This is a genomic window from Actinokineospora sp. UTMC 2448, assembly GCF_024760565.1.
GTDB lineage: Bacteria > Actinomycetota > Actinomycetes > Mycobacteriales > Pseudonocardiaceae > Actinokineospora > Actinokineospora fastidiosa.
In genome coordinates, this window is record NZ_CP031087.1 from 6,169,494 (window position 1) to 6,278,953 (window position 109,460).

Genomic DNA, 109,460 nt, shown 5'->3' on the forward strand with positions numbered 1-109,460 from the left:
GGTCCCCGCCACCTCCCCGCATCCGAGCGGGGCGATGACCCGGCTCCCCACCTCGATCTCCTCGGCCATGCCGTCCCCTTCCCTCCCGTGTTGTCCCGGCGTGACCGTATCCACGCCATTGGTGAAGTTCCTTCGGGTGACGGTTGACCTCCAGCGCACTGGAGGTAGCACGCTGACCGCGCCCGGCGCGCCGTTCACAGCTCCGACCGGCCGCCGGGCACCCGCACCTCTACCCTGGCCCCATGGCCGCTCTCGACGCCGACGCCCTGCGCGCCGCCCTGGTCGACCACGACGGGCCGTATGCCGCCCTCGACGTCGTCCCCACGACCGGCTCCACCAACGCCGACCTGATGGCGCGGGCGGGCGAGGCCGCCGACCGGACGGTCCTCATCGCCGAGGAGCAGACCGACGGCCGCGGCCGCCGCGGCCGCGAGTGGGTCTCCCCGCCGGAGTCCGGGCTCTACGTCAGCGTCCTGCTGCGCCCCGACGGCGTGCCGACGCCGAAGCTCGGCGCGCTGTCGCTGGTCGCAGGCGTCGCGCTCATCCGCATGGCCAGGCACATGGGCGTGATGGCCGCCCTGAAGTGGCCCAACGACCTGCTCATCGGCGCGTCCATGGCCAAGGCGGCTGGCATCCTCGCCGAGGTGGCCGCCGCCGAGCCGCCCGCCGTCGTGGTGGGGGTCGGGGTCAACGTCGGGCGGCTGCCGCGCGAGGTGCCGCCGGGGGCGGGCGGGCTGCCCGCCACGTCCTTCCAGCAGGAGGGCGCGACCGCCGACCGCGCCGAGGTCGCCGTCGCGCTGCTGCGCTGCTTCGCCGAGGTCGAGCGGTCCTGGCGCGGCGCGGGCGGCGACCTGGCCACCTCCGGGCTGCTCGCGGAGTACCGCGCCAACTGCGCCACGCTCGGCCAGCGCGTGCGCGTCGAGCTGCCCCAGGACTCCGCGCGGCAGGGCCTCGCCGTCGAGGTCGACGGCGACGGACAGCTCGTGGTCGACGTGGACGGCACGGCCCGGACGATCTCGGCCGGGGACGTCGTCCATCTTCGCGCTCTGGCGTAGTCGGCAGCGGTACGGTTACTCCGTCAAGCCGCGAACGGAGGGACCACCGTGGCCTACCCCGACGACCTGCTCAGCGACGGCGAGGCGGTCGTGCTGCACAAGCACCCGCACTGGAAGATGCTGCTGGTGCCCTACCTCGCCCTGGTCGTCATCCTCGGCCTGGGCATCTGGGGCGCCATCCTGGTGCAGGACCTGTCCTGGGCCATGATCGCGTGGATCATCATCGGCGCGCTGGCGCTGATCCTCACCATCTGGCTGTTCATCGTGCCGTTCCTGCGCTGGCGCACGACCCACTTCATCGTGACCACCGATCGGGTGATGGCCCGCGAGGGCATCGTCACCCGGACGGGCATCGACATCCCGCTCTCGCGCATCTCCAGCGTCCGCTTCGAGCACGGCCTGATCGACCGGGTCGTGGGCTGCGGCACGCTGATCATCGAGTCGAGCGCGCAGGAGCCGCTGGAGTTCGACGACATCCCGAACGTGGAGAAGGTGCACACGCTGCTCTACCGCGAGGTCAACGACAACCCCTACGACGACCACAAGGCCATCGATGGGCGCGCGTGAGGTCGGACTCCCCCAGGTCGTCGCCGCGGACCTGCCGGAGCGGGTCACGATCTGGGAGGTCGGGGCCCGCGACGGCCTGCAGAACGAGCAGGCGGTCGTGCCCGTCGACGTCAAGGTCGAGTTCCTCGCCCGGCTGGCCGACGCGGGTCTGACCACGTTGGAGGCGACCAGCTTCGTGCACCCGAAGTGGGTGCCGCAGCTGGCCGACGCCGCCGACGTGCTGGCGCGGCTGTCCCCTGTGGACGGTGTGCGCTACCCGGTGCTCGTGCCCAACGAGAAGGGCCTCGACCGCGCGCTCGAGGCCGGGGTCCGGCACATCGCCGTCTTCGGCAGCGCCACCGAGACCTTCGCCCAGCGCAACCTCAACCGCTCGCTGGACGAGCAGTTCGCGATGTTCGAGCCGGTCGTGGCCCGCGCGGTCGCCGAGGGCCTCGACGTGCGCGCCTACGTCTCGATGTGCTTCGGCGACCCGTGGGAGGGCCCGGTCCAGCCCGCCCAGGTCGCCGCGGTGGGCGCGCGGCTGATGGCGATGGGCTGCTCGCAGCTGTCCCTCGGCGACACGATCGGGGTGGCCACCCCCGGCCACGTCGAGGCCGTGCTGCGCGCGGTGACCGAGGTCGGGACCCCGATCGACGCGGTCGCCGTCCACTTCCACGACACCTACGGGCAGGCGCTGTCGAACACGCTGGCCGCGCTGCGCCTCGGGGTGACCACAGTGGACTCCAGTGCAGGCGGGCTCGGCGGCTGCCCCTACGCCGAGTCCGCGACCGGCAACCTGGCCACCGAGGATCTGGTGTGGATGCTCGACGGCCTGGGGATCCACACCGGTGTCGACCTCGACAGGCTGGCCGACACCAGTGCGTGGATGGCGACGGTGCTGGGGCGCCCCAGCCCGTCGCGGGTGGTCCGCGCGCTGCGCGGGTGAGCGGTTACGACCAGCGGTGCGCGACGTCGACGACGATGCGCGAGCCGCTGCCCGGGCCGTCGAGGACGAACACCCGGAACGGCAGCCGGGCGCGCACGCCCAGCCCGATCGTGGTCTGGCCCTCGAACGACCCGGCCCACGCCACCTGGCGGAAGGTGTCCCACCCGGCGACGTTGACCAGCTCGCGGCGGTTGGCCGGGGTGTAGGTCGGGTTGCCCGCGCTGTCGTAGGCGGGCGCGATGGCGACGACCTGCAGTTTCGCGCCGCCGCGCAGCGGGACGACGGCTCCGGAGCCGTCCTCGGTCACCTCGTCGACGTAGCGGACGTTGAAGCCGTCCGCGCCGGGCGAGCGGATGTCGATCACCAGGCGGTCCCAGCACTGGTGCCTGCCGCCCCGGACGTTGGTGAGCGCGGCGGTCTCGGTGGGCGCCGCCGTCTTGGGCAGCGAGCCCCAGGAGATGCCGCAGTAGCCCTGCGTCGCCGTCGCGGCGGACGAGCCCGCCACCGTCAGCGTCGCGGCCACGCCGAAGGCCGCCAGCATGGCGGCGGCCCGTCTGGCCCAGGTACCTCGCATCACAATCCCCTCCCTGGGATTGATGGGTTCGTGACTGCTGTCACGTAGGAGGAGACGTGCGGGCGCCCGGCCGGTTGTCAGCTGGTGGGGGCGGGCCCGATTCCGTTGCACGGCCGTGTCCTGAGGTCGGCCACGTAGTCGCTGGGCGCGCCCGCGGCCTCGGCGGCGTCGGCGATCACGCCGAGGTAGCGCGCCGAGGGCAGGCCGCCCTCGTAGTCGTTCAGGACGTAGAGCCAGGCCAGGACCGAGCCCTCCATGGTCTGCACGCGCAGCCTGATCTTGGAGTGGAAGCCCATCTCGGCCCCCTCCCACTGGTCCAGGTTGTTCTCGTCGTCCTCGACCACGTCGTAGATGACGACGAACACCTGGGAGTCGGGGTCCTCGACGATCGTGGAGAGCGCGCCCTCCCAGCCGAGGTCCTCCCCGCCGAAGGTCAGGCGCCAGCCGACCAGCCACCCGGAGCCCACCATCGGCGAGTGCGGGGCGCGCTTCATCATCTGGGCCGGGTCCATGTTCGACCCGTAGGCGGCGTAGAGCGGCACGCGGGACAGCCTAGCGAGTGTGAGCGGTGCGGGCAGGCGGGCTCGCGGGTTGGCGTTCGTGTCGCGTGCGCGGACGCATAGGGTGTGCGCGGGACACGACCAGCTTGGAGGGCCTTGTGACCAGCATCGTGATCATGGGTGGAGGACCGGCGGGCTACGAGGCCGCCCTGGTCGCCGCGCAGCACGGAGCCGAGGTCACCGTGGTCGAGCGCGACGGCCTCGGCGGCGCGTGCGTGCTCTACGACTGCGTCCCGTCGAAGACCTTCATCGCCTCCGCCGCGGCCCGCTCCGCCTTCCGCGACGCCGACGAGCTGGGCATCGGCACCGACGACGTGGACTCGACCGTGCACCTGCCGGTCGTGCGGGGCCGGGTGCGCGGGCTGGCGCTGGCCCAGTCCGCCGACATCCGCAACCGCCTCCAGCGCGAGGGCATCCGGCTGCTGACCGGCACCGCCCGCTTCTGCGACGACCGGGCGGGCATGGCCTCGCACCGGGTCGCCGTGCAGACCCTCGGCGGCGAGACCGAGGTGCTCGACGCCGACGTCGTGCTGGTCGCGACCGGCGCGACGCCCCGGGTCATCCCGGGCGCGGAGCCCGACGGCAAGCGCGTGCTGGACTGGCGCCAGATCTACGACCTGGAGGAGTTGCCCGAGCACCTGGTGGTGGTCGGGTCGGGCGTGACCGGGGCGGAGTTCGCCTCGGCGTTCATCGAGATGGGCGTGAAGGTCACGGTCATCTCCAGCCGCGACCGGGTGCTGCCGCACGAGGACGCCGACGCCGCGGTCGTGCTGGAGGACGTCTTCGCCGAGCGCGGGACGACGCTGGTCAAGCACGCCAGGGCCGAGCGCATCGACCGCGACCGCGACGGCGTGGTCGTGCACCTCAAGGGCGGCGACACCGTGCGGGCCAGCCACGCGCTGATGACCGTCGGGTCGGTGCCGAACACGACCGACATCGGGCTGGAGCGGGTGGGCATCACGCCTGGCCCGGGCGGGTTCATCCCGGTGGACCGGGTGTCGAGGACGTCGGTGCCGGGCATCTACGCGGCCGGGGACTGCACTGGCGTGCTGATGCTGGCGTCGGTGGCGGCGATGCAGGGCCGCATCGCGATGTGGCACGCGCTGGGCGAGGGCGTGGCGCCGATCAAGTTGAAGACGGTCGCAGCGAACGTCTTCACCCACCCGGAGATCGCGACGGTGGGCATCAGCCAGCAGGCGATCGACTCCGGCGAGGTGCCCGCGCGCACGATCATGCTCCCGCTGGCGACGAACGCGCGGGCGAAGATGGAGGGCCTGCGCCGCGGTTTCGTCAAGCTGTTCTGCCGCCCGGCGACGGGCGTGGTGATCGGCGGCGTGATCGTGGCGCCGAGCGCGAGCGAGCTGATCCTGCCGATCGCGCTGGCGGTGCAGAACCAGCTGACGGTGGACGACCTGGCGCTGACGTTCTCCGTCTACCCGTCCCTGTCCGGCTCGATCACCGAGGCGGGCCGCAGGCTGATGCGCCACGACGACCTGGACTGAGTTCCCACTATCGAGCGGTTTCCGTCTTACCGCCCGGGGTAGCGACATGCGATCCGTGATCGATATGTCGCGAGGATGGGTGAAGGCGCTCAACGCCCTTCCCCGCAACTGGCGATTGCCGGTACCCCTGATCCAACCGACCCGTGATGGAGGCGAACATGTCCCGTCGCACCGAATGCCCCGAATGCCTCGGCTCCGGCCTCGCCCCGAACCGCAAGGACTTCTGCCGCCGCTGCGGCGGCATCGGCCAGATCCCCCGCCTCCGCCACCCCGCCAGGGCCTGACCCACCCCGAGCCCATCCCAGATGACGTCATCATCCGAAATCCAGATGATGCCATCATCTTAGAAGAGTCGGGTGATGTCATCATCTGGAAGCGATTCCGATCCGGATGATGTCATCATCTGCAGGCTGCGAGCTCGCCCTCCCGGATGATCGGAACATCTGAACCCCCGTTCCGATGATGACATCATCGGAAGTCGGGCTCCGCGATCAGCCTGCGGGATGCACTGGCGTCTCGGGGGCCAGGTCGGGCGGGGTCCGCGTCGACCAGGCGGGATCCGCGTCGACCGGCGTAGTCCAGGCCAGTCGTCCATAGCGCAGCGCTGGCTGCCCCGGTGTCCACTTCGGCCTCCGATTTCCACACCTGGCGTCAGCCCGGTGGTGCCCCCACATCGGCCATACGTAACCCGTATCAGTGGCCGGGCCGAGTGCGCGGGCGGCGGGGTGAGCGGTCGCCCCGCGCGTGGCGACGCCCCCACAGGGCGCGGCTGCGGGGGCGTCGCGGGCGAGGGTGGTCAGTCCTCGTCATCCACCCAGTCGAAGGTGCGGGTCACCGCCTTCTTCCACTTGCGGTATGTGCGCTCCCGCTGGTCCTCGGAGAGCACCGGTGTCCACTCCTTGTCTTGGGCCCAGTTGGACCTGATGTCGTCCTCCGACTCCCAGAAGCCGACCGCGAGGCCCGCGGCGTAGGCGGCGCCCAGGGCCGTCGTCTCGGCCACCACCGGGCGGATGACCGGGACGCCGAGGATGTCGGCCTGGAACTGCATCAGGAGTTCGTTGGCGACCATGCCGCCGTCGACCTTCAGGGCGGTCAGGGGGACGCCCGAGTCGGCGTTCATGGCGTCGATGACCTCGCGGGTCTGGAAGGCGGTGGCCTCCAGGACCGCGCGGGCCAGGTGGCCCTTGTTGACGAAGCGGGTCAGGCCGACGATCGCGCCGCGGGCGTCCGAGCGCCAGTAGGGGGCGAACAGGCCGGAGAAGGCGGGGACGAAGTAGCACCCGCCGTTGTCCTCGACCTGGCGCGCGTGCTCCTCGATCTCCGCGGCGTTGCTGATCATGCCCAGGTTGTCCCTGATCCACTGCACCAGCGAGCCGGTGACGGCGATCGAGCCCTCCAGCGCGTACACCGGGTCGTTCGAGCCGATCTTGTAGCAGACGGTGGTGAGCAGGCCGTTCTCGCTCATCACCTGCTCGGTCCCGGTGTTGAGCAGCACGAAGTTGCCGGTGCCGTAGGTGTTCTTCGCCTCGCCCGGGGACAGGCACGCCTGCCCGAACGTCGCCGCCTGCTGGTCGCCGAGGATGCCCGCGATGGGCACGCCCGCCAGCGCCCCGCGCTCGCGGACCTTCCCGTACACCTCCGACGACGACCGGATCTGCGGCAGCATCGACAGCGGGACACCCATCTCCGCCGCGATGTCGGCGTCCCAATCCAAAGTAGACAGGTCCATCAGCAGCGTGCGGGAGGCGTTCGTCGGGTCGGTGACGTGGACGCCGCCGTCCACCCCGCCCGTCATGTTCCACAGCACCCAGGTGTCCATGTTGCCGAACAGGAGGTCGCCCGCCTCGGCGCGCTCCCGGGCTCCGTCCACAGTGTCCAGGATCCAGCGGATCTTGGGGCCGGAGAAGTAGGTCGCCAGCGGCAGGCCCGTCTTCGACCGGTAGCGCTCCTGCCCGCCGCCCAGCTCTCCCAGGCTGTTCGCGATGCGGTCGGTGCGGGTGTCCTGCCAGACGATGGCGTTGTAGACCGGCTCGCCGGTGCGGCGGTCCCACACCACGGCCGTCTCGCGCTGGTTGGTGATGCCGACCGCGGCGATGTCGGTGATGTGCAGGTCCGCCTTGGCCAGTGCGCCCGCCGCGACCGCGCGGGTGTTCTCCCACACCTCCTTCGGGTCGTGCTCGACCCAACCGGCGCGCGGGAAGATCTGCTTGTGCTCACGCTGATCGATCGCGACCACCTGGCCGCCGTGGGAGAAGATCATGCACCGGGTGGACGTGGTGCCCTGATCGATCGCCGCCACGTACTTCGTCATGTGTTCGCCTCTCTTGGATCAGCCGGGCAGGACCTGCGACAGGAGACCGGCCAGGATGGCGCCGATCAGCGGGCCGACGACGGGCACCCAGGAGTAGCCCCACTCGGCGCTGCCCTTGCCCTTGATCGGCAGCACCGCGTAGGCGATGCGGGGGCCGAGGTCGCGGGCGGGGTTGATGGCGTAGCCGGTGGGCCCGCCGAGCGAGTTGCCGATGCCGACGACGACGAACATCACCGCGGCGTACCCGAGCGCGGAGTTGCCGAAGTTGGGCAGCCCTTCCTGGTCGGCGGTGACGGTGGGCGAGGTCAGGATCCACAGCACGAGGATGAAGGTGCCGATGACCTCGGTGAGCGTGTTCCACAGCTTGTTGGGCACCGTCGGCGCGGTGCAGAAGATGCCCCGCGTGTTCTGCGGCTCGTCGTGCGTGTCGAACTGGAGCTTGTAGGTGACCCACGCCAGCACGGCGCCGATGAACGCGCCCGCGAACTGGCCGATGAAGTACGCGGGCACCAGCGACCATTCCAGGTCACCGGCCGCCAGCAGTCCGACCGTCACCGCCGGGTTGATGTGCGCCCCCGACGGCGCTGCGATGCTGGCGCCCACGAAGACCGCGAAGCCCCAGCCGAAGTTGATCAGCAGCCAGCCGCCGTTGAAGCCCAGCGACCGCCGCAGGACGGTGTTGGCGACGACACCGCAGCCGAGCAGGATCAGGGCCGCGGTGCCCAGTAGTTCCCAGAGCAGGATCTCGCCGAAGGTCAGGTCCACGCCGGTCTCCCCTCACCTGGTGGGCAAGCTCCCGCGCGGGCGAGGCGACGGTGCCTACCCAGAGTGATCTGGGACGCTACCTCCCCCTGGACGTGCTGTAAATCCCGCTCCCCGAGCCGCGGCGGCACGGGATCGTTCCTCGATGTTCTCCCGGTCTTGGGCCGATGTGGGCATCCGGAGGTAGCGTGGACGGGTGACGACCGGAGGTGCGAACGTGGCCGGGGAACACTCCACAGCGGACCGGTTCGGCGGGGTGCTCGGGCCCGCGCAGCGGGAGCGGGCGTGGGCGGATCTGGGGTCCCAGCGGTTCGATGTGGTGGTGGTCGGCGGCGGGGTCGTCGGGACCGGCACGGCGTTGGACGCGGCGACGCGCGGGCTGCGGGTGGCGTTGGTGGAGGCGCGGGATCTCGCCTCGGGGACGTCAAGCCGGTCCAGCAAGCTTTTCCACGGCGGGCTGCGCTATCTGGAGCAGTTGGAGTTCGGCCTCGTGCGGGAGGCGCTGCGGGAGCGGGAGCTGATGCTCACCCGGCTGGCGCCGCACCTGGTGAAGCCGGTCAGCTTCCTGTACCCGCTGACCAACCGCGTCTGGGAGCGCCCCTACACCGCCGCCGGGCTGTTCCTCTACGACACCATGGGCGGCGCGCGCAGCGTGCCCGGGCAGAAGCACCTGACGCGGGCGGGCGCGCTGCGGCTCGTGCCCGGGCTCAAGCGCGACGCCCTCATCGGCGGCATCCGGTACTTCGACGCCCAGGCCGACGACGCGCGCCACACCATGACCGTCGCCCGCACGGCCGCGCACTACGGCGCCGTCGTGCGCACCTCGACGCAGGTCGTCGGGTTCCTCCGCGAGGCCGACCGGGTCAGCGGCGTGCGCGTGCGCGACGTCGAGGACGGCAGGGAGACCGACGTGCGCGCCGAGGCGGTGATCAACTGCACCGGCGTGTGGACCGACGAGCTGCAGCGGGTCTCCGGCAGCCGGGGCCGGTTCCGGGTGCGCGCGAGCAAGGGCGTGCACATCGTGGTGCCGCGCGACCGCATCATCTCCGAGTCGGGGCTGATCCTGCGCACGGAGAAGTCGGTGCTGTTCGTGATCCCGTGGCGCAACCACTGGATCGTCGGCACCACCGACACCGACTGGGAGCTCGACCTCGCCCACCCGGCCGCCACCCGGGGCGACATCGACTACATCCTCGACCACGTCAACACGGTCCTGGCCCGCCCGCTGACCCACGACGACATCGAGGGCGTCTACGCCGGGCTGCGGCCGCTGCTGGCGGGCGAGAGCGAGGAAACCTCCAAGCTCTCCCGCGAGCACGCCGTCGCCCGGGTCGCCCCGGGGCTGGTGGCCATCGCGGGCGGCAAGTACACGACGTACCGGGTGATGGCCGCCGACGCGGTGGACGCCGCCGCCGTCGACCTGCCCGGGCGGCTGCAGCCGAGCATCACCGACCAGGTCCCGCTGCTGGGCGCCGACGGCTACCACGCCCTGGTCAACCAGGCCGACCTGCTGGCCGCCCGGCACTCGCTGCACCCGTACCGCGTCCGCCACCTGCTGGACCGCTACGGCTCGCTGCTGCACGAGGTCCTCGAACTGGCCGCCGACCGTCCCGACCTGCTCAAGCCGCTGGACGCCGCGCCGGACTACCTGCGCGTGGAGGCCGTCTACGCCGCCAGCCACGAGGGCGCCCTGCACCTGGAGGACGTCCTGGCCCGCCGCACCCGGGTGAGCATCGAGTACCCCCACCGCGGCGTCGATACGGCCCGCCAGGTGGCCGACCTCATGGGCGACGTCCTGGGCTGGGACGAGGCGACCCGCGTCCGGGAGGTCGAGATCTACCTGGCCAGGGTCGCCGCCGAACGCGCCTCCCAGACCCAGTCCGACGACGAGGCCGCCGACGCCAGCCGCGTGGCCGCCCCGGAGGCCCGCCCAGCCCTGGCCGAACTGCCCTAGCCGCTCAAAGGCGCAGCCGTAGGACGATCTCGCCGTCCTCCACCTCGCCGGTCGGCTCGAAGCCGAGGTCGCGGTAGAACGGCCACGGCTCGCCATCGCCGGGGACGTAGCTGGTGAGCAGTTCCGGGACGCCCTCGGCGCGGAGGAGGGCGATGACCAGGGTGAGCGCGGCGCGGCCGTGGCCGTGGCCCTGGTGGTGTTCGTCGATCAGCAGGCGCCACAGGAAGTACGGGCCGGTGATGCCCGGGCCGGGTGGGGCGTTCCAGCTGAGCATCACGAAGCCGACCGGCTCGTCGTCTGAGTAGATCGCGCGGTACCAGGGGGCGCCCTCGGGGGTGCGCGCCGCCTCCTCCAGGGACGCCGCCACGGACGCGACGAAGCGTTCCTGGTCGGGCCGCACGCGCAGGGCTGTGACGGCGGCGGTGTTCTCGTCAGTGATCTCCCGCAGGCTGATCATCCGTTCCCCCATATCGCTTGTGCGACTCCACCGTCTGCGCGAGCCGCCGCAGTGCCAGCAGAGCCGTGTCCCCCAGCAGTGTCCCGACGACGACGCTCTCCAGCATGCGGTCGACGTCCATCCCGGACACGTAGTCCAGGTCGGCGGCGGCCACCGCCTCGCAGGCGTGGCCGTACTCGATGAGGTTGGGCGTCAGGTCGTGGCCGAGGTCGCGGGCGGCGGCGATCACCGCGGCCAGGGTGCGCACGGACGGGTGCTGGCACGCGTCGGTCCAGCCGAGCCTGGCCAGCACGCCCTCGGCCTCGGCCTGGGCGTCCGGGTCGACCTCGTCGGGGGCGTTGATCAGGCTCTTGGAGACCTGGCCCATCAGGTGGTCGCGGTCCTCGTCCGGGGAGTCGACGGCGGCGATGATCTCGCCGACGGTGGCCAGGGACAGCCCGCCCAAGTCGACCATGGCCCGGATCAGGCGCAGCCGACGGACGTGGCCGTCGTCGTAGCGGGCCTGGTTGCGGCCCGTGCGCTCACCGGCCGGAAGGACGCCTTCCCGCAGGTAGAACTTGATGGTCGGCACCGGGACGCCGGTCGCCCTGCTCAGTTCGGCGATCCGCACCGCGTGTCCTCCTCCGGGCGAAGTCAGGGTTCCTCGGGGTTGCCCTCCCCGAGTGGATAGTGTAACTATCGAAAGTAGAAAGTTCCGCTATCCATTCACGGGGGCAACCACCATGCGCACCGCGTTAGCCACTTGGAACCGTCCGTTCATCATCTTCACCGTAGCCATGGCGGCCGTCGCCGCCGTCTCCGTGGGTGGCCTGATCCTCGACGACCGGGTGCTCCTCGGCGCGCCCATCTGGCTCAAGCCGCTGAAGTTCGCCCTGTCGTTCATGCTCTACGGCGTGGCGTGGGCCTGGCTGATCGCGCTGATGCCCAAGCGGTCGCGCACGCTGCAGGCGGCGTCGGCCGTCATCATCCTCACCTCCATCGTCGAGATGGCCATCCTGCTGACCCAGACCGTGCGCGGCCGGGAGAGCCACTTCAACAGCACCACCGAGACCGACGCGATGCTGTTCGAGCTCATGGGCATCACCATCGCCGTCTTCTGGGTCGCCACCCTGGTCGGCTCGGTCGTCATCGGCGCGCGCCGGATCGCGCCGAGGCCGGAGAACCTGGCCATCCGGCTCGGCCTGGGGATCTCGCTGGTCGGCATGCTGCTGGGCATCCCGATGACCACCCGCGACAGCATGCGCGAGGGCTTCTCCGGCACCCACTCCGTCGGCGTGGTCGAGGGCGGCCCGGGCATGCCGCTGACCGCGTGGAGCACCACCGGCGGCGACCTGCGCATCCCGCACTTCGTCGGCCTGCACGCCCTGCAGGTCCTGCCGCTGATCGCGCTCGCGCTCACCGTGCTCGCCGCCCGCTACGCCGTCCTGCGCGCCGAGGAGGTCCGCTACCGGATGGTGTGGACCGCGGGCGTCGTCTACGCGGGCCTGATCGCCCTGGTCACCTGGCAGGCGTTCCGCGGCCAGCCGCTGCTGCGGCCCGACTGGCTGACCCTGGCGGCCCTCGCGGTGCTCATCGGCGCGGGCGCGGCGGGCGTCTCCTGGGCCAAGGCGGGGCGGAAGGAACTGGTGACCGCGTGACGTCGTTCCTGTTCGACCTCTCGTTCTACGTCGCCGTCCCGTTCTGGGCCATGATGATCTTCGCCCCGCGCTGGTCGCTGACCGAGCGGGTCATCGCGAGCCCGGCGATCGTGCTGCCCGGCGTGGCGATCTGGATCGCGCTGGCGGCGCCGATCTTCCCGGAGCTGTGGTCGGCGGTGTCCAGCCCGTCGCTGGACGGGCTGCGCGAGCTGCTGGCCGACGACCGGGCGATCACGCTGCTGTGGGCGCAGGTCCTGGCCTGGGACCTGTTCGTCGGCCGCTGGGTCTACCTGGAGTCGCGCAGGCTGGACATGCACCCGCTGCTGATGGGTCCGCTGCTCGTCGCGCTGATCCTGCTCTCCCCGCTGGTGCTGCCGGTCTTCCTGCTCTTGCGCGCACGCGCACGCGAGAGGGCGCCCGCGTAGGCTCCCGGCCGTGACCGACAGCGTTATTGACCCTGAGACCGACCCCTTGGGCGTCGCCGCGCAGGCGGCGCGGGCACTGGCCGAGCGGACCGGGATCGAGCGCCACGACCTGGCGCTCGTCCTGGGCTCGGGCTGGCGACCGGCGGCCGACGTGCTCGGCGAGCCGGTCGCCGAGGTGCCGCTGGCCGAGCTGCCCGGCTTCCTGGCCCCGACCGTCACCGGGCACGGCGGGACCGTGCGCTCGGTCGACGTCGACGGCCGCAAGGTGCTGATCACGCTCGGCCGCACGCACCTGTACGAGGGCGTCCCCATGAGCCGCGTCGTGCACGGCGTGCGGACCGTCGCGGCGGCGGGCGTCAAGACGGTCATCCTGACCAACGCCGCGGGCTGCCTGATGCCGGACGCCCGGATCGGCCAGCCCGTGCTGATCAGCGACCACATCAACATGACGGCCCGCTCCCCGCTGGTCGGCGCGGAGTTCGTCGACCTGACCGACCTCTACTCCCCCCGCCTGCGCGCGCTGGCCAAGGAGATCGACCCGAGCCTGGTCGAGGGCGTCTACGTCGGCCTGCCCGGCCCGCACTTCGAGACCCCGGCCGAGATCCGGATGCTCCGCGGCTGGGGCGCGGACCTGGTCGGCATGTCGACAGTGCTGGAGGCCATCGCCGCCCGCGCGCTGGGCGTGGAGGTCTTCGGCCTGTCGATGGTGACGAACCTGGCGGCCGGCATGACCGGCGAGCCGCTGGACCATCTGGAGGTGCTGGAGGCGGGCCGCAGGTCGGCCACCGCGCTCGGCGGCTTCCTCCGCGACCTGATCGCCCGCGCATGAGGCTGACGCCCGATCTGCGCGACCGCGCCTTCCGCTGGATCGCCGACGACCCGTCCGATGCCGACCGCGCCGAGCTGCAGGCCGTCCTGGCCGCGGCCATGGGCGGGGACGCCGCCGCCGTCGCCGGCCTCGCCGACCGGATGGCGGGGCCGCTGACCTTCGGCACCGCGGGCCTGCGCGGCCCGGTGCGCGCGGGCCCGAACGGGATGAACCGCGCGGTGGTCATCCGCACCACGGCGGGCCTGGCCGACTGGCTGACCCGGCAGGGCCGGACCGGGACCGTGGTCGTCGGCCGCGACGCCCGGCACGGCTCGGCCGCGTTCGCCGTCGACGTGGCCGACGTGCTGGCCGCGGCCGGGTTCGCCGTGCGGGTGCTGCCCGGGCCGCTGCCGACCCCGGTGCTGGCCTTCGCGGTCCGGCGGCTCGGCGCGGTCGCGGGCGTGCAGATCACCGCGTCGCACAACCCGCCCCAGGACAACGGCTACAAGCTCTACCTCGGCGACGGCACCCAGATCGTGCCGCCCGCCGACCGCGAGATCGAGGCGGCCATCGCCGCCGCGCCCGCCGCCGTGTCGGTGCCCCGGGTCAGTCGCTCGTCCACTGCGGACATGTTGGACGAGTACCTGGACCGCGTCGTCACGCTGCCCCGGGGCAGCGCCCGCGCGCTGCGGGTCGTCGCGACGGCCCTGCACGGCGTCGGGGCGGGCCCGCTGTCGCTGGCCCTGCACCGCGCGGGCTTCACCGACGTGACGATGGTGGCCGAGCAGACCGAGCCCGACCCGGACTTCCCCACCGTCGGCTTCCCCAACCCCGAGGAGCCGGGCGCGACCGACCTGCTGCTGGCCCGCGCCGCCGAGGTCGACGCCGACCTCGCGATCGCGCTCGACCCCGACGCCGACCGCTGCGCGCTGGGCGTGCCCACTCCGGACGGCTGGCGCATGCTCTCCGGCGACGAGACCGGCGCCCTGCTCGGCGCGCACCTCATCGCCGACGCCCCGCCGGACGCCCTGGTGGCCAACACGATCGTGTCGTCGTCGCTGCTGGAGTCCATCGCCCGCGCGCGCGGCGTCCGCTACGACGCCACCCTCACCGGCTTCAAGTGGCTGGTCCGCGCGGGCGACGGCCGGGGCACCGGCCTGGTCTACGCCTACGAGGAGGCCCTGGGCCACTGCTGCGACCCGGACTTCGTGCGCGACAAGGACGGCATCTCGGCCGCGGTCCTGGCCTGCGACCTCGCGGCCACGCTCAAGGCGTCCGGCCGCACGCTCCTGGACGCGCTGGACGACCTCGCCCGCGAGCACGGCCTGCACCTGACCCGCCAGGTGTCGGTCAGGGTGACCGACCTGGACCGGATCGGCTCGCTCATGGCCGCGCTGCGGTCGAACCCGCCGACGGAGCTGGCCGGGGCGCCCGTGACCGTCGAAGACCTGCTGCCCGACGCCGACGTGCTGCGCCTGCGCGGCGACGGCCTGCGGGTGATCGTGCGGCCGTCGGGCACCGAGCCGAAGGTGAAGGCATACCTGGAGGTCGTCGCCCCGGTGGCGGAGCGGGACGCGGCCACCGCCCGGCTCGGCGCGCTCGCCGACGAGGTGGCCGCGCTGCTCAGCTGAGCGCCACCTCGGCCAGCGCGGTCCCGCGCACCCGCGCCTCGATCTTGGCGAAGGCGACCTCGCGCGGGGTGGAGGTGTCGTCGGCGAACGGCGCGAAGCCGCAGTCGTCGCAGGTGCCGAGCTGGTCGAGCGGGATGTGGCTGGCGGCGGCCAGCACGCGGTCGCGCACCTCCTCTGCCGTCTCGACGACCGGGTTGATCGGGTCGGTCACGCCGACGAACACCCGCACGTCCGGCCGCAGGTGCTCGGCGATGACGCGCAGCACCCGCTCGGGGTCGGGCTCGCCCGCGAGCTGGACGTAGAAGTTGCCCACGTTCAGCTCGAACAGGGTGGGCAGGAGGTCGGCGTAGTCCACGTCGAGGCTGTGGGTGGAGTCCTGGTCGCCGCCCGGGCAGGTGTGCACGCCGAGCCGGGCCCGGTCCGCCCGGCCGAACCGGCCCAGCACCTCGTTGTTGACGGCGACGAGGTCCTTGAGCAGCCCGCCGGACGGGTCCAGCTTGAGCGAGAGGCGGCCCTCGGTGAAGTCGAGCTGCACCGCGTGCGCGCCCGCGTCCAGGCAGCCGCGGATGTCGGCCTCCGCCTCGTCGGCGAGGTCGCGCAGGAACTCCTCGCGGGTGTAGGCCGGGATCGGCTCGGCCGGGTAGAGCAGGCTCAGCGCGGACGGCGCGATGACGGCCTGCTTGACCGGACGGTCGGTGTGCCGCTGGGCCGCGCGCAGGTAGTCGGCCGCGTGGGCCTGGTAGCGGAACGGCCCCATGGTCAGGCGCGGGAGCTGCCGGGTGTGCCCGTCGGCGAAGGGGATCACCGCGCCGTGCGGGTCCAGCCCGGCGAGCCCCGCGAGCGGGTAGGTGAGGAAGCTGGGCTTGCTCTGCTCCCCGTCGACCAGGACCGGGCAGCCCAGCTCCGCCAGCCGCGCCATGGTGTCGGCGATCGCGGCCTGCTGGAACCGCGCGAGTTCCTGGTCGTCGAGCCGCCCGTTCGCGTGTGCCGAAAGCGCCTGCTGCAAGGCTGGCGGACGCGGGATGCTGCCGATCGGCTCGGTCGGGATGATCATGAGCCGGACAGTAGGACACCGGGCGCGCGCCCAGCAGGGACGCGACGGGAACATCGCCCGAACGCGCGTGGATTCAGCCCGAACGGGCGTGGACCGTTCCTCAGCGGAATGCGGCGAGCGAGTGTGCCACCCAGTCGGAGTACGGCCGGGGCGCACGACCGAGCACCCGCTCGACGTCAGGGCTGACGCGCTGCTCGCGGTCGGTGGGCGAGCCGAGGATGTCGAGCGTGCTCTCGACGACGGGCGCGGGCATGAACCGCGTCATGCGGGCGCGGGCCTCGTCGCGGGAGAGCTCGGTGAGGCGGACCGGTTCGCCGAGGGCGTCGGCGAGCGCGGCGACCTGCCCGCGCGGCGAGATCGGGGCCGGGCCGGTCAGTTCGTAGGTGGCGCCCGCGTGGCCGGGCTCGCGCAGGACGACGGCCGCGACCTCGGCGATGTCGTCGGGATCGATCACCGGGAGGGCGACGTCGACGAAGGGCGCGGACACCTCGCGGGCGACGCGGACGCCGTCGGCCCAGGCGTAGGTGTTGGAGGCGAAGTTGCCCGGGCGCAGGAGCGTCCATTCCAGACCGGAGCCGGTCACGGCGGCCTCCAGGTTCGCCGGGTGCCTGCCGGTGCCGACGCCCTGGGAGGACAGCAGGACCAGCCGCCGCACACCGCTGGCGCGGGCGACGTCGACGACGGCGTCGAGGTCCCCGTCGGGGAGGAACGCGGCGGGGGTCATGAGGAAGACGGCGTCGGCGCCGTCGAAGGCGGGCTTGAGGGTCTCCGGCCTGGTGAGGTCGGCCCCGGACGCGCGGGACGCGGCCGTGACCTGCTCCCCCGCCTGGGCCAGCGCCCGCACCAGCGTCCGCCCGACATTGCCCGTCGCCCCGGTCACCACGATCATGTTTCGCTCTCCGTTCACTCGCTGAGGACGGGAGCGACGCTACTGTCGTGGGGATAGTAGGTACCTAGAGGAAAGTAAGGGCGACGTGATCGAGGACACCGACCCGGAGCTGGCCTGCCCCATCGCCCCGGTGATCGACGTGGTGTTCAGCCGCTGGACCACACCGATCCTGTGGTGCCTGCACGAGTACGGCAGGCAGCGCTTCGGCGAGCTGGAGCGGCGGATCACCACGATCACCCCGAAGGTGCTGACCCAGCGCCTACGACAGCTCGAACGGGACGGGCTGGTGGTGCGCACGTACCACGCGGAGGTCCCACCCCGGGTCGAGTACGAGATCAGCGACCTGGGCAGAAGCCTGTCCCCGCTGTTCGCCTCACTGGCGGAGTGGTCGGTGAACCTGGTGGAGGTGGAACGGGCCAGGGCGGAGTACGACGCCCGCACCCGCCCGGGGGACCGTAGGGCTCCCCGCTGACGGAGTCGGCTGGACCTGTTACCTCACGCGAGCGAGCAGGTCACGGAGCGCGGAGACCGTGATGGGCAGCTCCCCGCCTGGACGTTTGCTGTCCCGCAGGGCCGCCAAGTCCTGCCGAACCTCGACACAGTTGCTACCCGCGTGCGACCGAGACGACTTACGCCATTCCATGATTCACAACCTCCTGGTCAGGACCTGGACGCGTTGGAACGTGGGTGGCGGGAGCGGGAAAACGCCTGCCGTGACCCCGGGGCTCGTCTCCTGCTGGGTGTAACCGGCTACCTCAGTCGGGCGAGCAGATCGCGCAGTGCGGAGATCGGGATGGGCAGCTCCACGCCTGGGCGCTTGCTGTCCCGCAAGGCCGCCAAGTCCTGCCGAACCTCAACACAGTTGCTCTCGACCCCCGACCGAGACGACTTGCGCCAGTCCATGATCACAACCTCCTCGCCAGGCCCTCGATCATACTGCTGCTTTCCGCACTCGGAAGGGCCGCTCGGAACAACTCCCGACGGGCGCTCTCGTACACCTCCACGGCGGGCGTGTGGAGGTACACAGCACTCCTCATGAGCTCCACGTGCAGGATCGGTTGGTCGCGGGGGAACTCCAGGAGCATCCAGGAGTGCATCAGCGCCGCCAACGGAACGCACGCCCGCACGACTCGAACACCCCAGCCGCGCTCGGGGGCGCGGTGTAGGTGCAGAAGCTGTTCCTTTAGGGCATCGACACCCCCGAATGGCGTCCGCAGCGCCATCTCGTGGATAAAGGCGGTGTACTCGACCCTCGGCAGCACAGCCTGACGGCGCTTTCGTGCCTCCCACAGATCGTCGGTCGCGGGCGGTTCGAGCCCATTGGCTTGGAAGTACCCGATCGCGTACGCGCGAGTCTGCAGCAGTCCTGGGATCAGCGTGATCGACCAGTCGGTGAGGGCGCGGGCAATGGATTCGTGACTCGCGAGGGTTCCCACGTTGATCGGCACCCCGGGCAACGGGTGCTCCCACCACCCCGCCTGGTCCGACGCCTTCGCCGCCTCGATCAGCGCCGCTCGATGGATAGCAGGCGCTCCATAGAGCCCACACAACAACGCCACGTCCTCACTCGTCACGTGGCGCTTGCCGTTCTCCGTCCGACTGAGCGTCGGAACCGAAATCTGGGCTATCTCGGCCGCCTGTTCCAGATTCAGGCCCGCCTGCTGCCGGAGTGCCCGCAACTGCGCACCCAGGGTGCGGTCGCGGGCTTGCGGGGGCTTCCGCTTCCCGGACATTCCACTCCTTTTCTGCACTGCCAAGCAAAAGTCGACAATCGGCCACCGACTTATGTTGGTGCATATGGATTCCACTCAGGACATCGACTACTGGCTCGACCGGCTCCGGGAGCGCCGGTGGTTGCTCCACTTCCACGAGCGGCGGTCGGAGATCGGCGCCGTGCTCACGTGGCCGGGCGTCTGGGACGTCCTGGTCCTCGTGGCCGAGCAGCATTCCCTCGCCTACCGCACCCCGCGCGCACCTGATCTCGACCCCTTCGACCCCGAGTACATCGTCGACTGCTACGCCGGGCCCGCCGTCTGGACGATCCGCTGGATCATGACCCTGCCTCCGCCCGGCCCGGTGTTCCCGCCGCTGCGGCCGGTTCCCGCCGACTTCTCGATTCCCCGGAACCTACGCCGTCCGACGATCATCCGGCCGATCCGGCACCGGACGCCACCCGAAGGGGATGATTTTCCGCACGAGCAAAGGGAATTGCGCCTAAGCTAGCCCTCATGCCGACGCTCTTGATAGTGCACCACACGCCTTCGCCCGCTATGCAGGCGCTGTTTGAGGCAGTCGTGTCCGGTGCCGCCGACCCGGAGTTGGAAGGCGTCACCGTCGTGCGCAAGGCCGCTTTGTCAGCGACCGCCGTCGACGTGCTCGCCGCCGACGGGGTCGTGCTGGGCACGCCCGCCAACATCGGCTACATGAGTGGCGCTCTCAAACACTTCTTCGACACCGTCTACTACCCGACGCTGGACGAGAAGCGCGGGCTGCCGTTCGGCTGCTACGTGCACGGCAACGAGGGCGTCGAGGGCGCGGTCGCCAGCATCGACAGGGTGACCACGGGACTGGGCTGGAAGCGCGTCTTCGAGCCCGTCACCGTGCTCGGCACGCCCGGCAAACCCGACCTCGAACGCTGCTGGGAGCTGGGCGCGACGGTGGCCGCCGGGCTCGGCTGACCCCGGTCACGGTCCGAACGGGACAGGACACGCAGCGAACCGGGAGAAACGGACAGCCGCCCGCGAGCGATGTGGGCAGCGACGCCCGCGTTCCCCGTCGAGAGGTAGTCCGATGCCCAAGCGTGCCCGGCTGGCCGCCGCGCTCACCCTGGTCACGGCCGCCGCCGTGGTCATCGCGCCGTCCGCGGCGGCGGAGAACCCCATCACGTTCGCTCCCCGGGTCGACTACCCGACCGGCAACCACCCCGAGTCCGTGTTCTCCGCCGACGTCAACGGCGACGGCAGACCCGACATCATCACCGCCGACCGCTACCAGCACGCGCTGAGCGTCCTGCTGGGCACGGGCGCGGGCGCGTTCGGGTCCGCCAGCTCGGTCTACCCGGGGCCGGAGCCGACCGGCCTGGCCGCGGCCGACCTCGACGGCGACGGCCGGACCGACCTGGCCGTGACCACGACCGGCGAGGTGTCGGTCCTGCTCGGCAACGGCGACGGCACGTTCGCCCAGCGCGTGGGCCACGCCGTCTCCGGCGGCGCCGAGGGCGTGGCGGCGGGCGACCTGAACGGCGACGACCGGGCCGACGTCGTCGTCTCCCGGCCCGAGGGCATCACCGTCCTGCTGGGCAACGGCGACGGCACGCTGGCGGCCGGGACCGACATCGCGGGCGGCGGCTACTCGCGCGGCGTCGTGCTGGCCGACCTCGACGGCGACGGCGCCACCGACATCGCCACCGCAGGCTTCTTCGCGGGCACCGTGTCGGTCTACAAGGGGGCCGGTGACGGCACGTTCGCCGCGCCGCTGGCCTTCCCGGCGGGCACCAACCCGATCGACGTCGCCGCGGGTGACTTCGACCGCGACGGCGTCATCGACCTGGCGACCGCCGACCACGGCAGCGGCACCGTCACGGTCCTGTCCGGGCCGTCCTACGCCTCGCCCGTCGCCATCCCGGTCGGCCCGAACCCCTACGGCGTCGCGGTGGCCGACCTCGACGGCGACGGCGACGCCGACCTCGCCGCCACCGTCGCGGGCGCGGACTCGGTGGCCGTCCTGGGCAACGGCGACGGCACCTTCACCCCCGCCACGACGCTGGGCGTCAACACCTGGCCGACCGAGATCCACGCCGCCGACCTCGACGTGGACGGCCGCACCGACCTGGTCACCACCAACCGCCACGCCGACGGCGTCTCGGTCCTGCTCAACCGCACGGTCCCGCCCGTGCCGCCGGCGGCCGACGTGTCGGTGAAGCTGACCGCGCGCCCGTACATCGGGCTGTTCGTCTCGCAGATCAACTACACGCTGACCATCCGCAACTCCGGCCCCGACGCCCTGGAGTCCGGCTCGGTGACGGTCGCCATCCCGCGCTACGTCCGCATCACCCCGGGCACCGGCTGCTCGCTCGCCGAGGGCGTCCTCACCTGCTCGACCGGACCCCTCGCCGTCGACGGCTCGGTGACCCGCAAGTTCGCCCACCCGGTCAACCCGCTGGCCGTCGGCACCCTCACCCTCACCGCCGAGCGCACCGCCAGCACCCCGACCGACCCCAACCCGGCCAACGACAAGTCCCGCTCGGAGTGCGCGGTCTTCGGCATCGTCCTGGTCGCCTGCCGCTGACACCGGTCGGCCGAGGGGCTGGCTTCCCCTCGGCCGACCGTCAGGACGGTTGATCCGCTTGCGTGCGCCCAGGCGGACCGCCTGCACCTGAGTGGTCAGGTGCAGGCGGCCGCGATCTCGGCAGTGTCCCAGTAGAACGGGCGGAGCTCGGTGATCAGGCCGTCCTCGACGTCCACGGTCTGCAGGATGGGGAAGTCGAGGTCGCGGCCCGTCGCGCGGGCGCGGGCGTGGATCCGGAAGCGCACGACCAGCGGGCTGGTCCGCGACAGATACGTCCGGTCCGCCAGGTCGAAGCGCTCCCAGACCGCGCTCATCGTGGTGAAGAAGCGCGCGAGGCCGTCGTGGCCGCGCCAGATGCCGCCGTAGGGCAGGCCGTCGGCCTGGTGCAGGGTCACGTCCGGGGCGAAGAACGGGGCCAGCGGCGCGAACGACGCCGAGCCGGGGCCGCCCGCGGCGAGGTAGTCGGCCTCGGCGGCGTACATGCCTTCCAGCACGTCGGTGGGGGTGATCGTCATGCGCCCCACTCTCGGGGCGCGTGGCGGGCGCCGCCGGCGGGAATGGGCCCGCTAATTGTCGATGGTCGCCATCCCGCCGGGCGCGTAGCGGTCGCCCGCCACGGCGTCCGCCGGGACGGCCGCCTCGATGGCGGCGATGTCGGACTCGGAGAGCCGGATCCCCGCCGCGGCGGCGTTCTCCTCCAGGTACTTGATCCGCTTGGTGCCCGGGATCGGCACGACGTCCCCGCCCCGGCTGTGCACCCAGGCCAGGGCGAGCTGGCCAGGCGTGACGTCCCGCTCGGCGGCCAGCTTGCGCAGGGCGTCCACAATGGCCAGGTTCCGCTCGAAGTTGCCGTCCTGGAAGCGCGGCTGGCCGACCGCGCGGAAGTCGCCCTCGGGCAGGTCCGAGCGCTGGGCGAACCGTCCGGTGAGGAAGCCGCGGCCCAGCGGCGAGTAGGCCACGATCCCGACGCCCAGCTCGCGGGCCGTCGGCAGGATCTCGGCCTCGATGTCGCGCGTCCACAGCGACCACTCGGTCTGCAGCGCGGCGATCGGGTGCACGGCGGCCGCCCTGCGCAGGGTCGCCGCGCTCGCCTCGGACAGGCCCAGGTGCCGGACCTTGCCCGCGGCCACCAGCTCGGCCATCGCGCCGACGGTCTCCTCGATCGGGACGGTCGGGTCCACGCGGTGCAGGTAGTACAGGTCGATGTGGTCGACGCCGAGCCGCTCCAGCGAGGCGTCGCAGGCCTGGCGGACGTAGGCGGCGTCGCCGCGGATGCCGCGCGCGGTCTCGTCGGCCGGGTCCCGCACGACGCCGAACTTCGTGGCCAGCAGGACGCGGTCGCGCCGGTCGGCGATGGCGCGGCCGACCAGCCGCTCGTTGGTGTGCGGGCCGTACATGTCGGAGGTGTCGAGATGGGTGACGCCCAGGTCCAGCGCGCGGTGGATGACCGCGATCGACTCGGCGTCGTCGCCGGGGCCGTAGAAGTCGCTCATCCCCATGCAGCCCAGGCCCTGGGCCGACGAGGTCAGCCCGCCGAGTGCGCGAGTGTCCATGGTGTGGTTTCCCCTGTCTCGGGCGGGCAGGCGCCCGCCACGACGCGTTCGTAGTTGTCGATCTTGTAGTCGAGGACGTCGACGCACGACCGCAGCTCGTCGATGCGGGCGAGGACGTCGGCGCGGTGGTCCTCGAGGATGCGCTTGCGCTCACCCGCGGTGCCCTCGCCGAGGCGGCGCAGCCGGGCGTACTCGCGCATGAGCTTGATGGGCATGCCGGTGGTCCGCAGCTTGGTCAGGAAGACCAGCCAGCCCAGGTCGTCGTCGGTGTAGACCCGTCGCCCCCCGGAGTCGCGCGCGGGCGGGTCGATCAGATCGATGCGTTCGTAGTACCGGAGGGTGTCGATCGACAGCCCGCTGCGGTGGGCTGCCTCGGCGATCGAGTAGGTCACGCCGTCGACGGTAGGTGCTGGAGCGCACTCCAGGTCAAGCCGCTCGTGCGCCGTTCATCCGCCGGGGGCGGGCGTTCGGCGCGAAAGATATTCGCCGGTGTTGCCCATCACACAAGCGCCAAGTGATAGTGAATGAATGCCCCGGAAACAATTTCGCGAAGCGCTCGCCGTCGCTTTCCTGGCAATGGCCGCGCTCGCCTATCCCGCTCAGGCAGCCGCCAAGAGCTGCGCAAACGGCTATGTCGCGCTCACTTTCGACGACGGCCCTAATCCGGCGACGACCCTGCGCCTGCTGGCCGCGCTGGAGGACGCCGACGCGCGCGCGACCTTTTTCACCGTCGGCCGGAATATCGACGCGAACCCGCACCTGCAGCGGGTCACCCAGGACGCGGGAATGTGGATCGCCAACCACACCTACACGCATCCGAACCTGACGGAGCTGTCCCGGCAGGAGGTGTTCTCCGAGCTGGTGAAGACCCAGGTGGCCACCGTCCGGGTGAACCGGACCTGGCCGACGCTGTTCCGCCCGCCCTACGGCGCGACGAACGCCGAGATCAAGGCCATGGCGAAGCGGCTGGGGATGACCGAGGTGCTGTGGACGGTCGACTCCCGCGACTGGGCGGGCGTGCCGAGCGAGGAAATCCGCTCGCGCGCGACCGCGTTGCAACCGGGCGGGATCATCCTGCTGCACGACGGCATCCAGAACACGATCGACGCGGTGCCGCTGATCGTGTCCGACCTGGCCGAGCGCGGCCTGTGCGCCGGTCGGGTCGGCGTGCGCGACGGGCAGCCGGTGGCGGTGGCGCCATGAGGCAGCGGATCTGGGCGGCGGTGGCCGCCGCGGCGACGGCGGCGGCGCTGGTCGTGGCCGCGCCGGGCGCGCAGGCCGCGTCGCTGGTCGAGGTCACCGACTTCGGCGCGAACCCCAGCAACCTGCGGATGCACCTTTATGTGCCGGACACGGTGCGGGAGCGGCCCGCGGTGCTGGTGGCCTCGCACTACTGCACGGGCACGGGTCCGGCGTTCTACTCCGGGACCGAGTTCGCGCGGCTGGCCGACCAGTACGGGTTCATCGTCATCTACCCGTCGGCCAACCGCAGCGGCAACTGCTTCGACGTCTCGTCGCAGGCGACATTGCGGCACAACGGCGGCAGTGACTCGCTCGGGATCGTGTCGATGGTGCGCCACGTGATCGCCCGGCACGGGGCCGACCCGGCCCGCGTGTACGCGACGGGGGTGTCGTCCGGGGCGATGATGACCAACGTGCTGCTGGGGGCGTACCCGGACGTGTTCGCGGGCGGCGCCGCGTTCGCCGGGGTGCCGTTCGCGTGCTTCGCGACCACGGACGGGTCGTCGTGGAACAGCCAGTGCGCGCAGGGCCAGGTCATCCGGACCGCGCAGCAGTGGGGCGACCTGGTGCGCGGCGCGTACCCGGGGTACACCGGGGCGCGGCCGAGGATGCAGCTGTGGCACGGCACCCAGGACGACACGCTGCGGTACCCGAACCTGGGCGAGGAGATCAAGCAGTGGACCGACGTCCACGGCCTCTCCCAGACGCCGACGTCGACGGACTACCCGGCCGCGAACTGGACCCGGACGCGGTACTCCGACAAGGTCGAGGCGATCAGCATGCAGGGCACCGGGCACAACCTGCTGTCGAACGGGATGGCGTTGCGGGCGCTGGAGTTCCTCGGGCTGACCGCGGGCCAGCCGCCGGTGACGACCACGCCGCCGCCCGCGTCGGGGTGCACGGTGACATACACGATGAACACGTGGAACACCGGGTTCACCGCGTCGGTGACGGTGTCGAGCACGTCGGCGGTGAACGGGTGGACGCTGGCGTTCACGCTGCCGTCCGGGCAGACGGTGACGAGCGGCTGGAACGCGACCATCTCGCCTGCCAGCGGGGCGGTGCAGGCCAGGAACGTGCAGTGGAACGGCACGATCCCGGCGGGCGGCTCGGCGTCGTTCGGGTTCCAGGCGACGCACAACGGCAACACCGCGCGGCCCGCGTCGTTCAGCCTGAACGGGACGCCGTGCAGCTAGCCCTTGGGCAGCGCCCAGGCCTGCAGGTGCTCAGCCACCTTGCGCACCTCGACGGCGCCGCGCCCGACCTCGCGCACGAGGTCGAGCGCGGCGTCGGTGTCCGCGTCGACCCAGTAGCCGTTGAGGTCGCACATCGTGACGGCGGCGACCCAGCCGAGCCGCCAGTTCCCCTGCGCCAGCGGCCGCGTCCGCACGACCGAGTCGAGCAGCGCCGCCGCCTTGAGCCAGAGCGAGTCGTAGGCCTCCACCCCGAGCACCGTCGCCCGCGGCCGGTGCGCGGCGGCGTCGAGCAACCCGAGATCCCGCACGACGAGGTCGCCCCCGGTCACCGCGGCGGCCAACACCAGGAGGTCGCCCGCGTCCAGATACGCCGTCAAACCGTGCCGATCCGGTCGAGGAGGGCGCGGTACCGCGGGAGCACCCGGCCCAGGACCTCGCCGAGCTGCTCCTCCTTGTGCATCCGCGCCCACCGGTCGTTGAGCGCGAGCCTGAGCACCTCCTGCTTGGACCGCCCCTCGGCGGCGGCGAGCTCATCGAGGCGCGCGTTCTCCTCATCGGTCAGCCGCAGGGTCATGGCCATGGGAGGGATGGTACCAGTTTGGTACCAGTCAGACCTTGATCGTCTCCGCCACCCGCTCGGCGACGGCGACGGCGCTCGCGCAGAGGTCGCCGTCACCCTTGCCGCCGTCGGAGTAGGCGACACCGAATCCCCGGTCGGGCGCGGTCCGCACGTAGACCTCGCACATCGTCGCGCCCCGCTCGGGCGGGTACTTCGCGGGGAACCCCGACATCTCCACGCTGACGGCCTCGGGGTGCAGCACCTCCCGCAGCGGGTCGTGACCGGTGACGATCCGCAGCGCGAGCTTCATCCCGCTGTCCCGGTCCTGCCAGATGCAGATCGACCCGCCGGGACCGCTCTTGGCCTCCCCCGGCACATCGACCTGCAACTCCTCACGAGTCTCGGCGTCGACCAACTCGCACTCCTCCTTCCCGACGGCCAGTTCCTGCTTGTCGGGGCGGCGGTCGGGTCGGAGCAGGCTGTAGCAGTGAATACCACGGCGATCAGGATTCTTCGCACGCCGAACGATAGCTTTCGCGAAACCCTCACCGCCCCCGAATTCGCGCGGCGAGCCGGTCGGCCACCAGTCGCGCGCCCGCGCAGTCGTCGAGCTTCGTGGTCTGGTCCGAGCGCGAGCACGATCGCGGGAAGCCGTCCATCTCCGCGACTGCGCGCCGGGCTGGGCGTACACGCTGCGCTAGCGGGTCCACATTGGACTCAACCCGCACATCGTCATCCCTCACGAACCCGCGCGGCGAGTTGGTCGGCGACCATCCGGGCGCCGCCACAGGAGTCGAGCGTCTGGTCGAGGGCGCCGTAGAGCACCGTGAACCCTTGGTCCGGTGCGGTCTTCACAGCGATGTCGCACACGAAGTCCGGCTGCACCGCGACCAGGATCGCTGGGAATCCGCCGACCTCGGTCACCTGGGCGTCGGGGTGGTCGTAGTCGTCGCCCAGCGGGTCGCTTTCGCTCCGGACGCTGATGGTGAGTCCGATTCCGGACATCCCATCCTCCTCCCACGTGCAGGTGTGGATCCCGTCGCGCGCGTATGCGCTGCCCTCCACATCGAGGCCCAGTCGAGCACGGAGGTCTCTTTCGACGAGATCACAGGTAGCACCGTCCAGCAACGGCGACAGGCTGAAGGACTCGGTGACGGTGGGCGGCGTCGTCAGCGTGGGGGTGGGCGGGGAGGTCGGCGCTGGCGGCTTGTCATCCGGGCTGCCACACGCGACGAGGCCAGCCAGCGCCAGAACGAGGACAACACCCCTCATTGCGCTTCCAATCGCCTGGTGACAGCGCTGTTCGGGTCGGGTGTCTGCGACTCGGTGCGCTGTCGCTCCACTTTCGGTCCAAAGTGCTCAGACGGCCGATAGCCGCTCGCGAAGAGTTCGTACCGAAAATCCGGGCTCGAAGGGCTGTAGGACGCCGGAAGCGGCCGCAGCAGCGCCACCGATTCCTCACCCAAGGCCGCCGTCTCCCGATCCACCCACTGTTCGATCTGGGTCATCGCATCCTCGAAATCGACACGCAGCGCGTCCCGCCCGCGGATGTATGACGCAACGACCTCGGGAGCCCCCGTCTTCTTGAGGTCGATCTCCAACTCTGCCGCCGCGATGTTCGTCACCGTCTTGATCCCGTTTTTGAGCAGTTCCGCGGGATTCGTGCTGAACAGATCCACCACTCCGTTGATCACGGTCGCGGAGCGCTTGGTGGCGGCCTCGGCCGTCCGCACCTCCTGGGCGGCCATCTCCTGTTCGCAGGCCACCACGACACCGTCGGCCAGCAGTCGGAAGTTCCGCCGCACCCTAGCGGCGACGGCCAGCATCATCCCCAGGGCGAGAACCGCCCGTTCCGTCACCCTCGCGTGATCGACGAGGTACTCGCGAATGAAGATCATCTGATCGTGGAATCGGTCCGCGGCCTCGCCGTGCCAGTGCACCGCGAGGTTCGCCGCCGCCTGCTCCAGGTCCGCCACAGCGTGGTCGTCGCCGCTCAACGCGTTCCACACCGCACGGAGGCGTTCGGATTCGTCGATGATCTTCTGCGGGTCGAGGGTGGCGAAATCCTGGGCATCGATGATGATCGAGGTGATAAAGGGGCTATCGCTGTTGGGCCCGAAATCGAAGCCGGTCGAGGTGGGTATCCCCGCCTTGTCGTACATCTCCATGATCTTCTCGCCGAGACGGTGCGCGGCGAGACCAAGGTCGGTGTCGGTCTCCCAGGCTATCGCGGTCACTGGGCGTCCGCCCTCCGGTACAACTCGATGATCTCCCTCAGCGCTTGTGCCGTCTCCTCGATCCGTTCGGCGCCCAGCCACAGCCGAACGCCGAGTTGGTCGGTGTAGCGGGCGTAGGCCCGCTGCGCGGGAAACACGGCCGCGAAGGCGCCCGCCCCCTCCAGCCCTTCGTGCTCAATGACAATGTCGCGCTGCTTCCGCAACATCTCCGAGAGCCTCGGCAGCGTGTCATCGGCGACGGGCGCGATCTTCTCCAGTTCGATATCGAACGATCCACCTGGTCCTGTCACGGTCCCCCCTTGGTTCCAGGACCAACGACGCTCCGACCGCAATCCCGGTTCCTGTGGTCACCGGATCGGAGTAACGCTGTGCTAAACGGCTCCATACTGGCGGTCACCAGCGTCGCCCAAGCCGGGGACGATGAAGCCGGAATCGTTCAGGCGTTCGTCGATGCTGGCCGTCACCAAACGGACCGGGAGAACGGAGTCCCGTAGGTGTTGGACGCCTTCCGGGGCCGCCAGCACGCAAATGGCGGTCACGTCCGTGGCTCCGCGTTCGACCAACAGACGAATCGTGTAAGCCATTGAACCGCCGGTTGCCAGCATCGGGTCCAGCACGAATACCGGGCGATTCGCGAGGGATTCCGGCAATGACTCCATGTACGGCGTCGGCTGCAGGGTCTCCTCGTCGCGCGCCAGGCCGACGAAGCCCATCTGGGCCTCCGGGATCAGCCGGTGGGCCTGGTCGGCCATGCCCAGGCCCGCGCGCAGGACCGGGACCAGCAGCGGCGGGTTGGCCAGCCAGTAGCCCTCCGTGCGCGCCACGGGGGTGTGGATGCGCTCGCTGCGCAGCGGGGCGTCGCGGGTGGCCTCGTAGACCAGCATGACCGTGAGTTCGTGCAGGGCCGCGCGGAAGGTGGCGTTGTCGGTCCGCGCGTCGCGCATCACGGTGAGGCGGGATTTGGCCAGGGGGTGGTCGACTGTGCGGACGTCCATCCGCGGGAATCTAGTCGCGGACGGCGATGACCGCGAACATGGTCACGGACATGTGGAAGTCGCCTGCGGCCTCGCCCGCGCGCAGGTCTTCCAGGAAGCGGTCGCGCTGGGGCTCGGTGATGGCGCCCTGGGCGATCGCCGCGCCGAGGGCCATCGTGAGCAGTTCGGTGTCGATGCCCGGCTGGATGAGGGCGTGGGAGCCGATGTCGGTCACCCGCAGGCCCGCCGCCGTCAGCTGGCCCGGCAGCCGCCGAGCGGCGTACGGGTTGGCGCTGAACCCCAGCATCGTCCCCATGAACGCGGCCACCACCTCCGGGTCGCCGGGATGGGTGATGGCCGTGGCCCAGTCGCTGTCGAGGACCGCGGTCCGCCCGCCGGGACGCAGGACGCGGGCGATCTCGCGTGCCGCCGCCGCCGGGTCCGTGAGGTGCTGGAACACGCGCTCGCAGCGGACCACGTCGAACGACGCGTCGGCGAACGGGAGGGCGAGGGCGTCGCCGTCGACGAAGTGGTCGCCGTGGCGGGCCGCCGCGACCGCGCGCATGCCCGCGTTCGGCTCCACGCCGACCGCGTCCGCCCCGGCCGCACGCAGGGCGGCGACCTCCGAGCCCGTGCCCGAGCCGATGTCCAGCGCGCGCTCGCCCGGACGCACCGCGAGGGCGTCCTGCGCCCACGCCCGCAGGCGGGTCACGCCGGGCGTCGCCGCCTGCCGGTCGAGCACCTCCACGAGCCGGGCGAGCTGGGCGTCGTCGGTCTTCTCCGCGCGGAAGGACGGCGGCTGGGTCATGAACGCGACTGTATCGGCGGCGGAGCCGCTAGGCTCACCCCCGTGAGTGACCTGCCCGCCGTCCCCGGTCCGCACGAGATGCGCGCGTCCAACGCCGACCGGGAACGCTTCGCGAAGATCCTGCACGACGCGATGGCCGAGGGCAGGCTGACGGTCGGTGAGCTGGAGGAACGCCTCGACCAGGTGTACGCGGCCAAGACCTACGGCGACCTCGTCCCGCTGATCCGCGACCTGCCCGGCACGCACGTCCGGCCCGTCCCCGCGGCCGCCCCGGCGACGTCCCCGCGCATCGGCGGGCGCGGCACGTCCTCCAGCGCCATCGCGATCATGTCCGGCTCCGAGCGCAACGGCCCGTGGACGATCCCGCCCACCTTCAGCGCCGTGGCCATCATGGGCGGGGTGGAGATCGACCTCACGCACGCCAGTTTCGAGGCGCAGGAGACCGTCATCCAGGCGTTCGCCCTGATGGGCGGGGTCGAGGTCCGGGTGCCGGAGGGCGTCACCGTGCACGTCACGGGCGCGGGCTTCATGGGCGGGTTCGAGAACAAGGTCTACACCCAGGGCCCGCCCGGCGCGCCGGTCGTGCGCGTCACCGGGTTCGCCATGATGGGCGGCGTCGAGGTCAAGCCGACGCGCAAGCCGAAGCGGCGCAAGCACGGCGACGTCGAGGAGATCGAGGACTGAGCCCGCGCTACGCACGGGTAATCGCGGCCTAGACTCGTCGGTATGTCCGACGTCCAGACCACGGCCGCTCCACCCGAGTTCGCCGACGCCACCCGCGACGACACCGCGTTGCGGCGCTTCCTGCACGGGCTGCCGGGGGTCGACCAGGTGGGGGTCGAGCAGCGCGCCGCCGGGCTGGCCACGCGCAGCATCAAGAAGGACAGCAAGCTCTGGGCGATCGACACCGCGATCTCCATGGTCGACCTGACGACCCTGGAGGGCGCCGACACCGAGGGCAAGGTGCGCTCGCTCTGCGCCAAGGCGCGCAGGCCGGACCCCGATTTCCCGGACGTCCCGCAGGTGGGTGCGGTCTGCGTCTACCCGGACATGGTCGCCACCGCGGTCAAGGCGCTCGACGGCGCCGACATCGGCATCGCCAGCGTCGCCACCGCCTTCCCGTCCGGCCGCTCCAGCCTGTCGATCAAGCTCGAGGACACCCGGATGGCCGTCGAGGCCGGGGCCACCGAGATCGACATGGTCATCGACCGGGGCGCGTTCCTCTCCGGGAAGTACATGCGGGTCTTCGAGGAGATCCGGGCGGTCAAGGCGGCCTGCGGGTCCGCCCACCTCAAGGTCATCCTGGAGACCGGCGAGCTGGCCACCTACGACAACGTCCGCCGCGCGTCCTGGCTGGCGCTGCTCGCGGGCGGCGACTTCATCAAGACCTCCACCGGCAAGGTGTCGCCAGCGGCGACGCTGCCGGTGACGCACGTGATGCTGCAGGCCGTCCACGACTGGCACGCCGCGACCGGCGAGCACCGGGGCGTGAAGCCTGCGGGCGGCATCCGCACGACCAAGGACGCGATCCGCTACCTGGTGGCCGTGCACGAGGTCGCAGGCCCGGCGTGGCTTGACCCGCACCTGTTCCGCTTCGGCGCCTCCAGCCTGCTCAACGACCTGCTGATGCAGCGGCGCACCCAACTGGCGGGCCACTACAGCGGCCCCGACTACGTGACGGTGGACTGAACCATGACCTGGGACTACGCGCCCGCGCCCGAGTCGCGGGCCATCGCCAACCTCAAGCCGAGCTACCGGATGTTCCTCGACGGGCAGTTCGTCGAGGGCGGGGGCGAGCCGCTGAAGTCGGTCAACCCGGCCACCGAGGAGGTGCTCGCCGAGGTCTCCACAGCGAGCGCCGCCGATGTCGACCGGGCCGTGAAGGCAGCGCGCCGCGCCTACGACAAGGTCTGGGGCCGCATGCCCGGGGCCGAGCGCGCCAAGTACATCTACCGGATCGCCCGGATGATCGCCGAGCGCGCCCGCGAGCTGGCCGTGCTGGAGAGCCTGGACAACGGCAAGCCGATCAAGGAGTCGCGCGACGTCGACGTGCCGACCGCCTCGGCGCACTTCTTCTACCACGCGGGCTGGGCCGACAAGCTCGACTACGCGGGCTACGGCCCCGGCCCCCGGCCGCTGGGCGTCGCGGGCCAGGTCATCCCGTGGAACTTCCCGCTGCTGATGGCGGCGTGGAAGATCGCGCCCGCGCTGGCCTGCGGGAACACCGTCGTGCTCAAGCCTGCCGAGACCACCCCGCTGACGGCGCTGGTGCTCGCCGAGATCATCCAGCAGGCCGAGCTGCCGCCGGGCGTGGTCAACATCCTGCCCGGCGCGGGCGACGTCGGCGCCGAGCTGGTCAACCACCCGGGCGTCGACAAGGTCGCGTTCACCGGGTCGACCGAGGTCGGAAAGGTCATCCAGCGGTCGCTGGCGGGCACGGGCAAGAAGCTGACGCTGGAGCTGGGCGGCAAGGCCGCCAACGTGGTCTTCGACGACGCGCCGCTCGACCAGGCCGTCGAGGGCATCGTCAACGGGATCTTCTTCAACCAGGGCCACGTCTGCTGCGCCGGGTCCCGCCTGCTGGTGCAGGAGTCGGTGGCCGATGAGCTGCTGGCCAAGCTGCGCACGCGGGTGTCCACGCTGCGCGTCGGCGACCCGTTGGACAAGAACACCGACGTGGGCGCGATCAACTCCGGCGAGCAGCTCGCCAGGATCAAGGAGCTGGTCGCCTCCGGTGAGTCCGAGGGCGCCGAGCGCTGGACCTCGCCGTGCCCGGTGCCGGAGAAGGGCTACTTCTTCGCCCCAACGGTGTTCGCCAACGTCAGCCAGGCCATGCGGATCGCCCGCGAGGAGATCTTCGGCCCGGTGCTGTCCGTGCTGACCTTCCGCACCCCGGACGAGGCCGTCGCCAAGGCCAACAACACCCCGTACGGGCTGTCCGCGGGCATCTGGACGGAGAAGGGCTCGCGCATCCTGTGGATGGCCGACCGCATGCGCGCGGGCGTGGTGTGGGCCAACACGTTCAACCGGTTCGACCCGACCGCGCCGTTCGGCGGGTACCAGGAGTCGGGCTTCGGCCGCGAGGGCGGCCGCGCGGGTCTGGAGGCGTACCTAGATGTCTGATCGGCTGACGGTGTCCAAGACGTACAAGCTGTACCTCGGCGGGGCGTTCCCGCGCTCGGAGTCCGGCCGGACCTACCCGGTGACCGACGCCAGGGGCCGGTTCCTGGCCAACGCGGCGCAGGCGTCGCGCAAGGACGTCCGCGAGGCGGTCGTGGCCGCGCGGGCCGCGTTCGGCAAGTGGTCGCGGGCGACGGCGTACAACCGGGGCCAGGTGCTCTACCGGGTCGCGGAGATGCTGGAGGGCAGGCGCGAGCAGTTCTGCGCCGAGGTCGCCGCGGGCGAGGGCGTGCCTGCCAAGCGGGCGGCAGCGCTGGTGGACGCGGCGATCGACCGCTGGGTCTGGTACGCGGGCTGGACCGACAAGGTCGCGACCGTGCTGGGCGCGGCGAACCCGGTGGCGGGCCCGTACTTCTCCTTCTCCGTGCCCGAGCCGACCGGCGTGGTGGGCGTGCTGGCGCCGCAGGGCTCGTCGCTGCTGGGGCTGGTGAGCGTGCTGGCCCCGGTGATCGCGACCGGCAACACGGCGGTCGTGGTGACGAGCCAGGACCGGCCGCTGCCCGCGGTGACGCTGGCGGAGGTGCTGGCCACATCGGACGTCCCGGGTGGCGTGGTGAACGTCCTCACCGGACACACCGCGGAGCTGGCCCCCTGGCTGGCCGCGCACGCCGACGTCAACGCCGTCGACCTGGTGGGCGCGCCGCAGGAGCTGCGGGCGGAGCTGGAGCGGGCCGCGGCGGGGTCGGTGAAGCGCGTGCTGCGCTCGGCCGAGCCGGACTGGACCGCCGAGCCCGGGATCACCCGCCTGCGCGCGTTCCTGGAGACCAAGACCGTCTGGCACCCGATGGGCGTGTAGCTGTCCGGCCGACGTGACTGCTCGTCACGAAGAGGCCGCCAGCAGCGGGGAGAGACCAATTAGGGCGCGCGTCACAGGCCGCTCGCCAGGGCTGATAACGTTCCGTGTCGATCTGATGACCCACGGCAGATCCTCGGCGAAGGGACGTGAGCCCGATGTCTCCCGTCAGCGGTTACCCAGCGGTCGTCTCCGTGCAGAGCAGGGAATGCAGCCCCGCGTTGCTGGAGCGGCTCAGCGGCGCCACCCTCTTCCCGGAACGGCCCGTCGGCGCGGCGATCGTGTCCGTGGTCGCCCGCGGCGGCGGCGCGCTGTTCACCGTCACCGCCCCGGGGCTGCTCGACGCCGACGAGCAGGTCGACTACTTCCTGCGGCTGCTGCCCGACGAGGACGACGGGCGGGTGAAGCCCGCGAAGGACCGGGTCGTCGTGGGCGGGCTCGCCGACCGGTCGTCCCGGTGGCTCAGCGACAAGCTGCTCGACGAGGACAGCGCCGAGGCCGCCGCGCTGCGCGCGCGGATCGCGGAGTTCGTCGAGCGCGAGCGCGCGGCGGGCGCGCGGGTCTGGTTGAGCGCCTTCGAGCCGTCCGAGAACCTTGAGCAGCTGGCCGCGCGGCTCGGCGTGGACACCGACCAGGCCGAGGCGCGGTTCATCCCGCTCGGCACCAAGGCCGAGGGCAGGCGGCTGCTCGATGCGGCCGGGGTGCCGGTCGCCGAGGGCTCGGAGGAGTGCCGCACGCTCGAAGACCTCGCCGAGGGCGTCGCGGCCCTGGCCGAGCGCGGGCACCGGGACTTCGTGCTCAAGCTCAGCAGCACCGAGTACGGCGCGGGCATGGGGAACGCCCTGCTGCGCCTGGACGGCCCGCTCGACCGCGCGGGCGTGCTCGCCGCGTTGCCCACCGCGGCGCTCGTCGACCCCAAGCTCACCTGGGACCAGTTCGCCGAGGCGATCGGGCGCTCCGGGGCCATCGCCGAGGAGATGCTCGCCGACGCCGACCTGCGCAGCCCCAGCTTCCAGGGCACGATCGTGGGCGACGAGGTGGTGGCGGTCTCGACCCACGACCAGGTCCTCGGCGGCGGCCAGACCTACGTCGGCAGCTCGTTCCCCGCCGACGCGGCCTACCGCGCCGCGGTGATGGACCTCGGCGTCCGGGTCGGCAAGCAGCTGGTCGAGCGGGGCGTGCGCCGCGGCGACTACGGCGTGGACTTCCTCGCCGTCCCCGACGCGACCGGCTGGCGGCTCGTCGGGTGCGAGCTGAACCTGCGCTCGACCGGCACCAAGCACGGGTTCGTCATGGCCACGAGCCTGCTCGACGTCCTGCCCGACGCCGACGGCAGGCTCATGGTCGACGGCGTGGAGCGGGTCTACGAGGCCTCCGACGGCATCTCCGACCCCCGGCTGGTCGGGCTCCGGCCCCGGCAGCTCATCGCGGCGCTGCGCGAGTCGCCGCTGCACTACGACCATCGCACCAAGACCGGCGTCGTCCTGCACCTGCTGAGCGCGCTGTACGAATACGGCAAGTTCGGCGCGGTGTGTATCGCCCCCGACCGCTCGGCGGCCGATCGGATGATGCGGGAACTGCTGGAATTGGTCGTCACGGTCGAAAAGGCCTAGGCCGAACGGGTCCGGTACGCCCGATCGGCGGCCACCGGAACGGCCTATTTCCGCAGCCGATAGAGTCCGATGTGGACTTGCGGATTCCCGGCGGGACAACGGGAACTGAGTAGAACTCAGCCTCACCCTCGGTCACCGCGTGACACCTTAGGCTTCTTGACAGCCCCCAGGCGACGCCATATCTTCCCAAGTTAGACGATCACGCACGGCGACAACGACGACGCGTTGCCGAGAGCATTCCTTCCGCGCAATTCAGGGGGTAATTCCGTGAGCGAGAATTCCGCGGGCGTGGACTCCACCGACCACCCGGTGGGCGAGGGCGCCGACCTCGTGGACGGCGAGATCGAGGAGTTCGACCTCGACGACATCGAGGTGATCGAGAGCAAGGTCTTCGGCTGACCGGTCCCGCCCGCCGCGCCCCCGCGGGGGGCGACGGGCCGTCTTCGGCGAGCCCTGTGGAGGGCCACATGGTGCAGTACCTGTCGATCACCCCCCGCCGCGCGTGCGACGACGCGCCCGTCGACGAGGACGGCGAGACCAGGTCGCTCCGGGTCGGCCTGGTGGCCTACAACTGGGAGGCCGACACCTCGCTGGCGCTGTGGAACCTCATCAACTACGCCCGCCGGGACGACCTGGTGGCCGAGCACGTCCGGTTCGACCAGCACTGCGCCGCGACGCCGAAGACGGCGGCGGCGGAGAAGGACGAGCTGTTCCGGGTCCTGGACTGGGTGCACGAGCGCGGGTTCGACGTGGTCGGGTTCTCCTGCTACATCTGGAACATCAAGTTCGTCAACCGGCTTGCCCAGGCCATCAAGGAGCTGTGGCCGCACATCACCGTCGTCTACGGCGGCCAGCAGATCCGCGGCTTCTACGTCCCGCAGGTGTTCGAGCGCGAGCGCTGCGTCGACATCTGCGTGGTGAACGAGGCCGAGATCACCTTCCAGCGGCTGCTGCGCCACCTGGTCGTCGGGTCCCCCGCGCTGTCGCGCATCCCCGGCCTGGCCTACTGGGCGGCCGTGGACGACGCCGACACGCTGTACCGCTTCGACGGCACCGGCGTGCTGCCATCGGGCTTCGCCTACCACGAGACCGGGAACGCCGAGCTGGTCGACAACCTCGACGCCATCCCCTCGCCGTACCTGGCCGACGCGCGGCTGCCCGTCGGCGGCGCGTTCCTCTACGAGGCCTCGCGCGGCTGCCCCTACTCCTGCTCGTTCTGCATCTGGGGCGAGTCCAAGGGCGTGCGCGAGTACCCGATGGACCGGGTGCGCGAGGAGCTGACCACGATCCTGCGCCACCAGCCCTCGCACATCATGTTCTGCGACGGCACGTTCAACATGCGCAAGGCCAGGGCCGCGGAGATCCTCGGCATCCTCAACGACCACCTGCGCGACGGCCGGGTGCGGCCGTTCAGCCTCCTGCTGGAGCTCAAGCTGGAGCTGATCGACGACGCGCTGGCCGCGATCCTCGACGAGCTGGTCCGGCTCAACCCGCTGGTGACCGTCGAGTTCGGGATGCAGAGCGCGACCCAGGAGGCCGCCGAGCTGATGCGCAGGCCGTTCAAGGAGGACAAGTACCGGGCGGCCTGGGCGCGGCTGACGCCGAAGCTGCAGTCCTCCGCGGTGATCGACTGCATCTACGGCCTGCCCGGCGACGGCGTCGCGCAGTTCAAGACCACCGTCGACTTCGCGTACTCGCTGGCCCCGCACCGGATGCAGTGCTTCCGGCTGTCGATCCTGCCGGGCTCGGAGTTCGAGCGGCAGGCGGACGCCCACGACATCAAGTTCGCCCGCGAGCCCGACCACATGGTCCACCAGACGGCGTGGCTCAGCCTGCGGGAGATGGCCTGGCTGGAGACGTTCGGCTTCGCGGTGGCCGACCTGTACCACTTCCACGGCACCACCATCCGCTGCCTGCTCGGCCTGCCGGGCGCGGCGGGGATGCGCTTCAGCGACCTGGTGACCGAGTTCGTCGACTGGGCTGGCCGCGACCGGGTCATGGCCACCTCGTACAACGGGCACGCCCCGGACGGCCGCTGGCGCGCGATCAACCTCAGCACGCTGTTCGAGAGCTTCACCTTCGACGAGCTGCTGCCCCGGATCTCCGCGTCCGACCCGGAGCTGCTCGACAAGCTGGCCGAGCTGATCCGGTACGAGACCAGGATGGGCCGGATCGCGATCGAGGGCCTGCCGCCCGCGCCGCGGTCGAACGGCGGCCCGGTCCTGCACGCCGAGCTGATGCGGTCCCGCTACGACCTGCCCAGCTTCATCATCGCCAACCGGGGCCGCACCGAGGTCGACATCGCCGACCTGCGGACGGCGGACACGCACATCGCGCTCACCGTCAAGGCGGGCCACCAGGACGTGCGGGTCCCGGTCTCCTACCGGATCAGCGAGCGGACCGCGGACCTGCTCGACCGCCTGCGCGGCCAACCGGCCGCGCCTGCGGTGAGCAGGCGGGCGATCGACCGCCTGGTCGACGTCGGCCTGCTTGCCTAGGACAACGAAGAGGGGCACGACTGCGGTGTTCGCCTGGGACTGGACGCTGCGACTAGGGCTGTTCGCGGTGGTCGCGACGTTCACCCCGGGTCCGAACGCGCTGTTGCTGCTGTCGGTCGCGGCGCGGTTCGGGCTGCGGCCCGCCGTGCCCGCCGCGGTCGGCGTCGCCGTGGGCATCCCGTCGGTGATCGTCGTGGTCGGCGCGGGCCTCGGCGGCGCGTTCGCGGCGCTGCCCTGGCTGCGGGTCGCGCTGCACGTGCTCGCCACCGTCTACATCGGATGGCTGGGCTGGCAGATCCTGCGGATGGGCTCGCCCGGCGACCCCGCGCAGCAGGCGGCGCGGCCGGTCTCGGCCTGGCAGGCGGCGGCGCTGCAGTGGGTGAACCCGAAGGTGTGGACGATGGCCGTGGGCGCCGTCGGGGCCTACGGCGTGGACGGCGGGCCGGTCGTCGGGGCGCTGTCGGTCGGCGCGGTGTTCGCGGTGGTCTGCGTGCCCGCGGTCGGCGCGTGGACGCTGTTCGGCTCGGGGATCCGGCACTGGCTGACCTCGCCGGGCCGGTTGCTGGTGTTCAAGGTCGGGATGGGAGCGGCCCTGGCGGTCTCGATCGCGCTGACCTGGGTCGCATAGCGGGAGGGGAACGAGGTGGACAGACCGGCCCCGATCGGGGTGGGGATCCAGTACAACCCCGAGATCTTGGACTGGTTCCCGTTCGAGTCGCTGCGGGTCGACCTGTTCGAGGTGCTGCTGGACCCGTTCATGGGCCCGCTCGACGGCCCGACGGTGTTCCTGCCCGGCGCCCGCGAGCGGCTGATGGACCTCAGGAGCCGCCACCTGCTGCTGGCGCACTCCAACTACGGCTGCGACTTCGGCTTCGGCGAGCTGGCCGACACCCCGGCCGTGCGCAGGCACGTGCCGATGACCAAGGCGATCGGCAGCCCGTGGGTGGCCAACCACAGCTTCTACGGCGACGACTCCTGGCTGGACATCTGGAGCAGCCCGCTCCAGTTCTCCCCGCGCGAGGTCCGGCGGGTCGCCGACCGCGCGCGCAGACTCCAGGAGCTCTACGGCGTGCCGCTCGCGCACGAGAACGCCGCCTACTACCTGCGGACCCCGGGCTCGACCATGCGCGAGGCGGAGTTCATGGCGGAGCTGGTCGCGGCGTCCGGCACGTTCCTGCACCTGGACCTGCACAACATCTACGCCAACTCGCTCAACCTGGCCGACTTCGACATCGAGGACTACCTCGACACCATCCCCCTCGACCGCGTCATCGCGGTGCACCTGGCGGGCGGGAGCTGGCACGACGGGCTCTACCACGACTGGCACGACAGCCCGGTCCCCGAGCCGGTGTGGGAGCTGCTGGACTGGCTGCTGGCGCGGGTGACGCCCGGCGCGGTGATCCTGGAGTACCAGGGCCGCTGCCACCACGAGAGCACCCGGCTGCTCGACACCGGCGACGAGCCGATGATCGTGCGGGACCTGGCCAGGGCGCGGGCGGCCTGGGACAAGGCGACCGCCGTCCGGGGCGCGGTGTGATGGCCGACGGAGCCGGCACCGGGCTCGACGCCCGGACCGTGTGGCACGCGTGGCGCCGGGTGATGCGCGAGGAGGCGGTGCGGGAGGCGATGTTCGCGGGCACGCTGGCCGAGCGCGCCGACGCCCTGGGCCTCAGCCCGGCCGACCGCGAGGTCATCGAGCGGTACGCGGAGACCCCGGCGGGGACCCGGTTCTTCATCGCGAACTACCGCTACCGGATGACCAGCTCGTTCATCAACGCGCTGGAGACCGCCGCGCCGCTGACGCACCGGCTGCTGCGCGCGAACGGCGTGGAGATCGACGCCTTGGCCGAGCGGTTCCTCGACTCGGTGGGCTGGCGGGACTTCGGCCCGTACGTCTACACCTACGGGGGACGGGTGCTGGAGTTCCTGCGCGCGCACCCGGAGGTGGGCGGGCTGCACGGGCTGGCCGACCTGGCGGCGCTGGAGTCGGCCGCGGTGGCGGTGACGGTCCGGGCCGCCCACTCGCCGCCGGACTTCACCCCGCGGCCGGGCGTGTACGCGGCCAACGACGCGGTGACCTCGGTGACGACCGAGCTGGACGTCTCGGGGTGGCTGCGCGGCGGCCAGCCCGGCGTGGGCGTCCTGCCCGCCGGACCGCGCACGTTCCTGGTGTACCTGTCGCCGCCGGACCTGCGCAGGCGGATCGTCGCCGTGCCGGAGTCAGCTGTCGCGCTGGTGCGCGGGTTGGCCGTGCCGAGGGCGGCCGGGGAGATGCCCGCTGGGCGGCTGGTGGAGAAGCTGGTGGCGCTGGGGGTCGTGATCGCTCCCGGGAGCGACTAGATGCTCTACCCGTGGTCATGGCTGCGCTCGACCGGGTTCCCGTTCTCGTGGGTGGACGACCTCGCCTGCCCGGGGCTGGCCGAGCCGGGGTCCGCCGAGTACGACGACCCGGCGGCGTTCAGGCGCGCGGTCCTGGCGGCGCGGGCCGTGCTGGCGGCCAGGATGACCGAGCCCGCGGTCACCGAGGCCCTCGTCCTGTCCAACGCGGACGTGGTCGACCGGATGGCCGCGCTGGCGGAGGCCGACCTGGCGAAGCCGACCGTGCGCACCCGGCAGCGGCTGCGCGTGGGGTGGTCGTACCTGCAGCGGTTGTGCGCCAAGAACGAGACGTGCAGCTTCTTCGGCCCGCTCGCGTGGGGGACGGTCGACCCGGACGCGCCGGAGGGGATCGCGCTGGACGTCCTCGATCCGGCGGCGGGCAGGCTGCGGCGCCGCTCCGTGCGGTTCGAGCACTGGGTGCTGCGCGGGGTGGCCGACGCCCTGGCCGCGACCGCCCCCGCGGCGCCGTACCGGCTGAACCCGGCCTGCGACCTCGATGGTGACTGCCTGCGCGTGCCGGTGGGCAAGCGCGTCGCGCTGCCGGTGTCCGCGGCCCGGTACGTGCGCGCGGTGCGGGACGGCACGCCGCCGCCCGAGGAGAACGGCGTCGCCCGCCTGGTCGCCGCGGGCGTCCTGCGCCGGGAGGTGTCGATCCCGCCCGGGAGCGGCATGGACGCTGTCGAGCACGCGCTTGGGCGTACGCCCGTGACCACTGAGCTGGAGGCCCTGCGCGCCCGCTTCGAGCGGGAGACCTCGGGGCTGGCGCGACGGGAACTGCTCGACCGCATGCGGGCGGTGCTCACGGCGGCGGGCGTGGAGACCGCGCGGCGCAAGGGGACCATGTACGCGGGCAGGCTGCCGGTGTACGAGGACTGCGAGCGCAACGTCCGCTTCCGGGTGGGCGGCCACCTCGCCCGCGTCCTCCGCGACGACCTGCCCCCGCTGCTCCGCCTGTACCGCCTGGTCGCCGAGTGCGCGGCAAGCGGACTGCACGCGCACTACGCCGCCGTGGCGGCCGAACGCGAGGCAGCGGAGGGCGCGTCGGACACCGATTTCCCGGCCTATCTGCAAGCGGTGCGCGCCTCGGGAGCGATCGAGCCGGTCCGCGGCCGGATCGCCGAGACCCTGCGGACGCTCCTCAACGCCGCGTGGGCCGAGGTCGCCGCGACCGCCCAGAGCCCCGACCACATCGCGGACGACGACCTGGCCGCGGTGGCCGCGGCGCTGGCCGCCCGGTTCCCCCATCACGGGCGGTTCGCCGGGGTGCTGGGCGTCGGGGTGATGTCGCCGGACGTGCTCGTCGCCGGGCGCGACGTGGTGCTCGGGGAGGTGCACCCGTGCGTGGCGGCGGCCGTGCAGCCGGTCGCCCTTCCCTTCCTCGACGAGGCCGACGCCGCACTGGAGTTGGCCGATCGGGTGTTCTGCGGTGGCCGGATCGTGTTGGCGGGCACGGACTCCGCCTATCACCGGTCCCAGTTCGCCTGGCCGGTCGGCACGTCGCTGACCGAGGTCGTGTTTCCCGGGGCGACCAGTCGGTGTCCGCCGGAGCGGACCGTCCCGGCCGGGCGGGGGCGGGTGCGGCGGGTGGACGGGATGGTGCGGTTCGTCGACCGGGAGAGCGGGCGGACGGAGGACATGGTCAGCGTGCTGTCCACGGACCTGCAGCAGGTGATGTTCCGGGTCGCGGGCGCGGTGCTGGGCGGGGACTCCACCGCCCGGCTGACCTACCGCGGGGTCGTGGCGCGCCGCCGCTCGTGGTCGCCGGACCCCGCTGGGCTGCCGGACGCGCCGCGACCCGCAGAGGACTTCGCCGACTTCCGCGCGCTGCGCGCCTGGGCCGGGGAGCACGGCCTGCCCCGGCGGGCCTTCTTCCGCGTCGACACCGAGCCCAAGCCGGTCTACCTCGACTGGGCGTCGCCGATCGCCGTCGACACCTTCGCCAAGCTGGCGCGCTCGGCGACCGCGCTGCGCGTCACCGAGTTCTCGCCCCGGCCGGACCGGCTGTGGTTCGCCGACGACCTCGGCGTCCACACCAGCGAGCTGCGCATGACCTATGTGGTCTGACCGGGGGACGACGTGACCGGGCGGGCGACGGCGGCGGAGTCCGTGCGCGCCCGGTTCCCCGCCCGGCTGGTGGTCGAGCCCGCCGACGACGGCCGCTTCGCCGTCACCGACCCGCGCGGCCGCGCGCGCTGGGTGCTCGGCGGCCCGGTGCTGGACGTCGCCCGGCTGTTCACCGGTGACGGGACATATGCCGAGGTGGCCGAGGCCGCCCGGAGCGCCGGGCTGCGCACTGCGACGGCACAGTCCATGCGCGCCTTCGAGGCCAAGCTGCTCGCCCTGGGCGTGCTCGACGACACTGCCCGGCCGTCGCCCGCCCGCCGCGCCCTGCGCGTGCTCACCGCGGTCGAGCGCGTCGACGTCGGCGCTGCCGATCCCACGCGGGCGCTCGACGCCCTGCTGCGCCGGGCTCCCTGGCTGGCCGGATGCGGTGTCGCCGTGCTCGCCTGCCTGGTGTCGCTGGCGGCCGTCGTGGCGCTCCTGGCGCGCTTCGCCGAGTTCGCCGCCGCGGTGCCCGACGCCCTGCGCGGGTGGGGCCTGCTCGGCGTCCTGGTCGTGACCGTGCTGTCCTCGGTGTTCCACGAGGGCGGCCACGCGCTCGCCTGCCGCGCCTACGGCGTGCCGGTGCGCCGGGTCGGCATCGGGCTGCGGTCCCTGGCCGTGTTCGCCTGGACCGAGCCGGACGAGCGGGTGTGGTCGGCGCTGCCGTGGCGGCCCCGGCTGGTCACGGTGGCCGCGGGCCTGCTGGGCAGCCTGGTCTACGCGGCAGTGGGCGTCGCCCTGTGGCTGTCCGGCCCGCTCGCGACGCTGGGCGTGTGGCTGGTGCTGGCGGGCACCGTCTGCGTCGTCCCGACCCTGATCCCGAGCTTCGACGGCGACGCCTACCTGCTGCTCACCTGCCTGCCCGGCATGGCGAACCTGCGCAGCCGCTCCTTCGCGGCGCTGCGGTCCCGGCGCTGGGGCGTCCCCACCCTCGGCTACGCGGCGTTCGCGCTGATCACGGTGCTCGGACGGGCCGCGGTGGCCGCGTTCGTCCTGTGGCTGGTGTGGGTCTGCGCCCTGGCCGGGTGACGCGGATGGACTACCACGGCAGGGAACACTGGGACACCGTCCATTCGGTGGCCGGGGACGGCGCGGGCGTCGCCGCGGCGGCCGTGGCGCGGTCGGCCGCGCGCCTGCTGGCCCTCGGCCCCGGCGCGGTGGTCGTGGACATCGCGGGCGGCAGCGGGCCGTTCCTGCGGGCGCTGCCGCGCGCGGCGGTCGGGGTGCGCGTCGACTTCGCGCTCGGCCCGCTGTGGGCGGGCACCGGCGTCTGCGGCGACGCGCTGGCCCTGCCGCTGCGCACCGGCAGCGCGGACGCGGCGACGCTGTTGTCGGCGTGGTGGGCGATGCCCGACATCGACCGCGTCGTCGCCGAGGCCGCCCGCGTCCTGCGGCCGGGCGGGGCGCTGCTGGTGCACATCTGGGGACCGGCCGAGCGGTGCAGGCTGATCACGGTGGGCGCGTCCTGCGTGGCGACGGCGATCCCGTCGATGTTCCGGCCGCCCGGGGTGCGCGGCCCGTTCGAGTCGACCGTCGGCGAGGTCGCGGCCGTGCTGCGGGACGCCGGTCTCGACGACATCGCCGCGCACGCGTTCGGCCATTCGTGGCCGCTCGGCGCCGCCGACGACTACTGGGCCGAGTTCGCCCACCTCGCCCCCACATCGCACGCCGCGTTCCGCGACGCCGCGCCCGACGCCCGCGCGCGGGTCCGGCGCCTGCTCGACGGACTCCTGCTGCGGCTGCGCCGGGACGGCGTCGCCGACCTCGGTCTGGCCTGGAACCTGGTCGTGGCGCGGAAACTACCGGTCCCGGCCCGTTTCGCGGACAGTCGCGGCGCGGTGTCCTAGGGTGGGAATCCGCGGGAGCGAGCGCGGCTCGGCGTGCGTCAGACGGGTCGAGGGGGATGCGATGAGCGAATCGGATATCGGGGGCTACCGCGGGGAAGCGGACGCCTTCCACGCCTACACCGCTGGCATGCGGCCGCTGGCCGACGACCTGCGCGGTGTCGCGGACGGGCTGGACGTCGCCGACGGCGCGTTCTCCAAGATCGGCGACGAGGTCGGCCTGACGGCGGCGCTGCGCGCGGCGGGCGAGCGCCAGGCCACCGGGGTGCGCGGGCTGGCCGACTCCTACGGCGGCATCGTGGAGGCCGTGGCCAACACGTGGACCAACTTCGAGGCCGTCGAGGACGACGAGGCCCGCAACCTGCGCCGCGCTGCGGGTGAGCCGTGACCGCCCGGGACCTGCTGGAGCCGATGATCCAGCCCGCCGCGACCGCCCAGCGCCACCTGGCCACCGACGACGCCGCCATCGACAGGGTCGGCGCCAGGCACGGGACCGTGGCCTCCACTGTGGACACCGCGGGGTACGACGCCGACCGGCGCGCCGCCGCGCTGCGCGGCGGCTGGAGCGGCCAGGGCGCCGTGCGCTACGAGCAGGACGTCGCCGCCCAGGCGTCGACCAGCCGGGCGCTGTCGACCTACAGCGCAGACGTGCAGGCCGCCGTGCGCGAGGCGGGCGAGATCCTCAAGGTGGGCCAGCGGGTCAACCAGGCGCAGATCGACGAGTTCAACAGCAAGGCCGCCGAGCTGCTGTCCGCCGCGGCCGCGCTGCGGCAGGCGGGCGACACCGCGGGCGCGCAGCGCAAGCTCACCGAACTCGCCCGGTACGCCGCCCAGCTGACCGGCGACACGTCGATGAACCTCGAGAACGTGATGACCCAGCTGAGCGGCGTCGTCACGAGGCTCACCGGGGACTCGGGCTCCACGACGACCTCATCGGCGTCCGCGCCGCCCGCCGCGTACAACGACCGCTCCGGTGGGGGCGGCGGAGGTGGCGGAGGCGGCGGCGGGGACTACTCCGGCGGCGGGGGCGGCGGCGTCGTCACCAAGCGCAGGCTGCCGGTGGCCATCCCGCCGCAGCCCGGGACCGGCGTCAAGATCAACCTGCCGGACGGCAGCGTGGTCGAGGCGCCGAACGAGACCGCGGCGCGGGCCGTGCGGGCGGCGATCTCCCAGCTGGGCGTGCCCTACGTCTGGGGCGGCACGTCGCCGGGCGTGGGGCTCGACTGCTCGGGGCTGACCCAGTACGCCTACGGCGAGGGCGGACTCGACATCCCGAGGACGTCCCGGGAGCAGGACATCGGCGCCGAGGTCCCCTCCGCCGACCAGCTGCTGCCCGGTGACCTGGTCTGCTGGGAGGGCCACGTGGCGATGTACATCGGCAACGGGCAGATCATCGAGGCGGGCGACCCGGTCCAGATCGGCCCGCTGCGCACCACCAACTCCGGCATGCCGTTCGTCGGCTTCTACCGGCCGACCGGATGAGCGGGACCGTCACCGCCGTCTGCCGCGACGGCGAGCACCGCTTCAGCAAGCAGGCCGTCCCCGCGATCACGCTGCTCGCGGGGCTCGGCGTGGAGGGCGACGCGCACGCGGGCGTCACGGTGAAGCACCGGTCGCGGGTCGCGGCCGACCCGACCCAGCCCAACCTGCGGCAGGTCCACCTCATCCACGAGGAGCTGTTCGCCGAGCTGGCCGCCGCCGGGTTCACGGTCCGGCCGGGCGAGATGGGCGAGAACGTCACCACCGTCGGCATCCACCTGCTCGCGCTGCCGACCGGAACCCTCCTGCGCGTGGGCGCCGACGCCGTGATCGAGGTGACCGGGCTGCGCAACCCCTGCGCCCAGATCGACGCCTTCCAGCCGGGGCTGCTCAAACAGGTCGTGCGCCGCGACGGCGACCGCGTGGTCCGCAAGGCCGGGATCATGGGCGTCGTCCGCACGGGCGGGCGCGTCGCGCCGGGCGACCGGATCACCGTCGACCTCCCGCCGCCGCCGCACTCGCCCCTCGAACGCGTCTGAACCGGCGTCGCCGCGCGGTCACCGCGCGTAAAATCCCGGGCGTGGACATCGACATCGACCGCGAGCTGGACTCGGTCGCCCGCAAGGTCGAGCGGACCAGGGCCGACGCGGCCGAGCGGACCGCCAGGGTCGGACCGATCAGCGGGCGGGCGAGCAGCGGGGACGGCTCGGTGACCGTCGAGGTCAAGCCGGGCGGACTGCCCACGGAGATCGTCATCACCCCGCGCGGGCTGCAACTGGGGGCCGACGCGCTGGCCGCGCAGATCATGTCCGTGGCCGCGCACGCCACCCGGCGCGCGGGCGGGGCCATGCACGCCGCGCTCGCGCCCGTCCTCGGGCCCGGCGGCGAGAAGCACCTCGCCGACCTCGGCTACGAGCCCCTCGACGATGACGACGACGCCGACTACGACAACCCGCTCGGGCACAACCCGCTCGGGCGCAGGCCGCGATGACCGCGCGCGAGCCGGTCGAGCGCAGCACGCGCCAGGTCATCGAGGACGGCAGGGCGCGCCAGGAGGCGCTGGCCACGGTCGAGAAGGTGCTCGCCGAGGTCCAGGGCACTGCCCAGGACCAGTACCAGACCGTCCGGGTCACCGTCGACGGCCGAGGCAGGATGCTCGACCTCTGGCTGCGCCAGGACGCCGTGCGGTGGGGCCCGGAGCTGGGCAGGCTGATCGTCCAGGTCGCGCACGCGGCCATGGACGACGCCACGCAGGCCGGGTACAACCGTCTGGCCCCGCTGCTGGGCGACAACCTCACCTACGCCGTCGAGCTGATCTCCGGGCACGCCGCCCCCGCCCGCAGGGGCGCGCGGCCGAGCATCACCGCGGAGGAGTTCCAGCGCCGCCGCGACGAGCGGCTCGCCGACCAGCGGCGACCCGGCCCGGCCGCGGCGGACCCCGACGACGACGACCCGCTGTCGCTGGACCTGTCGTTCCTGCGCTCGGACCGCTGAGAAACCAGGTGGGAGCCTAGGTTCGTCCGTGTGATCCTTACCCCGTAGGCTGCCGACGCACCCGAGCGCTGCCCGACCAGGAGGACCTTCCATGGCTCAGGACATCGTCCCCATTGAGCTGGGGTTGCCCAAAGGCGACCTCGTCACCCTGTGGGCCCCGCGCTGGCGTGAGGACGGCGAGGAGTGGGAGGCCTTCCTCGGCCACGACGAGGACCTCTACGCCTTCCCGGACACCGCCCACCTGGCCGCCTTCGTGCGCACCGCGGAGGACCACGACCTCATCGACCACCCGGCGTGGAACCACGTGCCCGCCCTCGGCGTGGCCGAGCTGATGCCCGCCGAGGCCCACCAGTACGACCTCGTCGGCGTGCCCGAGCTGGTCGCCGAGGAGCCCGACACCTGGACCATCGGCGAGCTGGCCGAGATCGTCTCGATCATCCGCTCGCTGGCCGACGTGTGCGAGCTCGACGACGTGCACGAGATCCTCGACTCCGCCGACGGGTTCGCCGTGCTCGACCAGGGCACCTACCCGTTCACCGGCCGCGAGGGCGAGCGGCTGTGGAACGACCTGGCCAAGACCGTCGTCGACAAGTGGGACGACCTGCTCGACGCGCTCGACGAGGTCGTCACCATCCCCGAGGTCACCGGGCCGGAGCTGGACAAGGCCGCCGAGGAGCTGGCCGCCTTCCAGGCCGAGCAGGAGGCCGAGGCCGAGGAGGACGCCGACGCCGAGGAGACCGAGGACGAGGCCGACGCCGCGGCCCCGGTCGGCTTCTGGGCCGAGGTCGGCATCGACCCCGTGAAGATCATCACCGACGGGTCCGAGTACTACACCCTGCGCTGCTACCTCGACGACAAGCCGATCTTCCTCGGCGCCGACGGCAAGATCGACGTCACCACCTCGGCCCGCTCGCTGGCCAAGTACCTCGCCGTCGGCGACTTCTCCGACAACGACCTGGCGAAGGTCTCCACCTGGGACGAGGTCTCGGCCAAGGCCACCGACGGCGACATCGAGATCGACGTCGACGAGGACAACACCTACGTGCTGCAGGGCCTGGCCGACGACCTCGGCGAGGGCATGGACGCCGTCGACCCCGTGCAACTGGACCTGGCCGTCGAACTGCTCACCGACGCCGCGGAGTGGGCCGGGGACGACAGCGTCGACACCGCGCTCAGCCAGTCGGAGAGCCTGGGCTGGCTGGTCTCCTTCATCCTCGCCCCGGACCCGACCCGGCTCGCCCCCAGCGCGCCGTTCGACGCCGAGTCCGCGGCCTGGTCGAAGCTGGTCCAGGACTTCGAGGACCGGCTCGTCACCCGATGAGGGCGGCGTAACCGGGCTTGATCACGGTGTTGATGATCTCCAAGCGGTCCTCGAAGTCGATGAACGCCGACTTCATCGCGTTCACCGTGAACCACTGCAGGTCCGGCCAGCCGTAGCCGAAGGCGTCCACCAGCGCGGCCATCTCGCTCGACACCGTGCACCCGCTCATCAGGCGGTTGTCGGTGTTGACCGTGACCCGGAACCGCAGCCGGGCCAGTAGCCCGATCGGGTGGTTTTCGATGGCGGTCGCCGCGCCGGTCTGGATGTTGGACGTCGGGCACATCTCCAGCGGGATGCGCCGGTCGCGCACGTACGACGCGAGCCTGCCCAGGTGCGCGCGGCCGTCGGCGTCGATCTTGATGTCGTCGACGATCCGCACGCCGTGGCCCAGCCGCTCGGCGCCGCAGTGCTGGATGGCCTCCCAGATCGACGGCAGGCCGAACGCCTCGCCCGCGTGGATCGTGAAGTGCGCGTTCTGCTGGCGCAGGTACTCGAAGGCGTCGAGGTTGCGGGTGGGCGGGAAGCCGGCCTCCGGACCCGCGATGTCGAAGCCGACGACGCCGGAGTCGCGGTAGCGCACGGCCAGCTCGGCGATCTCCAGCGAGCGGGCGTTCTGGCGCATCGCGCACAGCAGCGTGCCGACGCGGATGGTCCGGCCCGCGGCGGCGGCGCGGCGCTCGCCCTCGCGGAAGCCCGCCTGCACGGCCTCCACGATCGGGTCGAGGCCGAGCCCGCCCTCGGTGAACAGCTCGGGGGCGTAGCGGACCTCGGCGTAGACGACGCCGTCGGCCGCCAGGTCCTCCACGCACTCGGCGGCCACCCTGACCAGGGCGTCCTCGGTCTGCATCACGCCGCAGGTGTGGGCGAACCCCTCCAGGTAGCGCACCAGCGAGCCGGAGTCGGCCGACTCGCGGAACCAGGCGCCGAGCGCGGCGGCGTCGTCGTGCGGGAGGTCGCGGTAGCCGCCCGCGTCGGCGAGTTCCAGGACGGTGGCGGGGCGCAGGCCGCCGTCGAGGTGGTCGTGCAGCAGGACCTTGGGGGCTTGGCGGATCGTGTCCGCGGTGAGCGGGGTCGACATGGCCATACGGTACTCAGGCCAGGGCTCACTCGGATGGGTAACGGCATGATCACTTCCGGTGATGGCAAGATCCGCCGAAAGGTCCAACCGGGCGTGTTATGACAGTGCCGATAGCAACGGGTGGTGTAGGAGCGGCTTCCGGCAGTGGTTAGGCTCCTTCCCGTCTCCACATCCCCTCCCCAGGACGAAGGTCACCTCCGTGAACGAAAACAACCACACGGTGTCGTTCGACCGGATGCGCAACATGCTCACGCGCGCGGCCGAGATCCGTGAGAGCGAACAGCAGCAGATCTTCGACGCCCTGGACGAGATCCACGCGCGTCTGTCGCCGCTGGAGTCGATCGGGGCGGTGCGCAAGCGCCTGTCGGAGATGCCGGACCGGTCCGAGACCGCCGTGCTGGCCGAGCGGCTGGACGCCGCGCTGCGCAAGCTGGAGGCCCAGGACACCGCGATCGCGGCGCTCTCGCGGGCGGTTGAGGGCATCGTCGACAAGCTCGCGACCCCGTTCGCCCAGCTCGACGGCCGCCTCGACGGCGTCGCTGGCCGCTTCGAGGGCGTGGCGGGCCGGATGGACGGGCTGGAGGACAAGCTGGCCAACATCCACCGCCGCATCGACGAGCTGGACCACCACCTGGACAAGCAGGACGGCAGGCTCGAGGCGCTGCCCGGCAACGTGCACGGCCCGGTCCGCGAGCGCGTGGAGATCATGGAGACCGCGCTGCGCGGGCGGCTGGACGAGGTCGACGAGGGCGTGCACGAGCACCTCGACGGGACCAAGGACGCGCTGGCCCGCCAGATCGCCGAGACCTCGGACGCGGTGGCGGGCAAGGTGACCGCCTCCGCCGAGACCGTGGGCGCGCGCGTGTCCGACGCCCAGACCAAGCTGACCGACGCGGTGACGGGCGTCGGCGAGCGCGTCGGCAAGACCGGCGACGCGCTGCACGCCAAGCTCGACACCGCCGCCGCCGCGCTGGCCGAGACCCGCGAGGCGCTGGGCGCGTCCCTCGGCGAGACCGGCGCCGCCGTCCACGGCAAGCTCGACGAGGCCACCACCGCCCTGCGCGAGGCGCTGCGCGAGACCCAGGAGACCGTGGACGCCAGCGACCGCCTGGAGTCCCTGGCCGAGCGGCTGGAGAAGGTCACCACCCGCCTCGACGACATGGCCACCCGCCTCGACGCGGTCGAGGACGGGTTCACGGGCCGGATCAGCGAGCTGAGCGGGGCCATCAAGTCCGAGTTCAGCAAGGTGGACGCGACCCTGACCAAGCAGCCGGACGCGACGTCGGTGGAGTCCCTGGTCCGCAAGAGCAACGAGGAGTCGGTCCGCCGCATCGGCGGCCACCTGGACGAGGCCATGGCCACCTTCGCCGAACTCATGCTCGGCGGCAGCCAGCCCACCCCGCCCCCGCCGACCACCCTCCCCCGCCAGAACCCCCGCCGCCGCACCAACGGCGCCAAGCCCACCAAGGCCATCGAGAAGCGCGAGGACGACACCGAGGACAACGACGTCGCCGCAGGCGCGTAACCAGCAGGAGACAGCCCGCGCGGGCCGCATCCCTCCGGGGACGCGGCCCGCGCGGCTTTCGGGGCCAGCTCTGCCTGATGTGGGGTTTCGTGGCGGTGGGGCTCGCGTGTGGTGTGGGCTTGCGTGGTGGCAGGGCCGGACCACCGCCGTCGCCAGGACTGCGGCCCACCGCCCGCCCGGCGGGTGAGATCTCGCTCCGACTGCCGTCGCGGCCGCCAGGATTGCCGCCCACCGGCTGACCGGCGGCAGGGTCCGGCGCTGGCCCCTGCCAGTCGCGGCCGCCAGGGCTGCGGTGCACCGGCCGTACCGGCCAGCGGGGCCCGGGTCCGCTGCCACATCCGCCGGGGCGCGGCCTGCCGCTAGCCCGACCGGGCGGATGCTGCCCTCGCGGAGGCTGCGGTGGACCGGCCGTCCCGGCCAGCGGGGCCGGGTCCGCTGCCGCATACGCCAGGCTGCCGCTCACCGATCGTCCCGGCCTGGGCCCTGTCCAAGTCGCATTCGCCGGGGCACCGCCCCACCGCTCGTCCCGGCGAGCGGGCCGGGTCCGCAGCCGCATCCGCCAGGGCTGCCGCCCACCGGTCGTCCCAGCCAGCGGGGCACGGTCCGTTGCGGCCAGGGCTGCTGGCAACCGCTCATCCCCGCTGGCTGGAATCCGGGCCGGGCCGCCGCCGCATCTCGTTCTCGGCTGCGGCCGGTCCTCGGCTACACGCCTGCTGGGGTGCGTTCCGGGGCCGGGACGGCGCGGAGGGCTCGGTAGGCGGGGATGGTTAGGAGGAGGACCAAGGCCGCGCCCACGACGGCGGTCGCGGTGAGGCCGTTGACGAAGGCCTCCTTTGCCGCCGACAGCAGCGCGCTCCCGTCGGGGACCGCGGCTGCCACCGCCACCGCTCCTCCGAGGGTGTCCTGGGCCGTGGTGGCGGCTTCGGCGGGCAGGCCGGTGACCGCGTCGGTCATCTGGCGGTGGTAGACGGCCGCGCCGACGGTGCCGAGGACGGCCATGCCCAGGGCGGCGCCCAGTTCGCTGCCGGTCTCGGCGATGGCCGACGCCGAGCCGGTCTGGGACTCCGGGACGGCCGCGAGGATGCGGTCGCCGGTGAGCATGGTCGTCATCAGGACACCGGCGCCCACCAGGCCCGCGGCGAGCAGGATCAGCAGCAGGCCCGAGTCGACCTCGATGAGGGCCATCACGGTGAAGCCCGCGGCCAGCACCAGCAGCCCGGCGACGATGAGCGGGGCCACCCGCATCCGCTGCGACAGGATCCCCGATGCCGTCATCCCCACCCCGATGATCGGCACGACCGCCAGGGACCACAGCGCGGCCTGGAACGGGCTCATGTCGAGCACCAGCTGGATGTACTGGTTGGTGAACAGCGACGACCCGATGAAGCAGAACATCGCGACCAGGTTGATCCCGATGGACGCGCTGAAGGTGCGCTCGCGGAACAGCGTCGTGTCCAGCAGCGGGTTCGGGAACCGGCGCAGGTGCCCGATGAACACCACCACCATGGCCAGACCCGCCACCAGCGCGACCAGCGGCACGACGGAGAAGCCCTCCACCGCGATCTTCTTCATCCCGTACACCGCGCTCAGCACCGCCACCGCCGACAGCACCGCGCCGAGGTAGTCGAAGCGGCCGCGGGGCGCGCCCTTCGACTCCGGCAGCAGGATCGGCCCGAGGATGAGCAGCAGGACCATGGCGGGCAGGTTGATCAGGAACACCGACCCCCACCAGAAGAACTCCAGCAGCAGCCCGCCGACGATCGGGCCGAGGAACGCGCCGGAGGTCAGGCCCGCGCTCCACACCGCGATCGCGGCCTTGCGCTTGGCGTCGTCCGGGAACAGCGTCCTGATCAGCGACAGCGTCGACGGCATCAGCGTCGCGCCCGCCACGCCCAGCAGGGCGCGGGTCAGGATCAGCAGCTCGGCCGTCGGGGCGAAGGCCGCGGCCACGGACGCGGCGCTGAACGCGGCAGCGCCGATGAACAGCAGCCTGCGGCGGCCGATGCGGTCGCCGACGGCGCCCATCGTGATCAGCCCGCCCGCCAGCGTGAAGCCGTAGGCGTCCATGATCCACAGCTGCTCGGGCCCGGTCGGACCGAGATCGGCGCTGATGAAGGGCAAGGCGAAGAACAGAACGCTGATGTCCATGGAGATCAGCAGGCACGGCAGGACCAGGACGGCGAGCCCGGCCCATGCTCGGCGGTCGGACATGGGAACTACCCCCTCTAACTGCGTACGTCATACGCGCTACTGCGTAAGTTATACGCAGTAGATAGGATGGACGTCAACCACGTCGAGCGGGAGACGATGACCGAGCTACCGAGCTATCTGGCCGCCGCCTGGGGCAAACAGGAGCGCCCCAGCCGCGGACCGAAGCCCGCTTTGAGCCTCGACCGCATCGTCGCCGCGGGCGTCGCGCTGGCCGACGCGGAGGGCCTGGCCGCGGTCTCGATGAGCCGGGTCGCCGCCGAGGTGGGCGCCAAGCCGATGTCGCTGTACCGCTACGTCGACTCCAAGGACGACCTGCTCGTGCTGATGATCGACCACGCTGGCGGGCCCGCCCCCGAGATCGACGCGCCGGACTGGCGCGCGGGCCTGACCGAGTGGTCGTGGGCCTACCTCGACCAGCTGCGCGCCCACCCGTGGATCATGCGCGTGCCGATCCACCGGCCGCCGTCGACGCCGAAGCAGCTGCGGTGGCTGGAGTCCGGCCTGCGCGTGCTGAAGGAGTTCACCTCCGACCACAAGATGGGCACCATGCTGCTCCTGAGCGGCTACGTGCGCAGCTACGCGATGCTCACCGCGGACATCCAGGAAGCCAACGCCGACCCCGACGAGATGATGGTCGACTACGGCAACATGCTGCGCGCGCTCGTGGACGCCGCCGAGTTCCCCGAGCTGGCCAAGGTGATCGCGGCGGGCGCCTTCGACCACAACCCCGACGAGGAGCCCGACGCCGACTTCGTCTTCGGCCTGGAGCGCATCCTCGACGGCGTCGCCCGGATCGCGGGTTGATCAGCGCGCGGACCTGCGCACTTTGCCGCGCAACGCCCGGCGGGCGACGGGCCCGAGGTCGTCGATGACCTCGATGAGCACCGCCATGCGGTCCAGGGCGTCCAGCGCCGAGCGCGCGCCGTCGGGGTCGACGCCGTCGTAGAGCTCGATGCCGATGAAGGCCGCGCCGACCGCCCTGGCCAGGCCGGGGATGTCGAGCGCGTCGGCCACCGGGGAGTCCGCGAGCAGGCGGGCCAGCACGTGCTCGATCGGGCCGATCCACAGCCGCAGCGCCTCGGCCGCGGCGTCGGCGACGCGGGGATCGGCCTGGGCGCCCGCCAGCATCTGCGCGAGCACCATCACGTTGCCCCTGGCGTGCTCCTCGTCGTGCAGGGCGCGCCCGACGGCGAGGAGGCCGCGCAGGTCGTCGACCCCGTCGAGGCGGCGGGCGAACGGCTCGACCCTGGCGCGGGTCGCGGCGAGGCAGGCTGCCTTGAGGAGGTCGTGGACGCTGCCGAAGTGGTAGAAGACCAACGCCTGGTTGACGCCCGCGGTCGCCGCGATGGTGCGCGCGGTCGCGCCGGTGAGGCCCTGGGTGCGGATCGCCTCGATGGCGCCGTCGATCAGGCGTTGGCGGGTGTCGACCACCCCATCACCGTAGCTCCACGAAGGACGCTCCCGGATCCGGCAGGCGGCGCGGCGGACCGTCCGGGTGGTACTCGAAGTGCCACCACTCGTTGTCGTAGACCCGATAGAGGCCGAAGCGCCCGCCCCTGCGCTCCAGCCACCGGGCGGCCTCGTCGGGCCGCACGTCGACCGCGGTCCCGGCGACGTGGCGGGAGTGGGCGGCGGGCAGCACCCGCCGCCGGGCCAGTTCCGCCGAGCCGCGCAGGCGCACCTCCGCGGCGTACAGCCGCTCCTGCGCCTGCGCGTCGCGGAAGCCCGACGTGACCCCGATCAGCACCCCGTCCCGCCACAGCGCCTGCGTCCGCGCCGCCACGATCGCCGCGCGGGTCGCCGCCGTCAGGCCCGTCAGGTCCTCGGCCGGGTACCGGGCCGCCAGCGCCCACTGCCCGGCCGCCTCCCGCTCCCGGCCGGGCGCGACCAGCCAGGCGACCGGCAGCAGCGCCACCGCCAGCGCGCGTGTCACCTGGCGGTACACGCGATCCCGCCGTCTTTCGGTCATCCCCCACCCCCATGTTGAGCGACCGCTCAACAGCGAGCATAGCGGCGGTTTGAGCAACTGCTCAAGTACCCTGGGGGCATGCGGGTCCTGGGAGTGGCCGCGGGCGCGGCGGGCTGGGTCGGCATCGCCTGGGAGGAGACGGTCTCCGCCTACCACGCGCCGACGATCGGGGAACTGGTCGACGCCGCCGACGGCCCCCGCGTCGTGGCCGTCGCGATGCCCATCGGCCTGCCGGACCGCGGTCACCGCGAGGCCGACGTCCGCGCCGCGCGGGCGCTGGGCGCCGCGGTCGTGATCGCCCCGACCCGCCGGGCCCTGACCGCGGCCGACCGCGCCACCGCCGCCGCGATCAACCGCGACCTGGACGGCGGCGCGATCTCCAAGCAGGCCTACGACCTGCGGCCGCGGATCCTCGAAGTCGACCGGTGGGTCCGCGAGACGCCGCACGAGGTGGTGGAGGCCCACCCGGAGGTGAGCTTCGCCGCGCTCAACGGCGAGCCCCTGGTCGCCCGCAGGGACACCTGGGCGGGCGCCCGCCGCAGGCACAAGCTCCTCACCCGGGCAGGCATCCACCTCCCCGACGACCTCGGCGAACCGGGCCGCACGGCCACCGTCGCCGACGTCATCGACGCCGCCATCCTGACCTGGACCGCCCGCCGCGTGGTCGATGGCGAGGCGTACTCGCTCCCCGAGGAGCCCGAGATCTTCGACGACGGCCTGCCCTGCGCGATCTGGGTCTAGCCCAACGGGGCTACGACGACGCCGAACCGGCCGACTGCTCATGCGCCCAGCAGCGGAAGGTCTTCAGGACCGGGGGGCGGGTCATCGGCCGAGACGCGCGGCGGCCACCTTGCCCGGGACCACCCGCTCCGACTCAGGGCAGCCACCGCCGACAGACCGGGCCCGGCAGCGGCACCGCAACACACAGCGCGGCGGGGACGGCTCGAGGGCTCAGCCGCGCAGGGTGTCCAGCACCAGCGGGCCGGGGCGGGGCGTCGGCCGCGAGACGCAGGACGGCCACCTTGCCCGGGACCACCCGCTCCGACTCAGGGCAGCCACCGCCAACAGACCGGGCCCGGCAGCGGCACCGCAACACACAGCGCGGCGGGGACGGCTCGGAGGCTCAGCCGCGCAGGGTGTCCAGCACCAGCGGACCGGGGGCGGGGGCGTCGGCGGCGATGTGCACGGCGTCCTCCAGCGCCGCCAGGGCGGCGGGGATGGCGTCGGGGGTGTCGGTGTGGAGTTCCAGCAGGGGTGCGCCCTCGCCGACCACATCGCCCGGTTTGGCCAGGCACAGCACGCCCGCGGCGGCCTGGACCGGGTCTTCCTTGCGGGCCCGCCCGGCGCCCAGGCGCCATGCGGCGACGCCGACGGCGTAGGCGTCGAGGGCGGCCAGCACGCCCGGGCGGTCGGCGGTCACGGTGTGGACGTGCTCGGCCGTCGGCAGCGGCGCGTCGGGGTCGCCGCCCTGGGCACGGATCATCCGGTCCCACACGTCGTACGCGCGGCCGGAGGCCAGCACCTCCGCCGGGTCCACGTCGGACAGACCGGCCGCGGACAGCATCTCGCGGGCGAGCGCGACCGTCAGGGCCACCACGTCCTCGGGGCCGCCGCCGCGCAGGACGTCGACGGACTCGGCGACCTCCAGCGCGTTGCCGACCGCCCGGCCGAGGGGCACGGACATGTCGGTGATCAGCGCGGACACCCTGCGCCCGTGCGCGACGCCGATCTCGACCAGCGCCTCGGCCAGCGCGCGGGCGTCGGCCGGGGTCTTCATGAACGCGCCCGAGCCGCACTTGACGTCCAGGACCAGGGCGTCGGCGCCCTCGGCGATCTTCTTGGACATGATCGAGCTGGCGATCAACGGGATCGACTCGACCGTGCCGGTCACGTCCCGCAGGGCGTACAGCTTGCGGTCGGCGGGCGCCAGGCCCTCCGTCGCGGCGCAGACCACCGCGCCCACGTCGGCCAGCTGCGCCATGATCTCGGCGTCGGACAGGCGGGCCCGCCAGCCGGGGATCGCCTCCAGCTTGTCGAGCGTGCCGCCGGTGTGCCCGAGGCCGCGGCCGGACAGCTGCGGCACCGCCGCGCCGCAGGCCGCGACCAACGGCGCCAGCGGCAGGGTGATCTTGTCGCCCACGCCGCCGGTGGAGTGCTTGTCGACCGTCGGCCGGTCCACCTTGAGGTCCAGAGTGGACCCCGAGGCGATCATCGCTGCCGTCCAGCGCGCGGTCTCGGCGGCGTCCATCCCGTTGAGGAACACCGCCATGGCCAGGGCCGACATCTGCTCGTCTGCGACCTCGCCCCGGGTGTAGGCGTCGACGACCCAGTCGATCTGGTCGTCGGTCAGCCTGTGCCCGTCGCGCTTGGCGCGGATGACGTCCACGGCGGTGTGCATGCCGCTCACGGTAGCTGTTCCGGGCCGAACGCGTCCGGCAGCACGGCCGTCATCGGCAGCGGGCCGCGCGGGGTGTCGACCAGGCACTCCGGGCCGCCGAGCTCGTAGATCACCTGACGGCAGCGGCCGCACGGCATCAGCAGCTCGCCCGTGCCGCTGCGGCAGGCCAGGGCCACCAGCCTGCCGCCGCCGGTCAGCCGCAGCTGACCGGCCAGCGTGCACTCCGCGCACAGGCCCACGCCGTAGGCCGCGTTCTCCACGTTGCACCCGGTGATGACGCGTCCGTCGTCGACCAGGGCCGCCGCGCCGACCTGCAGCCCGGAGTACGGGCAGTAGGCCAGCGCGGCCGCCTCGACGGCCGCGGCGCGCAGCGCGTCCCAGTCGGTCACTTGCCCTCACCCCGGCGGTAGACCTCGCCGACGGCGCGCGGGGCGCGCAGCCGTTGCGACGCCAGCGCCAGGACCAGGATCGTCACCACGTACGGCGCCGCGCCCACCAGCTCGGGCGGGATGCCGTCGCTGGTGAAGTACCACCAGGCGAACAGCACGCCGATGGCCGCCGACACCGCCGACAGCACGGGCGCGCCCTCGCGGTACTGCCACACCGCGACCACGACCAGCGCGATCGCCAGCAACAACAGCAGCGCGTGCACGGCGAGCGAGCCGCGCAGCGCCAGCGCGTCGGTGTAGCCGAACAGGCCCGCGCCGGTGGCCAGGCCGCCGGGCCGCCAGTTGCCGAAGATCATCGCGGCCAGGCCGATGAAGCCGCGCCCGCCGGTCTGCCCGTCCCGGAACTGCCCGGAGGTTACCGCCAGGATCGCCCCGCCCAGCCCGGCGAACGCGCCGGAGGCGGTGACCGCGAGGTACTTGTACTTGTAGACGTTGACGCCCAGCGACTCCGCCGCGACCGGCGCCTCGCCGCAGGAGCGCAGCCGCAGGCCCAGCGGCGTCTTCCACAGCACGAACGCCGACCCGGCGATCAGCACCGCGGCGAGCACCGTCAGCAGCGACACCTGGGTGGTCAGGCCGCGCAGGATGCCCGCGAGGTCGGAGACGAAGAACCAGCGCTTGTCCTCGATGGACCCGAGCAGGTCCGGCAGCCCGGGGACGGACACCTTCTCCGCGTCCTGGATGCGCGGCGACTGCTTCTGCCCGCCGCCCGCCGCGTCGGCGAAGAACTGCTTGGACAGGAACAGCGCCGCGCCCGGGGCCAGCAGGTTGATCGCGACACCGGAGATGATGTGGTCGACGCCGAAGGTCACCGTGGCCACCGCGTGCAGCAGCCCGCCGAGCACGCCGAGGAGCAGGCCGAACACCACGCCCGCCCACGGGCCCCACTGGTAGCCCGCGTACCCGGCGCCGAAGGTGCCCAGCACCATCATGCCCTCGAGGCCGATGTTGATCACACCCGCGCGCTCGGCCCACAGGCCCGCCAGCGCGGCCATCGCGATCGGCACGGCCGCGGTCAGCGCCGCCTGCACGCTTCCGGTGGAGGTCAGGTCCCCCGCGCCGGTGATCACCCTGACCGCGGAGAGCACCAGCAGGGCGCCCAGCGCGATCAGCGCGTACGTCATCGGCGAGAGCCTCGACCGCCGCGCCGCGGGCGCGGTCTGCTGCCCGACTGCCAGTCCGCCGCTCACACCGACACCTCCTCAGGCGACTTCTGGATGGCCAGCGCGCGTCCGACGTCGCGCTGCTCGGCGCGGACGCGGTACCGGCGCACCAGTTCGTAGGCGACGACGACCGACAGCACGATCACGCCCTGCATGATCAGCACGATCTCGCGCGGCACGCCCGCGATGTCCAGCGAGGTGGACGAGTTGTCCAGGAAGCCCCACAGCAGCGCGGCGAACGCCATGCCGATGGGGTGGTTGCGGCCCAGCAGCGCGACCGCGATGCCGATGAAGCCCAGGCCCGGCGGGAAGTCCAGCGCGTAGGAGTGCGACGAGCCCAGCAGCTGCGGCAGGCCGATCAGTCCGGCGACCGCCCCGGACAGCAGCATCGACAGCAGCACCATCTTCTTCACGCTGACGCCGCTGGCGACCGCCGCCGACTCGCTCAGGCCGGTCGCCTTGATCTCGAAGCCGAGCCGGGTGCGGCCGAACAGGAACCAGTAGCCCACGCCCACGGCGACGGCCAGGAAGACCAGCCCGAACAGCGCCGAGGTCGAGCCCGGGATCGCGATGCCGGGCACCTGCCCGCCCTCGGTGATGGGCCGGGTGCTGATGTTGTTCGACCCGGGCACCGCCTCGGCCAGCCGGTCCGGGTTGAGCAGGTAGGCCACCAGGTTCGTGGCGATGGCGTTGAGCATGATCGTGGTGATGACCTCGCTGACGCCGCGGGTCACCTTCAGCAGCGCCGCGATCCCGGCCCACACCGCGCCGACCAGCATGGCCGCCACGACCGTCATGGTCACCCGCAGGAACGAGGGCAGCGACTCCATGAACGCCGCGCCCGCCAGCGCCGCCGACAGCATCGCCGCGAGCCGGTACTGGCCGTCGACGCCGATGTTGAACAGCTTCATCCGGAAGCCGATGGCCACCGCCACAGCGGCCAGGTAGTACCCGATCGCGCTGTTGATGGAGTTGACCGTCGTGCGCGGCCTGCTCGCCGAGGTGAGCAGCGAGTCGACCGCGGTCACCGGGGAGTGCCCGGAGACGATCAGGATGAGCGCGCACACGAGCACCGCGAACAGCAGCGCCCCGAGCGGGGCGGCCAGGCCCAGCAGGACCGACCGCGCGGACAGGGTCCTCATTCGGCATCCCTCCCGGCGCCGGTCATCGCCGAGCCCAGGTCCTGGGGCGTGACGGTCGCGGGGTCGTAGTCGGCGACGAGGCGGCCGCGCAGGATCACGGCCAGGGTGTCGGACATGCCGATCAGCTCGTCGAGGTCGGCGGAGATGAGCAGCACCGCGAGGTGCTCGGCGCGGGCGCGGCGGATGTGGTCCCAGATCGCCGCCTGCGCGCCGACGTCCACGCCGCGGGTCGGGTGCGAGGCGATCAGCACGACCGGGTTGCCCGACATCTCCCGGCCGACGATCAGCTTCTGCTGGTTGCCGCCGGACAGCGCGGAGGCGTGCACGTCGATGCCGGGGGTGCGCACGTCGTAGGTCTCGACGATGCGCTGGGTGTCGGCCCTGGCCGAGCGCCGGTCGATCAGCGGGCCGCGCGCGCTGGGCCTGCGGCTCTGGTGGCCGAGCACGCGGTTCTCCCAGAGCGTGGCCTCCAGCAGGACGCCCTGGCGGTGCCGGTCCTCGGGGATGTAGCCCATGCCCGACTCGCGCCGCGCGCGGGTCGACAGCCGCGAGATGTCCTCGCCCGCGAGGTGCACCGAGCCCGAGTCCGGCTTGCGGATGCCCATCAGGGCCTCCACCAGCTCGGCCTGCCCGTTGCCCTCCACGCCCGCGATGCCCAGGACCTCGCCCGCGTGGATGGTGAAGGAGATGTCGTCGAGGACCTTGCGGCCGTCGGCGTCGGCCAGCGTCAGATTCGCGACGGTCAGCACCGGACGGTCGGTGACGGTCGACTCGCGCAGCTCCGGCACCGGCAGCGCGCTGCCGACCATCAGCTCGGCGAGCTTGCGCGCGGTCGTCTCCTCCGGCGCGACGCTGGCGACGGTGGTGCCCCGGCGCATGACGGTGATGTCGTCGGCGACGGAGAGCACCTCGTCGAGCTTGTGCGAGATGAACAGGATGGTCAGGCCCTCGGCCTTGAGGTCGCGCAGGTTGCCGAACAGCTCGTCGACCTCCTGCGGCACCAGCACCGCGGTCGGCTCGTCGAGGATCAGGATGCGCGCGCCCCGGTAGAGGACCTTGAGGATCTCCACCCGCTGGCGCTCGCCGACGCCCAGCTCGTCGACAAGGCGGTCCGGCCGGACGCCGAGGCCGTAGGCCTCGGAGATCTCCCTGATCCGCCTGCGCGCCGCGGCGAAGTCCAGGCCGAGACCGCCGCGCGGCTCGTCGCCGAGGACGACGTTCTCCAGCACGGTCAGGTTGTCGGCGAGCATGAAGTGCTGGTGCACCATGCCGATGCCCGCCCGGATCGCGTCCGCGGGCGAGTGGAAGTCCACTGGGGACCCGTTCACGGCGATGGCGCCCTCGTCCGGGCGCTGCATGCCGTAGAGGATCTTCATGAGCGTGGACTTGCCCGCCCCGTTCTCCCCCACCAGCGCGTGCACTGTGCCGGGACGGACGGCGATGTTCACATCGGAGTTCGCGACGACGCCGGGAAAGCGCTTGGTGATCCCGGTCAGCTCGACGGCGAGGGCGGGTTCGCCGCCCGGTGGCTCGGTTGACACGGCCGCATCCTTGTCATTGCAGGGAAAGCCGAACGGACCCGGGCAGAGTACCCGGGTCCGTCGCGGTCGGTGCCTACTTCGTGTCCTTGACCTGGATCTCGCCGGAGACGATCTTCTCCTTGTACTCCTCGACCTGCGGCACGATGTCGTCGATCTTGCCGCCGCTCGTGGCGAAGGAGACACCGCCGGAGGCGAGGTCGTAGACCTGCAGGCCGGACTTGAACTGGCCGTCCTTGACCGCCTTGATGAAGTCGTAGACCGCCACGTCGACGTTCTTGACCATCGAGGTGATGATGACGTCCTTGACGTTGGCCAGCGCGGGCAGGTTGTACTGGTCGGAGTCGACGCCGATGCCCATCGCGCCCTTGGCCTTGGCCGCCTCGAAGGCGCCCGCGCCCGAGCCGCCCGCGGCCGGGTAGATCACGTCGGCGCCCGCGTCGAGCATGCCGTTGGCCGCCGTGGTGCCCTTGGCCGGGTCGTTGAATCCGGTGAAGTCCGGCGGCTGGGTCAGGTACTTGACCTGCACGGTCGCGTCCGGCTTGACGGCCTTGACGCCCTGCTCGAAGCCGACCTCGAACTTCTGGATCAGCGGGGTGTTGACGCCGCCGATGAAGCCGACGTTGCCGGTCTTGCTCTTCAGGCCCGCGACGACGCCGACCAGGAACGAGCCCTCGTGCTCGGCGAAGGTCAGGTTGGCGACGTTGGCCGCCTCCGGCGCCGCGCTGTCGATGATCGCGAACTTGGCCTCGGGGTAGTCGGCGGCGGCCGCCGACAGCGCCTTCTCGTAGGCGAACCCGACGGCGATGATCACGTTGTGGCCGCTCTCGGCCAGTTGGCGCAGGCGGTCTTCCTTCTGCGCGTCGGTCTCGCCCTGCGCGGCCTCCAGCTCGGTCACCTCGACGCCGAACTCGGACTTGGCCTTGTCCAGGCCGCGGGCCGCGGAGTCGTTGAAGGACTGGTCGCCGCGGCCGCCGATGTCGTAGGCCAGGCCGACCTTGACGGTCGAGGGCGCGGGCGCGCCCGACGTGCCCCCGTCCCCACCGGGCTGGGTGTCCGACGCGCAGGACGCCAGGCCGATGCCCAGCGCGAACAGCCCGGCGGCGAGTCGAACTCCTCGCATTCGGCGCAAGGCTTTCTCCTTCCGAGACGCCCGGGGGTAACCGGGTCGAGACTTGGCTATTCGCGGAACCGTACCCGCTGGTACGAAGGCTCCTCGCGCCGAACGCCCGCCGTGACCCAATCGTTGACGATGAATACAAATCCCCCGCCCGCCCGGACACAGCGCGTGACGGGACGACCGCGCCCACCACGTCGGTGGGGCCGCTACACCGCCCACGGGAGCGGGCCGGGCTCGCGGCCGTCCGCGGTGACGGTCGCGCCCGCGGGCATGGCCACCAGCGCCTCCACGTCCTCCAGCGCCGCGATCCGCCGCGTCGACCCGGCGGGCAGGACCGCGGCCTGGCCGGGTCCGCACACCTCGGCGACGCCGTCCACGGTGATCTCCACCGAGCCGCTGACCGGCATGAACACCTGCTCGCGGTCGACGACGTGCGCGGGCCCGGCGTTGCCAGCGGGCATCCGCACGCGCCAGGTGCTCAGCTCGGCCGACCCGACGCTGGGGGCGGCCAGGCCGTACATCGTGGCGTTCGGGGTGGCGGTGATCCGGTCCTCGGTCGTCGTGACGATCATCGGGTCCTCCTATGTAAAGTCGCTTTACTCATATCCGAGTAAAGCGACTTGTCACACTGTCCGTCAAGATGGGGGCATGACCGAGGACCCGCTGGCGCGCACCGAGCTGACCTTCCTGCTCGGGATGGCCTTCCAGCTCGTGCTCGGGGAGTTCCTCGCCCGGCTCGACGCCGCCGACCTGCGGCCCGTCCACGGCCTGGCCTTCCAGGCGCTGCGGCACGGCGGGCTGACGGCCACCGAGCTCGCCGACGTCCTCGGCGTCACCAAACAGGCGGCCGGGCAGCTCGTCGACGAACTCGACAGCAAGGGCTACGTCCGGCGCGTGCCGCACCCGGCGGGCGGGCGGCGAAAGCTGGTCGTGCTGACCGGGCGTGCCGAGGATCACCTGATGGTGGCCGGTCACACCATGCGGACCCTGGAGGCGGAGCTGGCCGCCCGTGTCGGTGACGATCTCGGAGGACTCAGGCACGACCTGACCAGGGTGATCCGCGCCCTGGCCGGGGACGCGCCGCCGCCGCTGCGCCCGATCTGGTGACTCCGCGCGCGTGTCTCGTCGGTCACAGACGGGATCGGCGCGTTGGGTGCGCGGTGTCGGACAGGTCTAGCATCCGACAGGTCAAGGCCGGGTTCGTGAGGCATCCGGACAGGCCGAGAGTCCATCAGCGACGTTGGAGGGCCGGTACCCGATGTCCGACACGGCCATCACCACCGGGAAGACCGGTGCGCGCGGCACGCTCTACCGCGGCGACCCCGGCATGTGGTCATGGGTGGCCCACCGGATCACCGGTGTGGCGACCTTCTTCTTCCTGTTCGCGCACGTGCTCGACACCGCGCTGGTGCGGGTGTCGCCGAGCGCGTACGACGAGATCATCGAGACCTACAAGACGCCGCTGGTGAACCTGTTGGAGGTCGGCCTCGTCGGGGCCGTGCTGTACCACGCGCTCAACGGCATCCGCGTCATGCTCGTGGACTTCTGGGAGAAGGGCGCCCGCTACCAGCGGCCGATGCTGTGGGCGATCCTCGGCGTCTGGGTGCTGGTGATGGTCCCCGGCACCTACTTCATGATGCAGCGCACCGTCACCGAGATGTTCGGGGGCTGACCACGATGACCATGGCACTGGACAAGCCCCGCAGCCCCCGCCGCCCCGCGGCCCGGCGCAGCAACTTCGAGCTGGCGTCCTGGCTGTTCATGCGGATCTCCGGGATCGCGCTCGTCGTGCTGGTGCTCGGGCACCTGTTCATCATGAACATCCTCGACGGCGGCGTGCACCGCATCAACTTCGCGTTCGTGGCCGGACGCTGGGCCGACCCGTTCTGGCAGGTCTGGGACCTGGCGATGCTCTGGCTGGCGCAGATCCACGGCGGCAACGGCCTGCGCACGATCATCAACGACTACGCCCGCAAGGACTCGACGCGGTTCTGGCTGAAGATGATGCTCTACGTCTCCATGGTGCTGATCCTGCTCCTGGGCACGTACGTGATCTTCACCTTCGACCCGAACATCAGCGCGGAATAGGGAAGCCGACATGCAGTTCCACAAGTACGACGTCGTGATCGTCGGCGCGGGTGGCGCGGGCATGCGCGCGGCCATCGAGGCGGGGCAGCGGACCCGCACCGCCGTGCTCACCAAGCTCTACCCGACGCGCTCGCACACCGGGGCGGCGCAGGGCGGCATGTGCGCCGCGCTGGCCAACGTCGAGGAGGACAACTGGGAGTGGCACACCTTCGACACGATCAAGGGCGGTGACTACCTGGTCGACCAGGACGCCGCCGAGATCATGGCGAAGGAGGCCATCGACGCCGTCCTCGACCTGGAGAAGATGGGCCTGCCGTTCAACCGGACCCCGGACGGCAAGATCGACCAGCGGCGCTTCGGCGGGCACACCCGCAACCACGGCGAGGCCGCTGTGCGCCGCGCCTGCTACGCGGCCGACCGCACCGGCCACATGATCCTGCAGACGCTGTACCAGAACTGCGTCAAGCACGGCATCGAGTTCTTCAACGAGTTCTACGTGCTCGACATCTGCCTCACCGAGACGGAGAACGGCCCGGTCTGCACCGGCGCGGTGGCCTACGAGCTGGCGACCGGCGAGATCCACGTCTTCCAGGCCAAGGCCGTCGTGTTCGCCACCGGCGGCTTCGGCAAGGTCTTCAAGACCACCTCCAACGCCCACACCCTGACCGGCGACGGCATGGGCATCGTGTTCCGCAAGGGCCTGCCGCTGGAGGACATGGAGTTCTACCAGTTCCACCCGACCGGCCTCGCGGGCCTGGGCATCCTGCTGACCGAGGGCGCCCGGGGCGAGGGCGCGATCCTGCGCAACGCCTCCGGCGAGCGGTTCATGGAGCGCTACGCGCCCACCATCAAGGACCTCGCGCCCCGCGACATCGTCGCCCGCTCGATGGCCCTCGAGGTGCTGGAGGGCCGTGGCGCAGGCCCGAACAAGGACTACGTGCTGCTGGACTGCACGCACCTGGGCGCGGAGGTCCTGGAGACCAAGCTGCCCGACATCACCGAGTTCGCCCGCACGTACCTCGCGGTCGACCCGGTGAAGGAGCCGGTGCCGGTGTACCCGACGGCGCACTACGCCATGGGCGGCATCCCCACCAACGTGCACGGCGAGGTCCTACGGGACAACGACCACGTCGTCCCCGGCCTCTACGCCGCGGGCGAGTGCGCGTGCGTGTCGGTGCACGGCGCGAACCGGCTGGGCACGAACTCGCTGCTGGACATCAACGTCTTCGGCCGCCGCGCGGGCATCGCCGCCGCGGAGTACGCCGCCGGGCGCTCCTTCGTGGACCTGCCCGACGCCCCGGCCGCTGTGGTGGAGGAGCAGGTGTCGCACCTGCTGTCCGACCACGGCCGCGAGCGCGTCGCCGACATCCGCACCGAGCTGCAGGCCACGATGGACGCCAACGCCTCGGTGTACCGGACCGAGGAGACGCTGAAGCAGGCCCTGCACGACGTGCAGGCGCTCAAGGACCGCTACGCGCACGTCGCCGTGCAGGACAAGGGCAAGCGGTTCAACACCGACCTGCTGGAGGCCGTCGAGCTGGGCTTCCTGCTGGAGCTGGCCGAGGTCCTGGTCGTGGGCGCCCTGGAGCGCAAGGAGTCCCGGGGCGGGCACGCCCGCGAGGACTACCCCAACCGCGACGACACGAACTACATGCGCCACAGCATGTTCTACAAGCAGGGCGAGGGCCTGAAGTCGGACATCCGCCTTGACTACAAGCCGGTGACCTTCACCCGGTACAAGCCGATGGAGCGCAAGTACTGATGACCGCTGCGACAGCTGAGCAGACCGGGACCCGCGGCACGATGCCGCCGGTGCCCGAGGGCGCCGTCACCGTCACCGTCAAGGTGCTGCGGTACAACCCGGAGACCGACAGCGAGCCGAACTGGCAGTCCTTCGGCGTGCCCGCGCTCCCGACCGACCGCGTGCTGAACCTGCTGCACTACATCAAGTGGTACATCGACGGCACGATGACGTTCCGCCGGTCCTGCGCCCACGGCATCTGCGGCTCGGACGCCATGCAGATCAACGGCGTGAACCGGTTGGCGTGCAAGGTCCTGGTGAAGGACCTGATGGCGCGCAAGGGCAAGCAGACCACGATCACCATCGCGCCGATCAAGGGCCTGCCCGTCCACAAGGACCTCCTGGTGGACATGGAGCCCTTCATGGAGGCGTTCCGCGCGGTCAAGCCGTTCCTGATCACCTACGGCAACGAGCCCACCCGCGAGCGCATCCAGTCCGTCGCCGACCGCGAGCGCTTCGACGACACGACCAAGTGCATCCTGTGCGCCTGCTGCACCACGTCGTGCCCGGTGTTCTGGACCGAGGGCAGCTACTTCGGCCCGGCCGCCATCGTCAACGCCCACCGCTTCATCTTCGACAGCCGCGACGAGGGCGCCCAGGAACGCCTGGACATCCTCAACGACGCGGAGGGCGTGTGGCGCTGCCGCACCACCTTCAACTGCACGGACGCGTGCCCGCGCGGCATCCAGGTCACCAAGGCCATCCAGGAAGTCAAGCGCGCCCTGCTGTTCCGCCGCTGACCGCAGTCCTGCCGGAAACCGTGCCTCCCGCTTCGGGAGGCACGGTTTTCTTTTTGTCCGAATCCGAGTGACGTGACCGGTTCCGACTGGCACAATCCGCCTGCTGAGGCGCGGACTGGGGCCGCGCCCGATCTCCGAGGGGATTCCGGTGCCGGAAAGACCATTGCGCGGCGCACTCGTCGTCGCGCTCGTCGCGGGTGCGGCGGTCGTCGCCGCGCCCGCCGCAGAGGCCACACCAACACGCACGTCAGTGCCTGTTGCGTCGTGGTCGGGCGTGGACTCACGCCAGCCGCACGCGACGGTGACCGAGGGCGACGCGCGCGTCGGCGCTTGGCGGGATGAGCACGGCAAGCACCACCTGGGCAAGGCGTACTTCACCTTCGACGTCACGCGGTTCGCCGGGACGTCGGTGTTCGGCGGGTCGTTCGTGCTGACCGAGGAGTCGGTCGCCGACTGCACGGCGCCGCGCGCGACCGAGGTGTGGGTCGTCACCCCCGAAGGGCCGGTCACCTGGGCTGCCCAGCCCGAGGAGCGCGGTCAGCTGCCGGTTCGGGACAGCTCGCCGACGTGCGGCGGCCGGTCCGGCTGGGATGTGGGGCCCGCGGTGGCGGAGGCGGTCGCGGCGGGCCGGGACACCCTGACGCTGTCCGTGCGGATCTCCGACGCGCACCAGGGCGATGTCGCGTTCGGACGGACGGTGGCCGTCGACCCGTGGCTCACTGTCGACTACGACACCCCGCCTGGCGTGCCGACCGGCGTGAGCCTGCGCAGCGGTTCACGGGACACCCCGTGCGGCGCTGAGCCGCTGCTGACCGGCAGCCGCGCACTGAGTGTCGTCGGCCGGGTCAGCGATCCGGACGGCACCTGGGTGAGCACGCGGACCGCGTTCTGGCCGGTGGCCGACCCGTCGGCACGGGTGGAGCTGGTGACCAGCCCCGAGCCCGGAGGCCCGTTCATCCAGCCCATCCCGGCGGAGCTGGTCGAGCACGGCGGCGCCTACGCGTTCGAGGTGCGCGCCGAGGACGGCCACACGGCGTCCGCGTGGTCGGCGACGTGCGTCTTCACCACGGACCTGATCGCTCCCGACCGAGCGCCGACCGTGACGTCGGACCTGTACCGGGAGTCCTCCGGTCACCCGGGCGACGGCGGTGTCGGCGTCCCAGGCGAGTTCACGTTCACCGCGAACGGGGTGGCCGACGTCGTCCGGTTCGAGTACTGGGGCACCAACGTGCCCCACGGAGCTGTCAACGCCGTCGACGGCACCGCGACCGTCACGGTGACCCCCACTAGGGACGGCCCCGGTCACCTCTCCGTGGTCTCCCTGGACGCGGCGGGCCACCGCTCCCCGGAGCGGATCTACCAGCACTGGGTCCGCGACACCCGCCCCACGGTCGAGGCCCCCTTCGGGATCTTCGGCGAGCCGTTCGCCGTGACGTTCAGGGCGAACCAGGAGAACGCCAAGACGGTGCACTACACCGTCGGCGGAGACATCCTCACCGCACCACTGGCTGAAGACGGGACCGCTGTCGTCGAGCTGGAGTTCCCCGCCCCACCCGGCCCGGTGCTCCGGGCATGGACCACGACCGCGGACGGAACCGCGTCCCAGGTCGCCGCACTGGACTTCGCAGGCCCTGTCGAGGAGTTGTGATGAAGCTGAGAACTGTCCTGGTCGCGGTGGCCACCGGCGCCGGGTTGGTGGCGCTCGCCCCGCCCGCGGTGGCGGCCACGGTGCCGTCGGCGGTCGACGTCTACCCCACCGGGTGGGTGCAGACCGACTCGAGGACGCCGCATGAGGGTGTGAGTGGCGGGGAGACCGCGCGGGTCGGGGCGTGGCGGGATGAGGCGGGGAAGCACCACATCGCCAAGGCGTACTTCACCTTCGACATCGGCCGCTTCGCGGAGGCGACCGTCTACAGCGCACAGCTGCGGCTGCGCGAGCAGGCGGCCAACGACTGCGCTGCGCCGCGGGCGACCGAGGTGTGGCTCGTGGCCTCGGGCGGGAGCCCGACCTGGGCGGACCAGCCGGTCGAGCAGGTCAGGGTCGCCGGGTCCGAGGACGGCCGGGACTGCGTCAGCGGCGCGCTCCGCTGGGATGTCGCCGACCTCGCGCGGCAGGCGCTCGCGGACGGGCGGACGAGCCTGACGTTCGCCGTGCGGATCTCCGCGGCCCACGAGGGCGACGTGGCGTACGGGCGGACGTACTGGACCAGGCCGTGGGTCGCCGTCGCCTACAACACGCCGCCGAACACGCCCACCGACCTGACCATGGGTTACGGGCGTATCCCCTGTGACGACACACTGCTGTTCGCCCGCACCGCGCTGCCGGTGCGCGCCGCGGTGTCCGACCCGGACCCGGCCGGGGTCTCCGGCATGGACGCCCGCTTCGCCTTCTGGGCCGAGGACGACCCGGACAGCCGCCGGGAGGAGACCGCGTACGTCAGCTCCGGGTTCGCCTCCGTGATGTTCCCGGAGGACATGCTCCGCGACGACACGACCTTCGCGTGGGCGGTCCGGGCCGAGGACGGGCTCGCGACCTCCGCGTGGTCGGCGCCCTGCCGGTTCCACACCGACTGGGTCCGTCCCGACGCGCCCACGGTGACGTCTTCGGTCTACACCCCGGACGGAACGGCGGGCGGCGAGGGCATCCCGGGCGAGTTCACCTTCTCCGTGGCGGGGTCCGACGACGTCGTGACGTTCGAGTACGGCGTCATCGGCGCGTCGCGCGCACGGGTCGCCGCGGACGCCTCCGGGTCGGCGACGGTCACGATCACCCCGCAGTCGTCGGGGCCCTCCTACCTCGAGGTGCGTGCGCTCGACGCCGCGGGCAACGGCTCCACCTGGGCCAGGTACTACTTCTTCGTGCCGTCCATCGCGCCGTCGGTGACGGCCGAGCCCGCGCTGATCGGCGCCGACTTCCCCGTGCGGTTCACCGCCCGGCAGGAAGGCGCGGCCACGTTCACCTACCGGTTCCTCGGCGGTCCGGAGACCACGCTGCCGGTCGGCGCGGACGGCACGGCGGAGACGACCCTGCGCGTCACCGACCCCGCCCACCAGTTCGCCTCGATCGAGGTGTGGACCACGACCGCGGACGGGCGCCGCTCGCCGGTGACCGCGACCTACGTCTACATCAGCCTCGGTGAACCGATCATCACGGTCACGCCCGATTACGTGGTGCTGGGGTCGGAGCACGAGGTGCTGTTCGAGTCGGCGCTGCCGGACGTCGTGTCGTACACGTACTGGCTGGACGAGACGGGACCGTTCGAGGTCGCGGCGGACGCCGACGGCCGCGCCCGGATCACCCTGCGCGCCACGGCGTCGGGTTCGCGGACGGTCGTCGCCCAGGCCACGACGGCCGACGCGACCCGGTCGGGAGAGGGCTGGACGTCCTACTTCGTCGACGGGGTCGCGCCGGAGGTGACGAGCGCGGAGTACCCGAGGTACGGCACCGGGTCCGGAGCCGGGGTGTTCCGGTTCTCCTCCGTCCTCGCGGGCACCACCGAGTTCCGGTACGTCCTCGACGGTGTGGAGGGCGTGGTCGCGGCCGTCGACGGCCGTGCCGAACTGCCGTTCACCCCGACCCGCACGGGTTACCACACCCTGCTGGTCCGCGCGGTGACCGGTGACGGGCTGGCGACCGACCAGGCGTACTACCCGTTCACCGTGGAGTAGCCACCGAAGGCGAGCCCGCACCCCAGGGCGCGGGCTCGCCGGTGGGCGGCGCGACCGATCGAGGTCCGCAGGGACGTGCGGGACGACGGGTGGTGATGACCTAGTGACCTGGCGCCTGCGCTGGTCTCCGTCCCCCGCCGTGGACGGGTTGGGGGCCTTCGAGGGTGTCGAGGACGATCGGGCCGGGTCGCACCCCGGCGTGCGGCATATCGCCGTGGTTGGGGACGTCTACCGCTTCACCATGCACGCCGTGGATCGGGATCGGGCCGGGGATCGGCAGCGGCAGGAGGTCAAGGGGATGCGGGCGCCCTCGGGTGGGCCGCAGCTGGTGTTGGGGCACGGGGAGACCTGGTGGTTGAGCTATCGCATGCGCATCCCGCGCGGCCTGGCGGCGACCACCGGGTTCACCCATGTCTTCCAGACCAAGGCGCCGGGCAAGGGGACGTTGCCGATGGTCGTGATGTCGCTGCGGCTTCGGCGTGGGGTTGCGCTGATCGAGCTCAAGGTGGGCGGGGAACTCGTCGGCGAGACGGGGCTTGACCCGCTGTATGAGCGCTGGGTGGACGTCGACCTGGAGATGCGGTTGGCGGAGAACGGGTGGGTGCGGTGGCGGATTCACGACGACGCGCGGGCCGTGATCGACGTGGAGAGGTCCGGGGTGGACACCTGGCTGCCCGACCGGGTGCGGCCGAAGTGGGGGATCTACCGCTCGCTCAGGAAGGGCCCGCTTCCGGACTGTCACCTGGAAATCAGGGATCTGCGGGCGTACCAGTGGACGCGGTGATGGCGTGGACCCGCCCTCGGCCGAGGATCGGGACCTGATCATCGGGCCGAACGGGGTCCACGCCATCGGGGACGCCTGGCTGGCGGCGGTGCGCACACGGTCGACGCGACCGGGCCGCCCGGACGGTCGCGTGTCCGGCGACGCCTGCCTGCCGGGGGCGGCCACGACCTCACGACGCGGCCGCCCGGGCGCTACCAGCGCAGGTTGCGCAGGTAGTCGTAGCCCACCTGGGCGGTGACCAGGGCGTCGGCGGGCTGGTCGTTCTCCACGATGTACTCCTCCACCGCGGTGCTGGTGAAGATGCGCGCGAAGTCGATGTTCCCCGTGCCGAGGTCGGCGAAGCCGCCGTCGGCGGCGCGGTCCTTCACGTGGTACTGGCGGACCCTCGGGTGGTGCTGGCGGAAGAACGCCACCGGGTCCACCCCGCCCACGACGGCCCAGTAGAGGTCCAGTTCGAAGTGGACGTTGCGGGCGGTCGTGCGGGACGCGATGACGTCGAACGGGCGCTTGCCCTCGATGAGGGCGAACTCGTGGGCGTGGTTGTGGTAACCCGCCTTGAAGCCCGCGCGGCGCAGGACCTTGCCCGCGTTCTCCAGGCGGTCGGCGAAGGACTCCCACTGGGCGATCGTGGAGTAGTTGGCCCACGGGACGACCACGTAGCGGTGGCCCAGGGTGCGGGCGTCGGCGATGACCTGGTCGAGGTCGCCGTCGAGGCCGGTGTGGGTCGAGGTGGCGTGCAGGTGGTGGCGGCGCAGCATGCGGGCCATCTCCTCGGCCGAGCGGCCGTAGAGGCCCGCCATCTCGACCCTGCGGTAGCCGATGTCGGCCAGCGCGGACAGCACCGGCTCCGGGTCGTCCCCCATGATGCCGCGCAGCGTGTAGAGCTGGATGCTGATGGCGTTGCGCGGGACCCGGCCCGAGCGGCCGCTGTGGGCGCTCGCGATCCCGGGCAGGGCGGCGCCCACCCCGACTGCGCCTATCCCGACAGTGGCCGCGCTGGCGGCGGCGCCCCGGAGGAATGTGCGGCGAGTGGTCATGTCTCTCCTTCAGCGTTCGGTGGAGAAGGCGGCGTCGAACGAGGCCGTCGGCGGGTCGAACTGCAGGTCGCGGATGAACCGGACGGCCTCCTCGGCCCCGCGCAGGCGGTCCATGCCCGCGTCCTCCCACTCCACGGAGATGGGGCCGGAGTAGCCGATGGCGTTCAGCGCGCGGAAGCACTGCTCCCAGGGGACGTCGCCGTGTCCTGTGGAGACGAAGTCCCAGCCCCGCCGGGGATCGGCCCAGGCCAGGTGGGAGCCGAGACGGCCGTTGCGGCCGTCGAAGCGCTTCTTGGTGTCCTTGCAGTCGACGTGGTAGATGCGGTCGGCGAAGTCGAGGATGAAGCCGACCGGGTCGAGGTCCTGCCAGATGAAGTGCGACGGGTCCCAGTTGAGCCCGAACGCGGGCCGGTTGCCGACCGCGTCGAGCGCCTTGCGGGTGGTCCAGTAGTCGTAGGCGATCTCCGACGGGTGCACCTCGTGCGCGAACCGGACGCCGACCTCGTCGAACACGTCGAGGATCGGGTTCCAGCGCTCGGCGAAGTCGGCGTAGCCGTCGTCGATGACCGCCTGCGAGACCGGCGGGAACATCGCCACGTACTTCCAGGTCTTGGACCCGGTGAATCCGACGACGGTGTCCACGCCCAGCTTGCGCGCGGCCCGCGCGGTGTCGGCCATCTCCTGGGCCGCCCGCTGCCGCACGCCCTCGGGCTCGCCGTCGCCCCAGACCCGGGCGGGCAGGATGTCGCGGTGGCGGAAGTCGATCGGGTCGTCGCAGACGGCCTGGCCGACCAGGTGGTTGGAGATCGTCCACACCTTGAGGCCGTGCTTCTCGAGCTGGGCGAGCTTGGCCGGGACGTAGGAGTCGTCGGCGAGGGCCTTGTCGACCTCGAAGTGGTCGCCGGAGCAGGCGATCTCCAGGCCGTCGTAGCCCCACCGCTCGGCCAGCGCGCAGACCTCCGCGAACGGCAGGTCGGCCCACTGGCCGGTGAACAGGGTGACGGGTCGGCTCATCGCGGGTTTCCTTTCAGGCCCTGGAGGGTGAGCAGCAGGTCGCGCACCTCGGTCGCGTCGACGCGGTCGGCGCCGATGTCGTCGGTGCAGAGCAGGACGGGCCCGTCCTCGGGCCGCTCGGGCAGCCGTCCGTGCGTGCCGCGCACGGGCGCGGGGTCGAGCGGGACGACGTTCATCGCGTAGCGCAGGCCGAGCTTCTTGCGGGCCAGGTTGGCGGCGGCCTTGGCCTTGACGAACGGGTCGGCCGGGTTGAAGAACAGCTCGGCGGGGTCGTAGCCGGGCTTGCGGTGGATCTCGACGCCGCGGGCGAAGTCCGGGGCCCTGGCGTCGTCGAGCCAGTAGTAGTAGGTGAACCACGCGGTGGGCTCGGCGATCGCCACGAGGTCGCCGGAGCGCTCGTGGTCGATGCCGTAGCGGGCCTGCTCGTCGCGGTCGAGCACCTCGTCGACGCCGGGCAGCTGCCGCAGCAGGTCCTTGATCTTGGCTGGCTCGTCGGTGTAGACGTGGGCGACCTGGTGGTCGGCGACCGCAAACGCTTTCGACGTCCACGGGTCCAGGTATTCCATGCCCGCCTGGGTGTAGACCTCCAGGTGTCCGGCCTCGCGCAGCGCCCGGTTGATGTCCACCGGCGTGTCCGCCTGGGTGATGCCGTACTCGGACAGGGCGACGATGGTGGCGTCCTGGTCCAGCAGCGGCTTGAGCGCCTGGTCGACCTCGCGCGCGGCGATCCTGGCCTCCGGCGAGTTCGGCCCGAACCGCTGCAGGTCGTAGTCGAGGTGCGGGACGTAGACCAGCAGCAGGTCCGGCCGGTGCTCGGCGAGCGTCTTGACGGCGGCCTTGACGATCCACTCGCTGGAGGCCAGCGCCGCCGTCGGGCCCCAGTACTGGAACAGCGGGAACTCGCCGAGCTCGGCGACGAGCCGGTCGTGGTACTCCGGCGGCCGGACGTAGGCGTCGGGCGACTTGCGGCCGTCGGCGTGGTAGATCGGGCGCGGGGTGACGGTGATGTCGGTGCTCGCGCCCATCGCGTACCACCAGCAGATGTTGGCGGCCTTGTAGTCGGGCCGCTGGCGGCGGGCGGTCTCCCACAGCTTCTCGCCGTGGACGAGCTTGTTGTGCTGGCGCCAGAGGAAGACCTCGCCGAGGTCGCGGAAGTACCAGCCGTTGCCGACGATGCCGTGCTGGTTGGGCATGAGCCCGGTGAGGAACGTCGACTGCACGCTGCACGTGACGGCGGGCAGCACGGTGCGCAGCTCGGCGCGGTGCTGCAGCCCGCGCAGGTTCGGCATGTGCGGCAGCAGCGCGGGTGTCAGCCCGACGACGTCTATGACCACGAGCGGCTTCACGCCCGCACTCCTTCCAGGTGGTGCGCCGCCCAGCGCAGTTCGGCCGCGATCCCCTCGACCAGCCGGTGGTCGCGGAAGTCCGGCAGGACGCTCCAGGTGTAGGTCTCGACCTCGATGTGGGCCGGGGTGTCGAGCGCGGCGACGGCCTCGCGGAGGACGCCGGTCGTGGTGGCGAGCGGCGCGTCGGGCTCGGCGTGGAGGGGGACGTGGAAGTGCACGCGCCAGGGGGCGTCGGCGGGGAGGGCGCCGTAGGCGGCCGGGAGGTCGTCGGCGGCGTGGACGACGCCGTCCTTGAGCGCGCGCACCTGGTGGAGGTAGCGCGGCTCGATGAAGCGGGCCAGCGCGTCGGCGTGGCCCGCGGGTGCCTCCAGGGCGGCCGACGCCTGGACCTTGTAGACCCGCAGGCCCGCCTCGGCGATCAGGCGGACTGTCTCGGCCGGGTCGGCGAAGGAGACCGCCAGGTGGCAGGTGTCCAGGCAGACCCCGATCTGCTCGGGGTCGACGCGGCCCGCGAGCCAGCCGACGGCGTCGGCCATGGTGTCGAGCACGCAGCCGGGCTCGGGCTCCACGGCCAGCCGGATCGGGCGGGACAGCCGGGCCAGGTACTCGGTCAGCTCGGCCAGGGCCGCGGTGGCGCGGCTGTCGTCGGCGGGCGTCCACTCGGTGCGCCAGCCGAGCGGCAGCGTGCTGATGCTGCCGTGCTCGGCGTCGTCCGGCAGCAGCGTGGCCAGGACGGTGGCGCAGTCGCGGGTGTAGTCGAGCCGGGCCTTCTCGGTCCAGCGCGGGTGGTACACCGAGTGCTTGACCACCGGCTCGTGGAAACCGCGGTAGGGGAAGGCGTTGAGCGTGTGCACGACCAGCCCGCGCGCGTCCAGCTCGCGGCGGAGCCCGCGCCGGACGGCCGGGTCGGCGGCCAGCTGGCGGGCGGCGGGCGCGGACAGCCAGAGCCCGAGGCCGAGGACGTCGGCGCCCAGCTCCTCGCGGATCGGGACGCTGAAGCGGTCCAACTGCTCGATGATGCCCGCGACCGTCTCGGCGGGGTGGACGTTGGTGCAGTAGGAGATGGTCACTGCCCACCGCCTCTGAGCACCGAGTTGCCGGAGAACGTCTCCGGCGACGGGCTGAACCCGGGCAGGTCGTCGAGGACCAGCCTGCCGCTCTGGCCGTAGAACTCCACGGGGTTCTGCCACAGCACCTTGTCCACATCGGACTCGGTGAAGCCGCTGGCCAGCATCGCCTGGACGGTCTTGACCGTCTTCAGCGGGTCCGAGCGGCCCCAGTCGGCCGCGGAGTTCACCAGCATCCGGTCGGTGCCGTACTCCTGGAGGATGGCGACCATGCGGTCCTCGTCCATCTTGGTGTCGGGGTAGATGGAGAAGCCCATCCAGCACCCGGAGTCCTTGACCTCGCGGACGGTCACCTCGTTGAGGTGGTCGACGGCCACCCGCTCCGGCGGCAGGCCCGACTCGCGGACCACGGCCAGCGTGCGGCTCGTCCCGGAGGCCTTGTCCCGGTGCGGGGTGTGCACGAGCGCGGGTAACTCGAACTCCACCGCCAGCTCCAGCTGGCGGGCGAACGCCGCGTCCTCCTCCGGGGTCATCGAGTCGTAGCCGACCTCGCCGACGGCGACCACGCCGTCCTTGCCCAGGTAGCGCGGCAGCAGGTCCAGCACCGGCGTGCAGCGCGGGTCGTTGGCCTCCTTGGGGTTCAGCGCGATCGTGCAGTGGTGGCGGATGCCGAACTGCGCGGCGCGGAACCGCTCCCAGCCGATCAGCGCGTCGAAGTAGTCGGCGAACGACGCCGCGCTCGTGCGCGGCTGGCCCAGCCAGAACGCAGGCTCGACGAGCGCGCGCACGCCCGCGGCGTACATCGCCTCGTAGTCGTCGGTGGTGCGGGAGGTCATGTGGATGTGCGGGTCGAAGATCCTCATGCGCGGGCCTTTCGCAGCAGGTCGGTGGCGTCGACCGGGACAGCGCGCCCGGCGGCATGGCGTTCGGCGGCGAAGTCGGCCACCATGCGGGCGAGTTCGGCGTCGGCGAGGTCGTCCAACCGCGACACCGCGCCCAGCGGGATGCCCATGAACAGGCACTTGAGCACCCCGTGCCGCCAGGCGTGGCGGTCGAGGTGCGCCGCGGCGAACGGGCCCATCGCGGCGGCGACGAGCCGGGGGTCGTTGGTGCGCAGCGCGTCCTGGACGATCGGCACGCCCACCGACGGGTCGGTCGAGGGCCGCAGCCCGCGCAGGACGCCCCGCTTCTCCGCGTCGTCGCCGTAGCGGTACAGGTCGGGCAGCTCGCTCGCGTCCGGCAGGGCCGCGATCAGCCGGGCCCGCGCCAGGTCGTCCGCGGTGCCGTGCACCCAGCCCCGCGCGTCCACCCTCGGCCGGACCGCGTCGCGGCCGACGTGGCGGCCGACGGCGGGGAACAGCGACCGGATCGCCGCGGCGTCGGCGCGCACCCGCGCCTCCGCCTCCACCAGCCACGGCGGGTCCATGGCCGCGCGCAGGGCTGCCATCGACCGGCGCGCCACGTCCGGGGCGGCGTGCGAGTGCCGGGGCAGCTCGACCGCGGCCAGGCCGGTGTAGCCGACCTCGGTCAGCGCGGCCAGGGTCGCGGCGAGGTCGAGGGTCCCCGCGCCGAACTCCAGGTGCTCGTGCACGCCGTGCACCATGTCGTCGAGCTGCACGTTGACCAGCAGCTCGCCCGCCTGCCGCACGCAGGTGGCCGCGTCGTCGGGCTCGACGGCGACGCAGTGCCCCACGTCGAGGGTGATGCCCAGCATCTCCGGCTCGCCGAGCTCGGTGCGCAGGGTGAGCGCCTCGGTCAGGTGCTGCACGGCCATGCCGGGCTCCGGCTCCAGGCCGAAGGGCACCCTCGGGCAGGCGTCGAGCAGCCGGGCGACGCCGTCGCGCAGCCGCTTCCACGCCGTCGCCTCGTCCACATCGGACACTCCGGACCAGAACGACACGCAGTCCGCGCCGAGGTCGGCGGCGATGTCGGCGGCCCGGAGCAGGAAGTCGACGCGGGTGTCCTGGTCGTCGCTGACCAGCGTGGGGTGGTGCTTGCGGGTGGGGTCGAGCAGGTAGCGGGCGCCGGTCTCGACCACGACGCGCAGGCCCAGCGCGTCCAGCCGGGCGGCGACGCGCTCGGTCTCGGCGGCCACGTTCGGGCCGTAGGGGTCGAGGTGGTGGTGGTCGAGGGTCAGCGCGACGCCGGTGTACCCGAGGTCGGCGATGACGGCCAGCGCGTCGTGCAGGCGGTGGTTGGCGAAGCCATTGGTGCCGTAGCCCAGCTCGAACGTCATGTCGGCCCCACCTTCCTGGACAGCCTGCGGGCCAGCGGCAGCGCGCCCGCCACGAGCAGCGCGGACCCGACGGACCCGGCACGGGCGGCCAGCGCGGACTGCAGCGGCACCATGCCGTGGATGCCCGCCTTGGTCGCGCCGCGCACCGCGGCCGCGGTGGGCTCCTTCGCCGCGGCCAGCTGCGCCCTGCCGACGAGACCGGCGTACGCGGCGGCGCCCGCCGCGCCCAGCAGCCGGTGCCGGACCGAGCGCGCCCGCCCGGCCGTCGCGGCCAGCGCCGAGGCGACCGTCCCGGCGAGGACGCCCTTGGCGACCGAGGACGAGCCGCCGTGCACCTCGCCCTTGGACAGCACGGTGACGCCCAGCGTGTGCCCGCCGAGCGCGAGCGCGGCGGGCAGCGCGGCGCGGCCGCCGCCCATGAGCACGTCCAGACCCCGGCAGGCGGCCATGGCCGCCGGTCCCGCGGGCGTCTGCTTGAGCACGGTGTCGTAGGCCCAGACCGCCGCGGCCAGCGGCACCGCGGCCTTCAGCCTGCCCGCCGCGGCCGCCAGCGCGAGGCCTGTCGCGGTGAGGCCCACGGCCACCCCCAGGGCCGCCGCGGGCGACACCCGGCCCGACGGGATCGGCCGCTCCGGGCGCTCGACGGCGTCGAGGGTCCGGTCCGACCAGTCGTTGAGGGCCATCCCGGCCCAGTAGAACGCGACCGAGGCGGCGGGCAGCGCCAGCCGCCTGCCGGCCAGGCCCGGCCCGAACGCCGCGCCCGCCACGGTGTCCCCGAGCACGGTCAGCGCGGCGGGGGCGCGCACCAGTTCGACGTAGGCCCTCATCGCCGACCGTCCAGCGAGCGCGCCCACGACACCAGCTCGGCGCTCTGCCGGTCGAAGCGGTGCTCGTCCCAGCCCAGCGGGTCCTTGAAGAAGAAGCCCAGCTCCGGGACGACCCCGGCGATCCCGGCCGCGTGCGCGGCCGCCATCAGCCGGGCCAGGTCCAGCACCAGCGGCGCGGCCAGCGCCGAGTCCAGCCCGGTCCAGGTGAACTGCAGGCTCATCCGCGCCCCGAGGAAGCCCTCGAACGACACGTGGTCCCAGGCGATCTTCTGCTCGCCCAGGTCCGGCACGTTGTCGATGTGCAGCGGCGCGGTGACCGGGCCGCCCAGCAGGCTGGCCAGGCCGTCGGACTTCGACCGCAGCTTGCTCGCCGCGCGCGCCGGGTCCGACAGCGTCGCCCCGTCGCCGCCGCCCAGCAGGTTCGTGCCCGACCAGGACAGCACCTTCAGCGCGCGGTCGGTGAACATCGGGGCGAGGACGGTGCGCAGCAGGGTCTCCCCCGTCTTCCCGTCCCGCCCGGCGTACGGGACGCGCTGGGCCAGCGCCAGCTCGTCCAGCGCGGGCAGCGCGACCCCGGTCGACGGGGTGAAGTCCACATAGGAGCACCCGGCGAGCAGCGCGGCGCAGGCCGCGACGCTGCTCGCGGGCAGCACCGCCCTGGCCGGGTCGGCCAGCGCCGCGCGCAGCGACTCCAGCGACGCGAACTCCGGCACCACCGGCACCGGCGGCTCCGTCGAGGCCACGTTGACCACGACCACCCGCGCCAGGTCGTGCTTGAACCGGAAGGTCTCCAGGTCGGCGGCCAGACGGCGCACCGCGAGCTCCTGCGGCCCGCGATGCGTCGTCGGGTGGTAGCCGTCCCGCACCTCCGCGTCGGCGTCGCGGAGGGCGGGAACGATGGGGGCCAACAGGTGGTGGGGAAGGAGACCGGCCCGCGCGAGGTGCTCGGCCCGCTTCTCGTACGGCGTGGACACCAGGTCGTGGCCGCCGACGACGATGTCGTCCCAAGCGGGCAGTGACACGCCCTCCAGCCGCTCGGTCACACAGCCCGTGGGCGGCGCGAGCCCGGCGCGCAGCGCGGCAAGGCCGCACACCGCCGTCGTCGCGACCGAACCGCGGGCGCCGACCAGCCAGAGGCCAACGCGCTGCGAGGTCATCGCCTTCCCCTTTCCGTTGGGGGTCGGGGGGAGCCGTCCGCTCCCCCCGACCCTGCCATGACTACCGGCGGCCGGACCTCCTGCCGTCGGCGGCGCCGGTCACGACGCCGATCACGTGGTCGGCGTCCCGAGTGAGGACCGCTCGAACCGCCTGGTCCGTTACCGTCGCCACCCGCTGCTTGAACTTCTCCAGCTCGCGCGCGGCCTTACGGTCGTCGCCCCGGGCCTCGGCCTTGCGGGCCTTGGCGAGCTGCTTCGACAGGTCCTGGTACTCCACCGCGGAGATGCGGCCGGTGGCCAGGAACCGGTCGAGGAGCAGGCCCATGTCCCGCAGGGACGTGGTCGTGGCGAACGGGATTCGGCTGACGGTGCGGTTGCCCGCGTTGTCGACGGCCGTGACCACCAGCTCGTGCGTGCCCAGCGGCAGCGTGTGCAGCGCGACCAGGTCGCCGGAGGCGAGCGCGGCGCCGTCGAGCCTGCCGGTGACCGAGCGCAGCCCGGAGGTCTCGTCCGCGCCGGACCAGGTGACCACCACGTCGGCGGAGTCGCCGTAGACCCGGCCCTCCGCCACGCCGGAGACCAGCAGGGTCGGCGCGGTGGCGTCGATCTTGATGGTCGCTGCCTTGTCGGTCTCGACGTTGCCCGCGGTGTCGCGGCTGCGGTAGAGCAGCGTGTGCTCGCCGTCGCCGGAGACCGGGACCGGCCCGGTGTAGGCCGTCCACGGGCCGCCGTCGAGGCTCCACTCCGTGCCCGCCACGCCGGAGACCTCGTCTGCGGCGCTCAGCGCCACCGAGACGTCGCCGTCGTTCCACTCCGGGCCCGCGCCCGCGGTCGTCAGCGGGGCGGTGGCGTCGACCTTGACCTCAAGGGTCCTGGTCTGCTCGACGTTGCCGGACGCGTCGGTCGAGCGGTACTCCACCGTGTGCACGCCCTCACCGAGCGCGAACGGGCCGGTGTAGGCCGTCCACTCCGCGCCGGTGCGGTACTCGGTGGCGCCGTCCTCGTTCGCGGTCAGCGTCACCGTGACCGGCGCGGCGGTGTGCCAGCCGGACGCGGCGGGCGCCGGGTCGGTCGTCGCCGTGGTGGTGGGCGCGGTGACGTCGAGTTCCTTGACGCGCACGTTGCGGAACCACACGTCGTCGCCGTTGCCGTGGTTCTGCAGGCCGATGTGCCCCTGGGTGAGGTCACGGGCCGGGTCGGTGCTGGTGAACTCGTTGATCAGCGCGCCGTTGAGGAACACCTTGATCGTCTGGCCGATCACGGTGATCTCGTAGGCGTTCCACTGGCCCGCGGGCCTGAGCGCGGCGTCCCGTGCGGGGATGTCGGCGCTCTGGAAGGAGTAGACGGCGCCGGTCGTGCGGTCGGGCGCGTCGGTCGGGTCGATCTGGATCTCGTAGCCGGTGTCCACCGCGACCCACGGGTCGTCGCCCGGGTCGGGGAAGCCGATGAACACCCCGGAGTTGTCGTCCCCGGCCATCTTCCAGTCCATGCGCAGGCTGTAGGCGCTGAACTCCTCCGGGAACCAGAGCAGGCCCATGCCGCCGACGGACCGCATCGAGCAGTTCTCCTGCGCGAAGGAGCCCGGCCCGGCCATCCGCCAGCCCTCAAGGGACTCCGCGGTGCCGTTGTAGAGGCTGCGGTAGCCCTCCTCCGGCGTCTGCGGCTGGCAGGAGCGCACGAGGGTGCCGTCGAAGGTGATCGTGTCCACGTCGAACAGCGGGCCGTCGCCGCCGCGGAACACGAAGTACAGCCGGTGCGCGCCGCCCGGGTCGGTCACCGGGGCGGGCGGCAGCGTGGCGTAGCTGCGCCAGCCGCCGGTGTTGCCCACCGTGACGGTCTGCAGCAGCTCGCCGTCCGGCGCGTCGGCGCGGACCTCGATGACGCCGCCCGCGGTGTCGGACGCGACCCGGTACCCGATGCCGGTCACCTGCGACAGGTCCATCCCGTCGAAGGCGATCCAGTCACCGTTGTGCACATCGCCAACCTGTCGACCGTCCTGGGCCGCCGCATCCTCGATCATGCTGATTCCGGCGGCCTCGTCGAAGGACTCAGCGGGCAGCGACGTGCGCGGGGCGACGTCGCCGGTCTCGAAGCGGATCTCGTCGACGTCGAACAGCCCGCCCGTGCCCGAGCCCTTGAACACCAGGTACAGCGGGTGCGTGCCGCCCGGGTCGGTGATCGGCGCGACCGGGATGTCGGCGTAGGTGTCCCAGCCGCCGGTGTTGCCCACCGAGACCGACTGCACCAGCGGGCCGTCGGGCGAGCCGGAGCGCACCTCCATGATCCCGCCCGCGCCGCCGGAGGACACCCGGTAGCCGATGCCGCCGACCCCGGCGAGGTTCACCGGGTCGAACATGATCCAGTCGCCGTTGTCGATGTAGCCGACGCGCTTGTTGCCCGCCGCGCCGCCCGCCTCGACGACCTGGACCCCGGTGTGCGTGGTGAAGAACTCCGCCTGCTTGGTCTTGGGCTGCAGGACGATCTCGTCGGAGCCGGTGAGCGGCGCCGCGCCGGAGTCGCCGCCGCCGTCGGTGTAGGAGGCGTTGATGACGCCGAAGATGTTGGCGTCCGCGCCGTGGCCGCCGTCGGACGGCGTGGCGATCGTGCCCTCGCAGCCGGTCTCCCGCGACAGCGGGTGGCCGTGGCTGTCGTGGCCGAGGATGTACTCCACGGTCACCTTCGAGCAGTCGATCTCCCCGTCCTCCGGGTCGGTCACGGTCACCGAGAACGGCACCTCGTCGCCGAAGGAGAACACCGTGCCGTCGGCGGGCGCGTTGATCTCCACCGTGGGCGCGGTGTTGCCCACGTTGATCACCACGCTGGCCGAGCCGGTGAGCCCGGTCGGGTCGGTGACCGACAGCTTGGCGCTGTACTGGCCGATGGCGTCGTAGGTGTGCGTCACCGGACCGGCCTCGGTCGAGTCGGTCGTGCCGTCGCCGTCGAGGTCCCAGGCGTAGGTCAGCTCGTGACCGTCCTCGTCGGACGTGCCCGCCGGGTCGAAGGTCACCGTCAGCGGCGCGGGGCCGCTGGTCTTGTCGGCGCTCAGCTGGGCGACCGGGGTGTGGTTGCCCCGGGTGTAGTCGATGCGGTAGACGGCCGAGTCCGGCGCGCCGCCGAAGTAGCCGCTGCCGTAGTCGAGCACGTACAGCGAGCCGTCGGGGCCGAACTCCAGGTTCATCGGCCGGGTCAGCTGCATGGAGTCGAAGAACGGCGCGATGGCGCCGCGCTCCCCCTCCGGGCCGACGTCGATGGTCTTGATCCAGCCGCGGTCCCACTCGTAGGCGAAGTTCTTGCCGTCATAGAACTCGGGGAACTTCGTGACCGTCTCGTTCGCCGGGTCGAAGTGGTAGGTCGGGCCGCCCATCGGCGACTCGCCGCCGGTGCCGAACTCCGGCACCGAACCGCCGTCGTAGGGGATCCAGGCAGCCTGGGCAGGCGGCAGGTCGACCAGGCCGGTGTTGTTCGGGCTGGTGTTCTTCGGGGCAGCGCAGTCGAACGGCTGCCCGGAGGCCCCGGTGGCGAAGTCGTAGTCCACGAACGGCTGGTTGTCACCGACGCAGTACGGCCACCCGAAGTTGCCCGGGCCCTTCACCAGGTTGAACTCGACGGTGCCGCCGGGGCCGCGGGCGGGGTTCGGCGACCCGGCGTCCGGGCCGTAGTCGCCCAGGTGGATCCACCCGGTCGCCTTGTCCACGGCGAACCGGAACGGGTTGCGGAAGCCCATGGCGTAGATCTCGGGCCGGGTCTTCTCCGTGCCGGGCGCGAACAGGTTGCCGTCCGGAACGGTGTAGCTGCCGTCCTCCTGCACCTTGATGCGCAGGATCTTGCCGCGCAGGTCGTTGGTGTTGCCCGAGGTGCGCTGCGCGTCGTAGGCCGGGTTGCGGGTCGCGCGCTCGTCGATCGGGGTGTAGCCGTCGGAGGCGAACGGGTTGCTGTCGTCGCCGGTGGACAGGTACAGGTTGCCCTGCGCGTCGAAGTCGATCTCGCCGCCCGCGTGGCAGCAGATGCCGCGGTCGGCGGGCACCTGCAGGATCTGCTGCTCGCTGGCGACGTCCAGGACGCCCTCGGTGCTCAGCTTGAACCGGGAGAGCAGGTTGTGGCCCTTGAACGGCGCGAAGTCCGCCGCTGTGCCGTCGGTGGGCGCGTCGCCTGCCGGGGTGTCCAGCGGCGGGGCGTAGTAGAGGTACACCCAGCGGTTGGTGTCGAAGTCGGGGTCGACGGCGACGCCCTGCAGGCCGTCCTCGTCGTGGTTGTAGACCGGGATGCGCCCGGCCAGCGTGGTCGTGGCCTCGGGGGTGGTCAGCCAGACGCGCCCGTCGCGGGAGGTGTGCAGGACCTTGCGGTCGGGCAGCACGGCCAGCGCGATCGGCTCGCCGGTCTTCTCCTCGCCGCGGGCCAGGGTCACCTGGTCGAAGTCGGCGTCGGTCGGCGGGGCGTCCGGGTCGGGGGCGCAGTCGGCCGCGGCCAGGCCCGCGGCGTAGCGGATGCCGCCGAGCAGGTGCGCGCGGAAGTCGGCGTCGGCGTAGGACTCCTTGGTGTGGCCCATGCCGGTGTACCAGGAGCGGCCCTCGCCCATCCCGTGGCACCACACGATCGGGTGGTCGCCGCTGGGGTCCGTCGGGGTGTAGCTGGTCTCGTCCAGCGCGGCGAGGACCTTCACCCGGCCGCGCGGGTTGGACTGGTAGCTGTACCACTCGTCGGTGCGGGCCCAGGTGTCCGGCAGGTGCGCGGTCGAGGCGTGGTCGTGGTCCTCGACCAGCACGTCGGCTTCCTGGATGTGCGGGTGGGACTTGAAGTAGGAGCCGACGAGCTCGCCGTACCACGGCCAGGTGTACTCGGTGTCGGCCGCGGCGTGCACGCCCGCGTACCCGCCGCCGCCCTCGATGTAGCGCTCGAAGGCCGCCTGCTGCTCGTCGTTCAGCACGTCGCCGGTCGTGGACAGCCAGATGACGGCGGCGTACTTCGCCAGGTTCTCGTCGGTGAACGCGGCAGCGTCCTCGGTAGCCTCGACCTCGATGCCGTTCTCGGCGCCGAGCTCGGTGATGGCGGCGACGCCGTCGGGGATGGAGTCGTGGCGGAACCCGGCGGTCTTGGAGAAGACCAGCACGTGGGCGCCGTGGGCCGATGCCGGGGCCGCGGTGAGCACCAACCCGCTCAGCCCTGTGGCGAAAGCGAGCGCGGCTATGCCCGCCCGCAACGGTTGACTGCGACTTCTCTTGCCTCGCACAGGTACGATCTCCTCGTTCTCCGGTGAATCTCATGCGCCGGTCCTGTTGTCCGGCGGGGATCGCGACACCACTAGTGGGAACGCCGGGAAGGGCTTCGACTCCTTTCCGTCCTCTGCCGCAGCCCCCGGCCCGCACGCCGGGGGCTGCGGCGCCCCGAGGGTCAGCTGACCGCCGCCCCCGTCATCTCCGCGCGGCCGTTGCCCGACGGGCCCGCCGTCCCGACGGGGGTCCACACCGAACCGGCGGCCGCGCTGTCCTCCACCGCCGCGAGCACCCGCTGCACCTGCAGCCCCTCGGCGAACCCGGGCTCGGGATCGCTCCCGGTCGCGATCGCCTCCAGCAGGTCGGAGACCTCGTGGGTGAAGGTGTGCTCGTAGCCGAGCAGGTGGCCCGGCGGCCACCACGCGCCGACGTACGGGTGCTCGGGCTCGGTCACCAGGATCCGGCGGAACCCGGCCTCGGCGCCCGCGTCGTCGCCGTCGAAGAACCGCAGCTCGTTCATGGACTCGAAGTCGAACGCGATGCTGCCCCGGCTGCCGTTGATCTCCAGCCGCATCGCGTTCTTGCGCCCGAGCGCGTACCGGGTGGCCTCGAAGGAGCCGATGGCGCCGCCGGAGAAGCGGGCGAGGAACAGCGCGGCGTCGTCCACGGTCACCTCGCCGCTGCCCTCGTCCGACGGGCGGTTGCGGACGAACGTCTCCGAGATCGCCGAGACGCCGCTGACGTTCTGGCCGGTGACCCACTGGGCGGCGTCGACGATGTGCGCGCCGAGGTCGCCGAGGGAGCCCGAGCCCGCCTTGTCCTTGCGCAGCCGCCAGGTCATCGGCGCGGTCTCGTCGGAGAGCCAGTCCTGCAGGTACACCGCGCGCACGTGCCGGATGTCGCCGAGCCGCCCCTCGGCCACCAGCCGCCGCGCCAGGCCGAGCGCGGGGACCCGGCGGTAGTTGAACGCCACCATCGACCGCACGCCCTTGGCCGCGGCCGCCTCCGCCGCGGCGGCCATCGCCTCGGCCTCGGCGACGGAGTTGGCCAGCGGCTTCTCGCACAGCACGTGCTTGCCCGCGGCGAGCGCGGCCAGCGCGATCTCGGCGTGGGTGTCCCCCGGCGTGCAGATGTCGACCAGCTGCACGTCCTCCCGCGCGACCGCCGCCCGCCAGTCGGTCTCCACCGCCGCCCAGCCCAGTCTGGCCGCCGCGTCCCGGGTCCGGGCCGCGTCCCGGCCGCACAGCACCGCCAGCCGAGGCGTCAGCGCCACCGGGAAGAACCGGTGCACGCTGCGCCACGCCTGGGAGTGCACGGCGCCCATGAACGCGTGCCCGATCATCCCGACGCCGATTTCCCCTACCATCCCTCGCCCTCCGTCACTGTCTCGCGCACTCCGACGTTCGGTCTGCTTAGGAATCGAAGCCCACGTCCATGTACTGGTCGACGTTCTCCTTGGTGACCACCGCGGAATACGTGGTGATGGACGCGGGGACCTCGTGCTCGGCGAGGTCGCCCAGCCCCTTGCTCTGGCCCAGCAGGCGGGCCAGCGCGATCGCCGACGACGCCATCGAGGGGCTGTAGAGCACGGTCGCCTTGACCACGCCGGAGTCGGCCTTGATCAGGTCCATCATGTTCTTCGAGCCCGCGCCGCCGACCATGATGAACTCGCTGCGGCTGGCGCTGTCGATCGCGGCCAGCACGCCGATGCCCTGGTCGTCGTCGTGGTTCCACAGCGCGTCCAGCTTGGGCGCGCCCTGCAGCAGGTTCGCCGTCTGCTGCTCGCCGGACTCCGGGGTGAACTGCGCCGACACCCTCGGTCCGACCTTGAAGCCGTGCCCGGCCAGCGCGTCGGCGAAGCCCTTGCTGCGCTGCTGGGTCAGCGGCAGCGAGTCGATGCCCGCGACCTCGCCGATCACCGGGTTGGCGATGTTCTTGGCCTTCATCTGCTGGCCGATGTAGTTGCCCGCGTTGACGCCCATACGGTAGTTGTCGCCGCCGATCCAGGTCCGGTACGCGAGCGCGGTGTCGAACACCCGGTCCACGTTGATCACGGGGATGCCCGCGTCCATCGCCTGCTTGCCCACGGCCGTGAGCGCCTTGCCGTCGAAGGGCAGGATCACCAGCACGTCGACTGCCTCGTTGATCAGCGACTCGACCTGCGCGATCTGCTGGTTGACGTCGTTGGTGCCCTCGGTGGCCTTGAAGGTGACCTCGGAGAACTGCTCGGCCTGGGCGCGGGCGTTCTTCGTCATGGCCGCCATCCAGCCGTGGTCGGCGGCGGGGGCGGAGAAGCCGATGGTCACGGGCGCGCCGGGGGCGCTGTTCTCCCCCGTCTGGCCCGCGACGGCGGCGGTGTTCGTGCTGCCGGGCGCCTCGTTGGAGGTGCAGCCGACCAGGACCGCGGACGCGCCGACGGCGGTGGAGCCCCACAGGAACTTGCGGCGGTCGAATGAGGGCATGGCGAATCTCCAGCGGTGTGTGCGGGTGGAGTGGATGGTGCGGGGAAGGTCAGGTCTTGTCGGCGTTGCGCCGGGAGGTCGTGCGCTGCAGCAGCACCGCGGCGACGATGATCACGCCCTTGGCGATGTTCTGGATGTCGGTGTCGAGGTTGTTCTGGGTGAAGATGCTGTTGAGCACGGTGAAGATCAGGACGCCGATGAGCGTGCCGATCAGCGTGCCGCGCCCGCCGCTGAGCAGCGTGCCGCCGATGACGACCGCGGCGATCGCGTCCAGCTCGTAGAACAGGCCGTTGGTGGACGCGCCGGAGGTGGTGCGGGCGATGACCATGATCGCGGCGATGCCGCAGCAGAGCCCGGCGATGCCGTAGACCAGCGCGGTGTGCCGCTTGACGTTGATGCCCGCGAGCCGGGCGGCCTCGGCGTTGCCGCCGACGGCGAAGGTGCGCCTGCCGAAGGTGGTGCGGTTGAGCAGGACCCACCCGACGGCGAACACCAGCGCCAGCATCCAGATCAGGATCGGCACGCCGAGGAAGTCGCCGCGGAAGAAGTCGGTGAACCCGGTCTCGCTGACGACCTGCGTGCGCCGCCCGGAGATCCGCTCGGCCAGGCCGCGCGCGGAGGCGTACATCGCCAGGGTCGCGATGAACGGGACTATCTTCCCGTAGGAGATCAGTACCCCGTTGACCAGGCCGCAGGCGAGCCCGACGAGCAGCGCGCACAGCACCATCACGACCGGGCCGTAGGCCTGGGTGGCCAGCGTGGTCGCCCAGACGCTGGCCAGCGCCACGATCGAGCCGACCGACAGGTCGATGCCGCCGCTGATGATCACGAACGTCATGCCGACGCTGACCACGCCGATGGCGGCGGCCAGGCGCAGCATGGTGGAGATGTTGGCCTCGGTGAGGAAGCTCTCCGGTCGGGTGACGTACCCGACGACGCACAGGAGGACCAACACGCCCAGCAGCCCGGCCAGCCGCAGGTCGAGCCTGCTCGCGGACTTGGGGGGCGCCAGGGGCGCGGGGGTCTCCGCCCGCACCGCCGTCTGCTCCGGCGCGGCCATCAGATCGCCTCCTCGGGGTCGAGGGCATGCGCGCTGCCTGTCATGACATGCCCCTCCATGACTAGGTCGAGAACCGCGGCCTCGGTGAGGTCGTCGGCGGGTCGGTCGGCGACCACGTGGCCCTCGCGCAGCACCAGCACCCGGTCGGCGAGGCCGAGCACCTCGGGCACCTCGCTGGACACCAGGACCACGGCGACGCCGGACGCGGCCAGTTCGCGGATGAGCCGGTAGAGCTCGGCGCGGGCGCCGACGTCGACGCCCCGGGTCGGCTCGTCCAGCAGCAGGACCCGGCAGCCGTGCACCAGCCAGCGGGCCACGACGGCCTTCTGCTGGTTGCCGCCGGAGAAGGTGCCGACCAGCCTGCGCGGGTCGGCGGGGCGCAGCTCGAGGCGCTCCAGGGTCGCCTTGGCGTCGCGGTGCTCGCGCGCGCGGTCGAGGTAACCGGCGGTGCTGTAGGCGGGCAGGCTCGCCAGGGTCACGTTGTGGGCCAGCGGCAGGTCGAGCAGCAGGGCCTGGCTCTTGCGCTCCTCGGGCGCCAGGCCGACGCCCGCGCGGACGGCGGCGCCGACGCTGCCGGGCCGCAGCCGCTTGCCGTCGACGGTGACCGTGCCCTTGTCGGGCCTGCGGGCGCCCGCGATCGTCTCCAGGATCTCGCTGCGGCCCGCGCCGACCAGGCCCGCGATGCCGACGATCTCCCCGGCGTGCACGGTGAAGCCCACGTCGGCGAACTCGCCCCTGCGGCTGAGGCCCTCCACCCGCAGCACCTCGGTGGTGGGGTCCACAGTGGTCTCGTCGCGGTGCGGGAACACGGTCTCGACCCTGCGGCCGGACATCAGGTCGACCAGCTCGGCGGTGGGCGTGTCGGCGGGCAGGCCGGTGGCGACCGTGCGGCCGTCCTTGATCACGGTGACCCGGCTGCCGATGCGGCGGATCTCCTCGAGGCGGTGGGAGATGTAGACGATGGCGACGCCGTCGGCGGTCAGCTCGGCGACGATGCGGAAGAGGTTGTCCACCTCGTCGGAGGCCAGCGCGGCGGTGGGCTCGTCCATGACGATCAGCCGGGCGTCGTGGGCCAGGGCGCGGGCCATGGAGACCAGCTGCTGGCCCGCGGCCGAGAGGGTGCCGACCTCGCGGTCGGGGTGGATCTCCGGGTGGCCGAGCCTGCGCATGAGCGCCGCGGTCGCGGTGCGCGCCGCGGCCTTGCGCGCGAAGCCGAACCGGGCGGGCTCGTGGCCGAGGAAGATGTTCTCCGCGACCGAGACGCCGGGCACCAGGTCCAGCTCCTGGTACATGGTGGCCACCCCCAGCCGCAGCGCCGCGACCGGCGACGACAGCCGGACCGGCTCGCCCTGCCACCGGATCTCGCCCTCGTCGGGCTGGTGGGCCCCGGCCAGCACCTTGATCAGGGTCGACTTCCCCGCGCCGTTCTGGCCCAGCAGGCAGTGCACCTCCCCGGGCTCGACCACCAGGTCGACCCCGTCGAGCGCGCGCACGCCGGGGAAGCTCTTGCCGATCCCCGTCATCGCCAGCAGCAAATCGGCCTCCTCCTGGTGGCTGACCTCACAGGCGGCAGCCTGATTCACCAGCGATATCGCTCGCAATAGTCCGAAGAGAGCAGCGTTCGGGCGCAACTTTTGCTGATGATCAGCAAAAGTGTGCGCCTAACAGCCGAAACCTGTCTTTCACATTGCCGAATCCTCGCCGATGGCGAGTTTGTGACAGTCACTTCTGTGCCACGCAACCATCGGCTGCGACCGAGTGGTAGGTCAGGGTGACGGTCGAGCGGAGGCCACGGGGTGCGCGAGCCGGAGGGGTTCGAGGAGTTCGTCGCGGTCGCGTCCGCAAGATCCTGGTCACCACCTACGCCACCTGGTGGCGCCGGCGCTGGCGCGCAAAGGAGCCGACCGAGGTGCTGCCCGAGGCGCCCGGCGGGCGCGGACGCCGGGGTGGCCGAGCGGGACTGGGTGTGGCGGGCGCTGGGGGACGCTGCCGCGCAAGCAGCGGGCCGTGGTCGTGCTGCGCTGCTTCGAGGACCTGACCGAGGCCAGGGTCGCCGAGCTCATGGGCTGCTCGGTGGGCACGGTCAAGAGCCAGACCAGCCGCGCGCTCGCGGCGCTGCGCCTGGACGAGTCGGTGATCGGGGAAGGGGTGGTCCGGTGAACCTGGCGGAGTTGCTGGACGAGCGCTCGCGGCTGCCCGAGGACCCCGGCGCGGTTCGACGCGGTGCGCGCCCGGGTGCGGGCGGGCAGGCGGCGGCGGGCTGCCGCGGCGGCGATCTGCGCGGTGGCGGCGATCGCGGGGATGTCGTACGCGGTGTCCTCGACGCGGGTCGCGTCCGCGCCCGCCGGGCCGGTCCCGGTCGAGGGGTTCGCGGAGTACCTGGGCGGGGCGCGGGTCATCGCGCAGGGCTCGGGCGAACTGCCCGGTGGCGTGGTGAGGCTGCGGTTCACCCCCGGCGCCGACGAACTGGTCCTGTTCACCCGCTGCGACGTGGCACCCGGTTCGCCATCGAGGTCCGGCTGAACGGGAAGCCGGTCCGGACTCCCGGCGACTGCGGTCCCGGCCTGCGCACCTCCCGGCTCACGGACGCGCGTCCCGGGACGCCCGCGGAGCTGGTCGTCACGGTGACGTCCGCCGAATTGGGCGACCCGCGCCAGCCGACCCCCGTCCCGGTGCCCGACAGCGGGGGCTTCGCGGTGGCGATCGGGCAGGCGGTCCCGGTGTCGGAGTACCGCTTTCCGCCCCGGCCCGCCGAGCTGACGCCGATCCAGGGGTTCTGGCAGTCCGCGGTTGCCCCGCTGCGGGGTTCCGGGGCGGGCGTCCGCGAGGCGGTGCTCACCTGGCCGGAGGGGCCCCATTCGCTCCTGATCGAGGCGAACACGCCTGGCGCCTACATCGTCCGGGTGTCCGGTGTGGAGGTCGCCCGGCACATGACCTGGGACTACACGCCCCACGTCCTGGGCGGGGTCGACGTGCCGCACGTCCGGCCGGGTCAGCGGGTGACGGTGTCCGTCGAGGTCCAGCGGTCCACCGGCGACTGGGCGGTGCACCTCACGCCGGACTCGTGAAGGCGCGCTCGGTCGCCGACCAGGCAGCGCCGATGACGCCCGCGTCGTCGCCGAGTTCGGAGAGGACGATGGGGAGGTTGCCGGTGGCCAGCGGGAGCGAGCGCCGGTAGACCGCGCTGCGGACCTCGGCGAGCAGGGCGTGGCCGAGCCGGGAGACCCCGCCGCCGATGACGACCATCCCGGGGTTGAGGAAGCTGACCAGCGAGGCGACGACCTGCCCCAGCCTGCGCCCGCCCTCGCGGACCAGGCTGGCCGCGGCGAAGTCGCCGGAGGCGGCCGCGGTGCCGACGTCGCGCGCGGTGAGCGAGCCGGTGGCGGCCAGGGTCTCGGCCAGAACGGGCGAGCGGCCGGTGCGGGCGAGGGTCAGGCCGTCGCGGGCCAGGGCCGCGCCGCCGAAGTACGCCTCGAGGCAGCCGACCTCCCCGCACGCGCAGGGCGGGCCGAAGTCGTCGAGCCGCACGTGCCCGATGTCGCCCGCGGTGCCAGCGACGCCGCGGTAGACGCGTCCGCCGAGGACGATGCCGCAGCCGATGCCGGTGCCCACCTTGACGAAGATCAGGTCGTCCAGGCTGCGCGCCACCCCGGCGTGCCGCTCGCCGAGCGCCATGACGTTGACGTCGTTGTCCACGGTGACCGGGCATCCGAGCGCGCTCGCCAGCTCGTCGCGCACGGGATAGCGGTCCCACCCGGGCATGATCGGCGGCGCGACCGGCATGCCGTCCCGGAAGCTGACCGGCCCGGGAAGCCCGATCCCCGCCCCGATGAGCCGCCCCGGCGCCCGCGCGGCGGTGCGCGCGGCCAGCTCCCGCGCGCGCCGCAACACCTCGACGGGCCCGAGCCGGACGTCGCACTCCTCGCTCGCGGAGGCCAACACCTCGCACCGCCCGTCGGTGACGGCCGCGGTGATGGAGGTCGCCCCCACGTCGATCCCGATCACCCGCAGGTCATCCGCGAGATGCACCAACGTGGACCGCCGCCCGCCCCGACTCGCAGCAGGCCCCCCGACCTCCACGAGCCCGTCGTCGATCAGCCTGCCCAACTCCGCGGCCAACCGAGCCCGGGGCAACTCCAACCGCTCCCCGAGCGCCACCCTCGACAACGCGCCCTCGTCCCGCAGCACCCCCAGCATGCGCCCCTGCTCCCGCGACCCCGCCCGCGGCGCCTGTCCGTCCACGCCCACCTCCCGTGCCGCTTATTGAACACCGGCACAGCAGCCGAATGGGAGGATCCGCCGTTCGGGTCGATGAACGGGCGCCGTTGCCTGCCGTGGCGAGGAGTCGCGTGGCTACACCGCCACCGCGCTGACCGGACGCGGCAGGACCGTCATGTGGGCGGTCAAAGCTGGCCAGACCAACGTCGTGGCGCCCCAGGTCAGACCGCCGCCGAACGCCGTCAGCAGGAGGCGTTCGCCCGCGTGGAGTTCGCCGTCCACCGACGCCTCCGCCAGCAGGACGCCGATCGAGGCGGCGGCCGTGTTGCCCATGTGGTCCACATTGGACACGGTCTGCGCGGGCACGAGGCCGAGGCGTTCGCCGACGGCGACCGAGATGCGGTTGTTGGCCTGGTGCGGGACGAATTTGTCCACATCGGCCATCGACAGCCCGGCCTTGACCATCGCCTCCTGCGCCGAGGCCGCCATGCGCTCCACCGCGTGCCGGTACACCTCGCGTCCGCGCATCTGGAAGAAGTGGTCCTCCGGCGGCGCGAGCGTGCCCGCCGAGCGCTGGCGGGAGCCGCCCGCCGGGATCTGGATCAGGTCCGACAGGCTGCCGTCGCTGCCCAGCACGATCGGGCCGACCGCGCCCGGCTCGTCCGGGGAGCCCGCGCGCAGCACGACCGCGCCCGCGCCGTCGGCGAAGATCACCGCGGTGCTGCGGTCCTGCGGGTCGAGGATGGTCGAGAACGCCTCCGCGCCGATCATCAGCACGGTCTGGGCGTTGCCCGCGGCGATGAGGCCCACCGCGCTGGCCAGGCCGTACAGGAAGCCGGTGCAGACGGCGTTGACGTCGTGCGCGGAGATGCCCGTCATGCCCAGCCGGGTCGCCACCTCCGGCGCGGTCGCCGGGCACAGCCGGTCGGGCGTGGTCGTGGCGACGACGACCGCGTCCACCCGATCGATGCCCGCCGAGCGCAGGGCCAGCTCGCCCGCGGCGACGGCCAGGTCGCCGGTGGACATCCCGGGGTCGACCCAGCGCCGGGACGCGATGCCGGTCCGCGAGCGGATCCACTCGTCGGAGGTGTCGAGGTAGCCAGCGAGGTCGTCGTTGGTGACGACGCGCGGCGGGATGGCGGCGCCCACCCCGGTCACGACGGCGGCGGTCATCGGGCGGCTCCCATGGGTTCCTCCTCAAGGGCGTACGGGTGGGCCTGCCGCTCCGGCAGGCTGCGCAGATCCCCGTCGTGCAGTTGTCCGGCGAAGCTGAGCAGCGGCGGCCCGTCCCCGGGGACGCCGGTGACGACCTCGGCGACGACCAGGTGGTGGTCGCCCGCGAGCGTGACCGACCGGACCTCGCAGCCCAGCCGGGCCAGCGAGCCGTCGATGAGCGGCGCGCCGCTGAACCCGTCGGGCAGCCAGTCGACGCAGTCGAACTGGACGAGGCCGAGCGGGCGGCGCGGGTCGGCGAACCAGCCCGCCAGCCTGGCCTGCCCCGCGCCGAGGATGTTGACCGCGAAGCGCGCGCCGGGCGCGCCGACGAGCTCGCCGAAGCGGGAGCCGGTGCCGAGGCAGATCGCCAGCAGCAGCGGGTCGCGCGACACGGCGCTCACCGAGCTGACGGTGGCCCCGTGGGCGTGCTCGCCGTCGCGGTAGGTGAGCACGGCGACGCCGGAGGCGAGCTTGCGCAGCGCGGCCCTGGCCTGGGGGATCATGCCGCCTCCGCGTGGTACAGGAAGATCATCTCGGCGGTGAGGGCAGCGCCCTCGGCGGACTCGACCTCGACGGAGACGCCGAGGGTCACCTCGGTGTAGCCCTTGGGCCTTGGCCGGACCCCGGTCAACCGGACCGCGCCCCGCACCCGCGAGCCGACGGGCACCGGCTTGCCGAGGCGCACCTTGTCGAAGCCCTTGTTGATGATCAAGTCAGCGCCGTCGACGGCGAAGGTGTCGGTGACCATCGCGGGCAGCATCGACAGCGTCAGCATCCCGTGCGCGATCGGCCCGCCGAACGGGCCGTCCGCGGCGCGCACCGGGTCCACGTGGATCCACTGGAAGTCGCGGGTCGCCTCGGCGAACTGGTCGACGACCTCCTGGGTCAGCGGGTACCAGTCCGACACGCCCAGCTCGCGGCCCGCGTGGGACTCCAGCTCGCTCAGCGGGATGCTCATCGGACCGCGGCTATCTCGTGCTGCTGCTCGGGCGCGGCCGCCGCGGCGGGCACGGTCCCGCCGACGGCGTGCACGCCGCCGTCGACGTGGATGACCTCGCCGGTCACCGCGGGCAGCCAGTCCGACCAGAGCGCGCAGACCGCGCGGCCGACGGGCGTGGCGTCCTCCTCGTCCCAGCCCAGCGGGGCCCGCTCGCGCCAGACGGTCTCGAACACCCCGAAGCTCTTGATCGCGTTCGCCGCGATCGTGCGCAGCGGGCCGGAGGCGATGAGGTTCACCCGGATGCCCTGCGGGCCGAGCGCGTGGGCGAGGTAGCGGTTGGCGCTCTCCAGGCCCGCCTTCGCCACGCCCATCCAGTCGTAACCCGGCCAGACGACGCTGGCGTCGAAGTCGAGGCCGACGATCGAGCCGCCGGGCATCAGCGGGGCGAACGCCCTGGCCAGCGCCGCGTAGGAGTAGGTCGACACGTGCAGCGCGGTGGCGACGTGCTCCCACTCGGCGGTGAGGAAGCCGCCGTCGAGGGCGTCACCGGGGGCGTAGGCGATGGAGTGCAGGATGCCGTCGAGGCCGCCCCACTTCTCCTCGATCCGCAGCACGGCCGCGGTGATGTGGTCGGGCTGGGTGACGTCGAGCTCCAGCACCTCGGCGCCGAGGTCGTCGCCGAGCCGCTGGGTGATCCGCAGTCCTCGGCCGAACCCGGTCAGCGTGACCTGCGCGCCCTGCTCGATCGCCAGCCGCGCCGCGGCGTAGGCGATGGACTTGGTCGACACCACGCCGGTGACGAGCAATCGCTTTCCGTGAAGGAACATCGCTACCTCATCGGGGTTGACGGTTCGGCACGGCACCGATGCTCAACGTCCGGCCTGACGGGGAGTTGATGCCGGACTGACCAGGGCGGACACATCGGCCCAAACCTCGCGCACCGCACCGGCGAATCCGTTTACCATCGGGATACGCCTTGCATCAGAGTCCTGATACATGGAAGCATTCGAAGGTACCAGCGGTCCGGCCGTCGCCCGACCAGCCACAGGAGTTGACCATGCTGACCTACCGAATCCTCGGTCCGATCGAGGTTCAGGCAGAGGGGGAACCCGTCGAGATCAACGGGACGTTCCAGCGCACGCTGCTGGCCGCCCTGCTGGTCAACCACGACCGCCTGGTCCTGACCGACTCGCTCATCGGGGAGCTGTGGGAACACAACCCCCCGCGCAACGCGGAGAACGCGTTACAGGCGCATATCAGCCGGTTGCGCAGGCGGCTGCGGTCCGTCGACCCGGACGAGACCGCGCCCCGGTTCCTGAGCATGCCGTCGGGATACCGCCTCTGCCTCAACGACGACACCTTCGACGCCGACATCTTCACCCACGCCCTGCTGGACGTGCGGGCGAACACGGCGCTGAGCCCGTACGAGATGATCACCAAGCTGCGCGACGCCCTGACGCTGTGGCGCGGCCCGACCTTCGGCGGCAACCTCGGCGGCTTCATCTGCCAGGCAGCGGCCGTGCGCTACAAGGAGTACCGCGCCGCGGCGCTGGAGCGGCTGTTCGAGGCGGAGCTGAAGATCGGCCGCCACAACGAGATCGTCGCCGAACTGAGCGAGCTGGTGGAGAGCGAGTCGCTGAACGAGCGGCTGTGCCAGCAACTCATGGTCGCCCTCTACCGAGGCGGCCGCCAGCGCGACGCGCTCGCGGCGTACCAGCGCATGCGCAACCGCCTCATGGACGAACTGGGCGTGGAGCCGTCCCCGGTGCTGCAGAAGTGCCAGATGGCGATCCTCGCCCACGACCCCGCCCTCCAACCCCGACCGGTCCCGGCCCACACGAACTCCTGACCCACCCCGCCGACGAGCGCCCACGCTCGTCGGCGGCGTTCTTCCGGACCGACGCCCTCCCAGAAGTCGGCCCCAGGCGAACCCCGCCCGATGAGCAGGCGGCGGTATTCCCTCGCCGAAAGCAGGCCCTCCGGCACGACGGCCGCCGACGGACCCGCGGCGACACCTCCCCGCCTCCGACAAGACGGCCCCGCCCGAGCCCACAACGGCGCTCCTTCGCCGAAGCAGGCCCATCGCGCCCTGGCGCGGGCGGCTCACCGGGTCGCCCGCAGCACTTCGTGCCCGACCATGTCGAGCGTGACCCGATGAGTCGGCTCGCCTTCGCACCGAAACGGACCGGCTAGCCACCACGCCCGCCCGGCCTACTTCCCCTCCGCGTCCCGCCACCTCCGTTGACGGCGGACCAGCTGGTGGAAGGCCTCCTTGAAGGCCGCGTACGCCTCCCCTCCCATCTCCTCGCGGTGGCGGTTCTCGATGGCGGCCAGGATGGCGCGGGCCTTGGTGATCTCGTCGATCCCGTGCTCGGTGGGGACGACGAGTTTCGCGCGGCGGTCGGCCGGGTCGGGGGCGCGGCGGACGTAGCCGAGTTTCTCCAGTTCGTCGACGATCGTGCCGACGATCTGCTTGTGCTGGCCGGAGCGCTGAGCGAGGTCTGTCGCGCGGGTGCCTTGGGGGTCCAGGTAGGCCAGCACGGCGCCGTGGCGGGGGCGCACATCCGGGTGGCCCTGCTCGGCGAGGGTGTCGAAGAGTTCCTGTTGCAGGGAGAACAGCAGCTTGCCTGCGAGCATGGCCAGGTCGGGCTCGCGGGTCATGGGCGGCTCCAATTAGTCACGATCCTTGACTATCAACACCCATGACTATAGCCTCGGTTCCAGTGATCGCGAAAGGAACCCCCCATGACCACGCAGCTGTTCGTCAACCTCCCCGTGCGCGACCTGGCCGCCGCGAAGGGCTTCTTCACCGCGCTCGGCTTCGCCTTCAACCCGATGTTCGCCGACGAGAACATGGAGGCCATGGTCGTCAACGACCACACATCCGTCCTGCTCCTCACCGAGCCCTACTTCAAGTCCTTCACCAAGAAGGACATCGCCGAGGCGGGCACCGAGGTGGTCCTGGCCGTCGGCGCCGAGAGCCGCGAGCGGGTCGACGAGCTGGCCGACGCCGCCGTCGCCGCGGGCGGCCAGGCCGCAGGCGAGCCCACCGACCTCGGCTTCCTCTACCGCCGCGCCTTCACCGACCTCGACGGACACCTCTGGGAGGCCATGCACATGGCCATGCCCGCCAACTGAACCGGAAACCGCCTGAACGGAGACCGCCATGACCGTCGACGAGTACATCGAGACGCGCGTAGCGCCCGCCCACCGGCCCACCGTGGCCATCCTGCGCGAGCTGATGAAGCAGCACGCCCCCGACGCCCAGGAGGTGATCGCGTATGGGTCCCTCGCCTGGCGGGGCGCCAAGAACCTGGCGATCGTCAGCGCCGCCAAGACGCACATCACCTTCGCCTTCGACCGCGGCGCCGAGTTCACCGACGCCCACGGCCTGCTCGACGGCGTCGGCAAGAAGACGAGGCACGTCAAGCTCAAGAAGCCCGACGACATCGACCGCGCCGCGCTGGGCGACTACATCACGCAGGCCGTCGAGCTGGACAGGCAGTGAAGAAGACCAGGGCGCGGGAGAGACTCCCGCGCCCTGGCCACCCATGATTCCCGCGATCGGATTCACTCCACAGGCGCCTCCCGCAGGGTCCCGGACTCGGTCAGGAACCGGTCGACGAAATCGAGCCGGTGCGTGCCAGCGCGGAACGTCGCGTGGGACATGAGCTCACGGTGGAAGCCGATGGTCGTCGACACACCGGCGCAGTCGAACTCGGCGAGGGCGCGGTCCATGCGGGCCAGCGCCTCCTCGCGCGAGTCGGCGTGCACGATCACCTTCGCCAGCAGGGAGTCGTAATACGGCGGGATCTTGTACCCCGGGAACCCGTGCGTGTCCACGCGCACACCCGGCCCGGCGGGCGGGACGAACCGCTCCAGGCGGCCGAAGGAGCCCGCCCAGTCCCGGGCGGCGTCCTCGGAGTTGATCCGGCACTCGATCGCGTGGCCGGACAGCGCGATGTCGTCCTGGGTGAACGCCAATCGCTCGCCCGACGCCACCCGGATCATCCACGCCACCAGGTCGATCCCGCTGCGGACCTCGGTCACCGGGTGCTCGACCTGGATGCGGCTGTTCATCTCCATGAAGTAGAACTCGTCGCCCGCGACCAGGAACTCCACCGTCCCGGCGCTGCGGTACCCGGCGGCGGCCGCGCCGGTCACCGCGGCGGCGCAGATCTCCGCGCGCATCGACTCGCTGAGCACGGTGGACGGCGACTCCTCCACCAGCTTCTGCTGGCGGCGCTGGATCGAGCAGTCGCGCTCGCCCAGGTGGACGATGGTGCCGTGGTTGTCGCCGAGGACCTGGACCTCCACGTGCCGGGCGCCCGTCACGAACCGCTCCAGGTAGACCCGGTCGTCGAGGAAGATCGTGCGCGCCGTCTGCTGCACCTCGGCGAGCGCGGCGGGCAGGTCGTCGGCGCGGTGGACGACCTTCATCCCCTTGCCGCCGCCCCCGGCGGCGGCCTTGAGGATGACCGGGTAGCCCACGGCCGCTGCGCGCTCCAGCGCCTCGGTCGCTCCCGACAGCGGCTCCTCGCTGCCCGAGGGCAGCGGCAGCCCGGCGGCGGCCATGGCCCGGCGGGCGTTGGTCTTGTCGCCCATCGCGGTGATGACGTCCGGCGGCGGGCCGATGAAGGTGATGCCCAGGTCCTGGCACACGGACGCGAACTGGGCGTCCTCGGACAGGAACCCGTAGCCGGGGTGCACGGCGTCGGCCCCGGTCTTCTCCGCGGCGTGGATCAGCGCGGGCACGTTCAGGTAGCTGCGCGGCGACGGGCCCGGCCCGACGCACACGGCCTCGTCGGCCAGGGCGACGGCCCGCGAGTCGCGGTCGGCGGCGGAGTAGGCGATGACGCTGGGGATGCCCAGCTCGCGGCAGGCCCGGATGACCCGGACGGCGATCTCGCCGCGGTTGCAGACCAGGATCTTGTCGACCATGTCCGCCTCACGCCGGGTCGATGCGGAACAGCGGCTGCCCGAACTCGACGACGTCGCCGTCGGCCGGGTACACCGCCCCGATGACGCCGGGCCGGTCGGCGACGACCTCGTTGAGCATCTTCATGGCCTCGACGATGGCCACCTGCTGCCCGGTCTCGACCCGGTCGCCCACCTCGACGTACGGGGCCTTGCCCGGCCCGGGCTGGCGGTAGAACACGCCGACGAGCGGGGCGGTCAGGTCGTGGCCGAGCGACACCGCGTCGGCGACGGGCTCCGGCGCGGGCGCGGCGGCGGCCACCACGGTCGTCTCGGCCGTGGGCGCCTCGACCTCCCACTGGATGTCGCCGACGGTCACCGCGATCCGGGCAGCGCCGGTGCGGCGCAGGATCTCCGCGAGTTGCCCGGCCCCGGCGAGCGCGGCGGCGACCTCGTCGGTCTGCGCGGTGCGCCGGTTCAGCCGGGGGACCTCGCTGAGCTGGGCCGCGTCCAGAGGTGACATGATCTACAGCCTTTCGGTGTCGGCGTCGGCGAAGGTGCCCGCCGAGCGCAGCCTGCGGTACCTGCGGTCCAGCAGCTCCCCGAGCGGGACCTGCCGCAGCGGGGCCAGTTCCGCGCTCAGCGCGGCGCGCACGGCCGCGAACGTCGCCTCGTGGTCGGTGTGCGCGCCGCCGGGCGGCTCGGGCACGATCCGGTCGGCCACGCCCGCGGCGTGCAGTTGCGCCGCGGTCAGCCGCAGCGCCTCGGCGGCCTCCGGCGCGCGGCCAGCGTCCTTGAACAGGATGGACGCGCACCCCTCCGGGCTGATCACGGAGTAGATCGTGTTCTCCAGCATGACCAGCCGGTCGGCGACACCGAGCGCGAGCGCGCCGCCGCTGCCGCCCTCGCCCACCACGATGGACACGACCGGCGTGCGCAGCCCGGCCAGCAGCGCGAGGTTGTCGGCGATGGCACCGCTCTGGTTCTCCTGCTCGGCGCGGATGCCGGGGTAGGCCCCCGGGGTGTCCACGAACGTCACCAGCGGCGCGCCGACCCGCTCGGCGAGCCGCATCAGCCGGGCGGCCTTGCGGTAGCCGGAGGGGTGCGGCATCCCGAAGTTCCGGGCGACGCCCTCGGCGGTCCCCCTGCCCTTGCGGTGCCCGATGGCGACGACGGCGGCCCCGTCGAACAGGGCCAGTCCGCCCACGACGGACGGATCGTCCTCCTTGGACCGGTCGCCGCGCAGTTCGAGGAAGTCGTCGAACACGCCGGCGGCGTACTCGGCGAAGTGCGGCCTGCGGCCTTCCCTGGCCAGGCGGACCACGTCCCACGCGCTCCCGGCAGGAGCATCGGAGACAGGGGTTTCCGCAGTGTGGGCGGTGTCGGACGGCTCGGGCGGGGCCGTCACCGCGGCGTGCCAGCGCAGGACACGCGCGATGGTCAGGCGGAGTTCGGCGCGGCCGACGACGGCGTCGATGTGGCCGTTCTCCAGGAGGAACTCGGCGGTCTGGAAGCCGGGCGGGAGCTTCTGCCGGATGGTCTGCTCGATGACCGTCGGCCCGGCGAAGCCCGCGCGGGCGCCGCGCTCGGCGATGATGATGTCGCCCAGGCTGGCGAACGACGCGCTCACGCCGCCGTAGACCGGGTCGCACAGGACGGACACGTACGGCACGCCAGCGTCGGACAGCCTGCGGAGGGCGGCGGCGGTCTTGGCCATCTGCAGCAGGGAGAACACGCCCTCCTGCATGCGCGCGCCGCCGGAGGCCGAGCAGACGACCAGCGGGGTCCGCGTGGCCAGCGCGTGCTCGGCAGCGCGGCTGACCTTCTCGCCCACGACCGCGCCCATGCTGCCGCCCATGAAGCCGAAGTCCAGCACGCACAGCACGACCGGGTGGCCCAGCACCGAGCCGACGCCCCACACCGCGGCGTCCTGGCGGCCGGTCTTGCGGGCGGCGTCGCGCACCCGGGCCGGGTACGGCTTGCTGTCGACGAACTCCAGCGGGTCCAGCGGGCGCAGGTCGGCGTCGTGCTCGGTGAAGGTGTCCACCAGCAGGTCGACGCGCTCGCCCGCGGTCAGCGGGTAGTGGTGGCCGCACTCGGGGCAGGTGTTCTGGTGCCGCGCGAGCCGGTCGCGGTGCGCGCCTGCCCGGCAGCCAGGGCACTTGACCCAGGTCCCGGCGGGGACGTCGCGGATGCGCGCGCGGATCTCCTCGGCGCGGCTGAGCATGTCGGTCATGACGCGGTGGTGGGGACGCGCTCGCCGCGCAGGGCCACCGGGGCCGCGCAGACGCGGGGCGGGACGTCCGGCTCGGCCGACGCGGCGGCCTTGGCGGCCAGCATGGCCTCCTGCCGGGTCAGCGAGCGGGTCCGCACGATCTGGTACTCCGCGCGCACCCGCGCCCGGGTCTGCCCGCCCTGGCTGATGAGCACCTCGGCGCTGTAGTCCTGCCGGGCGGGCTTGGAGGTGTCCAGCCGGGTCAGCGCGCACTCCAGGTCCACGCCCAGCGGGAACACGTAGCCCTCGAAGCCCGCGGCCAGCGAGCACAGCACGAAGGAGTGGGCGTCGCCGTCGACGACGAGTTCGTGGTTGGCCAGGTGCATGAGCTGGCGGGCCGCCTCGATCAGGACCATGCCCGCGACGTGCTGGCCGGTCACGTGGTCGAGGACCAGTTCGTTCATGTCGGACAGGTTCAGCCGCGCGGCCAGCCGCGACGGGCCCCTGCGGCGGGCGTCGGCCAGCATCACGTTCTCCTGGCTGCGCTTGTGCACCAGGTCGGCGGGCACGACGACCGGGACCGCGGGCAGGTGGAACCCGCTCAGCAGCCCCCGCCTGGCCAGCTCCGCGGCCACGACCTCCCAGTCGGACGCGTCCACGCCCTGACCGGCGCCGAGCCGCACGGGATGGGGCAGATCGTCATATAAACCACCGCGGATGTTTCCGATGAACCGGTTGACGGTGGCCACGCCGTCGTTGGCGGCGAAGGCCGAGAAGCGCTCCCCGACAAGGTGGATCGTTGGCCTGTGCTGCACGTCCATGTCTGCGGTCCCCTCGTGTTAAACCTCTGCGCTGTATCAGGATACGAACTTGTCTTCGTATGGCTGAGTCCCATCAGAATGATGACCACGCTGCGTACCCGAAGTCAAGCACGTCCAGACCGCGCTCCGAGCCCCCACATACGTTGTCGGACAAGGCTTTTACTATCGTTAGCGCCTGGACAAAGCGCTGACAAACCACTGAATGACAGCCATCCGACAGCCGACTGACGCTACCCCGTTCGGCGGCACCCTCGGGTAGCCGCTAACGTCGTGGACGCGCGCAGCGATAGGACCGCGGTCATGGCGGAGACAGGGAATCGTCGGACGATAGGCCCGACGGCCGGTAATCGGGGGCGCCTGCGCCGCCCGGTCGATCGCTTGTTCATGAGCGTCCTTCACGTTGTCCGGACACAGCGGCGCCCGCGCCGCAGCGACGCCAGGGACCTTACTTGATCTACGCCATCCGGGGAACACCCTCGGGCGCGGTTGTGGCCGCAATCGACAGCGCCCTATCATAAGTCAGATTCGTAACAGGAGGCTGGCTTGAATACACGGTCTGGCATCGCGGACCTGGAGGCGGAGATCGCCCGTCGCCCCGGTCACGCCATCAAGCGTGCCGAGCAGGCGCTGACCACGGCCAAGGCCGCGGCTCTGCGCGCGTTCGACCTCACTGTGCCGCAGTACGCGGGACTGCTGGTCCTCTCCTACCTCCCCGGCGCGTCCGGGGCGCAACTGGCGAGGATCTGCGCGGTCACCCCGCAGACCATGGCGACGGTGTTGGCGAATCTGGAGGCCAAGGGCCTGATCACCCGCACCCCGTCGAGCGTGCACCAGAAGGTGTTCGTCACCAAGCTGACCCGGGCGGGCAGCGCGCTGCTCAAGCGGGCCGACGTCAAGGCGCACGCGGTCGAGGAGAGCCTCGCCGCCGAGTTCACCGAGGAGGAGCTGGCACGCTTCGCCGACTACCTCGAACGCGCGGTGAAGGTGCTCGGCGGCAAGTGACCCGCCGCGAGGAGAGGGGCCGCAGCGGACTGCGGCCCCTCTCCCATGTTCGAGTTCTGACATGAGACCGTGCCCTGCTATACTTCGGGCGCATACTCACGGCCGGGAGGGGACCACATGAAGACCGCATCCCCTGGTGGTCCGGCCGCACCGGGCCTGCGGGAACTCGGCGCCACCATCCGGTCGGCCGAGCACGCGATCAGCACGAGGACCGCGCAGCTGCTGCGCACGCTGGACCTCACCGTGCGCCAGTACTCGACGATGATGGTCCTCGCCGAGCGCCCCGACCTCTCCGGCGCGCACCTGGCCCGGCTGTGCCTGGTGACCCCGCAGAGCATGGCCGCCATCCTGGCCAAGCTCGCCGAGCGCGAGCTCATCGAGCGCACCCCGTCGGACGTCCACGAGCGGGTCCTGCTGGCGCGGCTGAGCGCCAAGGGCTGGGCCGCGCTGCGCAAGGCCGACGCGCTGACCGAGTCCGCGGGCGCGCGCCTCACCGGCGTCCTGCGGCCCGCCGAGCGCAGCCAGCTGCGCGACTACCTGCAGCGCGTCATCGACGCGTTCAGCCCAGCGCCCGACGACGCGCGCTGACGGGCGCGGCGGCCGGTGTCAGCAGCCGGTCAGACCCCCCTGCGACCTTGGGATGGCGAAACCGGGCCGGGTTTGACGACCCAGTCCGGTTTCGACCTGCGCGGATGCGGTGCGGGATAAGGATTCCTCACGTATTCGAACCTTGATCTATACCAGTACCCTGATATCGTGGTCCTCGACTCATCACACGCCCCGCGGGGCTTGCACACGAGGGGTGAAGACCATGACCGTGACCGCGGAACCCTCCCTGGCGACACTGTTCGACCCCGCCGCCCGCCCCGACCCGTACCCGGTGCTGGCTGGACTGCGCAGCGCGCCGCGGGCCGAGCTGGGCGGCGCCCTGGTCGTCGTCGGCGACTACCGCAACTGCTCGGCGGTGCTGCGCGACCCGACGGTCAGCAGCGACCGGCAGCGCTCGCTGCTGGGCGCCACCTTCGGCGCGACGCCGGACGAGGTCCCGACCGACTCGTTCCTGTCCATGGACGCGCCCGACCACACCCGGCTGCGCGGCCTGGTGGCCAAGGCCTTCACCCCCCGCGTCATCGCCGCGCTGGAGCCGCGCATCCGCGAGATCGTCCGCCGCCAGCTCGACTCCGCTTCGGAGGCGACCGCGATGGACGCCGTGTCGCAGCTGGCCAACGTGCTGCCGGTGACCATCATCAACGAGCTGCTCGGCGTGCCGCCGGGCGAGCACGACATCCTGCAGGACTGGTCGAACCGGCTGGTGCGCGCCCTCGACCCGGCCACCGACATCGGCGACCCGATGGTGATCGCCGACGTCGAGCTGGCCAAGAACGGCTTCCGGTCGTTCTTCGCCGACCTGATCGCCTACCGGCGGGTGCGCCCCGGCGAGGACCTGCTCTCCCGGCTGGTCCAGCTGGAGCGCACCAGCGACGCGCTGTCGGAGGCCGAGCTGCTGGCGACGTGCTCGCTGCTGCTGGTCGGCGGCTACGAGTCCACCGCGAACCTGATCGCCAACGGCGTCCTGGCGCTGACCCGCCACCCGGAGGCGCTGGCCGCGCTGCGCGAGGACCCGGCGCTGGCCTCGACCACCGTGGACGAGGTGCTGCGCTATGACACGCCCGCGCAGATGGTGACCCGCGTGGCGCGGCGCGCCACCCACATCGACGGCGTCCCGGTGCCGCAGGACGGCGTCATCATGCTGCTGCTCGCCGCCGCCAACCGCGACCCGGCCGCCTTCGCCGACCCGGACCGCTTCGACCCCAGGCGCGCTGCCAACCACCACCTGGCCTTCGCCGCGGGCCCGCACTTCTGCATCGGCGCCAGCCTGGCCAAGCTGGAGGCGGGCATCGCCCTGTCCGAGTTCGCCCGGCGCGTGCAGAACCCGGAGGTCGACGAGGAGCTGCTCACCTACCGTCCGCACGTGAACCTGCGCGGTCCCGCTCGGCTGTTCGTCCGCTACGACCGCATCCGGCCGTAGGGCGTGCCCGGCGGATCACCCCGCGCGGGATCCGCCGGGCGCGCCTGCCGTCAGCGGTCGGTCAGGCTTGCGCACCACAATGGACAGAGGGGGGAGCCGGGCTCTCCCTTTTGTCGTTTCCAGTGGGGAGCCGTCATGACCGAAACCCTCACCCGAACCACGCCAGCGGCCACCATCTCCGAGCGGATGGAACGGCTGCCGGTGCTGACCAGCCATCGGCACCTGACGCTGGTCATCGGGATCGGGCTGTTCTTCGATTTCTTCGACAGCAACTTATCCGGCACCATCGCCAAGGTGCTGCAGGCCGACTTCGCCTTCGACGGCACGGCGCTGAAGCTGATGCTGGCCTCGGCGTTCGTCGGCCAGTTCTTCGGCTCGATCTTCCTCGGCCGCTTCGCCGACCACTACGGCAGGCGCCGGGCGTTCATGCTCAACCTGGGCATCTACTCGTTCTTCACCCTGCTGGGCGCGCTGGCCCCGAACGCGGCGTGGCTGATCGTCACCCGGTTCATCGCGGGCGTCGGCATCGGCGCGGAGAACGCGCTCTCGGACAGCTACCTCGCCGAGATGCTGCCCGCCCGCAAGCGCGGCCGGTTCATCGCCTGGGCCTACACCGCGGGCTTCTGCGGCGTCCCCGCGGTCGGGTTCGCGGCGCTGTGGCTGGCCCCGCAGCAGATCATGGGCATTGACGGTTGGCGCATCCTGTTCGTCCTGGGCGCGCTGGGCGCCGCGGTCGTGTGGATGCTGCGCCGCGCGCTGATCGAGTCCCCGCGCTGGCTGTCGGTGCAGGGCCGCGACGCCGAGGCCGACGTCCTCGTGCGGGCCATGGAGCGGGAGGCTGGCGTGGAGAGCCCGGCGCTGGCGCCCTCGCCCGCGCCCGGCAAGCGACCCGGCATCCGGTCCCTGTTGACCCGTGAGTACCGCAAGCGGACGCTCGTGCTGTGGACGTTCAGCATCCTGTCGGTGACGGCGTACTACGGCTTCGGCACGCTGGCGCCGCAGGTGATGGCGGCCAAGGGGTACGGCATCCTGGCGAGCCTGGGCTACGTGGCGGTGTCGTTCATCGGGTACCCGATCGGGTCGCTGCTGTCGGTGCCGCTGATGGACCGCTTCGAGCGCAAGACGCTGCTGGCCGGGTCCGCCCTGGCGATGGCCGCGTTCGGCCTCGGCTTCGGCCTGGCTGGCTCGGTGCCGCTGATGGTCGCGTGCGGCGTGGGCTACACGCTGGTCAGCAACATCTTCGCCAACGCGTCGCACGTGTTCCTCGGCGAGCAGTACCCGACCCAGATCCGCTCGACAGCGGCGGGCATGGCGTACTCGTTCTCCCGGCTCAGCGCCGCGGCGATCCCGTTCGCGCTCCTGCCGGTCCTGTCCGCCCACGGTGCGGGCGCGCTGTTCACCGTCATCACGGCGTGCATCGTGGTGATGGTCGTCGTCCTCCTGGCCCTAGGCGACCGAACCACGGGCGTCGAGGTGGAGCAGTACGTGAAGGGATAACCCGATGGCGGTGGGACCTCTGTTGCGGCAGTGGCGGCAGTTGCGCCGGATCAGCCAACTGGACCTGGCCCTGGCCGTGGACAGCTCGGCGAGACATCTGAGCTTCGTGGAGACCGGCCGGGCCCGGCCGTCGCAGGCGATGCTGCTGAAGCTGGCCGAACACCTGGAGGTCCCACTCCGCCAACGCAACGCGCTGCTGGTGGCGGCGGGGTACGCGCCGGTGTACTCGGCTCTGGCGCTGGACTCGCCGCCACTGGCCCCGGTGCGGGCGGGGTTGGAGCGTCTGCTGGCGGCCTACGAGCCGTACCCGGCTCTGGTGTTCGACGGCGGCTACCAGGTGGTGGCCGCCAACGCCGGGGTCCAACGGCTGCTGGCGGGCGTGGACCCGTCCCTGTGCGACAACCTGATGCGGGCCCTGCTGCACCCTTCGGGCCTGGCGCCTCGCGTGGTGCACTTCCCGGCCTGGCGGCTATACATGGTGGAACGCTTGGAACGCGCCCTGCCCGCTTGGCCCGCTTTGCGAGCGTTGTACGACGAGGTGTCGGGTTATGAGGTGGTCCGCGGAGCCGTAGGCGGCAACGGCCCGCTCCCCGACGCCGGGTTGGTGGCCCAGCCTTTCCAACTGGAATGCGACGGCACCGTGCTGTCCTTCGTCACCACGGCGACGACGTTCAACACCCCACTGGACGTCACGGTGTCCGAGCTGGCCGTCGAGGCGTTCCTGCCAGCAGACCAGCACACGGCCTCGTTCCTACAGGGTTGACCTAGGTCGAAAGAGGCCACGACGGTTCACCCCCGGCAAATTCGCCCACATGGACATCCATTCACGGCACCGACCACCAGG

General features: G+C 72.1%; 114 protein-coding genes (1 of these 114 only partly in view). 57 read left to right on the forward strand and 57 right to left on the reverse strand.

Going from position 1 to position 109,460, the window contains the following annotated elements:
* A protein-coding gene (locus Actkin_RS28290; protein ID WP_258904900.1) for a hypothetical protein crosses the window boundary here: on the reverse strand, positions 1–69 show its 5' end (the start). 126 nt of this gene lie to the left of the window's left edge; the window shows 69 of its 195 coding nt (coding positions 1–69); it begins with the start codon at positions 67–69; the stop codon falls past the left edge of the window.
* A 173-nt stretch (positions 70–242) separates the two neighbouring features.
* Between Actkin_RS28290 and Actkin_RS28295 the strand changes: the two genes are divergently transcribed.
* From Actkin_RS28295 to Actkin_RS28305, 3 genes are read left to right on the forward strand one after another with little or no spacing between them, the layout of a single operon-like run.
* Entirely contained in the window at positions 243–1,055 is an 813-nt protein-coding gene (locus Actkin_RS28295) for a biotin--[acetyl-CoA-carboxylase] ligase (protein ID WP_258904901.1), read from the forward strand.
* A gap of 48 nt (positions 1,056–1,103) precedes the next feature.
* The gene (locus tag Actkin_RS28300; protein WP_189209733.1) at positions 1,104–1,622 is read left to right on the forward strand and encodes a PH domain-containing protein; all 519 of its coding nucleotides are present in this window, start codon (positions 1,104–1,106) and stop codon (positions 1,620–1,622) included.
* A complete protein-coding gene (locus Actkin_RS28305) occupies positions 1,609–2,547 on the forward strand; it encodes a hydroxymethylglutaryl-CoA lyase (protein WP_189209732.1) in 939 nt (312 codons plus the stop codon). The genes Actkin_RS28300 and Actkin_RS28305 overlap by 14 nt, the downstream gene beginning before the upstream one ends.
* A 4-nt stretch (positions 2,548–2,551) precedes the next feature.
* Here the strand turns inward: Actkin_RS28305 and Actkin_RS28310 are convergent, their stop codons facing one another.
* Positions 2,552–3,121 (reverse strand): AMIN-like domain-containing (lipo)protein, encoded by a 570-nt coding sequence (locus Actkin_RS28310; protein WP_229786693.1) that lies wholly within the window; start codon positions 3,119–3,121, stop codon positions 2,552–2,554.
* Positions 3,122–3,198: 77 nt separating this feature from the next.
* Entirely contained in the window at positions 3,199–3,663 is a 465-nt protein-coding gene (locus tag Actkin_RS28315) for a gamma-glutamylcyclotransferase (RefSeq protein WP_189209731.1), read from the reverse strand.
* A gap of 116 nt (positions 3,664–3,779) precedes the next feature.
* Here Actkin_RS28315 and Actkin_RS28320 point away from each other — a divergent pair, with 116 nt between their 5' ends.
* Both Actkin_RS28320 and Actkin_RS28325 read left to right on the forward strand, forming a co-directional pair.
* Positions 3,780–5,183, forward strand: coding sequence for an NAD(P)H-quinone dehydrogenase (locus Actkin_RS28320; RefSeq protein WP_189209730.1), 1,404 nt, complete (start codon positions 3,780–3,782; stop codon positions 5,181–5,183).
* Positions 5,184–5,341: 158 nt separating this feature from the next.
* Positions 5,342–5,467 (forward strand): hypothetical protein, encoded by a 126-nt coding sequence (locus Actkin_RS28325; protein WP_258904903.1) that lies wholly within the window; start codon positions 5,342–5,344, stop codon positions 5,465–5,467.
* A 512-nt stretch (positions 5,468–5,979) separates the two neighbouring features.
* On the opposite strand, the gene glpK is transcribed toward Actkin_RS28325, so the two are convergent.
* Both glpK and Actkin_RS28335 read right to left on the reverse strand, forming a co-directional pair.
* Positions 5,980–7,494 (reverse strand): glycerol kinase GlpK, encoded by a 1,515-nt coding sequence (gene glpK, locus Actkin_RS28330; RefSeq protein ID WP_258904904.1) that lies wholly within the window; start codon positions 7,492–7,494, stop codon positions 5,980–5,982.
* A gap of 18 nt (positions 7,495–7,512) precedes the next feature.
* A complete protein-coding gene (locus Actkin_RS28335; protein WP_189210156.1) occupies positions 7,513–8,253 on the reverse strand; it encodes an MIP/aquaporin family protein in 741 nt (246 codons plus the stop codon).
* Positions 8,254–8,473: 220 nt separating this feature from the next.
* Here Actkin_RS28335 and Actkin_RS28340 point away from each other — a divergent pair, with 220 nt between their 5' ends.
* Entirely contained in the window at positions 8,474–10,210 is a 1,737-nt protein-coding gene (locus Actkin_RS28340) for a glycerol-3-phosphate dehydrogenase/oxidase (RefSeq protein WP_189209728.1), read from the forward strand.
* Positions 10,211–10,214: 4 nt separating this feature from the next.
* Here the strand turns inward: Actkin_RS28340 and Actkin_RS28345 are convergent, their stop codons facing one another.
* Positions 10,215–10,667 (reverse strand): GNAT family N-acetyltransferase, encoded by a 453-nt coding sequence (locus tag Actkin_RS28345; protein ID WP_258904905.1) that lies wholly within the window; start codon positions 10,665–10,667, stop codon positions 10,215–10,217.
* Positions 10,642–11,277 (reverse strand): MerR family transcriptional regulator, encoded by a 636-nt coding sequence (locus Actkin_RS28350; protein WP_189209725.1) that lies wholly within the window; start codon positions 11,275–11,277, stop codon positions 10,642–10,644. The genes Actkin_RS28345 and Actkin_RS28350 overlap by 26 nt, the downstream gene beginning before the upstream one ends.
* A 166-nt stretch (positions 11,278–11,443) precedes the next feature.
* On the opposite strand from Actkin_RS28350, the gene Actkin_RS28355 reads away from it, so the two are divergent.
* Genes Actkin_RS28355 through Actkin_RS28370 form a run of 4 tightly spaced genes read left to right on the forward strand, consistent with a single transcriptional unit; the run spans position 11,444 to position 15,168 of the window.
* Positions 11,444–12,304 (forward strand): hypothetical protein, encoded by an 861-nt coding sequence (locus Actkin_RS28355; protein ID WP_258904906.1) that lies wholly within the window; start codon positions 11,444–11,446, stop codon positions 12,302–12,304.
* On the forward strand, positions 12,301–12,729 hold the full coding sequence (locus Actkin_RS28360) for an ABA4-like family protein (protein WP_189209723.1): 429 nt from the start codon (positions 12,301–12,303) through the stop codon (positions 12,727–12,729). The genes Actkin_RS28355 and Actkin_RS28360 overlap by 4 nt, the downstream gene beginning before the upstream one ends.
* A gap of 10 nt (positions 12,730–12,739) precedes the next feature.
* The gene (locus Actkin_RS28365) at positions 12,740–13,558 is read left to right on the forward strand and encodes a purine-nucleoside phosphorylase (RefSeq protein WP_258904908.1); all 819 of its coding nucleotides are present in this window, start codon (positions 12,740–12,742) and stop codon (positions 13,556–13,558) included.
* Positions 13,555–15,168: a phospho-sugar mutase gene (locus tag Actkin_RS28370; RefSeq protein WP_258904909.1), complete on the forward strand. Its 1,614-nt coding sequence runs from the start codon at positions 13,555–13,557 to the stop codon at positions 15,166–15,168. The genes Actkin_RS28365 and Actkin_RS28370 overlap by 4 nt, the downstream gene beginning before the upstream one ends.
* On the opposite strand, the gene Actkin_RS28375 is transcribed toward Actkin_RS28370, so the two are convergent.
* Both Actkin_RS28375 and Actkin_RS28380 read right to left on the reverse strand, forming a co-directional pair.
* The gene (locus tag Actkin_RS28375; RefSeq protein WP_258904910.1) at positions 15,161–16,222 is read right to left on the reverse strand and encodes a cobalamin-independent methionine synthase II family protein; all 1,062 of its coding nucleotides are present in this window, start codon (positions 16,220–16,222) and stop codon (positions 15,161–15,163) included. The genes Actkin_RS28370 and Actkin_RS28375 overlap by 8 nt on opposite strands.
* A 100-nt stretch (positions 16,223–16,322) precedes the next feature.
* Positions 16,323–17,111: an NAD(P)H-binding protein gene (locus Actkin_RS28380; RefSeq protein ID WP_258904911.1), complete on the reverse strand. Its 789-nt coding sequence runs from the start codon at positions 17,109–17,111 to the stop codon at positions 16,323–16,325.
* A gap of 85 nt (positions 17,112–17,196) precedes the next feature.
* Here Actkin_RS28380 and Actkin_RS28385 point away from each other — a divergent pair, with 85 nt between their 5' ends.
* Positions 17,197–17,583 (forward strand): winged helix-turn-helix transcriptional regulator, encoded by a 387-nt coding sequence (locus Actkin_RS28385; RefSeq protein ID WP_396122898.1) that lies wholly within the window; start codon positions 17,197–17,199, stop codon positions 17,581–17,583.
* A gap of 18 nt (positions 17,584–17,601) precedes the next feature.
* Here the strand turns inward: Actkin_RS28385 and Actkin_RS28390 are convergent, their stop codons facing one another.
* The 3 genes from Actkin_RS28390 to Actkin_RS28400 all read right to left on the reverse strand — a co-directional run bounded on the left by Actkin_RS28390 (position 17,602) and on the right by Actkin_RS28400 (position 18,844).
* The gene (locus Actkin_RS28390; RefSeq protein ID WP_258904912.1) at positions 17,602–17,754 is read right to left on the reverse strand and encodes a DUF397 domain-containing protein; all 153 of its coding nucleotides are present in this window, start codon (positions 17,752–17,754) and stop codon (positions 17,602–17,604) included.
* Between the two features lie 107 nt (positions 17,755–17,861).
* The gene (locus Actkin_RS28395) at positions 17,862–18,014 is read right to left on the reverse strand and encodes a DUF397 domain-containing protein (protein WP_258904913.1); all 153 of its coding nucleotides are present in this window, start codon (positions 18,012–18,014) and stop codon (positions 17,862–17,864) included.
* 2 nt (positions 18,015–18,016) lie between these two features.
* On the reverse strand, positions 18,017–18,844 hold the full coding sequence (locus Actkin_RS28400; RefSeq protein WP_189209717.1) for a helix-turn-helix domain-containing protein: 828 nt from the start codon (positions 18,842–18,844) through the stop codon (positions 18,017–18,019).
* 64 nt (positions 18,845–18,908) lie between these two features.
* Between Actkin_RS28400 and Actkin_RS28405 the strand changes: the two genes are divergently transcribed.
* From Actkin_RS28405 to Actkin_RS28415, 3 genes are all read left to right on the forward strand, one after another.
* Positions 18,909–19,334, forward strand: coding sequence for a hypothetical protein (locus Actkin_RS28405; RefSeq protein ID WP_189209716.1), 426 nt, complete (start codon positions 18,909–18,911; stop codon positions 19,332–19,334).
* A gap of 5 nt (positions 19,335–19,339) precedes the next feature.
* Entirely contained in the window at positions 19,340–19,789 is a 450-nt protein-coding gene (locus Actkin_RS28410) for a flavodoxin family protein (protein WP_258904915.1), read from the forward strand.
* A 112-nt stretch (positions 19,790–19,901) separates the two neighbouring features.
* Positions 19,902–21,398, forward strand: a complete 1,497-nt coding sequence (locus Actkin_RS28415; RefSeq protein WP_258904917.1) for an FG-GAP-like repeat-containing protein — start codon at positions 19,902–19,904, stop codon at positions 21,396–21,398.
* A gap of 95 nt (positions 21,399–21,493) precedes the next feature.
* Here the strand turns inward: Actkin_RS28415 and Actkin_RS28420 are convergent, their stop codons facing one another.
* Genes Actkin_RS28420 through Actkin_RS28430 form a run of 3 tightly spaced genes read right to left on the reverse strand, consistent with a single transcriptional unit; the run spans position 21,494 to position 23,343 of the window.
* On the reverse strand, positions 21,494–21,913 hold the full coding sequence (locus Actkin_RS28420; RefSeq protein WP_229786690.1) for a nuclear transport factor 2 family protein: 420 nt from the start codon (positions 21,911–21,913) through the stop codon (positions 21,494–21,496).
* Between the two features lie 51 nt (positions 21,914–21,964).
* Positions 21,965–22,951 (reverse strand): aldo/keto reductase, encoded by a 987-nt coding sequence (locus tag Actkin_RS28425; protein ID WP_189209713.1) that lies wholly within the window; start codon positions 22,949–22,951, stop codon positions 21,965–21,967.
* Positions 22,924–23,343: a MerR family transcriptional regulator gene (locus Actkin_RS28430; RefSeq protein ID WP_189209712.1), complete on the reverse strand. Its 420-nt coding sequence runs from the start codon at positions 23,341–23,343 to the stop codon at positions 22,924–22,926. Before Actkin_RS28430 ends, Actkin_RS28425 begins: the two co-directional genes overlap by 28 nt.
* A gap of 136 nt (positions 23,344–23,479) precedes the next feature.
* Between Actkin_RS28430 and Actkin_RS28435 the strand changes: the two genes are divergently transcribed.
* Complete coding sequence (locus Actkin_RS28435) at positions 23,480–24,154, forward strand: polysaccharide deacetylase family protein (RefSeq protein WP_258904918.1); 675 nt, start codon at positions 23,480–23,482, stop codon at positions 24,152–24,154.
* The gene (locus Actkin_RS28440) at positions 24,151–25,389 is read left to right on the forward strand and encodes an extracellular catalytic domain type 1 short-chain-length polyhydroxyalkanoate depolymerase (RefSeq protein ID WP_258904919.1); all 1,239 of its coding nucleotides are present in this window, start codon (positions 24,151–24,153) and stop codon (positions 25,387–25,389) included. Before Actkin_RS28435 ends, Actkin_RS28440 begins: the two co-directional genes overlap by 4 nt.
* On the opposite strand, the gene Actkin_RS28445 is transcribed toward Actkin_RS28440, so the two are convergent.
* The 8 genes from Actkin_RS28445 to Actkin_RS28480 all read right to left on the reverse strand — a co-directional run bounded on the left by Actkin_RS28445 (position 25,386) and on the right by Actkin_RS28480 (position 29,967).
* Entirely contained in the window at positions 25,386–25,766 is a 381-nt protein-coding gene (locus Actkin_RS28445) for a type II toxin-antitoxin system death-on-curing family toxin (RefSeq protein ID WP_258904920.1), read from the reverse strand. The genes Actkin_RS28440 and Actkin_RS28445 overlap by 4 nt on opposite strands.
* Positions 25,763–25,969 carry a ribbon-helix-helix protein, CopG family gene (locus tag Actkin_RS28450; protein WP_189209708.1) on the reverse strand — a complete coding sequence of 69 codons (207 nt, stop codon included), beginning with the start codon at positions 25,967–25,969 and terminating at the stop codon, positions 25,763–25,765. Before Actkin_RS28450 ends, Actkin_RS28445 begins: the two co-directional genes overlap by 4 nt.
* 28 nt (positions 25,970–25,997) lie before the next feature.
* Positions 25,998–26,639, reverse strand: a complete 642-nt coding sequence (locus Actkin_RS28455) for a DUF3558 family protein (protein WP_258904921.1) — start codon at positions 26,637–26,639, stop codon at positions 25,998–26,000.
* Positions 26,640–26,680: 41 nt separating this feature from the next.
* A complete protein-coding gene (locus tag Actkin_RS28460; RefSeq protein WP_258904922.1) occupies positions 26,681–27,220 on the reverse strand; it encodes a DUF3558 family protein in 540 nt (179 codons plus the stop codon).
* Positions 27,217–28,185: a hypothetical protein gene (locus Actkin_RS28465; protein ID WP_258904923.1), complete on the reverse strand. Its 969-nt coding sequence runs from the start codon at positions 28,183–28,185 to the stop codon at positions 27,217–27,219. The genes Actkin_RS28460 and Actkin_RS28465 overlap by 4 nt, the downstream gene beginning before the upstream one ends.
* Complete coding sequence (locus tag Actkin_RS28470; protein ID WP_258904925.1) at positions 28,182–28,475, reverse strand: hypothetical protein; 294 nt, start codon at positions 28,473–28,475, stop codon at positions 28,182–28,184. Before Actkin_RS28470 ends, Actkin_RS28465 begins: the two co-directional genes overlap by 4 nt.
* An 81-nt stretch (positions 28,476–28,556) precedes the next feature.
* On the reverse strand, positions 28,557–29,180 hold the full coding sequence (gene upp / locus Actkin_RS28475; protein ID WP_258904927.1) for a uracil phosphoribosyltransferase: 624 nt from the start codon (positions 29,178–29,180) through the stop codon (positions 28,557–28,559).
* 10 nt (positions 29,181–29,190) lie between these two features.
* Positions 29,191–29,967, reverse strand: coding sequence for a methyltransferase domain-containing protein (locus tag Actkin_RS28480; protein ID WP_258904929.1), 777 nt, complete (start codon positions 29,965–29,967; stop codon positions 29,191–29,193).
* A gap of 42 nt (positions 29,968–30,009) precedes the next feature.
* On the opposite strand from Actkin_RS28480, the gene Actkin_RS28485 reads away from it, so the two are divergent.
* From Actkin_RS28485 to Actkin_RS28575, 19 genes are all read left to right on the forward strand, one after another.
* Positions 30,010–30,651: a DUF1707 SHOCT-like domain-containing protein gene (locus tag Actkin_RS28485; RefSeq protein WP_229786689.1), complete on the forward strand. Its 642-nt coding sequence runs from the start codon at positions 30,010–30,012 to the stop codon at positions 30,649–30,651.
* 42 nt (positions 30,652–30,693) lie between these two features.
* Positions 30,694–31,656: a deoxyribose-phosphate aldolase gene (gene deoC, locus Actkin_RS28490; RefSeq protein ID WP_189209703.1), complete on the forward strand. Its 963-nt coding sequence runs from the start codon at positions 30,694–30,696 to the stop codon at positions 31,654–31,656.
* 3 nt (positions 31,657–31,659) lie between these two features.
* Positions 31,660–33,090 carry an aldehyde dehydrogenase family protein gene (locus tag Actkin_RS28495; protein ID WP_189209702.1) on the forward strand — a complete coding sequence of 477 codons (1,431 nt, stop codon included), beginning with the start codon at positions 31,660–31,662 and terminating at the stop codon, positions 33,088–33,090.
* Positions 33,083–33,943 (forward strand): aldehyde dehydrogenase family protein, encoded by an 861-nt coding sequence (locus Actkin_RS28500; protein WP_258904930.1) that lies wholly within the window; start codon positions 33,083–33,085, stop codon positions 33,941–33,943. Before Actkin_RS28495 ends, Actkin_RS28500 begins: the two co-directional genes overlap by 8 nt.
* Positions 33,944–34,098: 155 nt before the next feature.
* On the forward strand, positions 34,099–35,553 hold the full coding sequence (locus Actkin_RS28505; protein WP_258904931.1) for a peptide ligase PGM1-related protein: 1,455 nt from the start codon (positions 34,099–34,101) through the stop codon (positions 35,551–35,553).
* Positions 35,554–35,820: 267 nt separating this feature from the next.
* The gene (locus Actkin_RS28510) at positions 35,821–35,952 is read left to right on the forward strand and encodes a TglA family RiPP precursor (RefSeq protein WP_229786688.1); all 132 of its coding nucleotides are present in this window, start codon (positions 35,821–35,823) and stop codon (positions 35,950–35,952) included.
* A 68-nt stretch (positions 35,953–36,020) separates the two neighbouring features.
* The gene (locus Actkin_RS28515; protein WP_258904932.1) at positions 36,021–38,051 is read left to right on the forward strand and encodes a B12-binding domain-containing radical SAM protein; all 2,031 of its coding nucleotides are present in this window, start codon (positions 36,021–36,023) and stop codon (positions 38,049–38,051) included.
* A gap of 25 nt (positions 38,052–38,076) precedes the next feature.
* Positions 38,077–38,679, forward strand: a complete 603-nt coding sequence (locus Actkin_RS28520) for a LysE family translocator (protein WP_258904933.1) — start codon at positions 38,077–38,079, stop codon at positions 38,677–38,679.
* A 15-nt stretch (positions 38,680–38,694) separates the two neighbouring features.
* On the forward strand, positions 38,695–39,588 hold the full coding sequence (locus Actkin_RS28525; protein ID WP_258904934.1) for an MbnB/TglH/ChrH family RiPP precursor modification enzyme: 894 nt from the start codon (positions 38,695–38,697) through the stop codon (positions 39,586–39,588).
* Complete coding sequence (locus tag Actkin_RS28530) at positions 39,588–40,391, forward strand: hypothetical protein (protein ID WP_258904935.1); 804 nt, start codon at positions 39,588–39,590, stop codon at positions 40,389–40,391. The genes Actkin_RS28525 and Actkin_RS28530 overlap by 1 nt, the downstream gene beginning before the upstream one ends.
* Entirely contained in the window at positions 40,392–42,494 is a 2,103-nt protein-coding gene (locus tag Actkin_RS28535) for a hypothetical protein (RefSeq protein WP_258904937.1), read from the forward strand.
* Positions 42,495–42,506: 12 nt separating this feature from the next.
* The gene (locus tag Actkin_RS28540) at positions 42,507–43,562 is read left to right on the forward strand and encodes a zinc metalloprotease (protein WP_258904938.1); all 1,056 of its coding nucleotides are present in this window, start codon (positions 42,507–42,509) and stop codon (positions 43,560–43,562) included.
* A 5-nt stretch (positions 43,563–43,567) separates the two neighbouring features.
* Complete coding sequence (locus Actkin_RS28545) at positions 43,568–44,380, forward strand: class I SAM-dependent methyltransferase (RefSeq protein WP_258904939.1); 813 nt, start codon at positions 43,568–43,570, stop codon at positions 44,378–44,380.
* 61 nt (positions 44,381–44,441) lie between these two features.
* Entirely contained in the window at positions 44,442–44,765 is a 324-nt protein-coding gene (locus Actkin_RS28550; protein WP_189209692.1) for a hypothetical protein, read from the forward strand.
* Positions 44,762–45,859, forward strand: coding sequence for a bifunctional WXG100 family type VII secretion target/C40 family peptidase (locus Actkin_RS28555; RefSeq protein ID WP_258904941.1), 1,098 nt, complete (start codon positions 44,762–44,764; stop codon positions 45,857–45,859). The genes Actkin_RS28550 and Actkin_RS28555 overlap by 4 nt, the downstream gene beginning before the upstream one ends.
* Positions 45,856–46,395: an MOSC domain-containing protein gene (locus tag Actkin_RS28560; protein ID WP_258904942.1), complete on the forward strand. Its 540-nt coding sequence runs from the start codon at positions 45,856–45,858 to the stop codon at positions 46,393–46,395. Before Actkin_RS28555 ends, Actkin_RS28560 begins: the two co-directional genes overlap by 4 nt.
* Before the next feature lie 41 nt (positions 46,396–46,436).
* Positions 46,437–46,847 carry a YbaB/EbfC family nucleoid-associated protein gene (locus Actkin_RS28565; protein ID WP_258904943.1) on the forward strand — a complete coding sequence of 137 codons (411 nt, stop codon included), beginning with the start codon at positions 46,437–46,439 and terminating at the stop codon, positions 46,845–46,847.
* Positions 46,844–47,350 (forward strand): YbaB/EbfC family nucleoid-associated protein, encoded by a 507-nt coding sequence (locus tag Actkin_RS28570; protein ID WP_258904944.1) that lies wholly within the window; start codon positions 46,844–46,846, stop codon positions 47,348–47,350. The genes Actkin_RS28565 and Actkin_RS28570 overlap by 4 nt, the downstream gene beginning before the upstream one ends.
* Before the next feature lie 91 nt (positions 47,351–47,441).
* Positions 47,442–48,671 (forward strand): SatS C-terminal domain-containing protein, encoded by a 1,230-nt coding sequence (locus tag Actkin_RS28575; protein WP_189209688.1) that lies wholly within the window; start codon positions 47,442–47,444, stop codon positions 48,669–48,671.
* Here Actkin_RS28575 and Actkin_RS28580 read toward each other — a convergent pair.
* A complete protein-coding gene (locus Actkin_RS28580; RefSeq protein ID WP_373292343.1) occupies positions 48,661–49,749 on the reverse strand; it encodes an adenosine deaminase in 1,089 nt (362 codons plus the stop codon). The two genes, Actkin_RS28575 and Actkin_RS28580, sit on opposite strands and share 11 nt — an antisense overlap.
* Positions 49,750–49,984: 235 nt before the next feature.
* Here Actkin_RS28580 and Actkin_RS28585 point away from each other — a divergent pair, with 235 nt between their 5' ends.
* Positions 49,985–51,274, forward strand: coding sequence for a hypothetical protein (locus tag Actkin_RS28585; protein ID WP_189210149.1), 1,290 nt, complete (start codon positions 49,985–49,987; stop codon positions 51,272–51,274).
* A gap of 702 nt (positions 51,275–51,976) precedes the next feature.
* Here Actkin_RS28585 and Actkin_RS28590 read toward each other — a convergent pair.
* The gene (locus Actkin_RS28590) at positions 51,977–53,485 is read right to left on the reverse strand and encodes an MFS transporter (protein ID WP_258904945.1); all 1,509 of its coding nucleotides are present in this window, start codon (positions 53,483–53,485) and stop codon (positions 51,977–51,979) included.
* A gap of 66 nt (positions 53,486–53,551) precedes the next feature.
* On the opposite strand from Actkin_RS28590, the gene Actkin_RS28595 reads away from it, so the two are divergent.
* Entirely contained in the window at positions 53,552–54,289 is a 738-nt protein-coding gene (locus tag Actkin_RS28595) for a TetR/AcrR family transcriptional regulator (RefSeq protein WP_229786686.1), read from the forward strand.
* Here the strand turns inward: Actkin_RS28595 and Actkin_RS28600 are convergent, their stop codons facing one another.
* The gene (locus Actkin_RS28600) at positions 54,290–54,916 is read right to left on the reverse strand and encodes a TetR family transcriptional regulator (protein WP_189209685.1); all 627 of its coding nucleotides are present in this window, start codon (positions 54,914–54,916) and stop codon (positions 54,290–54,292) included.
* 4 nt (positions 54,917–54,920) lie between these two features.
* Positions 54,921–55,454 carry a D-alanyl-D-alanine carboxypeptidase family protein gene (locus tag Actkin_RS28605; protein WP_258904946.1) on the reverse strand — a complete coding sequence of 178 codons (534 nt, stop codon included), beginning with the start codon at positions 55,452–55,454 and terminating at the stop codon, positions 54,921–54,923.
* A 78-nt stretch (positions 55,455–55,532) separates the two neighbouring features.
* Between Actkin_RS28605 and Actkin_RS28610 the strand changes: the two genes are divergently transcribed.
* Complete coding sequence (locus Actkin_RS28610; protein ID WP_258904947.1) at positions 55,533–56,195, forward strand: DUF429 domain-containing protein; 663 nt, start codon at positions 55,533–55,535, stop codon at positions 56,193–56,195.
* Positions 56,196–56,577: 382 nt separating this feature from the next.
* Here Actkin_RS28610 and Actkin_RS28615 read toward each other — a convergent pair whose 3' ends face one another.
* The 7 genes from Actkin_RS28615 to Actkin_RS28645 all read right to left on the reverse strand — a co-directional run bounded on the left by Actkin_RS28615 (position 56,578) and on the right by Actkin_RS28645 (position 63,836).
* Positions 56,578–57,852: a thymidine phosphorylase gene (locus Actkin_RS28615; protein ID WP_258904948.1), complete on the reverse strand. Its 1,275-nt coding sequence runs from the start codon at positions 57,850–57,852 to the stop codon at positions 56,578–56,580.
* A gap of 5 nt (positions 57,853–57,857) precedes the next feature.
* On the reverse strand, positions 57,858–58,241 hold the full coding sequence (locus Actkin_RS28620; protein WP_189209681.1) for a cytidine deaminase: 384 nt from the start codon (positions 58,239–58,241) through the stop codon (positions 57,858–57,860).
* A complete protein-coding gene (locus tag Actkin_RS28625) occupies positions 58,238–59,425 on the reverse strand; it encodes an ABC transporter permease (RefSeq protein WP_189210147.1) in 1,188 nt (395 codons plus the stop codon). The genes Actkin_RS28620 and Actkin_RS28625 overlap by 4 nt, the downstream gene beginning before the upstream one ends.
* Positions 59,426–59,487: 62 nt before the next feature.
* On the reverse strand, positions 59,488–60,606 hold the full coding sequence (locus Actkin_RS28630) for an ABC transporter permease (RefSeq protein WP_189209680.1): 1,119 nt from the start codon (positions 60,604–60,606) through the stop codon (positions 59,488–59,490).
* Entirely contained in the window at positions 60,603–62,147 is a 1,545-nt protein-coding gene (locus Actkin_RS28635) for an ABC transporter ATP-binding protein (protein ID WP_258904949.1), read from the reverse strand. Before Actkin_RS28635 ends, Actkin_RS28630 begins: the two co-directional genes overlap by 4 nt.
* 73 nt (positions 62,148–62,220) lie before the next feature.
* The gene (locus Actkin_RS28640; RefSeq protein ID WP_189209678.1) at positions 62,221–63,267 is read right to left on the reverse strand and encodes a BMP family lipoprotein; all 1,047 of its coding nucleotides are present in this window, start codon (positions 63,265–63,267) and stop codon (positions 62,221–62,223) included.
* A 203-nt stretch (positions 63,268–63,470) separates the two neighbouring features.
* A complete protein-coding gene (locus Actkin_RS28645) occupies positions 63,471–63,836 on the reverse strand; it encodes a cupin domain-containing protein (protein ID WP_258904950.1) in 366 nt (121 codons plus the stop codon).
* A 76-nt stretch (positions 63,837–63,912) separates the two neighbouring features.
* Here Actkin_RS28645 and Actkin_RS28650 point away from each other — a divergent pair, with 76 nt between their 5' ends.
* The 8 genes from Actkin_RS28650 (at position 63,913) to Actkin_RS28685 (ending at position 72,346) form a co-directional block, all read left to right on the forward strand.
* A complete protein-coding gene (locus Actkin_RS28650) occupies positions 63,913–64,371 on the forward strand; it encodes a MarR family winged helix-turn-helix transcriptional regulator (RefSeq protein ID WP_189209676.1) in 459 nt (152 codons plus the stop codon).
* Between the two features lie 151 nt (positions 64,372–64,522).
* Complete coding sequence (gene sdhC, locus Actkin_RS28655; RefSeq protein ID WP_258904951.1) at positions 64,523–64,936, forward strand: succinate dehydrogenase, cytochrome b556 subunit; 414 nt, start codon at positions 64,523–64,525, stop codon at positions 64,934–64,936.
* 5 nt (positions 64,937–64,941) lie between these two features.
* The gene (locus tag Actkin_RS28660; RefSeq protein WP_258904952.1) at positions 64,942–65,352 is read left to right on the forward strand and encodes a succinate dehydrogenase hydrophobic membrane anchor subunit; all 411 of its coding nucleotides are present in this window, start codon (positions 64,942–64,944) and stop codon (positions 65,350–65,352) included.
* 10 nt (positions 65,353–65,362) lie between these two features.
* Positions 65,363–67,114: a succinate dehydrogenase flavoprotein subunit gene (gene sdhA / locus Actkin_RS28665; protein WP_258904954.1), complete on the forward strand. Its 1,752-nt coding sequence runs from the start codon at positions 65,363–65,365 to the stop codon at positions 67,112–67,114.
* On the forward strand, positions 67,114–67,893 hold the full coding sequence (locus Actkin_RS28670) for a succinate dehydrogenase iron-sulfur subunit (protein WP_189209672.1): 780 nt from the start codon (positions 67,114–67,116) through the stop codon (positions 67,891–67,893). Before sdhA ends, Actkin_RS28670 begins: the two co-directional genes overlap by 1 nt.
* A gap of 274 nt (positions 67,894–68,167) precedes the next feature.
* On the forward strand, positions 68,168–69,541 hold the full coding sequence (locus Actkin_RS28675; protein WP_258904956.1) for a hypothetical protein: 1,374 nt from the start codon (positions 68,168–68,170) through the stop codon (positions 69,539–69,541).
* Entirely contained in the window at positions 69,541–71,562 is a 2,022-nt protein-coding gene (locus Actkin_RS28680) for a hypothetical protein (RefSeq protein ID WP_258904957.1), read from the forward strand. The genes Actkin_RS28675 and Actkin_RS28680 overlap by 1 nt, the downstream gene beginning before the upstream one ends.
* Before the next feature lie 139 nt (positions 71,563–71,701).
* Positions 71,702–72,346, forward strand: a complete 645-nt coding sequence (locus tag Actkin_RS28685) for a Tat pathway signal sequence domain protein (protein WP_258904958.1) — start codon at positions 71,702–71,704, stop codon at positions 72,344–72,346.
* A 191-nt stretch (positions 72,347–72,537) separates the two neighbouring features.
* On the opposite strand, the gene Actkin_RS28690 is transcribed toward Actkin_RS28685, so the two are convergent.
* The 13 genes from Actkin_RS28690 to Actkin_RS28750 all read right to left on the reverse strand — a co-directional run bounded on the left by Actkin_RS28690 (position 72,538) and on the right by Actkin_RS28750 (position 91,285).
* Positions 72,538–73,383 carry a sugar phosphate isomerase/epimerase family protein gene (locus tag Actkin_RS28690; protein WP_258904959.1) on the reverse strand — a complete coding sequence of 282 codons (846 nt, stop codon included), beginning with the start codon at positions 73,381–73,383 and terminating at the stop codon, positions 72,538–72,540.
* A gap of 9 nt (positions 73,384–73,392) precedes the next feature.
* Entirely contained in the window at positions 73,393–74,397 is a 1,005-nt protein-coding gene (locus tag Actkin_RS28695; RefSeq protein ID WP_258904960.1) for a sugar phosphate isomerase/epimerase family protein, read from the reverse strand.
* Complete coding sequence (locus Actkin_RS28700) at positions 74,394–75,743, reverse strand: alkaline phosphatase family protein (RefSeq protein WP_258904961.1); 1,350 nt, start codon at positions 75,741–75,743, stop codon at positions 74,394–74,396. The genes Actkin_RS28695 and Actkin_RS28700 overlap by 4 nt, the downstream gene beginning before the upstream one ends.
* Positions 75,740–76,813: a metabolite traffic protein EboE gene (gene eboE, locus Actkin_RS28705; protein ID WP_258904962.1), complete on the reverse strand. Its 1,074-nt coding sequence runs from the start codon at positions 76,811–76,813 to the stop codon at positions 75,740–75,742. The genes Actkin_RS28700 and eboE overlap by 4 nt, the downstream gene beginning before the upstream one ends.
* Complete coding sequence (locus Actkin_RS28710) at positions 76,810–77,673, reverse strand: TatD family hydrolase (protein ID WP_258904963.1); 864 nt, start codon at positions 77,671–77,673, stop codon at positions 76,810–76,812. Before Actkin_RS28710 ends, eboE begins: the two co-directional genes overlap by 4 nt.
* Positions 77,670–79,046: an EboA domain-containing protein gene (locus Actkin_RS28715; protein WP_258904964.1), complete on the reverse strand. Its 1,377-nt coding sequence runs from the start codon at positions 79,044–79,046 to the stop codon at positions 77,670–77,672. Before Actkin_RS28715 ends, Actkin_RS28710 begins: the two co-directional genes overlap by 4 nt.
* Positions 79,043–79,873: an SCO3242 family prenyltransferase gene (locus Actkin_RS28720; protein ID WP_258904965.1), complete on the reverse strand. Its 831-nt coding sequence runs from the start codon at positions 79,871–79,873 to the stop codon at positions 79,043–79,045. Before Actkin_RS28720 ends, Actkin_RS28715 begins: the two co-directional genes overlap by 4 nt.
* Positions 79,870–81,030, reverse strand: coding sequence for an inositol-3-phosphate synthase (locus tag Actkin_RS28725; RefSeq protein WP_189209661.1), 1,161 nt, complete (start codon positions 81,028–81,030; stop codon positions 79,870–79,872). Before Actkin_RS28725 ends, Actkin_RS28720 begins: the two co-directional genes overlap by 4 nt.
* 61 nt (positions 81,031–81,091) lie before the next feature.
* On the reverse strand, positions 81,092–86,176 hold the full coding sequence (locus Actkin_RS28730) for a ThuA domain-containing protein (RefSeq protein ID WP_258904966.1): 5,085 nt from the start codon (positions 86,174–86,176) through the stop codon (positions 81,092–81,094).
* 242 nt (positions 86,177–86,418) lie between these two features.
* On the reverse strand, positions 86,419–87,606 hold the full coding sequence (locus tag Actkin_RS28735; protein ID WP_258904967.1) for a Gfo/Idh/MocA family protein: 1,188 nt from the start codon (positions 87,604–87,606) through the stop codon (positions 86,419–86,421).
* 46 nt (positions 87,607–87,652) lie between these two features.
* Entirely contained in the window at positions 87,653–88,702 is a 1,050-nt protein-coding gene (locus Actkin_RS28740) for a substrate-binding domain-containing protein (RefSeq protein WP_258904968.1), read from the reverse strand.
* 49 nt (positions 88,703–88,751) lie between these two features.
* Positions 88,752–89,762, reverse strand: a complete 1,011-nt coding sequence (locus Actkin_RS28745; RefSeq protein ID WP_258904969.1) for an ABC transporter permease — start codon at positions 89,760–89,762, stop codon at positions 88,752–88,754.
* On the reverse strand, positions 89,762–91,285 hold the full coding sequence (locus tag Actkin_RS28750) for a sugar ABC transporter ATP-binding protein (RefSeq protein WP_258908003.1): 1,524 nt from the start codon (positions 91,283–91,285) through the stop codon (positions 89,762–89,764). The genes Actkin_RS28745 and Actkin_RS28750 overlap by 1 nt, the downstream gene beginning before the upstream one ends.
* A 349-nt stretch (positions 91,286–91,634) precedes the next feature.
* Here Actkin_RS28750 and Actkin_RS32805 point away from each other — a divergent pair, with 349 nt between their 5' ends.
* The 3 genes from Actkin_RS32805 (at position 91,635) to Actkin_RS28765 (ending at position 92,830) form a co-directional block, all read left to right on the forward strand.
* Positions 91,635–91,922 (forward strand): sigma factor-like helix-turn-helix DNA-binding protein, encoded by a 288-nt coding sequence (locus Actkin_RS32805; RefSeq protein ID WP_396122899.1) that lies wholly within the window; start codon positions 91,635–91,637, stop codon positions 91,920–91,922.
* A 63-nt stretch (positions 91,923–91,985) separates the two neighbouring features.
* The gene (locus Actkin_RS28760) at positions 91,986–92,285 is read left to right on the forward strand and encodes a hypothetical protein (protein ID WP_258904970.1); all 300 of its coding nucleotides are present in this window, start codon (positions 91,986–91,988) and stop codon (positions 92,283–92,285) included.
* Between the two features lie 101 nt (positions 92,286–92,386).
* A complete protein-coding gene (locus Actkin_RS28765; RefSeq protein WP_258904971.1) occupies positions 92,387–92,830 on the forward strand; it encodes a hypothetical protein in 444 nt (147 codons plus the stop codon).
* Here the strand turns inward: Actkin_RS28765 and Actkin_RS28770 are convergent.
* The 5 genes from Actkin_RS28770 to fabI form a co-directional block, all read right to left on the reverse strand.
* Positions 92,814–93,959 carry an ROK family transcriptional regulator gene (locus Actkin_RS28770; RefSeq protein WP_258908004.1) on the reverse strand — a complete coding sequence of 382 codons (1,146 nt, stop codon included), beginning with the start codon at positions 93,957–93,959 and terminating at the stop codon, positions 92,814–92,816. The genes Actkin_RS28765 and Actkin_RS28770 overlap by 17 nt on opposite strands.
* Before the next feature lie 156 nt (positions 93,960–94,115).
* Positions 94,116–95,153 (reverse strand): beta-ketoacyl-ACP synthase III, encoded by a 1,038-nt coding sequence (locus Actkin_RS28775; RefSeq protein WP_258904972.1) that lies wholly within the window; start codon positions 95,151–95,153, stop codon positions 94,116–94,118.
* A complete protein-coding gene (locus Actkin_RS28780) occupies positions 95,150–95,698 on the reverse strand; it encodes a flavin reductase family protein (RefSeq protein ID WP_258904973.1) in 549 nt (182 codons plus the stop codon). The genes Actkin_RS28775 and Actkin_RS28780 overlap by 4 nt, the downstream gene beginning before the upstream one ends.
* Positions 95,695–96,153 (reverse strand): MaoC family dehydratase, encoded by a 459-nt coding sequence (locus Actkin_RS28785; protein ID WP_189209654.1) that lies wholly within the window; start codon positions 96,151–96,153, stop codon positions 95,695–95,697. Before Actkin_RS28785 ends, Actkin_RS28780 begins: the two co-directional genes overlap by 4 nt.
* Positions 96,150–96,962: an enoyl-ACP reductase FabI gene (fabI, locus tag Actkin_RS28790; protein WP_258904975.1), complete on the reverse strand. Its 813-nt coding sequence runs from the start codon at positions 96,960–96,962 to the stop codon at positions 96,150–96,152. The genes Actkin_RS28785 and fabI overlap by 4 nt, the downstream gene beginning before the upstream one ends.
* Positions 96,963–97,192: 230 nt before the next feature.
* Between fabI and Actkin_RS28795 the strand changes: the two genes are divergently transcribed.
* Positions 97,193–97,984, forward strand: a complete 792-nt coding sequence (locus Actkin_RS28795) for an AfsR/SARP family transcriptional regulator (protein ID WP_189209652.1) — start codon at positions 97,193–97,195, stop codon at positions 97,982–97,984.
* A gap of 362 nt (positions 97,985–98,346) precedes the next feature.
* Here the strand turns inward: Actkin_RS28795 and Actkin_RS28800 are convergent, their stop codons facing one another.
* Entirely contained in the window at positions 98,347–98,796 is a 450-nt protein-coding gene (locus tag Actkin_RS28800; RefSeq protein WP_258904976.1) for a MarR family winged helix-turn-helix transcriptional regulator, read from the reverse strand.
* A gap of 84 nt (positions 98,797–98,880) precedes the next feature.
* Here Actkin_RS28800 and Actkin_RS28805 point away from each other — a divergent pair, with 84 nt between their 5' ends.
* Together Actkin_RS28805 and Actkin_RS28810 are read left to right on the forward strand one after the other, a co-directional pair.
* Complete coding sequence (locus Actkin_RS28805; protein WP_258904977.1) at positions 98,881–99,273, forward strand: VOC family protein; 393 nt, start codon at positions 98,881–98,883, stop codon at positions 99,271–99,273.
* Between the two features lie 28 nt (positions 99,274–99,301).
* Positions 99,302–99,643, forward strand: coding sequence for a DUF1801 domain-containing protein (locus tag Actkin_RS28810; protein WP_189209649.1), 342 nt, complete (start codon positions 99,302–99,304; stop codon positions 99,641–99,643).
* A 62-nt stretch (positions 99,644–99,705) separates the two neighbouring features.
* Here Actkin_RS28810 and Actkin_RS28815 read toward each other — a convergent pair whose 3' ends face one another.
* The 4 genes from Actkin_RS28815 to Actkin_RS28830 are packed head-to-tail and all read right to left on the reverse strand — an operon-like array spanning position 99,706 to position 104,088.
* On the reverse strand, positions 99,706–101,076 hold the full coding sequence (locus Actkin_RS28815) for an acetyl-CoA carboxylase biotin carboxylase subunit (RefSeq protein WP_258904978.1): 1,371 nt from the start codon (positions 101,074–101,076) through the stop codon (positions 99,706–99,708).
* A 7-nt stretch (positions 101,077–101,083) separates the two neighbouring features.
* Positions 101,084–101,575 (reverse strand): acetyl-CoA carboxylase biotin carboxyl carrier protein, encoded by a 492-nt coding sequence (locus Actkin_RS28820; protein ID WP_258904979.1) that lies wholly within the window; start codon positions 101,573–101,575, stop codon positions 101,084–101,086.
* Between the two features lie 3 nt (positions 101,576–101,578).
* Positions 101,579–103,279, reverse strand: a complete 1,701-nt coding sequence (locus tag Actkin_RS28825; protein WP_396123010.1) for an acetyl-CoA carboxylase carboxyltransferase subunit alpha — start codon at positions 103,277–103,279, stop codon at positions 101,579–101,581.
* A gap of 5 nt (positions 103,280–103,284) precedes the next feature.
* Entirely contained in the window at positions 103,285–104,088 is an 804-nt protein-coding gene (locus Actkin_RS28830) for an AfsA-related hotdog domain-containing protein (RefSeq protein ID WP_189209646.1), read from the reverse strand.
* A gap of 543 nt (positions 104,089–104,631) precedes the next feature.
* On the opposite strand from Actkin_RS28830, the gene Actkin_RS28835 reads away from it, so the two are divergent.
* The 5 genes from Actkin_RS28835 (at position 104,632) to Actkin_RS28855 (ending at position 109,379) form a co-directional block, all read left to right on the forward strand.
* Complete coding sequence (locus Actkin_RS28835) at positions 104,632–105,090, forward strand: MarR family winged helix-turn-helix transcriptional regulator (RefSeq protein ID WP_258904981.1); 459 nt, start codon at positions 104,632–104,634, stop codon at positions 105,088–105,090.
* A gap of 117 nt (positions 105,091–105,207) precedes the next feature.
* Positions 105,208–105,678 carry a MarR family winged helix-turn-helix transcriptional regulator gene (locus tag Actkin_RS28840; protein ID WP_189209644.1) on the forward strand — a complete coding sequence of 157 codons (471 nt, stop codon included), beginning with the start codon at positions 105,208–105,210 and terminating at the stop codon, positions 105,676–105,678.
* A gap of 223 nt (positions 105,679–105,901) precedes the next feature.
* Positions 105,902–107,119, forward strand: a complete 1,218-nt coding sequence (locus Actkin_RS28845) for a cytochrome P450 (protein ID WP_189209643.1) — start codon at positions 105,902–105,904, stop codon at positions 107,117–107,119.
* Positions 107,120–107,254: 135 nt separating this feature from the next.
* Positions 107,255–108,616 carry an MFS transporter gene (locus Actkin_RS28850; protein WP_258904983.1) on the forward strand — a complete coding sequence of 454 codons (1,362 nt, stop codon included), beginning with the start codon at positions 107,255–107,257 and terminating at the stop codon, positions 108,614–108,616.
* Positions 108,617–108,620: 4 nt separating this feature from the next.
* Positions 108,621–109,379 carry a helix-turn-helix domain-containing protein gene (locus Actkin_RS28855; protein WP_258904984.1) on the forward strand — a complete coding sequence of 253 codons (759 nt, stop codon included), beginning with the start codon at positions 108,621–108,623 and terminating at the stop codon, positions 109,377–109,379.
* The last annotated feature ends 81 nt before the right edge of the window (positions 109,380–109,460 follow it).

What these genes read in the sequence shown, in the direction of transcription:
- Actkin_RS28295 (WP_258904901.1), top strand. Translation starts at nt 243, where the DNA reads ATGGCCGCTCTCGACGCCGACGCCCTGCGCGCCGCCCTGGTCGACCAC.
- Actkin_RS28305 (WP_189209732.1), top strand. Translation starts at nt 1,609, where the DNA reads ATGGGCGCGCGTGAGGTCGGACTCCCCCAGGTCGTCGCCGCGGACCTG.
- Actkin_RS28310 (WP_229786693.1), bottom strand. Translation starts at nt 3,121, where the DNA reads ATGCGAGGTACCTGGGCCAGACGGGCCGCCGCCATGCTGGCGGCCTTC.
- Actkin_RS28325 (WP_258904903.1), top strand. Translation starts at nt 5,342, where the DNA reads ATGTCCCGTCGCACCGAATGCCCCGAATGCCTCGGCTCCGGCCTCGCC.
- glpK (WP_258904904.1), bottom strand. Translation starts at nt 7,494, where the DNA reads ATGACGAAGTACGTGGCGGCGATCGATCAGGGCACCACGTCCACCCGG.
- Actkin_RS28345 (WP_258904905.1), bottom strand. Translation starts at nt 10,667, where the DNA reads ATGATCAGCCTGCGGGAGATCACTGACGAGAACACCGCCGCCGTCACA.
- Actkin_RS28355 (WP_258904906.1), top strand. Translation starts at nt 11,444, where the DNA reads ATGGCGGCCGTCGCCGCCGTCTCCGTGGGTGGCCTGATCCTCGACGAC.
- Actkin_RS28370 (WP_258904909.1), top strand. Translation starts at nt 13,555, where the DNA reads ATGAGGCTGACGCCCGATCTGCGCGACCGCGCCTTCCGCTGGATCGCC.
- Actkin_RS28375 (WP_258904910.1), bottom strand. Translation starts at nt 16,222, where the DNA reads ATGATCATCCCGACCGAGCCGATCGGCAGCATCCCGCGTCCGCCAGCC.
- Actkin_RS28380 (WP_258904911.1), bottom strand. Translation starts at nt 17,111, where the DNA reads ATGATCGTGGTGACCGGGGCGACGGGCAATGTCGGGCGGACGCTGGTG.
- Actkin_RS28390 (WP_258904912.1), bottom strand. Translation starts at nt 17,754, where the DNA reads ATGGAATGGCGTAAGTCGTCTCGGTCGCACGCGGGTAGCAACTGTGTC.
- Actkin_RS28395 (WP_258904913.1), bottom strand. Translation starts at nt 18,014, where the DNA reads ATGGACTGGCGCAAGTCGTCTCGGTCGGGGGTCGAGAGCAACTGTGTT.
- Actkin_RS28400 (WP_189209717.1), bottom strand. Translation starts at nt 18,844, where the DNA reads ATGTCCGGGAAGCGGAAGCCCCCGCAAGCCCGCGACCGCACCCTGGGT.
- Actkin_RS28405 (WP_189209716.1), top strand. Translation starts at nt 18,909, where the DNA reads ATGGATTCCACTCAGGACATCGACTACTGGCTCGACCGGCTCCGGGAG.
- Actkin_RS28410 (WP_258904915.1), top strand. Translation starts at nt 19,340, where the DNA reads ATGCCGACGCTCTTGATAGTGCACCACACGCCTTCGCCCGCTATGCAG.
- Actkin_RS28415 (WP_258904917.1), top strand. Translation starts at nt 19,902, where the DNA reads ATGCCCAAGCGTGCCCGGCTGGCCGCCGCGCTCACCCTGGTCACGGCC.
- Actkin_RS28420 (WP_229786690.1), bottom strand. Translation starts at nt 21,913, where the DNA reads ATGACGATCACCCCCACCGACGTGCTGGAAGGCATGTACGCCGCCGAG.
- Actkin_RS28425 (WP_189209713.1), bottom strand. Translation starts at nt 22,951, where the DNA reads ATGGACACTCGCGCACTCGGCGGGCTGACCTCGTCGGCCCAGGGCCTG.
- Actkin_RS28435 (WP_258904918.1), top strand. Translation starts at nt 23,480, where the DNA reads ATGCCCCGGAAACAATTTCGCGAAGCGCTCGCCGTCGCTTTCCTGGCA.
- Actkin_RS28440 (WP_258904919.1), top strand. Translation starts at nt 24,151, where the DNA reads ATGAGGCAGCGGATCTGGGCGGCGGTGGCCGCCGCGGCGACGGCGGCG.
- Actkin_RS28450 (WP_189209708.1), bottom strand. Translation starts at nt 25,969, where the DNA reads ATGGCCATGACCCTGCGGCTGACCGATGAGGAGAACGCGCGCCTCGAT.
- Actkin_RS28460 (WP_258904922.1), bottom strand. Translation starts at nt 27,220, where the DNA reads ATGAGGGGTGTTGTCCTCGTTCTGGCGCTGGCTGGCCTCGTCGCGTGT.
- upp (WP_258904927.1), bottom strand. Translation starts at nt 29,180, where the DNA reads ATGGACGTCCGCACAGTCGACCACCCCCTGGCCAAATCCCGCCTCACC.
- Actkin_RS28480 (WP_258904929.1), bottom strand. Translation starts at nt 29,967, where the DNA reads ATGACCCAGCCGCCGTCCTTCCGCGCGGAGAAGACCGACGACGCCCAG.
- deoC (WP_189209703.1), top strand. Translation starts at nt 30,694, where the DNA reads ATGTCCGACGTCCAGACCACGGCCGCTCCACCCGAGTTCGCCGACGCC.
- Actkin_RS28495 (WP_189209702.1), top strand. Translation starts at nt 31,660, where the DNA reads ATGACCTGGGACTACGCGCCCGCGCCCGAGTCGCGGGCCATCGCCAAC.
- Actkin_RS28500 (WP_258904930.1), top strand. Translation starts at nt 33,083, where the DNA reads ATGTCTGATCGGCTGACGGTGTCCAAGACGTACAAGCTGTACCTCGGC.
- Actkin_RS28505 (WP_258904931.1), top strand. Translation starts at nt 34,099, where the DNA reads ATGTCTCCCGTCAGCGGTTACCCAGCGGTCGTCTCCGTGCAGAGCAGG.
- Actkin_RS28515 (WP_258904932.1), top strand. Translation starts at nt 36,021, where the DNA reads ATGGTGCAGTACCTGTCGATCACCCCCCGCCGCGCGTGCGACGACGCG.
- Actkin_RS28530 (WP_258904935.1), top strand. Translation starts at nt 39,588, where the DNA reads ATGGCCGACGGAGCCGGCACCGGGCTCGACGCCCGGACCGTGTGGCAC.
- Actkin_RS28535 (WP_258904937.1), top strand. Translation starts at nt 40,392, where the DNA reads ATGCTCTACCCGTGGTCATGGCTGCGCTCGACCGGGTTCCCGTTCTCG.
- Actkin_RS28545 (WP_258904939.1), top strand. Translation starts at nt 43,568, where the DNA reads ATGGACTACCACGGCAGGGAACACTGGGACACCGTCCATTCGGTGGCC.
- Actkin_RS28550 (WP_189209692.1), top strand. Translation starts at nt 44,442, where the DNA reads ATGAGCGAATCGGATATCGGGGGCTACCGCGGGGAAGCGGACGCCTTC.
- Actkin_RS28560 (WP_258904942.1), top strand. Translation starts at nt 45,856, where the DNA reads ATGAGCGGGACCGTCACCGCCGTCTGCCGCGACGGCGAGCACCGCTTC.
- Actkin_RS28570 (WP_258904944.1), top strand. Translation starts at nt 46,844, where the DNA reads ATGACCGCGCGCGAGCCGGTCGAGCGCAGCACGCGCCAGGTCATCGAG.
- Actkin_RS28575 (WP_189209688.1), top strand. Translation starts at nt 47,442, where the DNA reads ATGGCTCAGGACATCGTCCCCATTGAGCTGGGGTTGCCCAAAGGCGAC.
- Actkin_RS28580 (WP_373292343.1), bottom strand. Translation starts at nt 49,749, where the DNA reads ATGTCGACCCCGCTCACCGCGGACACGATCCGCCAAGCCCCCAAGGTC.
- Actkin_RS28585 (WP_189210149.1), top strand. Translation starts at nt 49,985, where the DNA reads ATGCGCAACATGCTCACGCGCGCGGCCGAGATCCGTGAGAGCGAACAG.
- Actkin_RS28590 (WP_258904945.1), bottom strand. Translation starts at nt 53,485, where the DNA reads ATGTCCGACCGCCGAGCATGGGCCGGGCTCGCCGTCCTGGTCCTGCCG.
- Actkin_RS28595 (WP_229786686.1), top strand. Translation starts at nt 53,552, where the DNA reads ATGGACGTCAACCACGTCGAGCGGGAGACGATGACCGAGCTACCGAGC.
- Actkin_RS28605 (WP_258904946.1), bottom strand. Translation starts at nt 55,454, where the DNA reads ATGACCGAAAGACGGCGGGATCGCGTGTACCGCCAGGTGACACGCGCG.
- Actkin_RS28610 (WP_258904947.1), top strand. Translation starts at nt 55,533, where the DNA reads ATGCGGGTCCTGGGAGTGGCCGCGGGCGCGGCGGGCTGGGTCGGCATC.
- Actkin_RS28615 (WP_258904948.1), bottom strand. Translation starts at nt 57,852, where the DNA reads ATGCACACCGCCGTGGACGTCATCCGCGCCAAGCGCGACGGGCACAGG.
- Actkin_RS28625 (WP_189210147.1), bottom strand. Translation starts at nt 59,425, where the DNA reads ATGACGTACGCGCTGATCGCGCTGGGCGCCCTGCTGGTGCTCTCCGCG.
- Actkin_RS28630 (WP_189209680.1), bottom strand. Translation starts at nt 60,606, where the DNA reads ATGAGGACCCTGTCCGCGCGGTCGGTCCTGCTGGGCCTGGCCGCCCCG.
- Actkin_RS28640 (WP_189209678.1), bottom strand. Translation starts at nt 63,267, where the DNA reads ATGCGAGGAGTTCGACTCGCCGCCGGGCTGTTCGCGCTGGGCATCGGC.
- Actkin_RS28645 (WP_258904950.1), bottom strand. Translation starts at nt 63,836, where the DNA reads ATGATCGTCACGACGACCGAGGACCGGATCACCGCCACCCCGAACGCC.
- Actkin_RS28650 (WP_189209676.1), top strand. Translation starts at nt 63,913, where the DNA reads ATGACCGAGGACCCGCTGGCGCGCACCGAGCTGACCTTCCTGCTCGGG.
- sdhC (WP_258904951.1), top strand. Translation starts at nt 64,523, where the DNA reads ATGTCCGACACGGCCATCACCACCGGGAAGACCGGTGCGCGCGGCACG.
- Actkin_RS28660 (WP_258904952.1), top strand. Translation starts at nt 64,942, where the DNA reads ATGACCATGGCACTGGACAAGCCCCGCAGCCCCCGCCGCCCCGCGGCC.
- sdhA (WP_258904954.1), top strand. Translation starts at nt 65,363, where the DNA reads ATGCAGTTCCACAAGTACGACGTCGTGATCGTCGGCGCGGGTGGCGCG.
- Actkin_RS28670 (WP_189209672.1), top strand. Translation starts at nt 67,114, where the DNA reads ATGACCGCTGCGACAGCTGAGCAGACCGGGACCCGCGGCACGATGCCG.
- Actkin_RS28680 (WP_258904957.1), top strand. Translation starts at nt 69,541, where the DNA reads ATGAAGCTGAGAACTGTCCTGGTCGCGGTGGCCACCGGCGCCGGGTTG.
- Actkin_RS28690 (WP_258904959.1), bottom strand. Translation starts at nt 73,383, where the DNA reads ATGACCACTCGCCGCACATTCCTCCGGGGCGCCGCCGCCAGCGCGGCC.
- Actkin_RS28695 (WP_258904960.1), bottom strand. Translation starts at nt 74,397, where the DNA reads ATGAGCCGACCCGTCACCCTGTTCACCGGCCAGTGGGCCGACCTGCCG.
- Actkin_RS28710 (WP_258904963.1), bottom strand. Translation starts at nt 77,673, where the DNA reads ATGAGGATCTTCGACCCGCACATCCACATGACCTCCCGCACCACCGAC.
- Actkin_RS28715 (WP_258904964.1), bottom strand. Translation starts at nt 79,046, where the DNA reads ATGACGTTCGAGCTGGGCTACGGCACCAATGGCTTCGCCAACCACCGC.
- Actkin_RS28720 (WP_258904965.1), bottom strand. Translation starts at nt 79,873, where the DNA reads ATGAGGGCCTACGTCGAACTGGTGCGCGCCCCCGCCGCGCTGACCGTG.
- Actkin_RS28725 (WP_189209661.1), bottom strand. Translation starts at nt 81,030, where the DNA reads ATGACCTCGCAGCGCGTTGGCCTCTGGCTGGTCGGCGCCCGCGGTTCG.
- Actkin_RS28735 (WP_258904967.1), bottom strand. Translation starts at nt 87,606, where the DNA reads ATGGTAGGGGAAATCGGCGTCGGGATGATCGGGCACGCGTTCATGGGC.
- Actkin_RS28740 (WP_258904968.1), bottom strand. Translation starts at nt 88,702, where the DNA reads ATGCCCTCATTCGACCGCCGCAAGTTCCTGTGGGGCTCCACCGCCGTC.
- Actkin_RS28745 (WP_258904969.1), bottom strand. Translation starts at nt 89,762, where the DNA reads ATGGCCGCGCCGGAGCAGACGGCGGTGCGGGCGGAGACCCCCGCGCCC.
- Actkin_RS28750 (WP_258908003.1), bottom strand. Translation starts at nt 91,285, where the DNA reads ATGACGGGGATCGGCAAGAGCTTCCCCGGCGTGCGCGCGCTCGACGGG.
- Actkin_RS28770 (WP_258908004.1), bottom strand. Translation starts at nt 93,959, where the DNA reads ATGCTGGGGGTGCTGCGGGACGAGGGCGCGTTGTCGAGGGTGGCGCTC.
- Actkin_RS28775 (WP_258904972.1), bottom strand. Translation starts at nt 95,153, where the DNA reads ATGACCGCCGCCGTCGTGACCGGGGTGGGCGCCGCCATCCCGCCGCGC.
- Actkin_RS28780 (WP_258904973.1), bottom strand. Translation starts at nt 95,698, where the DNA reads ATGATCCCCCAGGCCAGGGCCGCGCTGCGCAAGCTCGCCTCCGGCGTC.
- Actkin_RS28785 (WP_189209654.1), bottom strand. Translation starts at nt 96,153, where the DNA reads ATGAGCATCCCGCTGAGCGAGCTGGAGTCCCACGCGGGCCGCGAGCTG.
- fabI (WP_258904975.1), bottom strand. Translation starts at nt 96,962, where the DNA reads ATGTTCCTTCACGGAAAGCGATTGCTCGTCACCGGCGTGGTGTCGACC.
- Actkin_RS28795 (WP_189209652.1), top strand. Translation starts at nt 97,193, where the DNA reads ATGCTGACCTACCGAATCCTCGGTCCGATCGAGGTTCAGGCAGAGGGG.
- Actkin_RS28800 (WP_258904976.1), bottom strand. Translation starts at nt 98,796, where the DNA reads ATGACCCGCGAGCCCGACCTGGCCATGCTCGCAGGCAAGCTGCTGTTC.
- Actkin_RS28805 (WP_258904977.1), top strand. Translation starts at nt 98,881, where the DNA reads ATGACCACGCAGCTGTTCGTCAACCTCCCCGTGCGCGACCTGGCCGCC.
- Actkin_RS28810 (WP_189209649.1), top strand. Translation starts at nt 99,302, where the DNA reads ATGACCGTCGACGAGTACATCGAGACGCGCGTAGCGCCCGCCCACCGG.
- Actkin_RS28815 (WP_258904978.1), bottom strand. Translation starts at nt 101,076, where the DNA reads ATGGTCGACAAGATCCTGGTCTGCAACCGCGGCGAGATCGCCGTCCGG.
- Actkin_RS28820 (WP_258904979.1), bottom strand. Translation starts at nt 101,575, where the DNA reads ATGTCACCTCTGGACGCGGCCCAGCTCAGCGAGGTCCCCCGGCTGAAC.
- Actkin_RS28825 (WP_396123010.1), bottom strand. Translation starts at nt 103,279, where the DNA reads ATGCTCAGCCGCGCCGAGGAGATCCGCGCGCGCATCCGCGACGTCCCC.
- Actkin_RS28830 (WP_189209646.1), bottom strand. Translation starts at nt 104,088, where the DNA reads ATGGACGTGCAGCACAGGCCAACGATCCACCTTGTCGGGGAGCGCTTC.
- Actkin_RS28840 (WP_189209644.1), top strand. Translation starts at nt 105,208, where the DNA reads ATGAAGACCGCATCCCCTGGTGGTCCGGCCGCACCGGGCCTGCGGGAA.
- Actkin_RS28845 (WP_189209643.1), top strand. Translation starts at nt 105,902, where the DNA reads ATGACCGTGACCGCGGAACCCTCCCTGGCGACACTGTTCGACCCCGCC.
- Actkin_RS28850 (WP_258904983.1), top strand. Translation starts at nt 107,255, where the DNA reads ATGACCGAAACCCTCACCCGAACCACGCCAGCGGCCACCATCTCCGAG.
- Actkin_RS28855 (WP_258904984.1), top strand. Translation starts at nt 108,621, where the DNA reads ATGGCGGTGGGACCTCTGTTGCGGCAGTGGCGGCAGTTGCGCCGGATC.